Raw genomic sequence first — 115,343 nt, 5'->3', positions numbered from 1 at the left:
GCGCATCGCGGCGTCGTAAATCGCCAACTGCTCATTGCTGGGAATATGGCGCGTGATGCCCCCTTCCACGCCCGGCACCATTTCATTGCGAATGCGGATGTTGGCGAAGGTCCCGCGCATCATGACTTCGTGATTGCCGCGTCGCGAACCGTAGGAGTTGAAGTCGGTACGCTCAACGCCGCGATCCAGCAGATAACGCCCGGCCGGGCTGTCCGCCTTAATGCTGCCCGCCGGGGAGATGTGGTCGGTGGTCACCGAGTCACCGAGCATCGCCAGGATCCGAGCGCCTTTGATATCCTCCACTGCCTCCGGTTCTTTTTCCATGGTGTCGAAGAACGGCGACAGGCGAATGTAGGTGGAATCACTGTCCCAGGAATAGGTTGCCGCCTCGCTGACCTCAATCTGCTGCCACTCGGGCGTGCCGGCAAAGACTTCAGCGTACTCTTTGTGGAACATCTGGGTCGACACCATTTGCACCGCTTCCGCAATCTCTTCCGGCGAAGGCCAGATATCTTTCAGATAGATCGGACTGCCGCTGGCATCTTCGCCAAGCGGATCGGATTGCAGGTTCAGCGTCATATTCCCCGACAGCGCATAGGCCACCACCAGCGGCGGCGAGGCCAGCCAGTTGGTCTTCACATAGGGATGGATGCGGCCTTCAAAGTTACGGTTACCCGAGAGCACGGCCCCCACAGTCAAATCGCCCTGACGAATGGCATTTTCAATCTCTTCCGGCAGCGGCCCCGAGTTACCGATGCAGGTGGTACAGCCGTAACCGACCAGATTGAACCCCAGTTGGTCGAGGTGAGGCGTCAGTCCTGCAGCGGCAAGGTAGTCAGAAACCACTTTCGATCCCGGTGCCAGCGAGGCTTTAACCCACGGTTTGCGCTGCAGTCCGAGGGCGACGGCTTTTTTCGCCAGCAGCCCGGCGGCCATCAGCACGCTGGGGTTAGAGGTATTGGTACAGGAGGTGATGGCAGCAATGACCACCGCGCCGTCCTTCAGCTGATACTGCTGACCGCTGCGGGCGTCACGATAGCTGACCGCCTGATGATCTTTCTGCGCGTGGTTCACCTCCAGTTCGTTGCTGGCGCGGAAGGCGGCGGGCACATCGCCGAGCGCCACACGATCCTGCGGGCGTTTCGGTCCTGCCAGGCTTGATTCCACCGTGTCCATATCCAGCGACAGGCTGCTGGTAAAGACCGGTTCGTCGCCGCTATGGCGCCACATTCCCTGACGGCGGGCATAGGCTTCCACCAGCGCCACCTGCTGCTCGCTGCGCCCGGTAAGCCGCATGTATTCCAGTGTCACGGCATCTACCGGGAAGAAGCCGCAGGTGGCACCGTATTCCGGCGCCATATTGGCAATGGTCGCGCGATCCGCCAGCGGCAGATCCTTAAGCCCGTCGCCGTAAAATTCCACAAATTTCCCGACCACCCCGTGCTTACGCAGCATCTGGGTGACGGTCAGCACGAGGTCGGTGGCCGTAATGCCGGGTTTCAGCTTGCCGTTCAGCTTGAAGCCGACGACGTCCGGGATCAACATGGAAACGGGCTGGCCCAGCATCGCGGCTTCGGCTTCAATGCCGCCGACGCCCCAGCCCAGCACGCCAAGGGCATTGATCATTGTGGTGTGGGAATCGGTACCGACCAGCGTGTCGGGATACGCCACCTCTCTGCCGTCCAGCTGTTCATGCCACACCGACTGGCCGAGATACTCCAGATTGACCTGGTGACATATCCCCGTTCCCGGCGGCACCACGCTGAAGCGGTTAAACGCTTTCTGCCCCCAGCGCAGGAAAACGTAGCGCTCATGATTGCGCTCCATTTCCAGATGCACGTTCTCTTCAAATGCCCCGTTATCACCGAAGCGATCGACGGTAACCGAGTGGTCAATGACCAGGTCAACGGGTGAAAGTGGGTTAACCTTCGCCACGTCGCCCCCTAATCGCTTCACCGCTTCACGCATGGCGGCAAGATCCACCACCGCCGGAACGCCGGTAAAGTCCTGCATCAACACTCGCGCCGGGCGATAGGCGATCTCACGATCGGCATGGGCATTTTCCAGCCAGCCTGCGATCGCCCGGATATCCTGCTCAGTAACGGAATCCCCATCCTCCCAGCGCAGCAGATTTTCCAGCAGCACTTTCATGGATTTAGGCAGGCGATCGATATCGCCCAGTTCCCTGGCGGCGTTGACCAGGCTGTAAATTTGATACGGCTGGCCGTTAACGCTCAGCGTATCCTGGCTGAGTTCACGTAGGGTCGTCGACATTGCTCCTCCTTTTATTGTTCTGATTGCTCTCACCTGCCGCATAACCGGACTAAATGCAGGGTTTGCTTTAAAGATAGTACAAAAAGGAGGTAACGTTTTGATAACAACACAAAATGCCAAGCACTTAAACGCAAAATGCCACGCCGGCATTGCCGGCGTGGCAGTCAATTAATCACCCAGGTTATTTATATTCATGCGATTAATCTGCATCAGCATGCTATTAACGACCGTATTATGATGAAAATTCATAATTAGTATTAAAAGCCAATACTGCATAATCCCACTGAAATTATTGAACCCAATTCATCTTTATTGATAACTGTATCTGTCGTTATCATTCACGGCTGATACTAAATATTCACCATGAATAAAAGTATTTTCCATAGTAATTACATTTCGCGTGATTTGTTTACGAAGAGTTACTATTGATAATCAGACAGCGTCAGAAAGGCTAAAGCCGGACAGGATTTTTCCATTACCCGGCTTGATTTAAACACCTTTTCCATCTTCAATTAAAGATTGGATGAATTTCAGCTGCATGTCATTCAGACACCATGCTGCAGGGATATTAACCTGGGAAAGATGTTCCTCATTGCCAAAATCGTCAGGGATTTCAGCAATGATTTCAGCATGTAACCTGCCAGTCAGCAGTTGCATGGTTAGTTCCACAGGTTCCAGACCATTGTAACGACCAGTACCCAAAACAGGAAGGAGCCCGCGAAGAGCGCCAGCCAGGCGTTACGCTTCAGGTTTTCGCTGCCGCTATGCTCAGCATCCTGGGACTCATGACCGAAGTTGGACTGTACAGATAATCTAGTAGCCATAATTGATACTCACTCTCATTAACTCAATATTTCAACCAGTAACAGGCTCGCAGCCTAATCAGCGGTTGTCCAAGATCCAGTCATTTTCATGAAACTAAACGCTTAAAAACATTAGTAATGTCACGTACGGACGTAATTAAAATGTTTTAAGTGATTCATTCAGCATAAAAATTTTACCACTCAGACAGGCACCTGGCGTTCAGCGCGGCAGTGTCAACTATCTAAGTCCCCTTTACCTGGCTACCAACGCAATCCACTGCTCGTTGGCGTTGGGTATATTATGGGAATAGTCTTAATTTTTCGCAAAGATTCCCGACGAAAAATGTGTACTATTTCTCACTTCATCCATAACAATGGATAAACATGTGATAGAGATTTCATTTATTGCAGAGAATAGAAAGGAATTAGCGATGGCAGTGAAAGGTGGGAGCTTTCATTAAGTTCAGATCCGTTACAATCTGAACTTAAGATAATTAGAAACAAATGTAATTATTTAGCCGGTAATTTAATATCTTTAAACATCGCTTCAATATCTTCATTGGAGCGTAGCCCCACGGCCGTATCGACCACGTCACGCGTCAGATGTGGGGCAAAACGTTGTATAAAGTCATACATATAGCTACGCAGGAAGGTACTGCGGCGGAAACCGATTTTGGTGGTGCTGTAGGTGAACACGTCCGTCGCCTCAATGCGCACCAGGTCAGGATCGGAGACCGGATCCACCGCCATGCTGGCGATAACCCCGACGCCCAGTCCCAGACGCACGTAAGTTTTGATCACGTCGGCATCGGTGGCGGTGAACACGATACGCGGCGTCAGCCCGGCACGGTTAAACGCCGTATCCAGCTCGGAACGCCCGGTGAAGCCAAAGGTGTAGGTCACCAGCGGATACTCGGCCAGCTCCTCAATCGACACTTTCGCTTTCCCGGCCAGCGGATGATCCGGCGTCACCACAATGGCGCGATTCCAGTGATAGCACGGCAGCATAATCAGGTCGTCGTAAAGATGCAGTGCCTCAGTGGCAATGGCGAAATCCGCATTGCCCTTGGAGACCGCTTCCGCGATCTGAGTCGGCGATCCCTGGTGCATATGCAGCGAGACGCGCGGGTAACGTTCAATAAAGCCTTTGATCACGTTCGGCAGCGCATAGCGTGCCTGGGTGTGGGTGGTGGCCACGTACAGTGAGCCCTTATCCGGCCAGGTGTGCTCCCCGGCAACGGATTTAATCGCATCAACTTTTGACAAAACTTCGCGGGCAATACGAATAATTTCCTGCCCGGCGGGCGTCACCTGGGTCAGATGTTTACCGCTACGGGCAAAGATCTGGATCCCCAGTTCATCTTCCAGCATGCGCACCTGCTTGCTGATGCCGGGTTGAGAGGTGTACAGCCCTTCGGCCGTTGAAGAGACGTTGAGATTGTGGTTAACCACCTCAACGATGTACCGCAGCTGCTGCAATTTCATTTTTCATTCCGTCCAGGGTCTGAAGCAACGTGCCGAAAACCCTACAGAAGAAGACACCAGAAATCTGGTCAGCGTCAGGTTAGCGGTCTAATGCGATTTAATAATAAGAAGAGGGATATCTATAACAACTATATCAAAAATGTGGGATATGTATAGCGTCGGCAGGGAAACATTCACTAACAATCGCTTAGATTATCAGCAAAGTCACGATTCAAGGGCAGACCAGAACGGCCTGCCCCTGCGGAGAGAGAAATCAGCGCGGATTACTTCTTGCTGACTTCCCATTTGCCATCAACGTAAAAGGCGGACCAGCCGGTAGCTTTGCCGTCTTTTTCGGTGCTGACGTACTGCTGTTTAGTCTTACGGCTGAAGCGAACGACCGCCTTGTTACCATCGTCATCCGTCGCCGGCGCATCGGCCAGATAAGCTAGCTTTTCAGGCAGACGATCGCGGAAGCGCTGCAGCTCTTCTACCTGAGGCGCGCGGGTTTCGCGCGATTTAGGGAAGGTGTTGGCCGCCAGGAAAACGCCCGCCGCACCGTCACGCAGTACGAAGTACGCATCTGACTTTTCACACGGCAGCTCCGGCAGCGGCACCGGATCTTCCTTCGGCGGTGCCACTTCACCGTTACGCAGGATTTTACGCGTGTTCTTACAGTCGTCGTTGGTACAGGCCATGTACTTGCCGAAACGCCCCATTTTCAGGTGCATTTCAGAACCACACTTCTCGCACTCCACAATCGGGCCATCGTAGCCTTTGATGCGGAATTCACCCTGCTCGATCTCGTAGCCGTCGCACTCCGGGTTGCTACCGCAGACGTGCAGCTTGCGCTGATTATCAATCAGGTAGCTGTCCATCGCCGTGCCGCATTTCTCGCAGCGGCGACGCGCACGCAGCGCGTTGGTTTCCGCATCATCACCCTCGAGAATGTTCAGGACTTCATTCTCAGGGATCAGGTTAATGGTCTGCTTGCAGCGCTCTTTCGGCGGCAGGGCATAGCCGGAACAGCCGAGGAACACCCCGGTACTGGCGGTACGAATACCCATATGACGCGAACAGGTCGGGCATTCGATCGAAGTCAGCACCATCTGGTTAGGCTGCATGCCGCCCTCTTCCGGATCTTTCGCGGCCTGTTCGAGCTGCTGGCTGAACTCGCCGAAGAATTTATCCAGTACGGCCTTCCACTGCGCTTCGTTGTTGGCAACCTTGTCGAGGTTGTCTTCCATGTTGGCGGTGAAATCGTAGTTCATCAGATCGCGGAAGTTCTCTTCCAGACGATCGGTGACGATTTCGCCCATTTTCTCGGCGTAGAAGCGGCGGCTTTCCACTTTCACGTAGCCGCGATCCTGAATCGTCGAGATGATCGAGGCATAGGTGGAAGGACGACCGATGCCGCGCTTTTCCAACTCGCGCACCAGCGAGGCTTCACTGAAGCGTGCCGGTGGCTTGGTGAAGTGCTGGCTTGGCGTCAGCTGCTGCAGGGTCAGTTCGCTACCCACGTCAACCGGCGGCAGAGTGCGATCTTCATCGCCCTTACGCAGCGCAGGCATCACGCGCGTCCAGCCGTCGAAGCGCAGGGTACGGCCCTTCGCCTTCAGTTTGAAATCACCGGCAGCCACGGTCAGCGTGGTGGAATCATACTGTGCAGGCATCATCTGACAGGCAACGAACTGGCGCCAGATCAGCTGGTACAGCTTCTGCGCGTCCGCCTCCATATCCTTCAACTGCTCGGACTGGATGTTGACGTCGGAAGGACGAATCGCTTCGTGCGCCTCCTGTGAATTTTCCTTGCTGCTATACACGAGCGGGGCCTTCGGCAGATACTTCGCGCCGAATTCCTTCTCGATATAGCCACAAACCATGCTTACCGCGTCCTGGCTCAGGTTAGTCGAGTCGGTACGCATATAGGTGATATGGCCCGCTTCATACAGGCGCTGCGCCATCATCATGGTTTTTTTCACGCCAAAACCAAGACGGGTGCTTGCCGCCTGCTGCAGCGTAGAAGTGATAAACGGCGCGCCGGGCTTGCTGCTGGTCGGTTTATCTTCACGATCCGCAACCACATAGCGCGCTTTTTCCAGCAAGCTGACAGCGGCATGGGTTTGCTCGCCGTTGACCGGACGGAAGGGCTTGTCGCCCTGATGGGTCACCTGCATCGGCAGATCGGTGCCCTTCGGCGTGGTCAGACTGGCATTCAGTTCCCAGTACTCTTCCGGCACGAACGCTTTAATCTCGCGTTCGCGCTCCACCACCAGGCGCACGGCGACGGACTGAACGCGACCGGCGGACAGGCCGCGAGCCACCTTTTTCCACAGCAGCGGCGAGACCATGTAGCCAACCACGCGGTCCATAAAGCGCCGCGCCTGCTGGGCATTTACCCGGTCGATATTCAGTTCACCAGGCTTTTCAAACGCCTGACGAATCGCATTCTTGGTAATTTCGTTAAACACCACGCGGCTGTAGCGTGATTCATCGCCACCGATCACTTCCCGCAGGTGCCAGGCAATGGCTTCCCCTTCGCGGTCAAGGTCCGTTGCGAGATAGATATGGTCAGCGTTTTGTGCCAGTGATTTCAGTTCAGCAACCACCTTTTCCTTGCCCGGCAGGATTTGATAATTCGCTTCCCAGCCGTGGTAAGGATCGACGCCCATGCGGTTAACCAACGCCGCCTTTTCGTCTTTTTTGACCTTCTTCGTTGTTTTACTGGTTGTAGAGTCAGCGCTCTTTTTAACCGTTGATCCACTCGTCGGCAAATCGCGGATATGACCAACGCTGGATTTAACCACGTAGTCATTGCCGAGATATTTATTGATAGTTTTGGCTTTTGCCGGGGACTCAACTATTACGAGAGCTTTTCCCATAGTTACCTTTACCTGATTAAAACATCCGAGAGTAAGTAGTGCCGTCCAGGCCGTAGCCGCACACTGACGATCAAGCTATCGCGAGAATGATACCGAACGCGGATAACTTTTTATCATTTTTCGTGCCATTACAGACCTTTTAACATCTTGATAAACGGTACTATTTACTACCTGTTAAGCGAATCTCTAACAAAGCGTAAACTCACTTTTACGCCCGGAACCCGAAACGCCCACACTGTACCTGATAAAATCTGTTACGCAACTTAATTAGCATCAAGCACAGATTTCCGCCAGAAAAGGCTGTAAAAAGAGGCAGTTTTCTAAACCAACACCAAGATTGCGGATTTATCAGCCGCGCGTACAATACCGTTCAGCGCAATCACTATAAAGGAGGGAATATGACACTGACCCAGGAAACCATCGATCGCAGCAGCCTGCTGGCTATGGCCAATGAGATGATTGCCGGACACGCTGACTTTTTTGCCGGGCTGGCCGCCACGGGCGTTGAGCAAAAAGGTGAGCTGCTGATTTTTAGCGGTGACTACTTTCTGGATGAGCAGGGATTACCCGGCCCGCGCAGCACCATTGTGTTTAACGTGTTCAAATATCTGACGGTCGAGCTTTCGCCGAAATATCGGCTGGCGGCATAGCGCCCGCCTGAACGGGCGCTATCGCTGAGTTACAGCAGAGGCTTTTCACTGCGCTGCCAGATGCGCAGCAGCAGGCGTTCGGCGCTGGCCGCCGCGCTCTGGGTAAACCGATCCATCATGCGCTTACGCTGGGCAAAGCGCACGCCAATAGCCTGACGCGATTCGATGTGTTCCAGTAGCAGATCGTCACTGGTACCAATCGCATCGATCAGCCCTCTCTCCAGCGCCTGGCTGCCGTACCAGTGTTCGCCGGTGGCCACGCTGTCAATATCCAGCGACGGGCGCATCTGATGGACAAACTCCTTGAACAGCTGGTGGGTTTCGTTGAGATCCTGACGGAATTTCTCACGCCCGGCATCGGTGTTTTCCCCCAGCATGGTCAGCGTGCGTTTATATTCCCCGGCGGTATGCAGCTCCAGGTCAATATCGTTGCGTTTCAGTAGTCGGTTGAAGTTAGGGATCTGCGCCACCACGCCAATCGACCCGATGATTGAGAACGGTGCGGCGACGATGCGATCCGCGACACAGGCCATCATATAGCCGCCGCTGGCCGCCACTTTATCGACGGCAACGGTGAGCGGGATGCCCTTATCGCGCAGGCGCTGCAGCTGTGATGCCGCCAGGCCATAGCCGTGCACCACGCCGCCGGGGCTTTCCAGACGCAACAGCACTTCATCACCACTGCGGGCGACCGCGACCACCGCGGAGATCTCTTCACGCAGCGAGGTCACCTCACCGGCATCCATACTGCCTTTGAAGTCGAGCACGAACAGCGTCGGCTTGCTTTCCACCTTCAGGCCGCCATTTTTCATCTGCTGCTTAGCCAGCTTGTGCTTCTGCTTTTCGGCCTTTTTATGTTCTTTAACCCACTGTTTCTGCTGCTCGGGTTCTGTCTTCGCCAGCTGTAAATCATCGCGCATTTCGCGGTAGCGTTCGCTCAGGTTCGTCAGCCTCAGCTGACCGCTCTGGCCTCGCTTGCGGGCGGCAAGATTGGCAATCACCAATGCAATGGCGGCAATAGCCACCACCACGGTGACAGTTTTCGCTAAAAAGAGTCCATAATAAGAGAGTAGTTCCACTCAATCCGCCTTAATTAACATTGTATTAGAGTTGATCCAGTGTAACCGACTCTCGGCGATTGGTCGCCTGTAACCCGGTAACACGGCATTAACGGAAAAGCCGCAGGATTGCACTCGCCTCATTTTTCAGGCATAAAGCAGTTAATTCTATGTCCTGCAAGAACTTACGCCAGCCTTACCCGCCGGCGACGCTGCGGACCGTTCATCGCCAGAGGATTTCACCGTGCATTATCAACCGAAAAGCGATCTGCTCAACAACCGAATTATTCTGGTTACCGGTGCCAATACCGGCATCGGTCGTGAAGCCGCCCAGACCTACGCTCGCTACGGCGCGCAGGTCCTTCTGCTGGGCCGCAATAAGGAACAGCTCCAGCAGGTTTGCGATGAGATCAATCATCACGCCCGTCAACCTGCTTACTGGTTCCCGCTAGATCTGGAAGCGGCCACGCCGGAAAGCTGCCAGCAGCTGGCTGATGATATTGCGCGCGTGGTACCGCGGCTGGACGGCGTGCTGCATAACGCCGGGCTGCTCGGCGAAGTGGTGCCGATGACCGAACAAAGCCCGGCCGTCTGGCAGCAGGTGATGCGCGTGAATATTGACGGCACCTTTTTCCTGACCCAGGCGCTGATCCCGCTGCTGCTGAAATCCGCGTCGGCATCACTGGTGTTCACCTCCTCCAGCGTTGGTCGCCAGGGGCGCGCCGGATGGGGAGCCTATTCCGTGTCTAAATTTGCCACCGAAGGCATGATGCAGGTTCTGGCGGAAGAGTACGACAGCCGCCAGCTGCGGGTGAACTGCATTAACCCGGGCGGAACCCGCACCCGCATGCGCGCCAGTGCCTTCCCGCAGGAGGACGCGATGAAGCTGAAAACCCCCGCCGATATTATGCCGCTGTATCTGTGGCTGATGGGCGACGACAGCCGACGTAAAACCGGCATCAGCTATGATGCTCAGCCGGGGCGTAAACCGGGAGCGGCAGAATAATGTCTGACGATCGCCACCAGCAGCGCCAGCAGCGACTGAAAGAACAGGTGGATGCGCGCATTGCAGCCGCCACGGAAACCCGTGGCATCCTGATGGTTTTCACCGGAAACGGCAAAGGGAAAACCACCGCCGCCTTCGGCACCGCCACTCGTGCGGTCGGCCACCGGAAGCGCGTCGGTGTGATCCAGTTTATTAAAGGCGAATGGCCGAACGGCGAACGCAATCTCCTTGAGCCGCACGGCGTGGAGTTTCAGGTTATGGCCACCGGTTTTACCTGGGATACGCAGAACCGCGCCACCGATACGGAGGCCTGCCTGAAGGTCTGGCAGCACGGAAAGAGGATGTTGCAGGATGTCACGCTGGATCTGGTGGTGTTGGATGAGTTGACCTATATGGTCAGCTTTGATTACCTGCCGCTGCAGGAAGTGATCGATGCGCTGCGGCAGCGCCCCGCTCACCAGAGCGTGATTATTACCGGGCGTGGCTGCCACCGCGAACTGCTGGATCTGGCGGATACGGTCAGCGAAATGCGCCCGGTTAAGCACGCGTTTGACGCCGGGATCCAGGCCCAGCAGGGCATTGACTGGTAAACGGAACGGATAAAAAAAGGGGCCAGCGAGTGAATGCTGGCCCCTTTTTACTGGCATGGCAACTTACGGCTTGCCCTGCTGGCGTTTCGAACCCTGACGGCGGCTGCCCCCGGGTTTTGCTGCTTTCGTGGTGGTGGTGTGGCGCTTCACCGCACGACGGATTTGATTCGCCTTGGTACGACGACGATCTTTTTCAACCGGCACTTTGCTGACGGTTTCCGCTTGCAGCCCGACCAGCTCACGCAGATAGTTGGTTGGCTGCAGATCCAGCTCGGTATAGCCCCCGCGCGGCAGGCCTTTCGGCAGATCGATATCGCCGTAGCGAACGCGGATCAGACGGCTCACCTGCACGCCAACCGCTTCCCACAGACGACGAACCTCGCGGTTACGCCCTTCCGTCAGGGTGACGTTGTACCACTGGTTAATGCCTTCACCGCCGGTGAATTTCAGGGTCTTGAATGCGGCAGGGCCATCTTCCAGCTGCACGCCACGGCTCAGCTGTTTAATTTTCTCATCATCCACCTGACCGAATACGCGCACGGCATATTCACGTTCCACTTCGCGGCTTGGGTGCATCAAACGGTTCGCCAGTTCACCGTCGGTGGTGAACAGCAGCAGTCCGCAGGTATTCACATCCAGACGGCCAACGGCAATCCAGCGCGCACCGCGCAGCTTAGGCAGACGATCGAACACCGTTGGGCGGCCTTCCGGATCGCTGCGCGTACACAGCTCGCCTTCCGGCTTGTAGTAGGCCAGAACGCGGCAAACTTCGGTAATGGATTCACTGACCGGCACAACATGCCCGTCAATACGAATTTTCAGGGAACTGCTTGGCTCAACGCGGTCGCCCAGCGTGGCCAGCTTGCCATCAACGCTGACGCGCCCGGCGGAGATCATGGTTTCGATTTCACGACGGGAACCGTGCCCGGCGCGTGCTAAAACTTTCTGTAACTTTTCGCTCATGGAGCTGCCTCTGTGTCGCCTTCCCAGGCGTCATGGTGAAAATAAAATTTTCTTTTATTTTCAATAACTTATATTTAAATTCGGGGGATATTATACAGACTTTTACCCCCGCTGTAACCTGTTTGTTAGCAGGATAATAACCTAATTTTAGCCTGGCCACGCGGATATTGCCGAAACGCGTGCTTGCGACATCATAAAAATTGAAACGGCTGAGTAAAGGAAAATAAATTTCATTCCATCGCGATAAACAGACAGCCTGTTTCAGGCAGTGAGATCTCTTCAGAACCTTATTTTAATTTCGCTGATTACTTAAATTAAGACTTCTTTACCCGCCATATGGAAAAAATTTACCAGATATGCACTCAAAAATATTTATTGATTTAAAATCAACAAGATAACCATATCACAATTTATAACGAGCGACTCAAACATATAATTAAATTGATGTTTATTATTATCAATCATTACTTTAAGTTTGAATAATTACCCAACACGCTGCTTAAGCGCATAAGATTTTTCCAGGCAAACGGCAGGAAGACACGCTGTTTTCGTTTATCTCCCCGATGTTTCCCACTATTCCAAAATAACAACGCGCTGGCGTCGTTATTTTTTGTGTTACTTATCCGCCGGGGTTTCAACCGGCACGAGCCCAGCCACGTCTTAACCGCGGAACGGCGAGTAAGCGGCGTGTCTGACAGGTGAAAAAATGGCGATTAAAAAATGTCTGCTGGCGCTATCGCTGCTGGCGTTAACCGGCTGTTCCGTGGGTAGCTATAGCTACAGTCGTGAAGCGATGAAGCGGGTTGATATGAATTTCGTGGGGATCCCCACCATCCTGGGTGTCGGTGCGCTCGGCACCAGCATTCCGATTACCTCGGAGTACAGTCTGACGGCGGGCCACGTTGCGCGCTGGACAATGCACCGGGTGAAGGCCTATCACCCTTACTGCGATCTGGCGATCATCCATCACAAAAATAACCTGAACACCCGCCCCGTGTTTCGCACCACCAAAGTGGGTGAGCCGGTTCGCATGTACGGCTACAGCTTCTTCTCGGCTATGCCGGTTGAATCCTCCGGCAGCAATCTGGCGATGACCGGCATTCGTAACGGCTGGAATAAAAAACCCTGCGTGGCCATGGCGTCAAACGCCGGTGCCGTACAGGGCATGTCGGGCGGTGCGGTGTACCACAGTGATGACAGTATCGGCGGCGTGCTAGTCGGTTACAGCGGTGAGGTCAAAAAAACCGCAACGCGGGAAACGGAATTAAAGGACGTTTCTCTCTACATTCCGTATCAGGTGTTCCAGAAGTGGCTGGAGGAATCAACGTCGTAAACGCGCTGGGAGCGAGGCAGGACATCGTGACTATCCTGCCTTTTATGCAGTTAAAGGAACGGCTGAATATCCCCTACGCCTTCACGCACCACCACCGGCGAATCATCCGTCAGGTCAATCACCGTTGTCGGCTGCTGCCCCAGGTAGCCGCCGTGAATAATCAAATCGACCAGTTTGCCGATTTCATCCTGGATGGCTTCCGGATCCGACTCGGTAAAATCATTGCCCGGCAGCATCAGCGAGGTCGACATCATCGGCTCGTTCAGCGCTTCCAGCAGCGCCAGCGCAATGGGATTCGACGGCACGCGCAGGCCGATGGTTTTACGCTTTTCGCTCATCAGGCGGCGCGGGACTTCTTTCGTCGCCTTGAGGATAAAGGTGTAGTTGCCCGGCGTGTTGTTTTTGATCAAGCGAAATGCGGTGTTGTCGACGTGCGCATAGGTCGACAGTTCGGACAAATCGCGGCACATCAGCGTAAAGTTGTGATTGCCATCGAGCTGGCGAATGCGGCAGATACGCTCCATGGCGTTTTTGTCTTCCAGCTTACAGCCCAGCGCATAGCCGGAGTCCGTCGGATAGACGATCACGCTGCCTTTGTTTAACATCTCCACCGCCTGCTTGACCAGTCGCGGCTGCGGGTTGTCCGGGTGAATATAGAAAAACTGACTCATATAAACCTCTTATCCGTTCATCAGCAATGCTATTGACGTTGCCTGTTTCGGCTATTGCTTAACGATTTCTGGAAAACGCTGCCACACGGCGTCAACGCCGCCGGGTAGCCATAACTTTTTACCCAACTCAATCCACGGACAGGGCTGATGAAAATCAGAACCCTGCGATCCTGCCAGCTGATACTCCTGCGCGTACCGCGCCAGCTGGGTGCGTTCCTGAGGAGCCTGCTGACACTGCGCAACTTCCATCGCATCACCGCCCTGCTCGCTGAAGTGAGCAATCAGGCGCTTCAGCCACTTGGCAGACAGCCCGTAGCGGCCCGGGTGCGCCAGCACCGCCCGACCACCAGAATCATGAATCGCATCAACGGCTTGTTTAATTGTACACCACTGTGGCGGAACGTAGCCGGTTTTACCGCGAGCCAGGTAGTTTTTGAATACCTTCTGCATCGTGTCGGCTTTCCCGGCGGCGATCAGAAAACGGGCAAAGTGCCCGCGCGTCACCGCCCCGCCCTGGGCCAGCTCAAGGGCGGCATCCAGCGCACCGGGGATCCCGGCTTTATCCAGTCTTTCGGCAATCATCTGCGCGCGTGCCATCCGGCGCTCGCCCTGCTGCGCCAGAAACGCCACCAGCCCGGGGCTAGTGATATCCACGCCCAGCCCGACAATATGGATTTCATGATTTTCCCACAGCGACGAGACTTCAACCCCGGCAATGAGCTGCAGCGGCAGCTGATGGCGCTCAATCGCCTCGCGCGCGGGCTGAACGCCGTCGGTGGTGTCGTGATCGGTAACGGCCAGTACACCTACGCGATGTTCAATCGCGCGCAGCACCAGTTGCTCCGGGGTAAGTAACCCGTCGGATGCGGTAGTGTGACTGTGAAGATCGAAGATAGGATAAGAACTGATTGATGTGGCTGCTACTGTCAAAACGGCTCCGGCATTGGCGGGAATGTCGCAGCATGATAACGTCAATCTCGGCTAAGGGAAAAAGACTATTGACTTTTTTTCCGCGTTCCAGTTAACTAGTACGCAAGTTCACGAGCATAAGGTATCTGTATCATGTCATATTCACTCTCTCTGATGACTGGTTGGTGGCGCACCTCTCCCTGAACGGGCGATGTCGTCGTGCACGGTTAATACGTTGTGCAGATACTCAGGCCCGCTAAAAGCGGGCTTTTTTTTGAGCAAAAAACAGAGATCAAACCATGTCGAATGCCAAACCTACAGTGAAGTTGATTACCGGCAATGCACCCTACCGCGAAGATCCGGCAGCGGTTTTCCACCAGATCTGCGGCGCACGTTCCGAAACGCTGCTGCTGGAGTCGGCGGATGTTGACAGCAAGCGCAACCTGAAAAGCCTGCTGATTGTCGACAGCGCCCTGCGCATCAGCGCGCTGGATAAAACCGTGCAGATTCAGGCGCTGTCTGAAAACGGCCGCGCACTGCTGACGCTGCTGGACGCCGCGCTGCCTTCATCGGTACAGAATCACGTGCGCCCCGATGGTCGTGAACTGGTGTTCCCGCTTAACACGGAGATTCAGGATGAAGACTCCAACCTGCGCGCGCTGTCGGTGTTCGATGCGCTGCGTCTGATCCCGCAGCTGATCAATGTCCCGACAGATAACCGTGAAGCCATGCTGCTCGGCGGACTGTTCGCCTACGACCTGGTGGCCGGATTCGAATCACTGCCGACACTGAAGAACGAGCAGCGCTGCCCGGACTACTGCTTCTACCTGGCGGAAACGCTGCTGGTGATCGACCATCAGCAGCAAACCGCTCGCCTGCAGGCCAGCCTGTTTACCTCTTCCCCGGCGGAATTTATTCGCCTGCAGAGCCGCATCGAACAGCTACACAGCCAGATGCTGCAGCCAGCGCCTGCGCTGCCGGTGCAGACCGTTGAGGGCATGGCGCTCAGCGTCAGCCAGAGCGACGAGGACTACTGCCAGGTGGTACGCGAGATGCAGGAAGCCATTCGCATTGGTGAAATTTTCCAGGTGGTGCCGTCTCGCCGCTTCTCGCTGCCGTGTCCTTCACCGCTGGCCGCCTACGAAACGCTGAAGAACAGCAACCCCAGCCCGTATATGTTCTTTATGCAGGACCGCGATTTCAGCCTGTTCGGCGCCTCGCCGGAAAGCTCGCTGAAGTACGACGCCGAAAGCCGCCAGATCGAAATCTATCCGATCGCCGGTACCCGCCCGCGCGGCCGCCATGCGGACGGTTCTCTGGATCGCGATCTCGACAGCCGCATTGAGCTGGAAATGCGCACCGACCATAAAGAGCTGGCAGAGCACCTGATGCTGGTTGACCTGGCGCGTAACGATCTGGCACGCATCTGCGAACCCGGTAGCCGCTACGTGGCGGATTTGACTAAAGTGGACCGTTACACCTTCGTGATGCACCTGGTTTCTCGCGTCGTCGGCAAACTGCGCGGCGATATTGATGTGCTGCATGCCTACCGCGCCTGCATGAATATGGGCACCCTGAGTGGCGCGCCGAAAGTCCGCGCCATGCAGCTGATTGCCAAAGCCGAAGGCACCCGACGCGGCAGCTACGGCGGCGCGGTCGGCTACTTTACCGCCAGCGGCGATCTGGATACCTGCATCGTTATCCGCTCCGCGTGGGTGGAAGACGGCGTTGCCACGGTGCAGGCCGGTGCCGGTGTGGTTCTGGACTCGAACCCTCAGGCCGAAGCCGACGAAAGCCGTAATAAAGCCCGTGCCGTACTGCGTGCCATTGCCACCGCTCATCACAGCCAGGAGATTTTCTGATGGCCGATATTCTGCTGCTCGATAACTTCGACTCCTTTACCTATAACCTCGTCGATCAGTTACGCACCTTTGGCCATCACGTGGTGGTTTATCGTAACAACGTGCCTGCCGCCACGCTGATTGCGCGCCTGCAGAAGATGGAAAATCCGGTGCTGATGCTGTCACCCGGCCCGGGTGCGCCTTCAGAGGCAGGCTGCATGCCAGAAATGCTGCAGCAGCTGCGCGGACGCCTGCCAATTATCGGCATCTGCCTGGGGCATCAGGCGATTGTGGAAGCTTACGGCGGCCACGTGGGCCAGGCCGGTGAGATCCTGCACGGCAAAGCCTCTGCGATTACTCATGATAATGAAGGCATGTTCGCCGGTTTAAGCAATCCGCTGCCGGTCGCCCGCTACCACTCGCTGGTGGGCAGCAATATTCCCGACGGACTGACGGTTAACGCCACTTTTAATGGCATGGTGATGGCGGTTCGCGACGACGCACGGCGCGTCTGCGGCTTCCAGTTCCACCCTGAATCCATTCTCACCACCCAGGGGGCTCGCCTGCTGGAACAAACCCTGGCATGGGCGCTGGCGTAACCGAGGAGAAGTTTGATGAACACTATTCTGGAAAAATTATTTCAGGCAGAGATCCTGACGCAGGCCGAGAGCCACCAGCTGTTTTCGGCAATTATCACCGGACAGCTGGAACCGACTCAGCTGGCAGGCGCGCTGATTGCGATGAAGGTTCGCGGCGAGCATCCACAGGAAATTGCCGGGGCGGCGACCGCCCTGCTGGAAGATGCCAAACCGTTCCCGCGCCCGGACTATGATTTTGCCGATATCGTTGGTACCGGCGGCGACGGCAGCAACAGCATTAATATTTCTACTGCCAGCGCCTTCGTGGCCGCGGCCTGCGGCTTGAAGGTGGCCAAACACGGTAACCGCAGCGTCTCCAGTAAATCGGGTTCCTCCGACCTGCTGGCGGCGTTCGGCATCAGCCTGGATTTACCCGCAGAGCAGGCCCGGCAGGCGCTGGATGAACTGAATGTCTGCTTCCTGTTTGCCCCGCAGTATCACAGTGGATTCCGTCACGCGATGCCGGTGCGCCAGCAGCTGAAAACCCGCACCATCTTCAACGTGCTGGGCCCGCTGATTAACCCGGCCCGGCCTCCGCTGGCGGTGATTGGCGTTTACAGCCCGGAGCTGGTGCTGCCGATTGCTCAGGCGCTGAAGGTATTAGGCTATCGCCGTGCGGCGGTGGTTCACGGCGGCGGCATGGACGAAGTGGCGCTGCACAGCGTGACCCACGTGGCCGAGTTGCGCGAAGGCGAGATCACCAGCTACCAGCTGACCCCGGATGATTTCGGCCTGAATTCTCACCCGCAGGAGGCGCTGGCCGGGGGTTCACCGGAAGAAAACCGTGACATTCTGGCGCGTTTACTCCAGGGTAAAGGCGAGCTGGCTCATGAAGAAGCCGTGGCGGCCAACGTCGCCCTGTTACTGAAGATTTTTGGCCATGAAGATTTGCGACAGAACGCGCAGCAGGCGCTGGAAACCATTCGCAGCGGCCGGGCTTATCAACATGTGGTCGCACTGGCAGCAAGAGGATAACCATGCAGCAGGAAACCGTACTGAATAAGATCGTCGCGGACAAAGCCATCTGGCTGGCCGCCCGTCAGCAGCAGCAGCCGCTGGCCTCGTTCCAGAATGATATCGTTCCGTCCACCCGCAGCTTTTATGATGCGCTGAGCGGCACACGCACGGTGTTTATTCTCGAATGTAAGAAGGCTTCCCCGTCGAAAGGGCTGATCCGCAACGATTTCGACCCGGCTACTATCGCTGGGGTTTATAAGGATTATGCCTCCGCGATTTCGGTGCTGACCGACGAGAAGTATTTCCAGGGCAGCTTTGATTTTCTGCCGATCGTCAGCGCGGTCGTCAGCCAGCCGGTGCTGTGCAAAGATTTTATCATCGACCCTTATCAAATTTACCTCGCCCGCTTCCATCAGGCGGACGCGATTTTACTGATGCTTTCCGTGGTCAGCGATGAGCAGTACCGACAGCTCTCCGCCGTCGCGCACAGCCTGAATATGGGCGTGCTGACCGAAGTGATCAGCGATGAAGAGCTGGAGCGCGCCACCGCCCTGGGGGCAAAAGTCGTGGGCATTAATAACCGCGACCTGCGCGATCTGTCCATTGACCTCGATCGTACCCGCCGTCTGGCGCCAAAAGTGGCGCACGGCGTGACGGTGATCAGCGAATCCGGCATCAACAGCTACGCCCAGGTGCGCGAGCTAAGCCATTTCGCCAACGGCTTCCTGATTGGTTCTGCGCTGATGGAAGAGGACGATCTGGCCGCGGCGGTTCGCCGGGTGATTATCGGTGACAATAAAGTGTGCGGTCTGACCCGCCCGCAGGATGCGCAAAGCGCACAGGCGGCGGGGGCAATTTATGGCGGACTGATTTTTGCCGAAGGCTCACCGCGCAACGTAGACCTCGCCACTGCACGGTCGGTGATTGCCGCCGCCGCGCTGAAGTTCGTTGGCGTATTCCGCAACCAGCCCCTGAGTGACGTTGTCACTATTGCAGCTGAACTTGGGCTGTCGGCGGTACAGCTGCACGGTGACGAAGATCGCCAGTACGTCTGCCAGCTTCATGACGCGCTGCCCGCCGGCGTGCAGATTTGGAAGGCCTTCAGCATTCGTGACAGCCTGCCGCCGCGCGACTGGGAGCACGTCGACCGCTACGTGTTTGACCACGGCAACGGCGGCAGCGGTCAGTCATTTGACTGGTCATTGCTTCAGGGCCAGGCGTTGAAGAATGTGTTGCTGGCCGGTGGGCTGAGTGCCGATAACTGCGTGGAGGCTTCCCGCCTTGGCTGCGCCGGGCTGGACTTCAACTCCGGGGTGGAAAGTGCCCCCGGCATAAAAGATGCCGATAAAATCGCCTCGGTATTTCAGACGCTGAAAGCCTACTGAATCGGCCCAACGCTGAAGCCGACCGGCTGAATAATTTTTCGTCGGGCGTGATCCACGCCCGCGCTGAGAGAACATAAAGAGACGCGATATGACCAGATTAAACCCCTATTTTGGCGAGTTTGGCGGTATGTATGTGCCGCAGATCCTGATGCCCGCGCTGCGCCAGCTGGAAGACGCTTTTATCAGCGCCCAGAGCGACCCGGAGTTCCAGGCTGAATTTACCGGCCTGCTGAAAAACTATGCCGGTCGCCCTACCGCGCTGACGCTGTGCAGCAACCTGACCAAAGGCACGAAAACGCGCCTGTACCTTAAGCGCGAAGACCTGCTGCACGGCGGTGCGCATAAAACCAACCAGGTGCTTGGCCAGGCGCTGTTAGCCAAGCGCATGGGAAAAAAAGAAATTATCGCTGAAACCGGTGCCGGTCAGCACGGCGTGGCTTCGGCGCTGGCCAGCGCCCTGCTGGGCCTCAAGTGCCGCATTTATATGGGCGCGAAGGATATTGAACGCCAGTCGCCGAACGTTTTCCGTATGCGTCTGATGGGTGCGGAAGTGATCCCGGTGCACAGCGGCTCCTCCACGCTGAAAGATGCCTGTAACGAGGCGCTGCGCGACTGGTCCGGCAGCTATGAAACCGCGCACTATATGCTGGGTACAGCGGCCGGTCCGCACCCGTTCCCGACGATTGTTCGCGAATTCCAGCGCATGATCGGTGAAGAAACCAAAGCGCAGATCCTTGAGCAGGAAGGTCGCCTGCCGGACGCGGTGATTGCCTGCGTCGGCGGCGGTTCTAATGCCATTGGCATGTTTGCCGACTTTATTGATGAAACCAGCGTCGGTCTGATCGGCGTTGAACCGGCCGGGCACGGCATTGAATCCGGCGAACACGGCGCGCCGCTGAAGCACGGCCGCGTGGGCATCTATTTCGGCATGAAAGCGCCAATGATGCAGACCGAAGACGGACAGATTGAGGAGTCCTACTCCATTTCCGCCGGTCTGGATTTCCCGTCCGTCGGACCTCAGCACGCCTATTTAAACAGCATTGGTCGCGCGGACTACGTTTCGATTACCGATGACGAAGCGCTGGATGCCTTTAAAGCCCTGTGCCGCAACGAAGGGATCATCCCGGCTCTGGAATCGTCACACGCCCTCGCCCATGCGCTCAAAATGATCCGGGAGAATCCGGAGAAAGAACAGCTGCTGGTGGTCAACCTTTCAGGCCGTGGCGATAAAGACATATTCACCGTACATGACATTTTCAGTGCCAGGGGAGAAATCTGATGGAACGTTACGATCGTTGTTTTAAGCGCCTGGCAGAGCGCAAAGAAGGCGCGTTTGTTCCCTTCGTCACGCTGGGCGATCCGACCCCGGAGCTGTCGCTGCAAATCATCGATGCGCTGGTAGCCGGTGGTGCGGATGCACTGGAGTTAGGTATCCCTTTCTCCGACCCGCTGGCCGATGGCCCGACAATTCAGAACGCCACCCTGCGCGCGTTTGCCGCAGGCGTCACGCCAGCGCAGTGTTTTGAAATGCTGGCGGCAATCCGCCAGAAATACCCGGAACTGCCGATCGGCCTGCTGATGTACGCCAACCTGGTGTTTTCCAACGGCATCGATAATTTCTACGCCCGCTGCCAGGAAGTGGGCGTGGATTCGGTGCTGGTTGCGGATGTGCCGATTGAAGAGTCCGCGCCGTTCCGCCAGTCGGCGATGCGCCACAACGTGGCACCGATCTTTATCTGCCCGCCGAACGCGGAAGACGATCTGCTGCGTGAAATCGCCTCTCACGGCCGCGGCTATACCTACCTGCTGTCCCGTGCGGGCGTGACCGGGTCTGAGACCCGCGCGAATCTGCCGCTGAAGCATCTGATCGACAAGCTGAAAGAGTACCATGCTGCCCCGCCGCTGCAGGGATTTGGTATTTCTGAAGCGTCGCAGGTTGAAGAAGCCATCAGCGCGGGGGCCGCCGGGGCCATTTCCGGTTCGGCTATCGTTAAAATCATCGAACAGCACCACAAGAATCCGTCGGTCATGCTGACGGAACTGACCGCCTTTGTCAGTAAACTGAAAGCCGGAACACGCTAATCACTCTGCCCCAAAACGGTGCCTTATCGCTCAGATAAGGCATTATTTTCTTTCTATTTTTAACAATCTGAACTTGCAGAAAGGTTATCCGTAGCCAAGAATTAGGTATCGCCGCCATTTTAGCGGTTTAAACCTGGACAGGGAGAAATGCAATGAAGCTGTTGAAAACACTATCAGGAATGATTGCCGCTGCCGTGGTTGCACTGAGCGTCAGCGCCTGTGCTCCTACCGCAACGCAGGAAGGAACCGGTGGCTATATTGATGATACGGTGATCACCACCAAGGTGAAGGGCGAACTGCTGCACGATCAGTCGCTGAAATCAACCGCTATCAGCGTGGAAACCTTCAAGGGACGCGTACAGCTGAGCGGCTTTATCAGCTCGCCGCAGATGGCAAACCGGGCGGTTGAGATAACGCGTGGCGTAGCCGGGGTGAAGTCGGTAGTAAATAACCTGCAGATTAAGTAACGGTTCTGAAAGCAAAAAAGGCGCGAATTTCGCGCCTTTTCTCGTTTAGCGGGCTTAGAAACGATAGCCTGCGCCAAAGAAGAAGACAAACGGGTTAACGTGCGTGTCGATGCTCTGACGCGCATCACCGGCACTGAAGCGGACTTTGGTATTGATATCCATGTACCACAGCGAGGCGTTCAGCATCCAGTCCGGGGTTAGCTGATAATCCAGGCCAACCTGGCCGGCAACACCCCAGGTATTTTTCACGCTAAGGTTGCTCAAGCCCGCATCACGACCGGTCTGGTTAAAATCGCTGTTGTAAAACATGGTGTAGTTCACACCGACACCGGCATAAGGCTGCCACGGGCTGGTGTTACCCATAAAGTACCACTGGGCCATTAGCGTTGGCGGCAGCTGATGCACGGTCGCCAGCGTACCGGTTGCCCGCAGTCCAACTTTGTGGCGGAACGGCGTCGCACCGAGCAGCTCAATACCAATATGGTCCGTGGCCATGTAGGTAAAGGTCAGTCCCATCTGCGTATTGTTGCTGACGTTGAATTCGCCCAGGCCAAGGACGTCATCAGAGCCCCCTGTCGGGCGCACGGTGGCGGAACCCACGCGCATAAAGAAATCGCCGGCTTCGTGTGCCGATGCGGCGACCGGTAACAGGGTGACGACAGCCAGTGCTAATGCTCTCAGTTTCATGACCACTCCTTTTTAAATTTAAAAAACGTATGTAAGCATCTGTGTCCTACTGCGAGGACTTAGGCGATAGCAGGACACATATTTACGCTGATTTACTGGAAAGGTCATGCGAATCATTTTTTTCATTCTTCATATAAAACAATGACTTGATTTAGATCAATTTCCGGCCCTTCCGGCATTAGAAAAATCCGATTGACCATTGATTTTGGAAGGCTTAGTTTTTCATTCTCCTTCCATGTGATTTTGGTTCGAAGCCTCAGGAGGGGCGGGCAATCAGATGAGCGATACTCTTAATCCGTGCGTGAGTTGCGGTGCGTGCTGCGGCACGTTTCGCGTGTCTTTTTACTGGTCAGAAGCGGAAGATGGCGGCGGCGTCGTGCCGGTTGAACTGACTGAACCCCTAAACCTTTTTATGCGCAATATGCGTGGCACCAACGATCGTGCTCCACGCTGTGTGGCGTTACAGGGTGAGATTGGCGACTGTGTCTCCTGCGGCATTTATGAACAGCGCCCAACGCCCTGCCGTGAGTTCGATATGTCGGGGGAAAACGGACTTCTTAACGAAGGCTGTGACCGCGCGCGGGCAAAATATGGCCTTCCCCCGCTGTTTGACCCGGTAAAACCTTCTTTAATCGAAAGTTATGTCAATCTGAGTGCCAGCACCCTGCAGGAACATGTACAATCTCCCGGTCTATAAAATCGGTTTTTCAAGGAGTTTACATGTCTATCACGGCGGCTTCGCTATACCGTGACACGGGGAATTTTTTCCGCCATCAGATCCTGACGATTGTACTGATGGCACTGCTGACCTCGTTTATTTCCGTGCTGATCGGTCACGGGCTGACGCCGGGTGCCGATCAGATGTCGATCCTGAATGACGGGGCGGCCGGGTCGGCCTCCAGTCTGATGGAGATGGTGCAGAATATGTCGCCGGACCAGCAGCAGGTTCTGCTGCGTGCTTCTGCGGCGGGAACGTTTGCGGCACTGGTGGGCAACACGCTGTTACTGGGCGGGATGCTCAGTCTGATCCCGATGGCCTCTTCCGGACAGCACGTCAGCGCCCTGCGCGCTATCGGTGCCTCTGCGCCGAAGCTGCTTTCGCTGCTGCTGCTGACGTTCTTAATGACGTTGGTTATCCAGCTGGGCTTTATGTTTCTGGTGGTGCCGGGTGTGCTGCTGGCCATTACCCTTTCGCTGTCTCCAATGCTGCTGGTGAATGAGAAGGTTGGCGTGTTTGGCGCGATGCGCGGCAGCATGCGTCTGGCATGGGGACATATGAAGCTGGTCGCTCCGGCGGTGCTGTTGTGGATTATCGCCAAGCTGATCGTGCTGCTGATGGCATCCTCAATGACCGTGCTGCCTGCTAACGTCGCCTCGGTGCTGCTGAACGGCCTGAGCAACCTGGTATCGGCCCTGCTGATTATTTACCTGTCACGCTTATATATGTTGTTACGCTAATTAGCCATGAATGCCTCGACAGAGGCATTCAATGGATGATTTCATTAGATACTGGTCTGATATCTGGAAGCCGCTATGAAGCAGTTACTCGACTTTCTTCCCCTCGTGGTCTTTTTCGTTTTTTATAAACTGTACGATATTTTTGTCGCCTCCGGCGCGCTGATCGTCGCGTCCGCCGTCGCTCTGGCCGCTGGCTGGTTTATCTACCGCAAAGTAGAAAAAATGAGTCTGGTGACCTTTGCGCTGGTCGCGGTGTTCGGCACCTTAACCATCGCCCTGCATAATCCTGACTTCATCAAGTGGAAAGTGACGATAATCTACGGCCTGTTTACCCTCGCCCTGCTGTTCAGCCAGTGGTTTATGGAAAAACCGTTAATCCAGAGAATGCTCGGTAAAGAAATCCAGCTGCCTGAGTTCGCATGGCGCCGCCTGAATATCGCCTGGGCGCTGTTCTTCTTTATCTGCGGTCTGGCGAATATCTACGTTGCATTCTGGCTGTCTCAGGATACCTGGATGAACTTCAAAGTGTTTGGCCTGAGTGCGCTGACCCTGCTGTTTACCCTGCTGAGCGGCATCTATATCTACCGTCTGATGCCGCAGCAGGAAGAAAAATAACGGAAGCCAAACCATGAGCGAACAACAACGCGTACCGCAGGGCGAGATGGTGCTGCGCACCCTGGCGATGCCTGCGGATACCAACGCCAACGGCGACATTTTCGGCGGATGGCTGATGTCTCAGATGGATATGGGCGGGGCTATTCTGGCGAAGGAGATCGCCGAAGGGCGCGTGGTCACGGTCCGCGCGGACGGTATGACCTTTCTGAAACCGGTTGCCGTGGGCGACGTGGTGAGCTGCCACGCCCGCTGCATCCGCACCGGTACCAGCTCCATCACCATCAACATCGAGGTGTGGATTAAAAAGGTCTCTTCCGAGCCGATTGGCCAGCGCTACTGCACCACCGAAGCGGTATTTATTTACGTTGCGGTGGATCCGGACGGCAAACCGCGCCCGCTTCCTGCGGATAAAATCAATTTCACCGCACAAGACTGACCCCTGTTTCTGCCTTCCGACTGCGTGATGGCGTTCAGATAACCCCCAACTCCTCGCGGGCGGGGTTTCAGGTGGACAACAATCACCACCTCCCGAGGAGGTGGTTTAAAGCTGGCAACAAAAAAGGGCTTTCGCCCTTTTTTTATTCGATGCTGCTGCCACCGTCAATTTTGAACACGATGTTCATCGTGACATCTTTGCCCGGCTTGTTCGGCTCATAGCGCCATCTGCGCATCGCCTGTTTCACTTCACGCTCAAACATATTGCGCGGCTCGGCGGAAAGGATGCGCACGTTGTCGACCTGCCCGGAGCTGTCAACGTCAAACTGGACGCGAACCCGCCCCTCTACGCGCAGGGCAAAGGCACGCTGAGGATAGGCCGGTTTGCTCTGGTTAAGCGCGCGTGGACCGCTGGAAACGGCGGTAGACGGTGCCTGAGACAGCTTCGGCGCGGTGGACGGCTTCGGCGGCTGCGGATTGGTCACCGGCTGAGCCGGGCGCGTCTCCTGCGGCTTCACCTCTTTCTTCGGCTTCACCACCTCTTTCTTCACCGGTTTCGGTTTAGGTTTCGGCTTTGGCTCCGGTTTAGGGATTGGCACCGGCTCCGGGATCGGAGGTTCCGGCACGGGTTCAGGCTCCGGTTCCGGTTCGGGTTCCGGCTCAACCTGCGGCGGTACCGGTTCAGGTTCGGGTTGCACCTCAGGGGCGACCAGCGAGACGCTGATAGGCTGAGACGCTTTTGGCATATCAACCACCTGGTGAAATGAGGCGTAAAGCAAAGCAGCGATAACCGAGCCGTGCAGTACAACTGAAATCAGCAGAGGCAAAGGAGCGCGGCGTGGTAATGATGTTGTCAGCGTCGTCATAATCTTTCTGGTCAAAATGTGAAGCACCGAGTTTAAATGCAAATAGCAATCAGTTTCAACAACCTCTCACGGCTTATCCGCGATTTCCCGCTTAAAGTTTAACAAACTGACCTTTATCAAGGGCGAATTATCTTTTAATTGCACAAAAGTTAACGATCACTTAACGTGATGCCCGAATCTTAATCCCCGACAGGAGTGCTTAAAGGTGCTTTATGTAATTTACGCTGAAGATCACGCGGATTCTCTGGAAAAACGCACGGCGGTTCGCCCTGCCCACCTTGCTCGTTTACAGCTTTTACGTGACGAAGGGCGCCTGATTATTGCCGGCCCGATGCCGGCAGTAGACAGTAATGAACCCGGCGTGGCGGGCTTTACCGGCTCAACGGTCATTGCCGAGTTTTCCTCGCTGGAAGCGGCGCAGTCCTGGGCTCAGGACGATCCTTACATTGCCGCTGGCGTGTACAAACAGGTCGCCGTTAAGCCGTTCAAGAAAGTTTTCTAAAACAAAAATAATCACTTAAATCAATTTTTTATAATCACACCAGTGGGCAGAGCATCTTAAACGGTACGAATGAAGTACGTAAAATGTTCTGCTCATTCTTCTCCCACTCTGTCCGCCATTCTCCCCCAGTAAAACTCCCTACGACGAGGCGATCGATGAAATCTACTTTGCTACTTGCCGCCTGCCTGTTTCCCGGTCTGGCTTACTCAACTGAAGTACTGCCGCCGGTGGTGAAAACCTTTAGCGAACAGCAGGGCATCAAAATCGTTAAAAAGATCGATGCGCCGGGCGGCTTACAGGGCTGGGTTGGCCAGTATCAGGATATGGGCGTTTCGCTGTTTCTGACGCCGGACGGTAAACATGTTATTTCCGGTTATCTGTATGACGAAAAGGGTAAAAATCTTAGTGAAGGGTATTTCCAGCAGGCGATCTACGTTCCCCTCGGGCGCGAGATGTGGAAAACGCTGAACGCGGCGCACCCGATCAAAGAAGGGCCGGATTCCGCCGCCAGAAAGGTGATTGTTTTCGCCGATCCGTTCTGCCCGTACTGCAAGCAGTTCTGGTCTGCGGCCCAGCCGTGGGTAGAGGCCGGTAGGGTACAGCTGAACACGCTGCTGGTCGCGTTCCTCAATCCGCAGAGCGGCAGATATGCTACGGCGATACTGAACGCGGCGGATCCGGTGCAGGCGTGGAAGGAATACGAGCTGTCAGGCGGGAAAACGCTGCCGAAGTTTGAGGGGGCGACACCGCGTGAGACGTTTAACCTGCTCCAGCGGCATCAGAAGCTGATGGACGATCTCGGCGCCAGCGCCACGCCGGCCATTTATTATATGAACGATAAAAATGAGCTGCAGCAGGTAGTGGGCATGCCGGACGAAAAGCAGATGGCGGAGATGTTGGGGCCGAAGCCCTGAGCGTATTTTAACGAACCAGATACGCCTTTTGCCGGATTCAGCGCTCCGGCAAAAGGCACGACGTTCAGGGGATCTGAGTAAGAAACAAAATTGAACGGCGCTGTTGCTGACTGACCATATGACGGAAGGAGTGCATTCGCCCGTAGCGACGCGACTGCCCTTCTAACCAACGTGACCTGCGACGCTGTACCTGTCGCATCATGCGCCAGCGCGCAACTTCATTTCTGCTCCGTTTCATTACACCCTCGGTCTGCTATCTGTTGCATCAAATGTAGCCAAAAATCTCGCGCAGCAGTATAGACCTTTCTGCGCCGCAACCAGGTCCGATGTCTTTGCCGCTGAAAATTTCCTTAAAGGTTTCCACAGCTGCCATCAACACGTAAACTTCTTCTTAACTCGAGCGTGAACAGGATTTCCACTTAATGACCACTTTTTACACCGTGATGAGCTGGCTGCTGGTTTTTGGATACTGGTTACTGATTGCCAGCGTGACGCTGCGCATCCTGATGAAACGTCGCGCGGTGCCGTCGGCGATGGCCTGGCTGTTGATTATCTATATCCTGCCGCTGGTCGGGATTATTGCCTACCTCTCATTTGGTGAACTGCATCTTGGCAAGCGCCGCGCCGAGCGTGCGCGAACCATGTGGCCCTCTACCGCGCGCTGGCTGAAGGATTTGAAGGCCAGTCAGCATATCTTCGCCGACGTTAATAGCGACGTGGCGCGTTCGCTGTTTCAGCTGTGTGAGAACCGCCAGGGCATTGCCGGGGTTAAGGGAAATCAGCTGCAGCTGCTGACCAGCAGCGACGACACCATGAAGGCGTTGATCCGCGATATTCAGCTGGCCCGCCACAATATCGAGATGGTGTTTTACATCTGGCAGCCCGGCGGCCTGGCGGATGAGGTAGCGGAATCACTGATGGCCGCCGCCCGCCGTGGCGTTCACTGCCGACTGATGTTGGATTCTGCCGGCAGCGTGGCCTTTTTCCGCAGCCCGTGGGTGGCGATGATGCGCAACGCCGGCATCGACGTGGTCGAAGCGCTGAAGGTCAGCCTGCTGCGCGTGTTCCTGCGCCGCATGGATCTGCGTCAGCATCGTAAAGTGGTGCTGATTGATAACTATATTGCCTATACCGGCAGCATGAACCTCGTCGATCCGCGCTTCTTCAAGCAGGATGCCGGCGTCGGACAGTGGGTGGACCTGATGGCGCGCATGGAGGGCCCGGTGGCAACTACCATGGGCATCGTCTACTCCTGCGACTGGGAAATCGAAACCGGGAAGCGCATTCTGCCGCCGCCGCCGGACGGCAATATCATGCCCTTTGAGCAGGAGAGCGGCCACACCATACAGGTGATCGCTTCCGGCCCCGGATTCCCGGAGGATATGATCCATCAGGCGCTGCTGACCGCTGTATATTCCGCGCGGGAGCAGTTGGTGATGACCACGCCCTATCTGGTGCCGAGCGATGATTTACTGCATGCCATCTGCACCGCCGCGTTCCGCGGGGTCGACGTCAGCATTATTGTTCCGCGCCACAACGATTCGATGCTGGTTGGCTGGGCCAGCCGTTCCTTCTTTAGCGAACTGCTGGAAGCGGGCGTGAAGATTTACCAGTTTGAAGGCGGACTGCTGCATACCAAAAGCGTGCTGGTTGACGGCCAGCTAAGCCTGGTCGGCACGGTTAACCTGGATATGCGCAGCCTGTGGCTGAATTTTGAAATCACGCTGGTGATTGACGATGACGGGTTCGGCGGCGATCTGGCTCGCGTTCAGGATGATTATATCGCCCGTTCCCGCCTGGTTGATGCACAGCGCTGGTCGCGCCGGGCTTACTGGAAGCGCATCGTTGAACGACTGTTTTACTTCTTCAGCCCATTGCTGTAAAACGAGCGGAATTGAAAAGCTGACATCGCCCCAACGGCGGAACAGGAATGATTATGGATTTGAATAACCGTCTTACCGAAGATGAAACGCTGGAACAGGCTTACGATATTTTTCTTGAGCTGGCCGTAGCTAATCTCGACCCGGCCGATGTGATTCTGTTTAACCTGCAGTTTGAAGAGCGCGGCGGTGCCGAACTGTACGATCCTGCCGAAGACTGGGCCGAGCACGTAGATTTCGATCTTAATCCCGACTTCTTCTCGGAAGTGGTGATCGGGCTGGGCGACGCTGACGGAGAGCCGATTACCGACGTTTTCGCCCGCGTCCTGCTCTGCCGTGAAAAAGACCACAAGCTCTGCCACATTCTGTGGAAAGAGTAAGACTTCGAGTTGCCGTAAAAAAAACCCGCATTGAATGTTCAAAGCGGGTTTTGGCTTTTTATGGCGGTCGGTCGCTTACATCGGATCGACCTTCAGACAGGATACCGCATGGCGGAAACTGCCCTCCAGTAGCGGTCGGGTTTTCGCGCATTCCGGCCCGGCAATCGGGCAGCGGGTGCGGAACACGCAGCCTGAAGGCGGATTAATCGGCGACGGCAGTTCACCGTCCAGTAGCTGAATCACCTTATTCTTTTCCAGATCGGGATCCGGGATCGGCACCGCAGACATTAATGCGCGGGTGTAGGGATGCTGCGGATTCTGGTAAACCTGATCGTAGGTGCCCAGCTCCACCGCGTGTCCCAGATACATCACCAGCACGCGGTCGGAAATGTGTTTTACCACCGCCAGATCGTGGGCAATGAAGATCAGCGACAGGCCCATCTCACGCTGCAGTTTCTGCAGCAGATTGACGACCTGCGCCTGAATCGACACGTCCAGCGCGGACACCGGCTCATCGCAGATAATCAGTTTCGGTTCCAGGATCAGCGCGCGGGCAATTCCGATACGCTGGCACTGGCCGCCGGAAAACTCATGCGGGTAGCGGTTAATCAGATTGGGCAACAGCCCGACCTTCAGCATCATCGCCTTGACGCGCTCTTTCACTTCCTGACGTGCCATTTTCGGGTGGTAGGTGCGCAGCGGCTCGGCGATAATTTCGCCGATGGTCATGCGCGGATTCAGCGAAGCCAGCGGATCCTGGAATATCATCTGAATATCGCTGCGCGCGGCGCGCCATTCATCCGCCGTCTGCCCCAGAAGGTCACGCCCCAGCCAGGCAACGCGTCCCTCGGTGGCTTTCACCAGCCCGATAATCGCCCGCGCAAGCGTCGACTTGCCGCAGCCGGACTCACCGACCACGCCGAGGGTTTCCCCCTCATAAAGACGCAGGCTGACGCCATCCACCGCCTTCAGCGTTTTTGGCGGCTGCCAGAACCACTGACGGCCGTCTTTAATGTCGAAGTGGACTTTCAGGTCAGCGATTTCCAGCAGGACTTTCTTTTCAGCAACCGTTGTCATACCAGTTCCTCCACCGGTTTGAAGCAGGCGCGCAGTCGCCCTTCACCAAATCCGGCCAGCGGCGGCGCCGTGCTGCAGATTTCCATCGCATGCGGACAGCGAGGCTGAAAAGGACAGCCCTTCGGCAGGCGCAGCAGATTGGGCGGATTGCCCGGAATGGTCGTTAAGGTATCGCCCTCTTCGCCGTCAAGACGCGGCACCGCGTTCAGCAGCCCAATCGAGTACGGATGAGAAGGATGGTAGAAGACATCGCGCGCGTTGCCGTATTCCATGGTGCGCCCGGCGTACATCACCAGCACCCGATCGCAGATCCCGGCCACCACGCCGAGATCGTGGGTGATCATAATAATGGCGGTGTTAAACTCCCGCTTCAGCTCGTTCAGCAAGGTCATGATCTGCGCCTGAACGGTCACGTCCAGCGCCGTGGTCGGTTCGTCGGCGATCAGCAGCTTAGGCCGGCACAGCAGCGCCATGGCGATCATCACGCGCTGACGCATCCCGCCGGAAAATTCGTGCGGAAACATCTTCATGCGCTTGCGCGCCTCCGGCATTTTCACCGCATCCAGCATGCGCACGGATTCTTCGAACGCCTGGGCGCTGTTCATACCTTTATGCAGCTGCAGCACTTCCATCAGCTGTTCCCCCACGCGCATATAGGGGTTCAGCGAGGTCATAGGGTCCTGAAATATCATCGCAATCTGTTCGGCGCGCAGCCGGTTCAGCTTTTTCTCCGGCAGATTGAGGATTTCGTTGCCGTTGAAGCGCGCCGAGCCGCCAATCCGGCCATTGCTGGCCAGCAGCCCCATCAGGGCGAAGGCGGTTTGTGACTTGCCGGAGCCGGATTCACCGACGATCCCCAGCGTTTCTCCCGCCCGCAGCGAGAAGTTAAGGTCGTTGACCGCCGTGACGTCACCGTCCGGCGTGTTGAAAGTCACCCGCAGATCCTTCACGTCCAGCAGTGCACCGGTCTGTTTACTCTGTGTTCTGACCGTTTCCAGTTCAATTACGCTCATCGGTATCTCCTTAGCGGTCTTTCGGATCGAGGGCGTCACGCAGACCATCGCCGATAAAGTTAAAACAGAACAGGGTGATCACCAGGAATCCTGCCGGATACATCAGCAGCCACGGAGAAACTTCCATCGAGTTAGCGCCGTCGCTGAGCAACGCGCCCCAGCTGCTCAGCGGCTCCTGGGTACCGAGGCCGAGGAAGCTGAGGAACGATTCGAACAGGATCATGCTCGGCACCAGCAGCGAGGCATACACCACCACCACGCCCAGTACGTTCGGCACGATATGGCGCAGCACGATGTTCATAGTGGAGACGCCGCCAACCTGGGCCGCTTCAATAAACTCTTTGCGCTTCAGGCTGAGCGTCTGGCCGCGAACGATACGCGCCATGTCCAGCCAGGAAACCATGCCGATAGCGACGAAGATCAGCAAAATATTCTGGCCGAACAGCGTCACCAGCAGGATCACGAAGAACATAAACGGGAAGGAGTTAAGGATTTCCAGCAGGCGCATCATCACCGAGTCGGTTTTACCGCCGAGATACCCCGCCAGGGTGCCGTACAGCGTGCCGACCACTACCGCCACCAGCGCGGCGGCGATACCGACCATCAGGGAGATACGTCCGCCGATGGCCACGCGCACCAGCAGATCGCGCCCCGACGAGTCGGTGCCGAAATAGTGGCCGCTGCTGAACTCCGGCGCGGCGGACATCATCGCCCAGTCGGTATCGTCGTAGGTAAACTGCGACAGCATCGGCGCGAAGGTGACGAACAGGGCGATCAGCACCAGCACAAACAGGCTGGCTACCGCAGCGCGGTTGTGAATAAAGCGGCGACGGGCATCCTGCCACAGGCTGCGCCCTTCTATTTCCAGCTTTTCAGTGAAATTATCCAGAGCTTCGCTGTTTTTCTTACTTAAAATCATGTTCAGCTCCTGCTCAGTAACGAATTTTCGGATCGATAACGGCATACAGCACGTCAACAATCGCGTTAAACAGAATCGTCAGTGCCCCAACCAGGATGGTCAGACTCAGCACCAGCGAGTAGTCACGGTTCAGCGCCCCGTTAACGAACAGTTGGCCAATGCCCGGCAGACCGTAAATGGTTTCGATCACCATCGAACCGGTAATAATGCCGACAAAGGCAGGACCGAGGTAGGAAAGCACCGGCAGCAGCGCGGGCTTCAGCGCGTGGCGCAGAATAATGCGGCGCATCGGCAGACCTTTGGCGCGGGCCGTGCGGATGAAGTTGGAGTGAAGGACTTCGATCATCGAACCGCGGGTAATACGGGCGATGCTGGCGATATAAGCCAGCGACAGTGCGACCATCGGCAGGATCATATATTGCAGCGCCCCGCCGTTCCAGCCGCCGCCCGGCAACCACTTGAGGGTAATGGAGAACAGTAGCACCAGCAGCGGTGCCACCACGAAACTGGGGATCACGATACCGGTCATTGCCACCCCCATTACCGCATAATCCCATTTACTGTTCTGTTTCAGTGCCGCAATCACCCCGGCGGTGACGCCAAAGACCAGCGCCAGCAGGAACGCCGCCGCGCCCAGCTTGGCCGAAACCGGGAATGAAGAGGCAACCAGATCGTTAACGGTGTAGTCCTTGTATTTAAAAGAAGGACCGAAATCGCCGTGCGCCAGCTGCTGGAGGTAGTTGAGATACTGCTTCCACATCGGATCATTGAGGTGATATTTGGCTTCGATATTCGCCATGACTTCCGGTGTTAATGCGCGCTCGCCGGTAAACGGACTGCCGGGGGCCAGGCGCATCATAAAGAATGAGATGGTGATCAAAATAAACAGCGTTGGTATCGCCTCAAGGAAGCGACGGAAGATAAATTTTAACATTGCCCGTACCTGCTGGCTTTAAGCCGCAGAGGCGAACCTCTGCGGTGACATTGCTTTAAATGGGCAGCAAAGCTGCCCGTCGTACTTAGTGTTTAATAATGTAGAGATCTTTATCGTGGCTGTTATCCAGCGGGTCTTTACCGGTATAGCCGCCGACATACGGCTTCACTAACCGCAGATTTTTATAATAATAGACCGGCACAATCGCGGAGTCGGCGTCGAGGATTTTTTCCGCCTGGGCGTAAACTTCAGCACGCTTGCCTTCGTCTCCGGCAGCCAGCGCCTGCGCCATCGCCTTATCAAATTCCGGATTTTTATAATGTGAGGTGTTGTTACTGCTGTCAGACAGCATGGTATTCAGGAAGCTGGTTGGTTCATTATAGTCCGCGCACCAGGCCGCGCGCGCCACGTCGAAGGTGCCCTGATGGCGGGTATCCAGGAAGGTTTTCCACTCCTGGTTTTGCAGCTTCACGTTAACGCCCAGATTCTTCTTCCAGATAGACGCGGCGGCAATCGCCAGCTTCTTATGCAGATCGGAGGTGTTGTACAGCAGATCGAAGGTCAGCGGTTTGTCCGCGGTGTAGCCCGCTTCGGCCAGCAGTTTTTTCGCTTCTTCGTTACGTTTTTCCTGCGACCAGCCGAACCACTCCGGTGGCGTCAGCTTGATGCCATCGGTAAACGGCGGGGTATAGCTGTAGGCCGGATCTTCATCCTGCGCCTTCACTTTATTTACCATGATGTCGCGATCCAGGCCGAGTTTCAGCGCGGCACGCACGCGAGGATCGTTAAACGGCGGCTTCTGGTTGTTGATTTCGTAGTAGTAGGTGCAGAGATACGGGTCGGCGTGAATTTCGCCCGGGATCTCTTTTTTCAGCTTCTGATAAAGCTCAATCGGCAGATAGTTATAGGTCATATCGCTGCCGCCGCTGCGGTAGCGGTTGGTGTCGGTCACTTCTGAAGAGATTGGCAGGAAGGTAACCTGATTTAGTACGGTGTGGGCGTTATCCCAGTACTGTGGGTTACGCTCAACCACAATACGCTCGTTAACCACCCACTCTTTCAGCTTAAACGCGCCGTTGCCCACGAAGTTGGCGGGCTGGGTCCACTTTTCACCAAATTTTTCCACCACCGGTTTATACACCGGGGACATGGACGGGTGGATCAGCAGCTTGTAGAAATACGGAACGGCGTCGCTGAGGGTGACTTCCAGCGTATGGTCGTCGATGGCTTTCACGCCCAGGGTGTCGGCAGGTTTTTTGCCGTCAATGATGTCATCCACGTTGAGCAGGTGACCGTACTGCAGGTAACTGGCATAGGGGGATGCGGTTTTCGGATCGGCCAGGCGCTGCCAGCTGTAAACGAAGTCCTGCGCGGTAACCGGCTCGCCGTTTGACCATTTGGCGTTATTGCGCAGGTGGAAGACCCACACTTTACCGCCCTCTTTGCTTTCCCATTTTTCCGCTACGCCGGGAATAATTTTGCCATCGGCGTCGTTAATCACCAGGCCTTCCAGCACGTCGCGGTTAACGTTGGATTCCGGCACGCCTTCAATTTTATGCGGGTCGAGAGACTGCAGTTCAGCGCCGTTACCTCTGACCAGCTCCTGTTTCTCCGCCAGCTGCACGCCGGCAGGCACATTTGCCGCGAAGGCAGCATTGATTGTTAGCGATCCCATAGCCGCCATGACGCCAAGGGCAATCAGACTTCTCTTCGTGATGTTGGTCATTATTTACCTACTCCAGTTTTTAATATTACCTGCGGATCTTCGGCCCGCGGCGATAGCCCTGTTTACAGGAAACCTTGCCAAATGGCGGAACGACGCCTTTGGTTTGTTGATAAATCGGTACTGCTTTCTGCTACCGCTTTGCAGAATCCCCCCTGCGTTACCGTTCGGCCCATTGGCCGGATGCTCAGAACATCACATTGGCAATCTACTCTGTTCAGTTAAACCCTGCTGTTATGTCGCAAAGTTGCGGCGTAATACACTGCACATCCGGTGCCAGTTTTGCCGGTCACCTGAAAAATTATCAGAAGGGGTAGGATTGCGCTAAAGCTAAATAGCAAAAATGTTAACCATTTCTACTTTATCATGATAAATCGCAGGGGTAATGAGTTATTACACATCGATAAATAACGTGCAATTTGTTGATTTAAATGAATATACAGACACAATCTGCAAGATCGGGTGATAAAACAAACAGCGACAGGAAAAATCCATTTTATGTCGCCAATAAACGCCATAAAGACAACAAATACTGCTACAGATTTTTTATACAGTAGTTGATGAAACTACTTTTTAATGAGAAATCGGTTATATGCCGATGTAAAAAAAATCACATTTACACCGCCATCAAAGCGTTGCAAATCCGTTTGCAGTAGTTACATTAATAATTCGAATGGCAAAGTAAGATATGTGAATACATGCTGCAAAATGAGGCATTAAAAAGTGTAAATGCACCAATAAAGTGCACCACCCCTGTCGCATACGAAAAAAAAGCGCACAATGTGCGCCTTTCAGTGTTTATTGCAGGATGAAATTACCACCAACGATTCAGCCGGTTAATCCCGGGAACAGTGACCGAATGCCGGTGACCACAAATTCAATGCCCAGCGCCATCAGCAGCAGTCCCATGATACGGGTGACCACGTTAATGCCCGTCTGGCCCAGCACCCGAACCATAATCGGTGCCGCGCGGAATAACAGCCAGCAGCAGAAGGCGAACAGCGCAATCGCCAGCGAAAAGCCGAGCAGGTTTTGCCAGCTGTGATAGCGGGTGCTCCAGACAATGGTGGAGCTGATGGCACCCGGCCCCGCCATCAACGGCAGCGCCAGCGGCACCACGCCGATGCTTTCGCGGTTGGCCGTCTCTGATTTTTCCTGCTTGTTCTGCTTATCTTCCCCCAGTTTTCCGCTGATCATCGACATGGCGATGGTCACGACCAGGATGCCGCCCGCGATACGGAATGAATCAATGGAAATGCCGAAAATATGCAGAATACCGTCGCCCAAAAACAGGGCGGTCCACAGGATGATCGCCACGGAGACGTTGGCGGTGAGGTTGGTTTTATTCCTGGCGGCGGCCACCTGGTAGCTGGTCATGCTGATAAAGACCGGGATGATGCCGATGGGATTGACCAGGGCAAACAGGCCGACAAAGAATTTAATGTAACCTGAAAGATCTAATAGTGCTGAATTCACCCTGCTCTCCTGTGGGCTTCATGGTGGCGCTAATGTAATAGAATTCATCATCACTGACCATCCTGCCTGTCACGATAATCATCCGGTGTTCTTACTCAAAACAAATCAACAGGCAGGTTGTTATTGGAATGTGTAGCGCATCGTCTTGTTGTTAAATCTTTTGACGGCTTAATGCGAAGTTGTTGATCAAAAGCCGAATTCCACACAAGCTGAAAGGTGTCAGCTTGCAGAAAAGATGATCTAAATCATCATTTCACTTATCGACTCCCGCTATGCTCAATGTCATCAGAAGGAGCTGATAACGCACCGAAAGTGACAATCTGTTTCAGGATGCATTGAGACTCTGTCAGTAAACCATTAGAACGTTTTTCGCATTATCGCAAGCCCGCGTCCGGCAGTCGCAGCGTCGATGACTATACTTGCAAGTTCTGACTTGTTTACTAATAGAGTTTAACTTCCTCAGGAGAGCATTTATGGCCGTTACTAATGTTGCTGAACTTAACGCACTGGTTGAACGTGTTAAACAAGCACAGCGTGAATACGCCAATTTCACTCAAGAACAAGTAGACAAAATCTTCCGCGCGGCCGCTCTGGCCGCCGCTGATGCCCGAATTCCGCTGGCTAAAATGGCCGTTGCCGAATCCGGTATGGGTATCGTCGAAGATAAAGTGATTAAAAACCACTTCGCTTCCGAATATATCTATAACGCCTACAAAGATGAAAAAACCTGCGGCGTTCTGGCTACCGACGATACCTTCGGCACCATCACCATCGCCGAACCTATCGGTATTATCTGCGGCATCGTGCCAACCACCAACCCAACGTCCACCGCGATTTTCAAAGCGCTGATTAGCCTGAAAACCCGCAACGGTATTATCTTCTCCCCGCATCCGCGTGCCAAAGACGCCACCAATAAAGCCGCAGACATCGTGCTGCAGGCCGCGATTGCCGCCGGTGCACCAAAAGACATTATCGGCTGGATCGACGCCCCTTCCGTCGACCTGTCAAATCAGCTGATGCATCACCCGGATATCAACCTGATCCTCGCTACCGGCGGTCCGGGCATGGTGAAAGCCGCCTACAGCTCCGGTAAACCCGCTATCGGCGTAGGTGCCGGTAACACCCCGGTCGTGGTCGATGAAACCGCCGACATCAAACGCGCCGTGGCGTCGATTCTGATGTCAAAAACCTTCGATAACGGTGTGATCTGCGCCTCCGAACAGTCGGTGATTGTTGTTGACAGCGTGTACGATGCGGTGCGCGAGCGCTTCGCCAGCCATGGCGGCTACCTGCTGCAGGGTAAAGAGCTGAAGGCCGTGCAGGAGATGATCCTGAAAAACGGCGCGCTTAACGCCGCCATCGTCGGTCAGCCCGCAGTGAAGATCGCCGAGATGGCCGGATTAACCGTCCCGGCCAGCACCAAAATTCTAATCGGTGAAGTAAAACTGGTTGATGAGTCCGAGCCGTTTGCCCACGAAAAACTGTCACCTACGCTCGCCATGTACCGGGCTAAAGACTTTGCCGACGCGGTCGATAAAGCCGAGAAACTGGTCGCCATGGGCGGGATTGGCCACACCTCCTGTCTGTACACCGACCAGGACAATCAGACTGAACGCGTCAATTACTTTGGCGACAAAATGAAAACCGCGCGTATTCTGATTAACACGCCGGCTTCTCAGGGCGGTATCGGTGACCTGTATAACTTCAAACTGGCACCGTCACTTACGCTGGGCTGTGGTTCATGGGGTGGCAACTCCATTTCTGAAAACGTCGGACCTAAACATCTGATTAACAAGAAAACCGTGGCCAAGCGAGCTGAAAATATGTTGTGGCATAAACTTCCTAAGTCTATCTACTTCCGTCGCGGCTCACTGCCTATCGCACTTGAAGAAGTGGCCACCGATGGTTACAAACGTGCGTTTATCGTCACCGACCGTTTCCTGTTCAACAACGGCTATGCCGACCAGATTATCCGCGTGCTGAAGTCACACGGCGTGGAAACCGACGTGTTCTTCGAAGTCGAAGCGGACCCAACGCTGAGCATCGTGCGTAAAGGCGCAGAGAAAATGAACTCCTTCAAACCGGACGTGATTATTGCGCTCGGCGGCGGTTCACCGATGGATGCGGCGAAAATTATGTGGGTGATGTACGAGCATCCGGAAACCCACTTTGAAGAACTGGCTCTGCGCTTTATGGATATCCGTAAACGCATCTATAAGTTCCCGAAAATGGGCGTGAAGGCCAAAATGGTGGCGATCACCACCACCTCCGGTACCGGTTCAGAAGTCACACCGTTCGCCGTGGTGACCGACGATGCTACCGGCCAGAAATATCCGCTGGCGGACTACGCCCTCACCCCGGATATAGCGATTGTGGATGCCAACCTGGTGATGGATATGCCGAAATCACTCTGTGCCTTCGGCGGACTGGATGCCGTTACCCACTCACTGGAAGCCTATGTGTCGGTGATGGCGAACGAATTCTCCGACGGCCAGGCGCTGCAGGCGCTGAAACTACTGCAGGAAAACCTGCCGGCCAGCTATCGTGACGGTGCCAAAAACCCGGTAGCGCGTGAACGTGTGCACAACGCAGCGACTATCGCCGGCATCGCCTTCGCCAACGCCTTCCTCGGGGTCTGTCACTCCATGGCGCACAAGCTGGGCTCTGAGTTCCACATTCCACACGGTCTGGCCAATGCGCTGCTGATTTGTAACGTGATTCGCTATAATGCCAACGACAACCCAACCAAGCAGACGGCCTTTAGCCAGTACGACCGTCCGCAGGCGCGCCGCCGCTACGCTGAGATTGCCGACCATCTGGGCCTCAGCGCACCGGGCGACCGCACCGCACAGAAAATTGAGAAACTGCTCGCCTGGCTGGAAGAGATGAAAGCCGCACTGGGCATTCCGAAGTCCATTCGTGAAGCCGGGGTTCAGGAAGCCGATTTCCTGGCGAAGGTGGATAAACTGGCGGAAGATGCCTTCGATGACCAGTGTACCGGTGCCAACCCGCGCTATCCGCTGATTGCCGAACTGAAAAGCATCATGATGGATACCTTCTACGGTCGCGAATTCAGCGAGTCTGATAGTACTGACGCTGTGGAAGTGACTCAGGAAGCTGAAATCAAGAAGTTTGAGAAACGCGCAAAGAAGTCATCGTAACTCAGTAGCGATAGCTTGGCGGTAAGAGACAATGCCGGTTACTTAACGTGACCGGCATTATTTTTTAGCGGGACTACCTGTTTTTTATACAGATCGGTTAGTCTGCCTTAACATCCTCCGGCAACCTTCCTGAGCCGCTATGTTAAGCAATATTACCCTTCCAGGCTGGACTGATTGCCAAAAATAGCACGCGACGAACCGCTCTCCAGCGCTTCGTAGTAGTGTTTGCGACAGACGGAAACATAGCTTTCATTTCCCCCCACCTGCACCTGTGCGCCCTCTTTAAACGGCTTGCCCTGCTCATTCAGGCGCAGCACCATTCCGGCTTTCCTGCCGCAGTGGCAGACCGTTTTTAACTCCACCAGCTTGTCCGCCCAGGCCAGCAGATACTGACTGCCGCTGAACAATTCACCGCGGAAATCAGTCCGTAATCCGTAGCACAGCACCGGTATATCTAGCTGGTCGACAACCTCCGCCAGTTCTTTCACCTGAGCGCGAGTCAGAAACTGACTTTCGTCCAGCAGCACGCAGTGTATCGGCTCGATCAGGTTCTCAGCCTTAATTTCGTTAAACAGTGAAGTCTCGTGACTATACAGCTGTGCAGGCGAAGACAGACCGATTCTTGAGCCAATACGCCCTGCCCCAAAACGATTATCAAATTCAGCGGTATACACCATCGTGCGCATGCCGCGCTCACGGTAATTATAAGAAGACTGCAACAACGCCGTGGATTTTCCGGCGTTCATCGCCGAATAATAGAAATAAAGTTGAGCCATTGGCCCTTACTCCGCAGGTCATAAATGATGCGCGCAGTGTAGCATAAACGGCACGTTTGGAGGGTGATAAGCTAATTATAATGAGTGAGTTAAAGGCCGCACGTGCCTTTTGAATTGATCGTTCATATCGATTCTATTTCTACTACAACCGTTAATCGACTGGATTTAAACGAGGGGTAACTGTTTATTAGTTGTTTTTTATTCCTCATAAAATTAGCTATTGCAGTTCGGAAAGGTCACCACTATTATTATCGGGCAAGAAGTATTCCCATCAATATAAATTAGAGAATTGGACAATGAGCGAAGCACTCAAAATTTTGAACAATATTCGTACGCTGCGTGCGCAGGCAAGAGAATGCAGCCTGGAAACGCTGGAAGAAATGCTGGAGAAACTGGAAGTTGTCGTCAATGAACGCCGCGACGAAGAAAACCAGGCGCAGGCTGAAGTAGAAGAGCGTACGCGTAAACTGCAGCAGTATCGCGATATGCTGATTGCGGACGGTATCGATCCTAACGAATTACTTTCCAGCCTTGCAGCGGCAAAAGCACCGGGTAAATCCAAGCGTGCAACGCGTCCTGCTAAATATCAGTATGTTGAAGAGAACGGCGAAACCAAAACCTGGACCGGCCAGGGCCGCACCCCGGCAGTCATCAAAAAAGCTATCGAAGAACAAGGTAAGCAGCTGGACGATTTCCTGCTGTAATTGCCCATAAGAGTCCCTCTCTAATACCACACCAATGGTGTGTTTATTTAGCTTTATTTTTATATCACCAGGCATCAGTAAAAAAGGAAGCTTTCGCTTCCTTTTTTTATTTCGTCATCACACCTGATAGAAGTCCCTGTACCACGCTACAAAGCGTGCCACACCGTCCGCGACTAAAGTCTGAGGCTTATAGCCTATTGCCTCGTACAGCGCGCGGGTGTCGGCGCTGGTATCCAGTACGTCACCGGGCTGCATCGGCAGCATATTTTTGCTGGCGGTTTGCCCCAGCGCATTCTCCAGCGCTTTGATGTAGTCCATTAACATCACCGGCTGGCTGTTACCGATATTGTAGACCCGATAAGGCGCTGAGCTGTTGGCCGGGCTGCCGGTTTCCACCGTCCAGCTATCATCACGCTGGGGAATAATATCCTGCAGGCGCAGGATAGATTCGGCAATATCGTCAATGTAGGTAAAGTCCCGACGCATTTCACCATTATTATAAACATCAATACTTTCGCCCGCGAGAATAGCGCGGGTGAATTTGAACAGTGCCATATCCGGCCGGCCCCAGGGGCCATAGACCGTAAAGAAGCGCAGCCCGGTAGTCGGAATGCCGTACAGATGAGAATAAGTATGGGACATCAGCTCATTGGCCTTTTTCGTTGCCGCATACAATGAGACCGGATGGTCAACGGAATCATCCGTCGAGAACGGTAATTTACGATTCAGGCCATATACCGAGCTGGAAGAGGCATACAGCAAATGTTCCACCTGATTATGGCGGCAGCCCTCAAGAATATTTAAATGGCCGATAAGATTTGCGTCCGCGTACGCCAGGGGATTTTCCAGTGAATAACGCACACCGGCCTGAGCGGCAAGGTGAATTACGCGCTGGAAACGCTGCTCACGAAACAGACTGGCCATGCCTTCACGGTCGGCAAGGTCAATTTTGATAAAGGTGAATTCGGGATGGGTGGTAACCAAATCGAGGCGGGCAGTTTTCAGATTAACGTCGTAATAATCATTCAGGTTATCGATACCGATAACCTGGTGACCGGCATCCAGCAGGCGTTGAGTGACGTGAAAGCCAATAAATCCTGCTGCGCCGGTAACCAGATATTTCATACTTGCCTCTTCAATTATGCAATGTTTAGAGATGCTCCGCGGCCAATTGCATAATAGACAAAACCGCGTTTGCTGATTCTTTCCGGATCATACAGGTTACGACCATCAAAAATCACGGCTTCTTTCAGGGCATCTTTAATCACGTCAAAATCCGGCGCGCGGAAGTTCTGCCACTCGGTGCAGATCACCAGGCCATCAGCACCCTGCAGTGCAGCTTCTTTGGTTCCCATCAGCTTGAGATCGCTGCGGTGGCCGTAGATGCGCTGCGCTTCATCCATCGCTTCCGGGTCGAAGGCCTGTACGGTCGCCCCGGCCTGCCACAGTGCTTCCATCAGCACGCGGCTTGACGCTTCACGCATATCATCGGTGTTAGGCTTAAATGACAGGCCCCACAGAGCAAACGTTTTGCCCTCAAGATTTTCACCGAAGTGATGCTTGATAAAGGTCGGCAGCTTGTTCTTCTGCGAATCGTTGACGTCTTCCACCGCCTGCAACAGACGCGGCGTGTAGCCAATCTGCTCTGCGGTACGGATCAGCGCCTGCACATCTTTCGGGAAGCAGGAACCGCCGTAGCCGCAGCCAGGGTAGATAAAGGAGTAACCGATACGCGAATCTGAACCAATCCCCTGACGCACTTTCTCAACGTCAGCGCCCAGGCGCTCGGCCAGGTTGGAGATTTCATTCATAAAGCTGATTTTAGTGGCCAGCATGCAGTTTGCCGCATACTTGGTCAGCTCCGCACTGCGGATATCCATCAGGATCATACGGTCATGGTTGCGGTTGAATGGCTCATAGAGCTCACGCAGCAGCTCGACAACTTCGTCGTTGTCGGTACCAATCACAATACGCTCAGGGCGCATACAGTCGTTGACCGCCGCGCCCTCTTTCAGGAATTCCGGGTTAGACACGACATCAAAGGTCAGTTCAACACCGCGTCCTTTCAGCGTCTCTTCCATCACCTGACGCACGCGATCGGCTGTGCCTACCGGTACGGTAGATTTATCCAGCACCACTTTGTGCGAGGTCATATGCTGGGCGATCGTGCGCGCCACGGCAGTGACATACTTCAGGTCGGCAGAACCGTCTTCATCCGGCGGCGTTCCCACGGCGATAAACTGCATCACACCGTGATTCACCCCTTCCTCGGCGTTCGTGGAGAACTTCAGGCGACCGGCCTCATAGTTCTGCATGACCAGCGGAGTCAGTCCTGGCTCAAAAATTGGAATATGGCCTTTTTTAAGGTTTTCGACCTTGCTTGCGTCAACATCGATGCAGAGAACGTCATGTCCAACTTCTGCCAGAACAGCAGCCTGCACCAGTCCGACGTAACCGATACCAAATACGGTGACTTTCATTGTGTTGTCCCGGTTAAAATGAAATTATTTTTTATTGCCTACGGTGCTTTCCAGCCACGCTTTGAAATCACTGCCGAGCGTGTTGTGGCGAACGCCGTACTCTACGAAGGCCTGCATGTAACCCAGTTTGTTACCGCAGTCATGGCTGACGCCTTTCAGGTGATAGGCTTCAACGGTTTCTTTTTCCATCAGCATCGCGATGGAGTCGGTCAGCTGGATTTCATCACCGGCACCCGGAGGGGTTTTCGCCAGCAGTGGCCAGATGTCCGCAGACAGCACGTAACGACCCACGACCGCCAGGTTAGACGGCGCCTTATCGGCTTTAGGCTTCTCAACCACACCCACCATCGGAGCGCTTTCACCGGCTTTCAGCTCGGCGCCTTTGCAGTCAACCACACCGTAGGCGGTCACATCGGCTACCGGCTCAACCATGATCTGGCTGTGGCCCGTTTCGTCGAAGCGGCGGATCATATCGGCCAGGTTCTCTTTCGACAGGTCTGACTCATACTCATCCAGGATCACGTCCGGCAGGATCACTGCGACAGGCTCGTTGCCCACCACCGGCCATGCGCACATCACCGCGTGGCCCAGACCTTTCGCCAGGCCCTGACGGACCTGCATGATGGTCACGTGCGGCGGGCAGATTGACTGGATTTCTTCCAGCAGCTGGCGCTTAACGCGTTTTTCCAGCATCGCTTCCAGTTCAAAACTGGTGTCAAAGTGGTTTTCGATGGAATTTTTAGACGAGTGCGTAACCAGCACAATTTCGGTAATTCCAGCCGCGATACACTCGTTAACGACATACTGAATTAACGGCTTATCAACCAGCGGCAGCATCTCTTTAGGAATCGCTTTAGTTGCTGGCAACATACGTGTTCCCAAACCTGCAACCGGGATTACCGCTTTTTTGACTTTAGAATTATGGGCAGACATCAAAGTACCTCTCATTAGGCCGTTCAAGTTATTACTTGATATGTCGAGTTTAAAAACAGAGTGAGTATACCAGTTAGTCCCACACGGATTTATCCTGGTGAATTCATTTCAGCAAAAATTAAGATAATTACCCAAGTGTAAAGCTTATCGATGCCTCTGTCTTGCCGGGCAGAGAGAAAGGAGCGCGACCGGTTAATCCGTACTCAGCATTAACCGCAGCCTGCCGCCAGCGCCCCAAACCTGGCACTGCCAGGCATCACAACGCTGGCTGATTTGATTAAGATGCGTACTGCCCAGCGTGCCGAGCGGTACGCCATTGCTCAACTGAATTTGCTGGCTGTGAATACTGAGCGAGGCATTAAGACCTGCGGAGACCAGAATCAAATTTTTCAGGTCGCGGTTATAATAACCAACCAGCAAAGGAAATTGCCCGTCGAGATTAACCTGGCGTAATAATTGATTAACCTGAGTCAGCAATCCACTTAACTCGGGCAGCCGCTGAGACTGCCCGGACAATTGTTCCTGAAGCAGGCCGTTAAATAATGCTCGCAATAACAGCGCGGCCAGCACGCCATTATCCCCGGCGCGGGTGACATCAAGACAGTAAAAGGCCAGATCTTTCTCTGATAATGCCGCCACATCCAGAACCAGGCCCGGCTGTTCGGCCATGGTAAGCTGGCGATAGTTTATCCGGCAACGGGCGATGGTCTGCTGAACCGGCGGCTGTAGCTGCTGCAGGAGCTTGGCAGCGGCGGCGGGATCGCGTACCAGCGCATCCCAGTCCTGGAACAGCTGTTCATCCTCGTCAACTTTAGAGGTAAACATTGAGGGGTAGAGGCACTCGAAGACCACTTCCCGCAGGCGAGCCAAATCTTTCACCGGCTTTAGCAGCACGTCCTGCACGCCCAGGCGCAGCACTTTGGCAATGTCAGACATGTTTTCCGTGGCGGAGATCACCAGAATAGGCAGCGTCTGCCCCGTGCTGCGCAGGTGGCTGACCAGCGTCAGGCCGTCCATGTTCGGCATGGCCAGATCGCAAATCATCATATCCGGCTGGCTCACGGCCAGCAGTTCCAGAGCCTTAACGCCGTCATCCGCCAGGCTTATCTGCGCGCCGAGTGAAGTGAGGAAGTTCTCAAGCAGGGAGCGGAAAACGACTTCGTCCTCAACGATGAGAATGCGTTTTCCACTTAACGGTTTTTCCATTGTTCTCCCCTGCAAAACAGATACCTCAATAGTGGTCTATAAATCGCAGATGTGCCTCTCTGAATTGGCGCTATCCGCATGATAAATTGATTACGCTATTGTCTGTCGCGGACAAGTGGCAGTAATTCATCCATTTTCTTTTCAACTGACAGTTTTCCCGCTTCGATCGCTTCCTCAGCGCGATGAAAATCCAGCGTGGAGATTTGCGGGCAGAACGGCTGCAGCAGAACGTCCGGCGGATCGCCCGCCATACGGTTGCGCTTCAGACGATTTTCCAGCACCTGTATCGAGGTGGACATGATTTCCATCGCGCTCGGCGAGTGGTTCACTTTGCGCTGCACCATCCGACCCAGCCGCTGCCGCAGTCTTCCGCCCCAGCTGTGCGGTTCAACAATCTCTTCCCCTTCGGGATGCGGCGTTACGGAAAACAGATCCTGCTGCATCAGATGCGCGTCATGTTGCAGATCAACGGCAATCACAATATCGGCTCCCAGCGCGCGGGTTAAGGAAATCGGCACCGGATTAACCACCGCCCCGTCAACCAGCCAGTAACCGTTCCAGCCCACCGGTGACAGCAGGCCGGGCATACTGCATGACGCTCTGACCGCCTGATGCAGATCCCCTTCCGTCAGCCAGAGTTCTCGGCCTGTGCTCAGGTTAGTGGCTACCGCGCCAAAAGGCAGGCTGCACTGTTCAATGTTTTCGTTGGCAATCAGACGCCGCACGTGGCTGAACACCCGTTCGCCGCGCAGCAGGCCACCGCGCTGCCAGGAGAGATCCATCAGGCGGATCACCTGCCAGTAGCTGAACGACCGCACCCAGGACTCCATCAGCGGCAGCCGCCGACTGGCATACGCCGCACCGACCAGCGCGCCAACGGAACAGCCTGCGACGACATCAATACGGATACCGGCACGTTCGAGGGCGTTAATCACCCCGATATGCGACCAGCCCTTCGCCGCACCCGATCCCAACGCCAGTCCGATTTTAATCTGTCTCATTCCACCTCTGGCTTTGATACCTGCATCCTTTTTCTGCCACATACCTGCGGCAAAGGTCCCAAACGGGCATTCATAACGATCAAAATGGCATCACTGCCGCGGGTCGGTTACCATCAGCCCACAAATCCTGAATAACCCGTATATCAGAGAGCTGGAGTCAACGTGTCTGAACCTTGTCCGTGCGGTAGCGGAATGCAGTATAGCTTATGTTGTGAATCGTATCTAAAAGGTGCATCACTCCCTGCAACGCCGGAAGTATTAATGCGCTCTCGCTACTGCGCCTACGTAAAGCGTAACACCCGCTATTTGATCGAGAGCTGGCACCCTTCCTGCCACGCGGAGCGTTTCACTGACAGCATTGAAGAGAGCTACGCCGCCACGGAATGGCAGGGACTGAACGTCATCAGCAGCGAAATCATGGCCGATTCTGCTCAGGGATACGTGACATTTTTTGCGCGTTTCACGGAAAATCAGCGTGAAAGCTTTATTCATGAACGTTCGCGCTTTCTTCGTGAGGAGCAACGCTGGTACTATATTGACGGAACCTTCCCGCCAATCGGGCGCAATGATCAGTGCCCCTGTGGCTCTGGCAAAAAATACAAGAAATGCTGCGGTCAGAACTGACCCTGATTTCCCTTTTGTATCGACAGGATTACCATCGTAATGCAAGCGCAAACACTGCAACGCAAAGTTTTACGCACCATCTGCCCGGATGCTAAAGGGCTGATCGCGAAAATTACCAACATCTGTTACAAGCACGAACTGAACATCGTTCAGAACAACGAGTTCGTGGATCACCGTACCGGGCGCTTCTTTATGCGTACCGAACTGGAAGGCATCTTCAACGATACCACCCTGTTGGCCGATCTTGATAGTGCGCTGCCGACCGGTTCGGTGCGCGAGCTGCAGCCCGCCGGCCGCCGCCGTATTGTCATCCTGGTGACGAAAGAGGCGCACTGCCTGGGCGATCTGCTGATGAAAAGCGCCTACGGCGGGCTGGATGTTGAGATTGCCGCCGTTATCGGCAACCACGAGACACTGCGTACGCTGGTTGAACGTTTTGACATCCCGTTCGTGCTGGTCAGCCATGAAGGCCTGACGCGCGAGGATCACGACAACAATATGGCGGCGGAAATCGATCGCTACCAGCCGGACTATGTGGTGCTGGCGAAATATATGCGCGTGCTGACCCCGGCGTTCGTTCAGCGCTACCCGAACCAGATTATCAATATTCACCACTCGTTCCTGCCGGCCTTTATCGGTGCTCGTCCTTATCACCAGGCCTATGAGCGCGGCGTGAAAATCATCGGCGCGACCGCGCACTACGTGAACGATAACCTCGACGAAGGCCCGATCATTATGCAGGACGTAATCCACGTGGATCATACCTACACCGCAGAAGATATGATGCGCGCGGGCCGAGACGTAGAGAAAAATGCCCTGAGCCGTGCCCTGTATCAGGTACTGGCGCAGCGCGTGTTTGTTTACGGCAACCGCACGATTATTCTGTGATGCCGATACTGCTGTTTTGCCTTACAAAACAGCAGTTCGGGCAAAAAATCAGCGAACGCGCTATTTTCTGGAATCCGGGGCTTTACAGCGTCAGTTCATTTGATATGATGCGCCCCGCTTAACAAGCACAGTAGTCAGGCCAGTGGTGGGGTTCCCGAGCGGCCAAAGGGAGCAGACTGTAAATCTGCCGTCATCGACTTCGAAGGTTCGAATCCTTCCCCCACCACCATTTCAACCTGCTCTTTCGGGTGAAATGAAGATGAAAAATGAACGCCATGTCATTTTTCAGTGTTGTGAATTGTTAATGCGCTTCCCCTGGTGGGGTTCCCGAGCGGCCAAAGGGAGCAGACTGTAAATCTGCCGTCATCGACTTCGAAGGTTCGAATCCTTCCCCCACCACCATTTCAGATATCACTCCCGTTTCTTGCGTTTTAAAATCCCTCACCTTAACGTCCGATTTTGCCTTTCATTACCTTTGACTGCGTTTTCATCCCGGCAACAGATGACATTTTTGCCCGGTTTCTGCTACCATTCCGCCATCTTTTCGCCACGAAATGGCCTACGCTATGAAATTTGTCTCCTTTAATATCAACGGGCTACGCGCTCGCCCGCACCAGCTTGCCGCCATCGTTGAACAGCATCAGCCGGACGTTATCGGCCTGCAGGAAACCAAGGTTCACGACGATATGTTCCCGCTGGAAGAGGTCGCGAAGCTCGGCTATAACGTGTTCTATCACGGCCAGAAGGGCCACTACGGCGTTGCCCTGCTCTGCAAAGCGCCACCGGTCGCCGTCCGCCGCGGTTTCCCCGGAGATGATGAGTACGCTCAGCGCCGTATTATTATGGCCGACATTGAAACCCCAGCGGGCCTGCTGACGGTCATTAACGGCTACTTCCCGCAGGGGGAAAGCCGCGACCACCCGATCAAGTTCCCGGCGAAAGAGAAGTTTTATCGCGATCTGCAAAGTTACCTGGAGCAGGAACAGAGCCCGGCCAATCCGGTGCTGATTATGGGTGATATGAACATCAGCAGCAGCGATCTGGATATCGGCATTGGCGAAGACAGCCGCAAGCGCTGGCTGCGCACCGGAAAGTGCTCGTTCCTGCCGGAAGAGCGCGAATGGATGGAGCGACTGATGAACTGGGGTCTGGTGGACACCTGGCGCGCGCAGAATAACGCGGTTAACGACCGTTTCTCCTGGTTCGACTACCGCTCCAAAGGCTTCGATGACAATCGCGGACTGCGCATTGATTTGCTGCTGGCCAGCCAGCCGCTGGCGGATCGCTGCACGGCGACCGGCATTGATTACGATATTCGCGGCATGGAAAAACCGTCAGACCATGCACCGATTTGGGCACAGTTCGAATTCTGATGGCGAACGTAATCGCGCTGGAAGTCGTCGCCGCGATGATCCTGCGCGACGGCAGGCTCCTGCTGGCCCAGCGCGGGCCGCAGGGCGATCAGCCCGGTCTGTGGGAGTTTCCCGGGGGTAAGGTAGACGCCGGGGAAAGCCAGCAGCAGGCGCTGGCCCGCGAGCTTAAGGAAGAGCTGGCGATCGATGCCGTTATCGGCTGCTACATCGCCAGCGAAATCCGGATTGTTGGGGCGCGGAAAATCAATCTGCACGCCTGGCTGGTCACCGAGTTCAGTGGAGAAGTGACGGCAAGCTGCCATCAGGCGCTGGCGTGGGTGGAGCCGGCAGAGGCGTTCAGCTTCGCGCTGGCCCCTGCCGATATTCCGCTGCTTCAGGCTTATTTGGATCGCTAAGCTTTACCGCTTAATTCTGCAGATTTAGCCGATTGCCCGATTGCCCGATTGCCCGATTGCGGGAGTTTCTCGCACACATCCCGCGGCCAAAAAAGCTCTCAGGTCAGACCTAGTCGCTGCCGGAATCCCTCTCCCCCGACGGTCTGGACTTACCCGTACCCGCCTTCGAAGAAGCCGTTTTACGATGCGGCTTCTTCGCCTGGCCCGACGACGGCGCGGGCAGCCCGCGAAAAGCGTGGGCCGCAGGCTGCTGGCGAGCCTGATGGATCAGCGAGTACAGCGTCTCCACCAGCGGCTGCATAAAGTCCTGATAGCGGCACTGCTTTTCACTGATTTTGGTCAGCGTCGATTCCCAGTGCGCGGTCATATCCGGCCGCGCGGCCATTTCCGGTAAAGAGTGGATCAGCGCCCTTCCCGCCGGGCTGGAGTGAATATAGCGCCCCTTTTTAAACAGGAAAGTGCGCTTAAACAGCAGTTCGATAATACCCGCCCGCGTCGCTTCGGTCCCCAGACCGTCGGTAGCGCGCAGCACCTTCTTCAGATCTTTATCCTGCACAAAACGCGCGATCCCGGTCATCGCCGACAGCAGCGTGGCGTCGGTAAAGGGGCGCGGCGGCTGGGTCTGCTTCTCCACCACTTCGCCGCGCTCACACAGTAACTCATCGCCCTTTGCCACCACCGGCAGCGGCGTGCCGTCATTTTCCTCGTCGCGTTCTTTACTGCCCAACAGCGCCCGCCAGCCCGCTTCCGCCAGGAACCGCGCCTTGGCGATAAACTTCCCGCCGGCGATATCCAGCTCAATCACACACTTGCGGTAAACCGCATCGGGGCAAAACTGCATCAGATACTGGGTGGCGATCAGCCGGTAAATGCGCTGCTCGTTTTCATTCAGCGAAACCCGGCTGCTGCGCGCCGTCGGCACAATGGCGTGGTGGGCATCGACTTTTTTATCATCCCAGCAGCGGTTACGAATATCGGTATTAAAATCGGCGGGCGGCGTCAGGTCCGGCTGATGGCTGTTTATCGCATTCAGCACCGAATGACGGGCGGCAAAATGCTCGTCCGGCAGATAGCGGCTGTCCGAACGCGGATAGGTGATCAGCTTGTGGGTTTCGTACAGACGCTGGCAGGTATCCAGCACGATTTGCGCGCTCAGGCCAAACCGCTTACCGGCTTCGATTTGCAGGCTGGAAAGCGAAAACGGCAGCGGCGCGGTATCATTCTCACGCTTATCGTTATAACTGGTGACCAGTGCGGGCTGGCCGCCGATGCGCGCGACCACGTGATCGGCCAGCGGGCGATGCAGCAGTCGCCCCTCTTCGTCCTGATAGGGTTCGCAGGATTCACTGGGTTGCCACAGGGCAACGAAGCGTTCATCCTGCGGGGTGACGATATGTGCCCTCACCTCGAAGAAATCTTTCGCCACGAAGTTTTCAATCTCTTCATCGCGCCGCACCACCAGGCCCAACACCGGGGTCTGCACCCGACCGACCGACAGCACGCCGTCATAACCGGCGTTGCGCCCCAGCAGCGTGTAGGCGCGGGTCATATTGATGCCGTACAGCCAGTCGGCGCGCGAACGCGCCAGCGCCGAGACGCACAGTGGAATAAATTCGCGATTCTGCCGCAGTCGGCCAATCGAGCGCTCCACCGCCTGCGGGTTGAGATCGTTTATCAGGCAGCGCTGTACGGCGGCACGTTTTTCCGCCGGTAAGGTCAGATAATCCAGCACTTCGTCCACCAGCAGTTGCCCTTCACGATCCGGGTCTCCTGCGTGAACCACTTCGCTGGCTTCCCCCAGCAGCTTTTTAATCACGTTAAGCTGTTTTGCCACCGACGGGCGCGGCTGCAGCTGCCACTTTTCCGGCACGATCGGCAAATCGGCCAGCGACCAGCGGGCAAAACGGCTGTTATAGCTGTCCGGCTGCGCCTGCTCCAACAGGTGCCCAACGCACCAGGTGACGACCTGATTGTCACCGCAGGCGATAAAACCGTCGCCGCGACGGTGGGGTTTCGGCAGGACATCCGCAATCGCGCGGGCAAGGCTGGGTTTTTCGGCAATAAACAAACGCATCCGGACTCAATTCCTGCTCAGGGGTTAATTTCAATCATGGCTCGTCCGGGTTGAGCCTCTGTCAGTTCGCCAATCATGGTCAGGGAAACTGCATGTTTTTCTGCGGCAGCATGCAGTGCCGCTTCCGCTTCGGGTAATACCGCCATCAGCAGACCACCGGAGGTTTGCGGGTCGCAAAGCAGGCTGCGCTGCGCCGGGGTCATTTCACCGATCAGCTGGCCATAGCTGGCAAAATTACGTTCCGTCCCCCCCGGCACGCAGCCCTGAGCGATGTAGTCATCGACGCCGGGCAGTCGCGGTATCGCGCTGAAGCGCACGTCGGCCTGGAGACCCGCGCCCTGGCACATCTCACTGAGGTGGCCGAGCAGGCCAAAGCCGGTGACGTCGGTCATCGCACAAACGCCGGGGATCCCCGCGGCATCCGCGCCCAGCAGGTTAAGCCGACACATCACTTCCGTCGCCAGCCCCTGATGTTCAGGCCGCAGCAGCACTTTCTTTTCCGCCGTGGTCAATACGCCAATACCCAGCGGCTTACTGAGCCACAGCCGGCAGCCCGCCTGTGCTTCGCTGTTCTTTTTCACCTGGTGCGTGTCGACTACCCCGGTCACCGCAAGACCGAAGATCGGCTCCGGCGCGTCAATCGAGTGCCCACCTGCCAGGCTAATCCCAGCCTGTTCACAAACGCTGCGTCCGCCTTCGATCACCCGCCGGGCAATCTCCGGCGACAGCACGTTGACCGGCCAGCCCAGAACGGCTATCGCCATAATCGGCCGCCCGCCCATTGCCCAGATATCACTGATGGCGTTGGTAGCGGCAATCCGGCCGAAATCATACGGATCGTCCACGATCGGCATAAAGAAATCGGTGGTACTGACGACCGCCGTGCCGTTACCGAGATCGTACACGGCCGCATCATCGCGAGTTTCATTGCCGACCAGCAGATTAGGATCGCGTCTGAGCGGATGATCGCTATGCAGGATGGTCTCTAAAACCTGGGGGGAGATTTTGCAGCCGCAGCCTGCACCATGGCTGTACTGCGTCAGGCGGATAGTATTCTGATTCATGAAGTAGGTCCCTTTTAGCTTCACCAGACATTATGGTAGCGGATCGGGCAGACGGGTGTAAGTCTGCCGACCTTAATCGCGGACCATTCGCTTATTATCCCGGCGAATTGCAGGGCCGCTCACAACCCTGACGATAAAAAGGACCTGATTCAATCAGAAATAACTGACAAACGGCGCGCTGTCGACCGGCAGCACGGTGGTCGCCGCTTTCAGCTGCGGGGTGCCCAGATAAAGGAAGCCGACGATGGCATCCTGCGGGCGGCAGCCGAAGGCCTGACGTACGGATTCGTCTTCGGTCCAGGCACCGCTGCGCCAGATACCGTTAAAGCCCTGTGCGGCAGCGCTCATCTGCATTGCCATCACCGCACAGCCAGCTGACACGACCTGCTCCCAGCGCGGCACCTTGGGATGGTCCTCGCAGCGGGCCACAACGGTGATAATCATCGGAGCGCGATACGGCGCCTGTTTCGCTTTATCAATCGCTTTATCATCCAGGCTGGCTTCGCGTGACAGGTTTTCCAGCAGCGCACTGAGGCGATCGCGCCCTTCATTTTCAACGATGATAAAGCGCCACGGCTGCAGCGTGCCGTGGTCGGGGGCGCGCATACCGGCGCGCAGAATGTTGTCCAGTGCTTCGCCCGCCGGGGCGGGATCGGCCAGGCGTGAGGCCGAACGTCGATTAACCAGTAATTCCAGAGCGTCCATAATTTCCTCCTGATGGGGGCGTAAAGTGGACTGAAACTAGCACAGGATGATGTTTTGTTACAGCATTGTCCTTTTTCCTGCTGACAATTCAGCCCCTGCTATTTAGGATGTTGAACATTACTGTCCGTTAAGGGGCACGTTACGTTTAACCCTGTACCCTTACGGGCATTTGTTGCGATTACGGAGAGTCTATGCGCATGTTGTGGCGAGCTATCGCTGGTATTTTTAAGTGGACGTGGCGGGGACTGAATTTTGTCCGCGAATTTATCCTCAATCTGTTTTTGATCCTGCTTATCCTGGTCGGTGCCGGGATATGGTTCCAGATGAGCAGCAGCTCGGCCCCGGCGGACGTGAAGAAAGGCGCGCTGATTGTCGACCTCAGCGGCGTGGTGGTGGATAAACCGTCCGTCAGCAACAAATTCAGTAAACTGGGCCGCCAGCTTATCGGGGCCAGCAGCGATCGCCTGAAAGAGAATTCACTGTTTGATATCGTGGATGCCATCCGTCAGGCGAAAGATGATAGCCGTATTACCGGAATTGTGCTGGATTTGCGCAGTTTTGCCGGTGGCGATCAGCCTTCGCTGCAGTACATTGGTAAAGCCCTGCGCGAATTCCGCGACAGCGGCAAGCCGGTGTTTGCGACCGGAGACAGCTACAGCCAGTCGCAGTATTACCTCGCCAGCTTTGCCAATAAGATCTATCTCTCCCCGCAGGGAACAGTCGATCTGCACGGCTTCGCTACCAACAGCCTGTACTATAAAACCCTGCTGGATAAGCTGAAGGTGAATTCTCACGTCTTCCGCGTTGGCACCTATAAATCGGCGGTCGAGCCTTTCCTGCGTGATGATATGTCACCGGCCGCGCGCGACGCCGACAGCCGCTGGGTGGGTGAGCTGTGGCAAAACTACCTCAACACCCTGGCCGCGAATCGCCAGATTACCGCCGAACAGGTCTTCCCCGGTGCGCGTGGCGTGCTGGACGCCCTGCAAAAAGTCGGCGGCGATACCGCGCAGTACGCTAAAGAGAGCAAGCTGGTCGATGAGCTGGCGTCACCGTCGGTGGTGGATCAGCAGCTGGTGAAAACCTTCGGCTGGGATAAAGAGGCGAAGGATTACACCGGCATCAGCATTTATGACTACCCGCTGAACAATACCGAAACCACCGAAAGCAACAGCAAAGGCAACATTGCGGTTATCGTCGCTAACGGCGCGATCATGGACGGTGAAGAAACGCCGGGCAGCGTCGGCGGCGACACCACCGCCGACGAAATCCGCCAGGCGCGCCTGGATGACAACATCAAAGCCATCGTGTTCCGCGTGAACAGCCCCGGCGGCAGCGTCACCGCGTCTGAAACCATCCGTGAAGAGCTGGCTGCGGCAAAAGCCGCCGGTAAACCGGTGGTGGTTTCAATGGGCGGTATGGCTGCATCCGGCGGCTACTGGGTATCCACGCCGGCCAACTACATTATCGCCAGCCCGAACACGCTGACCGGTTCTATCGGTATCTTCGGCGTGATCAATACGGTGGAAAACTCGCTGGATAGCATTGGCGTGCACACGGACGGGGTGGCCACCTCGCCGCTGGCCGACGTGACGCTGACCAAAGCGCTGCCGCCGGAAGTGCAGGAAATGATGCAGTTGAGCATCGAGTACGGCTATAAAAACTTCCTCGGTCTGGTGGCGAAATCACGTAACAAAACGCCTGAGCAGGTCGATCAAATCGCCCAGGGCCACGTCTGGACCGGCAGCGATGCTAAGGCCAATGGCCTGGTCGATGCCCTGGGTGACTTTGACGATGCCGTGGCGAAAGCCGCCGAGCTGGCAAAAGTGAAGCAGCCTCAACTGGACTGGTATCAGGAAGAGCCGGGACTGCTGAACACGCTGTTCAGCCAGATGGACGTGCGTGCCTCGTTGCCGGCATCGGTGAAAGCGCTGCTGCCGGCACCGTTGCTTGACGTGGTCTCAGCCATGAAAAAACAGCCGGGCCTGATGGGCGATCTCAACGATCCGCAAAACCGCTACGCGTTCTGCCTGAACTGTGGTGATGTGAAGTAGTTCACTAATCAGCCCGACCGACTCCGGTCGGGCTGCATTTCCCTCGCTTTCCCCTTATACTGCGCGTTTTCGGCAAGTCTGAGTTTACCCATGCAAAAAAAATCGATTTATGTCGCCTATACCGGCGGAACCATAGGCATGCAGCGTTCCGAGCACGGCTACATTCCCGTTTCCGGCCATCTGCAAACCCAACTGGCGAACATGCCCGAGTTCCATCGCGCAGAGATGCCCGACTTCACCATCCACGAGTACCAGCCACTGATGGATTCGTCGGACATGACGCCGGAAGACTGGCAATCGATTGCTGACGATATCCAGAAGAACTACGATCGCTACGACGGTTTCGTCATCCTTCACGGCACCGACACTATGGCGTTCACCGCATCGGCGCTGTCGTTTATGCTGGAAAATCTGGCCAAGCCGGTGATTGTGACCGGGTCACAGATCCCACTGGCAGAACTGCGCTCGGACGGCCAGCAGAACCTGCTGAACTCGCTGTTCGTCGCTGCAAACTATCCGATTAACGAAGTGGCGCTGTTCTTCAACAACACGCTGTATCGCGGCAACCGCACCACCAAAGCCCACGCCGATGGTTTCAGCGCCTTTGCTTCGCCTAACCTCGCGCCGCTGCTGGAAGCCGGTATTCACATCCGCCGCCTGAATACGCCTCCCGCTCCGGCCGGTAAAGGTGAACTAATCGTTCACCCGATTACGCCGCAGCCGATCGGCGTGGTAACGATTTATCCCGGCATTTCCGCTGAAGTGGTGCGCAACTTCCTGCGTCAGCCGGTAAAAGCGCTGATCCTACGCTCTTACGGCGTGGGTAACGCACCGCAGAATAAAGAGTTCCTGGAAGAGCTGAAAGCCGCATCCGATCGCGGTATTGTGGTGGTCAACCTTACGCAGTGCATGTCCGGTAAAGTGAATATGGGCGGCTACGCCACCGGCAACGCGCTGGCCCACGCCGGAGTGATTAGCGGTGCCGATCTGACCGTTGAAGCCACGCTGACCAAGCTGCACTATCTACTCAGTCAGGATTTAACCAGCGATGAGATGCGCCAGCTGATGCAGCAGAACCTGCGCGGCGAGTTGACCGTAGATTAACCGGAGTAAAAGCATGAGCGCACGTCAGGCACTGGTATTAATCGATTTACAGAATGATTTTTGCCCCGGCGGCGCGCTGGCCGTGGCCGGGGGTGATGAGACGATTGCTGTTGCTAACCGTTTGGCGGAGGAGTTTCGGCAGCGGGGTGAACCGGTTATCGCCACCTTCGACTGGCACCCTGCCGCTCACGGCAGCTTCGCGTCTACCTGCGGCAACGCACCCGGCGCCTGCGGGGAGTTGGACGGCCTGCCGCAGGTCTGGTGGCCGGATCACTGTATTCAGCACAGTACGGGGGCGGAACTGCACCCGGCACTGGAGCAGTCCGCTATCACGCTGCGCGTCTACAAGGGTGAAAACCCCCTGGTGGACAGCTACAGCGCGTTTTTCGACAACGGCAGACGCCAGGCTACCACGCTGGATAGCTGGTTGAAACATGCAGGTATTACCTCACTGACGATAATGGGCCTGGCAACCGACTACTGCGTCAAATACAGCGTGCTGGATGCACTCTCGCTGGGCTTTAAGGTTACGGTGGTCGCAGAGGGGTGTCGTGGCGTAAATTTGCAGCCTGAGGACAGCGAAAAAGCGCTAAAAGCGATGCAAAATGCCGGGGCGGTGATTCAGTAAGTGAGTTGATAAAGGCAGATGTGCTGAACGCACACCTGCCTATTCTTTGTACGAATTATTCCTACAGGAATAATTATTGTAATTGGATCCGCGTGACGTCCTCATCGCTGATACCGAACTCTTCTTTCAGCTGTTTTTTACTCTTCATCACGATTTCCCCGCCCTTCGCCACGCTCATGTGTTGGGGATCGTCGTTATGCTTAGCCTGCCACAGCAGCACCAGCTGCAGGCTGTTTTCCTTCTGCTCCGGCGTCAGGGCCACACCGTCTGCCCATTTGCCGGTTTCAACCGCAGTCGCCAGGCGCTGATAAATTTCCGGAGTCATACCGGCAATGATTTCATCCAGTTCCATTACAGTTCCGTTAACCTTTGGTGATATTACCGTCATCGTCGCTAAAGCTCAGCGATGCGGAATTAACGCAGTAACGTTCGCCGGTTGGCTGCGGGCCATCCGGGAACACATGGCCCAGGTGCGCATCACAGCTGCCGCAGCGAATCTCAATGCGCTGCATTCCGTGAGTATTATCATCAAGATAGCGAATGGCCTCGTCGCTGTAAGGCTCGTAAAAACTCGGCCAGCCGCAGCCTGAATCATATTTTGACGCAGACAGAAACAGGGGCGCCTGACACACCAGGCAGTGATACAGACCTTGCTCTTTGTTATGCAACAGTTTACCCGAATAAGGTGGCTCTGTACCACGCTGCTGGGTCACGTAATGCTGCATTTCATTCAGTTCATTTTCGGGTGAAATAGGGGATTTCTCATTAGCCATGGTAGACTCTCTGGCAGTGTTATTATGAAGACTTCGCTTAGCATTCTAACAAATACTTAACAAGATCAGGTGAATTTTTCTCTCAAGGTGCGAGAGGAGAATCGTTCAGAGACATAATTGTGACTCAGATCACCTTTTACAATATACCCCCCTTTCTATTCGGGTTAAGTGCCTTAAGATCACGACAGGGTTGGCGTCAAGAAGTGGCTTTTTTTTTGAATAATTCCTCGTCATGAGTTTGACCTGTAGCAATAATTGACACGATTCCGCTTGACGCCTGGAGCGCTTTTTGTAATTTTACTGCCAACCTTTTATTCACTATCAACTAGCTGGTGGAATATATGACTATCAAAGTAGGTATCAACGGTTTTGGCCGTATCGGTCGCATCGTTTTCCGTGCTGCTCAGGAACGTTCTGATGTAGAAATCGTTGCGATCAACGATCTGCTGGACGCAGAGTACATGGCTTACATGCTGAAGTATGACTCAACTCACGGTCGCTTCGACGGCACTGTAGAAGTCAAAGACGGTCAACTGGTTGTTAACGGTAAAACCATCCGTGTTACCGCTGAGCGTGACCCTGCTAACCTGAAATGGGACGAAGTGGGCGTTGACGTTGTTGCAGAAGCAACCGGTCTGTTCCTGACCGACGAAACTGCACGTAAACACATCCAGGCTGGCGCCAAGAAAGTTGTTCTGACTGGCCCATCTAAAGATGACACCCCAATGTTCGTTATGGGCGTGAACCACAAGTCTTACGCTGGCCAGGACATCGTTTCTAACGCTTCCTGTACCACAAACTGCCTGGCACCGCTGGCTAAAGTAATCAACGACAAGTTCGGCATCGTTGAAGCACTGATGACCACCGTGCACGCGACTACCGCAACTCAGAAAACCGTTGATGGCCCGTCTCACAAAGACTGGCGCGGCGGCCGCGGCGCATCCCAGAACATCATCCCTTCATCTACCGGTGCTGCTAAGGCCGTAGGTAAAGTGATCCCTGAACTGAACGGCAAACTGACCGGTATGGCGTTCCGCGTTCCTACCCCTAACGTTTCCGTTGTTGACCTGACTGCACGTCTGGCTAAGCCTGCTTCTTACAAAGAAATTTGTGAAGCAATTAAAGCCGCGTCTGAAGGCGAGCTGAAAGGCGTTCTGGGCTACACCGAAGACGAAGTGGTTTCTACCGATTTCAACGGTGAAAAACTGACTTCCGTATTCGATGCGAAAGCCGGTATCGCGCTGAGCGACACCTTTGTTAAACTGGTTTCCTGGTACGACAACGAAACTGGTTACTCTAACAAGGTACTGGATCTGGTTGCTCACATCGCCAAATAAGGCCTGTTGAACAGAATCAGAAAAGTAAGGGCGACTCAGGTCGCCCTTTTTTTATCTCTCCATTTCAGAAGGACCGCTCATGAACGAAAAACTCTTCTCGCTGCCGGTGCTTAACCAGATCTCGCCGTATATCACCCAGCGCCAGATTGGCGACCTGCCGGTGGTGGTGATTACTCATCCTAAGGTCCGCGCGGCCGTCACGCTGCAGGGCGCGCATCTGGTCGCCTGGCAGCCCGCGGGTGAAAAGCCGGTTGTCTGGCTGAGTGAGAAAACGGCCTGGACGCCGGGTAAGGCGATCCGCGGCGGCGTGCCGATCTGCTGGCCGTGGTTTGGTCCTGCAGGTGAGCCGGCCCACGGCTTCGCACGTAATCTGCCGTGGAAGCTCTCCGCGCATGATGAAAACGAGCAGAGCGTGATGCTGACTTTCGTTCTGGAAAGCAATGAACAGACCAAAAAGCTGTGGCCGCACGACTTTACCCTGTTCGCTCGCTTCCGCTTCAGCGATACCTGCGAGATTGAACTGGAAGCCCACGGTGATTTTGAAGCCACCGCCGCCCTGCACAGCTACTTTAACGTTGCCGATAATGCTTCAGTGACGGTCAGCGGCCTGGGGCCGGACTATATCGATCAGGTGCTGAAAGGCGCTACCGGGCAGTCGCCGGACGGTAAGCAAACTTACGAACAGCGCGTCGACCGCATTCATACCCAGCCAGCAGACTGCAGCGTGGTGGAAGACCGCGCCGGTCAGCGGGTGATCGAAGTGCATCATCACTATCAAAGTGACGTTGTCACATGGAATCCGGGTGCGGAGCTGTCGTGCAGCATGGGGGATATGGCGAATGAAGGCTATAAAACCATGGTCTGTGTAGAAACGGCGCGTATTTCCCGCCCGCTAATCAGCGCCGGGGAGCAGCCAGCCCGACTGGCGGTAACCTTCCGTATTCAGAAGTAATGATTTAACCCTGCAAACGCGACCGGCCAGACCGGTCGCTACGTGCGTCACGCCGTTCTCCCGCATGGCTGGCTAAACTACATCTAGCGGAAGTTTTGCCGATGGCGGTGGGAAGGCCTGATTAATCAGCATCAAATCTTCGCTGCTTAACGTCACCGTGAGCGCCGCCGCGTTTTCCTGGACGTGAGCCATCGAGCTGGCTTTCGGAATCGCGATCGCCCCTTCCTTGCGGATCACCCAGGCCAGCAGCAGCTGAGCGACGCTGATGCGCTTGCGTTGTGCAATCTCAACGAGTACGGGATGCGCCATCAGTTCACGGCGCAGCCGACCCGCCTGAGCTAACGGACAGTAGGCCATTACCGGCATCGCCAGCTGCTGACACTGCGGCAGCAGATCGTACTCAATACCACGCGAAGCGAGATGATAGAGCACCTGGTTGGTGGCGCAGCGTTCACCGCCCTCTTCCAGCAGTAATTCGCTGAGATCGTCAGCATCAAAATTAGAGACGCCCCAGCGGCGAATTTTCCCCTGCTGCTGCAAATTTTCCATCGCCCGCAGCGTCTCTTCCAGCGGAATATTGCCCCGCCAGTGAAGCAGGTAGAGATCGAGATAATCGGTTTTCAGACGGCGAAGGCTGCGTTCACAGGCTTCCACCGCATCCACCTCGCTGGCATTCCAGGGATAGACCTTCGACACCAGCCAGGCACGATCCCGCCGCCCGGCCAGGGCTTCGCCCACAATCCGCTCCGCGCCGCCGTCGGCGTACATTTCGGCGGTATCGATAAGCGTCAGGCCCGCATCAATGCCGCACTGCAATGCGGCGATCTCCTGCTGGCGTAAAGCAGGGTCTTCCCCCATATACCAGGTGCCCTGTCCGATAGCCGGCAGGCGGGTTCCATCAGCAAACGTTACGGTCTGACTCATCACTCACTCCCTGCATCATTATCGCGCCCCAAAATAGAACAAAAGGGCGCATTGCGCCCTTTTGTGGTGCAGGTCGCGACACTCAGAAGGTGTAGCTGACCCCACTCCAGAGTAGAACCTGAGAACTTTTATCGACCATCGGGCTGTTTTTAATTTCATCACCCAGACGAACATAACGTCCTGACACGGTCGCATTCCAGCTGTCACTGATTTTCCAGCCGCCGGTCAGTTCCAGATACGGGCTCCAGCTGTCATCCGCGTCATAGCGGTTGAGGCCACTGCGGTCGGACTCGGCGGATGAGATCCCGTAGTAATACTGGTTCTGGTTAGAACTGTTCCACAGCGCACCGATCCCCGGCGTCAAGCTGAACTGGCCGAACTCGAAGCGGTAAAGGTAGGTCAGATCCCAGATAATACCGTTGCTGTTGTCCAGCACGTCGCCCGCCAGAGTGGTACGAACAATCCCCCAGTTGGCCGTGTGGCGATAGGATACACCGGCCATCATGGTCATATGGCGCTTGTTCAGCGACTTCATATCACCGTCATCGGCATCGTCCGGATCGTAGTTCTGCGGCGAGCCAAGCACCGTCAGCGACAGCTGATCCTGGGTGTCCTTCCACAGGTAGTAACCTGCCTGCAGGGTATTCAGATAGAAACTGTCGCCGTCATAGTTAACGATCGGCACCGGATAGTAACGGTCCTGACCACTTTTATACGGGCTCTGGCTGTAGATAACGGAAGCACCCAGCGTCAGCGGGTTGGCCTGTGCGATCGGGGCCGCAAAATACAGAGGCAGAAATGCGGCAAGCGCGGTAAGTTTGAAATGGTTCACAAATTAATCGTTCCGTAAATATAACAATCAGATTGGTTAGTTTAACCATGATATCCACAGGCGATCATAAATTTACATAACTTGTAGCACTCATAATCAATTTTTAAGCACGAAATATCCGCTTCTTTGGCATTGGTTTATTTTTTGCCCGCGGCACCCGACAGGGCGGAAAAGTGTGCTGCTTAGCGCTTTTCTGACTTTGTTATTGAAATTTCATCGAAAATGCTCGCTGCTTCAGGAAATTTTTTAATATGCGATCTACGCTTAATCGTAAGACCTAAAATTTAACGAGCAGAGTAACCAAAGATGTGTGTTTCCCGATAAAAAAAAGTCAGGTTGGCATAAGGGTTGCTGTACTCATTAATAAGTTCCTTCAGGAGCTATCGCGTTAGGCTCCTGGTACCTGTGCTAAAAACGAAAGGACGGGCATCGCTATGAATATATTCGATCACTATCGTCAGCGTTATGAAGCTGCCAAGGACGAAGAGTTCACACTGCAGGAATTTCTTACCATCTGTCGGCAGGATCGCAGTGCATACGCTAATGCGGCGGAACGACTGCTTATGGCCATCGGTGAACCCGTCATGGTCGACACCGCGCTTGAGCCTCGCCTTTCCCGGCTGTTCTCTAACCGCGTGGTTGCACGCTACCCGGCGTTTGAAGAGTTTTACGGCATGGAGGAAGCGATTGAGCAAATCGTCTCCTACCTGAAACACGCAGCCCAGGGCCTGGAAGAGAAAAAACAGATCCTGTATCTGCTGGGCCCGGTCGGCGGTGGTAAATCCTCTCTTGCAGAACGCCTGAAATCGCTGATGCAGCGCGTACCTGTCTACGTGCTCAGCGCCGACGGTGAACGCAGCCCGGTTAACGATCATCCACTGTGCCTGTTTAATCCGCAGGAAGATGCCAATATTCTGGATAAAGAGTATGGCGTACCACGTCGCTACCTCGGCACGATCATGTCGCCGTGGGCCGCGAAGCGCCTGCACGATTTCGGTGGGGATATCACCCGCTTTAAGGTCGTCAAGGTATGGCCGTCTATTCTGGAACAGATTGCGATCGCCAAAACCGAACCAGGTGATGAAAACAACCAGGATATCTCCGCGCTGGTGGGTAAAGTGGATATCCGCAAGCTGGAGAATCACGCCCAGAACGATCCTGATGCCTACGGCTATTCCGGCGCGCTGTGCCGGGCAAACCAGGGGATCATGGAATTCGTTGAGATGTTCAAAGCGCCGATTAAAGTGCTGCACCCGCTGCTGACCGCCACGCAGGAGGGCAACTACAACGGCACCGAAGGCATCTCAGCCCTGCCGTTTAACGGCATTATCCTGGCGCACTCGAACGAATCGGAGTGGGTCACCTTCCGTAACAACAAAAACAACGAAGCGTTCCTCGACCGCGTGTATATCGTTAAGGTTCCTTACTGCCTGCGGGTTTCCGAAGAGATTAAAATCTACGAGAAATTGCTGGTTAACAGTGAACTCACACATGCACCGTGCGCCCCGGGAACCCTGGAAACGCTGGCCCGCTTCTCGATTCTTTCGCGTCTGAAAGAGCCGGAAAACTCCAGCAGCTATTCGAAAATGCGCGTTTACGACGGGGAAAGCCTCAAGGATACCGATCCGAAAGCGAAGTCCTATCAGGAGTATCGTGACTACGCCGGTGTGGATGAGGGGATGAACGGCCTGTCCACCCGCTTTGCCTTTAAAATCCTCTCCCGCGTGTTTAACTTCGACCACGTGGAAGTGGCGGCCAACCCGGTTCACCTGTTCTACGTGCTGGAGCAGCAGATCGATCGCGAACAGTTCCCGCAGGAGCAGGCTGAGAAATACCTTGAGCATCTGAAAGGCTATCTGATCCCGAAATACGCCGAGTTTATCGGTAAAGAGATCCAGACCGCCTACCTGGAATCTTACTCCGAGTACGGCCAGAACATTTTTGACCGCTACGTCACCTATGCCGATTTCTGGATCCAGGATCAGGAATACCGTGACCCCGATACCGGACAGCTGTTCGACCGGGAAGCACTGAACGCCGAACTGGAAAAGATCGAGAAGCCTGCCGGGATCAGCAACCCGAAAGACTTCCGTAACGAAATCGTCAACTTCGTGCTGCGCGCACGGGCACATAATAATGGCCGTAATCCGAACTGGACCAGCTACGAGAAGCTGCGTACCGTGATCGAGAAGAAAATGTTCTCCAACACGGAAGAGCTGCTGCCGGTCATTTCGTTTAATGCCAAAACATCCACCGATGAGCAGAAAAAACACGACGACTTCGTCGATCGCATGATGGAGAAAGGCTATACCCGTAAACAGGTTCGCCTGCTGTGCGAATGGTATCTGCGCGTAAGGAAGTCATCCTGACGTTTGCGTAAGTGCTAAGAAGGTCGCCTGGCAGCAACTGGCCTTGCGACCTCGGTAGTACATTCGCGAGGAGTGCATCAGCGCGGGTCCGGGAGATCCCAGACCCGTCTGCAACGTAGTATGGGGGAGCTATGGCCTATTTTATCGATCGGCGTCTTAACGGCAAAAACAAGAGCGCGGTCAACCGCCAGCGCTTTTTGCGCCGCTATAAGTCGCAAATCAAACAGTCGATCTCCGAGGCCATCAACAAGCGTTCGGTTACCGACGTAGAAAGCGGCGAATCCGTCTCAATCCCGATTGAGGATATTAACGAGCCGTCTTTCCATCAGGGACGCGGCGGCCAGCGTCACCGCGTACATCCCGGCAACGATCACTTCGTGCAGAACGACCGCGTTGAGCGCCCGCAGGGCGGCGGCGGTGGCAGCGGAAGTGGCCAGGGCAACGCCAGCCAGGACGGTGAAGGCCAGGATGAGTTCGTCTTTAATATTTCGAAAGATGAGTACCTCGACCTGCTGTTTGAAGATCTGGCCCTGCCGAATCTCAAGAAAAACCAGCATCGTCAGCTTAACGAGTACAAAACCCACCGCGCGGGCTATACCGCCAACGGCGTTCCGGCCAATATCAGCGTGGTCCGCTCGCTGCAAAACTCGCTGGCGCGCCGCACGGCGATGACCGCCAGTAAACGCCGCACGCTGGCCGAACTGGAAGAAACGCTGAAAACCGTGGAGAACAGCGAACCGGCTCAGCTGCTGGAAGAGGAGCAACTGCGTAAGGAAATCGCCGAACTGCGTGCCCGCATTAAGCGCGTGCCGTTTATCGATACCTTTGATTTACGCTACAAGAATTTTGAAAAGCGCCCGGAGCCTTCCAGCCAGGCGGTGATGTTCTGCCTGATGGACGTTTCCGGTTCGATGGACCAGGCCACCAAGGATATGGCGAAACGCTTCTATATCCTGCTGTATCTGTTCCTCAGCCGCACCTACAAAAACGTCGATGTGGTGTATATCCGCCACCATACGCAGGCGAAAGAGGTGGATGAGCAGGAGTTCTTCTACTCGCAGGAAACCGGCGGCACTATCGTATCCAGTGCGTTAAAACTGATGGATGAGGTGGTGAAGGAGCGTTACGACCCGGCGCAGTGGAATATCTATGCCGCGCAGGCGTCCGATGGCGACAACTGGGCCGATGACTCGCCGCTTTGTCACGAGCTGCTGGCGAAAAATATTTTGCCGATGGTGCGGTACTATAGTTACATCGAAATCACCCGCCGTGCCCACCAGACGCTGTGGCGTGAATACGAGAATTTGCAGACCCGTTTCGATAATTTCGCTATTCAGCATATTCGTGAGCCGGAAGATATCTATCCGGTATTCCGTGCCCTGTTCCAGAAGCAGGTTGAGGAAAACTACTAAGCTTTACTGCGCCGGTAGCGCCCTGCTATCGGCGTAGCACTGCGGATATGACTGTCATTTATGCCCTATTTCGGTCTCTAAACGTACCAGTTGGCAGAAAAATTCCCTTTTGCGCACTCAGCGGTATTCACCGCACTGTTTTTTACGCTATTTTATCCCCTGAATTCAACTGAGTGAGCTCAGCCTGTGATTTTTTGTTCTGCCATGCAGACTCTGTAAAAAAGTAATTTAACCCGTCGGGAGAAACGTCTTTTGGAAGCCAGCGCGATTTACAGTCTATTTATTATTGGTTCAGTGCTGGTTGCCGCAAGCATACTGCTGAGTTCGTTTTCCTCCCGCCTGGGTATCCCGATTCTGGTTATCTTCCTTGCGCTCGGCATGCTGGCCGGCGTTGACGGCATCGGCGGCATTGCCTTTAACAACTATCCTGCAGCCTATCTGATCAGTAACCTCGCGCTGGCTGTGATCCTGCTGGATGGCGGCATGCGCACTCAGGCCAGTTCCTTTAAGGTCGCCCTCGGCCCGGCGCTGTCACTGGCAACCGTGGGAGTACTGATTACCGCCGGTCTGACCGGGATGGCCGCAGCTTGGCTGTTCGATCTGAATATGATGAACGGCTTCCTGATTGGCGCGATTATCGGTTCAACCGACGCGGCGGCGGTCTTCTCGCTGCTGGGCGGGAAAGGGCTTAACGAGCGCGTCAGCTCCACGCTGGAGATTGAATCAGGCAGCAACGATCCGATGGCGGTATTTCTGACCATTACGCTGATCGACATGATTCAGAAGGGCCAGTCCGGGCTGGATATGATGTTCTTCGTGCATCTGATCCAGGAGTTCGGCCTCGGCATCGCGCTGGGGATTGGCGGGGGCTGGGGGCTGCTGCAGCTAATTAACCGTATTTCGCTTCCCGGCGGGCTTTATCCATTGCTGGCGCTGAGCGGCGGTATTCTGGTGTTTTCCCTGACTACCGCGCTGGAAGGCAGCGGTATTCTGGCGGTGTATCTCTGCGGCTTTGTACTCGGCAACCGCCCGATCCGCAGTCGCCACGGCATTCTGCAAACCTTCGACGGCATGGCCTGGCTCAGCCAGATCGGCATGTTTCTGGTGCTGGGGCTGCTGGTCAATCCGCTCGACCTGTGGCATATCGCCGTTCCGGCGATGCTGCTATCGCTGTGGCTGATCCTGCTGGCACGTCCGCTGTCGGTGATGGTCGGGCTGCTGCCGTTTCGCGGCTTCAACATCCGCGAACGCTTCTTTATCAGCTGGGTTGGGCTACGCGGGGCGGTGCCGATCATCCTCGCCGTGTTCCCGATGATGGCGGGTCTGCCCCATGCCTCGCTGTTCTTCAACATTGCCTTCTTCGTGGTGCTGGTTTCGCTGATTGTTCAGGGCACCTCGCTGGGCTTTGCCGCGCGTAAAGCCCGGGTGATCGTCCCGCCTACGGCCTCACCGATTTCGCGCATCGGTCTTGATATTCATCCTGAAAATCCGTGGGAGAATTTTGTTTACCAGCTTAGCGCGGATAAATGGTGCGTCGGCGCGGCCCTGCGCGATCTGCACATGCCGAGAGAAACGCGCATCGCCGCCCTGTTCCGCGATAACCAGCTGCTGCATCCCACGGGCAATACACGGCTGCGGGAAGGCGATATTCTCTGCGTGATTGGCCGTGAGCGGGATCTGGCCGCGCTGGGCAAGCTGTTCAGCCAGTCGCCGCCGGTAGAACTGGACCAGCGATTCTTCGGTGACTTTATCCTGCAGGCCGACGCGCGACTGCAGGATGTCTCTGAGATATATGGTATCGATCTTGATGAAGAAAACGATCGTCAGCAAACCCTCGGACAGCTGGTTGCCGAAATCATCGGCGGTGCGCCGGTGGTCGGCGATCAGGTTGAGTGGAAAAATCTGATCTGGACGGTGGCAGAAAAAGAAGACAATGAAATCATTAAAGTTGGGGTCCGTGTGCAGCAGGATAAAGAATAACTTCCCGACGTCAGGAGATAATTCTGCTGTCTCCTGACACTTTATGCTTTTCTTTTACCTGGGGAATCTCTACCCTGTACGGCTTGCTTTAATTTTGGATCTTACTTCTGTCATGCAAAAATTCACCCTGCTGCTGCTCAGCCTGGTTCTGCTTGCCCCGCTGGGCATCGATCTGTATCTGCCCACTCTGCCGGACATCGCCGTCGGATTAAACACCCCGGTGGCCAACATTCAGACCACCATTCCCCTGTTCCTGCTGGTGATGGGCCTGGGACAAATTGTCGCCGGTCCACTGGTGGATAACCTGGGGCGTAAACCCATCGCCATCGTTGGCCTGCTGCTTTACGTTATCGGTAGCGTGATGGCGGCCACTGCAGACGTCTGGCTGCAGTTCCTGGTGGCGCGCATTATTCAGGGCTGTGCGGTCTGCTGTACGGCGGTTGTGGCCTTTAGCGGCGTTCGCGATCGCCTGAACGGTGATGATGCCGCCCGCGCCTACGGCTTCCTTAACGGCGCGCTGAATATCGTTCCTGCGCTCGCCCCGCTGCTCGGCGGGCTGCTGGCGGAAGCCTTCAACTGGCGCGCGCCGTTCTGGTTCCTCACTCTCTACGCCGTGTTTATCGGTCTGCTGGTAGTGTTCTTCCTGCCGGAGACGCGCCCGGCGGATACGCAAAAAGTCAAAGGCCTGCCGCTGCGCCAGTACTGGCAGATCCTCCGCCAGCCGCGATTCCTTGCGTTCGCTTTCGCTAACGCCGGAGCGCTGGGCATGGTACTGACCTATGTTTCACTGGCACCTAACGTGCTGATGACCGAAGGCCGCCTGTCAGCCCTGCAGTTCTCGGTTGCGTTCGGTGCCAACGGCTTCTGGATTATGCTGGTCAGCGTGCTGGTCAATAAGGTTATTCGCAAGCTCGGCCGTCCTGTCTGCCTGGCAATTGGCGCGCTGGCGATGACCGCCGGGGCGGTAATGCTGACGGCGGGCGTCTGGCTGCTTCCCGACGCGTGGCAGACGCACTGGGCACTGTATATGCTGCCGGTGGCGGTGTCCGTTGCCGGTCTGGCCTTTACCGTCGGACCGGCCACCAGCTACGCGCTGGAACCCTATCAGCAGCAGGCCGGTGTGGCCTCGGCGCTGGCGGGCTTTATTCAGATGGCTGGCGGTTCGTCGGCCGGGCTGTTAATGATGGCCCTGCCGCTGACGGAAAAGTCGGCGCTGGCGCTGATGATGGTGGCGGGTGCGCTGCTGGCGTTTATCGCCTGGCGCTTCAGTAAGAAAGTGCGCGGCACGCTGACCGCGCTCTGATTTTAGCGATTACACGATAACAACCGGTACCCGAGGCGCGAGCGCACACATCAGCTCATAACCCACGGTGCCGGATGCCGCCGCAACATCATCGATCTTGACGTGATTCCCCCACAGCTCAACCGCACTGCCGATACCGGCCTGCGGGCAGGGGGTTAAATCCACGGTGATCATATCCATGGAAACGCGGCCAACGATACGGGTCATGACGCCATCGACCATTACCGGCGTACCGGTTGGCGAAATACGCGGATAGCCGTCGGCATAGCCGCAGGCCACCACGCCAATACGCTGCTCTTCACTCGCACGATACAACCCGCCGTACCCCACCCGGGCTCCGACGCCCAGCTGCTGCACACCGATAATTTCACTGGTTAAAGTCATCACCGGCTTCAGCCCGTTCCCGGCGATATCCTGCCAACGGCCGCTGGGTGAAGCACCGTAGAGAATAATACCGGGGCGCACCCAGTCGTGGTGGGTTTGCGGATGCCACAGCGTGGCGGCAGAGTTGGCGAGGCTGCGCGGGCAGTCAAGCCCTTCCGCCGCCTGCTCTATACGTCTCAGCGGTTCGGCAATGCCTTCCGCCGTTTCCCCTTCGGCAAAGTGCGCCATCAGGGTAATGTCACCCACGTTCGGCAGCGAACGCAGTTTTTGCCAGGCGTTATGTACCTGCTCAGGCTGGAAGCCCAGTCTGTTCATGCCGCTGTTCATTTTGAGGTAAATATCCAGCGGCGCGGAGAGCTTCGCCTTTGCCAGCGCCTGGATCTGCCAGTTGCTGTGTACGCTGGTGGTCAGGCGGTAGCGGTCGAGAATGTCCAGGTCTTCCGGATGGAAAAAACCTTCCAGCAGCAGGATAGGCTTCTTCCAGCCGCGTTCGCGCAGCAGGATCGCCTCTTCCAGATCCAGCAACCCGAAGCCGTCGGTTTCCTGCAGGCTCTGCCAGACGCGCTCAATACCGTGCCCATAGGCGTTAGCTTTAACCACTGACCACAGGCGCGAACCGCCTGCTGCCTGGCGGGCGACGGCCAGGTTTTGCCGCAACGCGGCGGTATCGATCGTTGCGACAATCGGACGCGACATACTCTCTCCTTGAACATTCAATACGGTAAGTTAACGGATACTGGCCCCGTGCAGCGAACGGGCCGGCGCAGGCGTATAGCCCGGCAGATAGCGCATGACCGACAGATCTTCCGCCATAATCGCCGGCGTTTTACCCGTAATAATATCCGCCAGAAGCTGACCGGATCCGCAGGCCATCGTCCAGCCCAGAGTACCATGGCCGGTATTAAGATACAGGTTTTTCAATGGGGTACGGCCCACGATCGGCGTACCGTCCGGGGTCATCGGGCGCAGCCCGCTCCAGAAAGTCGCCTCGGCAACATTGCCGCCGTGCGGGAAGAGATCGCGCACCACCATTTCCAGCGTACCCCGGCGCGCCGGTAATAATTTTGTATTATAGCCAACAATTTCCGCCATTCCGCCGACGCGAATGCGATTATCAAAGCGCGTGATCGCAACTTTGTAAGTTTCATCCAGCACGGTGGATACGGGCGCGGCGGTCTCGTCGGTAATCGGCACGGTCAGCGAGTAGCCTTTTAGCGGGTAGACCGGGATTTTGACGATATCGTGCAGCAGTGCGGTGGAGAACGAACCGAATGCCACCACGTAGGCATCGGCAGTAATCACTTCTTCTCCACACTTCACGCCGCGGATCTGGTTCCCCTCCTGCAGCAGCGCATCCACCTGCATATTGAAGCGGAAGTTAACGCCCGCTTCGGCCGCCATTCTGGCCAGTCGCTGAGTGAACAGCTGGCAGTCACCGGTTTCATCATTCGGCAGGCGCAGGCCGCCGGTCAGTTTGTGCTGCGTGGTGGCCAGGGCAGGCTCGACGCGCGCCAGATCGGCGGCTTCCAGCAGCTCATAGGGCACGCCCGCCTCTTTCAGTACGGCAATATCTTTCGCCGCGCTTTCATACTGCTGCGCGGTACGGAACAGCTGTAGCGTGCCGCCCTGGCGCCCTTCATAGGCAATGCCGGTTTCCAGGCGCAGCGCCTTCAGGCAGTCGCGGCTGTATTCGGAGATGCGCACCATACGGCTTTTATTCTGCTGGTAGTGACTCATGTCGCAGTTGCGCAGCATCTGCCACATCCACTCCAGCTGGAAGCGACTGCCGTCAAGACGGATCGCCAGCGGCGCATGTCGCTGGAACATCCATTTAACCGCTTTCAGCGGGACGCCCGGTGCCGCCCACGGTGCCGCATACCCCGGAGATATTTGTCCGGCGTTGCCGGCACTGGTTTCCAGCGCCGCATCCGGCTGGCGATCGATGACAGTCACTTCGTGCCCCGCCTGCGCCAGATACCACGCACTGGCCACGCCGACCACCCCACTACCGAGAATGACAACACGCATACCGAACCCCACCTGGTCTCTAAAGAACATTACACTATGTGATAGCTTTTATTACCGAGCAAATCACCAGTAAAAGCACACACCGCTCGCTGACAAATTTCACATATTTTTCACCCAGCCAGCGAATAAAAACAAGATATCACTACGAATACAGTCAAAAATTCTTCTTTTGTCACATACCCAGCATCTTAAATACCTTTTTTGGCATAAAAAGCCAGTTAACAGCACAAACCGTTCACATCATATCTTTTGGTTATAAACAGGATTTAATTCTAAAAAACATTCAATTATGGGCATTTCCCATCACGGAAATATCTTTTTTTAAATCAGGCTCTATTTTCTGTCGAAGATTTCGTTTGTTTTCACGAGAGGGATAAGAGACAGTGAACTATCATTGAGATATTGGCTTTTATTCCAGGCTTATCAACGCGGCACAAATGCGGGGATAGGTTGACGTGAAAACGGACATTTTGTCGCTACGTGCTGTATCGCCAGAAACCGGTTTTATAAAAAGGGGTGCGCTATGACAACGATCTTTGACGTTCCAATTACGGACAGCAAACGACTCAATGATGGACCAGACTGGACGTTCGACCTGCTTGATGTGTATCTGAAAGAGATCGATCGCGTTGCCAAATCCTACCGACTGGATACCTACCCTCATCAAATTGAGGTCATCACCTCAGAACAGATGATGGATGCCTACTCCAGCGTGGGAATGCCAATCAATTATGCGCACTGGTCGTTCGGCAAAAAATTTATCGAAACCGAACAGCGCTACAAGCACGGCCAGCAAGGGCTGGCCTATGAAATCGTCATCAACTCCAACCCCTGTATCGCCTACCTGATGGAAGAGAACACCATGACCATGCAGGCGCTGGTGATGGCGCATGCCTGCTACGGGCACAACTCTTTCTTCAAAAACAACTACCTGTTCCGCAGCTGGACCGATGCCAGCTCCATCGTTGACTACCTGATTTTTGCCCGCAACTACATCCGCGAATGTGAAGAACGCTACGGGCTTGAGCAGGTGGAACGGCTGCTGGATTCCTGCCATGCGCTGATGAACTACGGCGTAGATCGCTACAAGCGGCCGCAAAAGATTTCGCTACAGGAAGAGAAAGCGCGACAGAAGAGCCGCGAAGAGTATCTGCAAAGCCAGGTTAATATGCTGTGGCGCACCCTGCCGCGTCGTGAGCGCGAGGAAACGCAGCATTCAGCCGCCCGCTATCCGTCGGAGCCGCAGGAAAACCTGCTGTACTTTATGGAGAAAAACGCGCCACTGCTGGAGCCGTGGCAGCGAGAGTGTCTGCGCATCGTCAGAAAAGTCAGCCAGTATTTCTATCCGCAAAAGCAGACGCAGGTCATGAATGAAGGCTGGGCAACGTTCTGGCACTACACCATTCTGAATCATCTTTATGACGAAGGAAAAGTCTCCGAGCGCTTTATGCTGGAGTTTCTTCACAGCCACACGAACGTGGTCTATCAACCGCCGTATAATAGCCAGTGGTACAACGGCATTAACCCCTACGCGCTCGGTTTTGCCATGTTCCAGGATATCCAGCGCATCTGCCAGCATCCCACCGAAGAGGATCGCTACTGGTTCCCGGATATTGCCGGGAAAGACTGGCTGGAGACGATGCACTTCGCCATGCGCGAGTTCAAAGACGAAAGCTTTATCAGCCAGTTCCTGTCGCCGAAGGTGATGCGTGATTTCCGCCTGTTTACCGTGCTGGATGACGATCGCAACAACTATCTGGAAATCGCGGCGATCCATGATGAAACGGGCTACCGGGCAATCCGTCAGCAGCTTTCCGCGCAGTATAATCTCAGCAACCTGGAGCCGAACATTCAGGTTTATGATGTCGACTTACGCGGCGACCGTTCACTGACGCTGCGCTACGTGCCGCACAATCGCGCGCCGCTGGATAAAAGCCGTCGTGAGGTGCTTAAGCATGTTCATCGTCTGTGGGGCTTTGACGTCACGCTCGAGCAGCAAAACGAAGACGGCACGTCAGAGATCCTCGATCGCTGCCCGCCGCGGCCGAGTAGCCCGCTCTGACGGATCGTTACCTTCACGTATGCTGAAATAAAAACGCCCCCGGAGGCAGACTCATCCGGGGGCGTTTCACATTGTGCTGTCCGTCAGCGGCGAGGCGGCGGCAGATCCGTCGGCATACTGATCTGCATCGCATGCCAGATCTCTCCGCTACGGCGGCCATAATCCCGCACGGTGTCGGCAATCTGTTCATACTCTTTCGAGTGACAGATATGCAGCAGGTGCTGATAGAAATCCTGCGCCAGGCGGCGCGCTTCAGGATTCGAAAAGTAGTGGCGGCCAACCCGGGTGTACAACCCTCTCAGGCCGTTGAGGATCAGCCCATAAATCGGATTGCCGGAGGCAAACGCCAGCCCGCGGAAAATGCTGTAGTCCAGCTCGGTGTATGCCTCAGCGTGATCGTCAATGTGGTTAGCCGTTTCCAACACTTCTCGCGCTTTATCCGGGTAGGTACGAATGGCACGGCGGATAAAGATGGAAGAAATATCGGTACGCACGGAAAGCAGGTTATCAATCAGCTGCGGCACGCTGTCGTGGTCAAGACGCGCCAGAGTCTCAAGAATGCTCAGTCCCGAGGTTTCCCAGAAGTTGTTTACCCGAGTGGGTTTACCATGCTGAATGGTCAGCCAGCCGTCACGAGCCAGACGCTGCAGCACTTCACGAAGCGTAGTGCGTGTGACGCCGATCAGCTCTGAGAGTTCACGTTCAGCAGGCAGTATCGAGCCAGGGGGAAAACGGTTATTCCAGATACTTTCTATTATATATTCTTCTGCAAAACCGGCAGGGCTCTGTGCCTTGATGACCATAAGCTTTTTGTTTCCATTGCGTTCATGACTGCAAAAATTCGTCTCATCATACCAGAGGCCCCAGGCTTCACCTAGCTCGTGGCAGGAGGAAAATGTCGATCGCCAGCAAAAAAATCAGCTTTATCCTGGTCTTTATCCGGCGTTTTTGCCTTTTTGCCGCTCGAACCGGATTCGGGCCTTCATCGACGCCTTTTTTCGTACCAGGTTTAATTTAAGTCATTTCACTGCCTAAATATTTCTTCTCCCGAGGCTGGAATACGGCGGCTTTTGGTTTACACTGCCGAATCAACGCTTACTACACGGATAGACTTATGTTGAGATACCTGAATCGCTGTTCTTATGGCCGGGGTGCCTGGCTGTTAATGGCGTTTACTGCTTTTGCCCTCGAATTGACGGCGCTCTATTTTCAGCATGTGATGTTGCTTAAACCCTGCGTAATGTGCATTTACGAACGTTGCGCGCTGTTCGGCATTATGGGCGCCGGGATCGTTGGCGCTATCGCACCCAAAACGCCGCTGCGCTGGGTGGCTATTCTGATCTGGCTGTACAGTGCGTGGGAAGGTGTGCGTCTGGCATGGGAACACACCATGATACAGCTGCATCCGTCACCGTTCGTGACCTGCGACTTTGCGGCGCGTTTCCCGTCCTGGCTGCCGCTGGATAAATGGCTGCCTTCGGTCTTCGTCGCCAGCGGCGACTGCGCTGAGCGCTCATGGATGCTGCTGAATATGAGTATGCCGCAGTGGCTGGTGGGGATTTTTGCCGCCTATCTGCTGGTGGCCGTGCTGGTGCTGATTGCCCAGGCGTTTAAACCGAAAAGACGCGATTTGTTCTCGCGCTAAATGAATAAGGCCAGCAACGTTGCTGGCCTTATTGTTTTCCTGGACTGACCGACGGTTAATTACCGTAACCGCGTGGGCGATTAATGATGTGCTCTTCCCAGTCCACCACTTCGCTTTCATGCACGGCAATATGACGTACTGAGATTCTGGCTGCATGCATGGCCGCACGCGAACCGTTGCGTAGCGGATGCCAGACCGGCAGCGTTTTGCCTTCGGCCAGCACACGATAGGCGCAGCTGGGCGGCAGCCATTCGAAAGTTGGCAGATTTTCGCGCGTCAGCTTGATGCAGTCCTCTTCCAGCTCAAAACGGTGCTCGTAGTTGCGGCACTGGCAGGTTTTGATATTCAGCTGGTTACAGGCGACGTTGGTAAAGTAAATCTCATCCGTGTCGGCATCCTGCAGCTTGTTCAGGCAGCACTGACCACAGCCATCGCACAGGGATTCCCATTCCTCATCGCTCATCTGTTCCAGCGTTTTTTGCTGCCAGAAAGGGTTCTCAGTCATGTCGGTGTCCGGTAAAAGTAAAAACCCGCACCTTATAAAGGGTTTGGGCTGAGGATGCAAGTATTACAGCACCCGGGTCGCGATACCGTGACCGCCGAGCGACACTTCCAGCTTATCGCCGGAGGCCATTGGGCCAACGCCTTCCGGCGTACCGGTCAGGATCACATCGCCCGCGCGCAGGGTGAAGAACTTGCTCATATAGGCTATCAGCGGCAGGATTTGGTGGATCATATCAGCGGTACTGCCGTGCTGGCGAACTTCACCGTTGACGATCAGCTTCAGTTCAACGTTCTGCGGGTCGGCGGTAAATTCACTGCGCGGGATAAAACCCGAAATCGGGCAGGAGTTATCAAACCCTTTTGCTTTTTCCCACGGCTGTCCGGCCTTCTTGCAGCCCGCCTGCACGTCGCGCAGGGTTAAATCCAGCGCCACGCCATAGCCTGCAATCGCCTGAGCGACGTGCTCTTCGCTGGCATGTTTGAGCGTGGCACCAATCAGCACCGCCAGCTCGACTTCATGATGCACGGCACCGAGCCCCTGTGGAATGGACAGCGGCTGACGGATATCGCACAGCGCGGTTTCCGGTTTGATAAACAGCACAGGTTCGGTCGGGGTCGCGCTGCCCATCTCTTTAATATGTTTGGCGTAGTTACTGCCCACGCAAACCACCTTATTGACCGGAAAATCCAACAATGCGCTCTGCCAGTTGTGATGCTGATACATGTTTTTCCCCTGCTTGGTTAAACGGCGGCCCCGGCATCATGCCGCAGCCACCCCGTGTTACTGTGCGATAGCATCCGCCATCATGCCGATACTAATGGCAAAATAATAAGATCGATTCCAGTGCATTAGCGTACGGAAATTGTCATAAACCATGAATGAACGGCCGTCACCATCTTCAGGCGTGACGATCCACGCCCGGCCGGGTGCATCTCCCTGCGGGGTCGTCTTAAGGACCACGCCAAGCTGCTGCCACTGTGCGGGTGTTTTCGCCTGAGCGGTTTTCAGACCGCTAAGCCCGCTATCAAATCCTGACGGCAGCGTGACCTCGCTTCCCCATCCCTGCCCGGCTTTCCAGCCTTCTTTCTGCAGATAGTTAGCGATAGATGCAAAAACGTCATCAACGTTGTTCCAGATATCAATTTTGCCGTCGCCGTCGCCGTCCCTGCCGTAGTTCAGAAACGAGCTGGGCATGAACTGGCTCTGCCCCATGGCTCCCGCCCAGGATCCCTTCAGCGCGTCCGCCGCCATGCCCTGCTGCTGAATAATACTCAGCGCGGCCATCAGTTCTTTGGTGAAGAACGCTTCGCGACGCCCTTCAAAGGCCAGCGTGGCCAGCGCGGAAATCACGTCTTCTTTACCCTGAATGGTGCCAAACTGGCTTTCCATCGCCCATAGCGCAACGATGAATGCAGGAGAAACGCCCGATCCCGCCGCAACGCTCTCGAGCTGCGTGCGGTACTCGGTGAGCTTGTCACGTCCCTTCTCGATTTTGCCCACGGTCAGTACGCGGCTGAGGTAATCGTTAAGCGTCACTTTATGTTCGAGCTGGCTGCGATCGGAGGTGATGGCCCGGTCAACAAAATGAATGCCGGTAAAGGCCGCGTCGATAGTCGCCTGATTAAAACCCTGCTGGCGTGCGGTGGCTTTCAGCTGTTCCACGTAGCCAGGGAACTGTGCGGGGTCACGACCCTGCTGTGAAAGTGTGGTAGCGGGCGGAGAGGATAATGCTGCGGGGGGAATGGCAGCATGAGTTAAACCGGGACTGCCTGAAATCGACAGCAATGATAACAGCGTGGTAAGGAGTGGCAATTTCATGCAGGCATCCTTCAATCACTTCTCCGGCATCGGATTTAAATGCGTCAGCCGAGGCCGGAGATATATTTACAGACGATTCCTGGTTAAACTTTTTTATGGTTTTCCAAATGCATCTTTAGCAAACTTTCCGGCGGTGGTGGCATTTGTAAATAAAAGCCTTCATCGCGTAATGCCGCCCTGACTTTTTCTATATCCGCGCCCACCAGCTTCTTACTGCCATCCAGCGGCAGCAGCATCGCCAGCTGCGGTTTGCCAAAGCCACTCATCAGCGCCTCAGGTACCCGTGAGAAATCGTCTTTTTTTTCGACATAAAGATAAGTCTGGTCGCGTTTAGTACTTCGATAGATCACACAAAACATATTTTTTACTCGAATTAACCTGGAAGGTAGCTTGCCTGAATATTACAGTAACTATAACATGCTTACAGAACTTCGGAATATTGTCCTGCATTGATTAACCAGCACAAGGTGCGGCTATTTTAGACGGGATGATAAATAACAGGACTGAGCGGGACAGATGCCACAATCGCCAATTGAGTTAAAGGGCAGCAGTTTTACACTTTCTGTCCTACATTTGCACCATACCGATCCCGCCATTGTCCGCAAGGCCCTGGCGGAAAAGGTCAGCCAGGCTCCGGCCTTTCTGAGAAATGCGCCAGTCGTTGTGAATGTTTCAGCCTTAACCCGCGATGTTAACTGGCGGCAGATGCAGCAGGCTATAGTCGGTTCAGGCCTGCACATTGTCGGCGTCAGCGGCTGCAAAGACGAACAGCTAAAGCGCACAATTTCACGGTCCGGGCTGCCACTTTTAACCGAAGGGAAAGAGAAAAAACCCGCAGGCGATGCACAACCTGAAACGCCGGTGGTGATACCCGCCCCCGCTGCGGCGGAGCCCTCGGTAGACAGAACCCGGGTGATTTCTACCCCCGTGCGATCCGGGCAGCAAATCTATGCCAAAAACTGCGATCTCATCGTCACGAACAGTGTCAGTGCGGGTGCCGAACTGATTGCGGATGGCAATATTCATATTTATGGCATGATGCGCGGCCGCGCCCTCGCCGGTGCGGGAGGCGACAAAGGCAGCCAGATTTTTTGCACGAATTTATCAGCGGAGCTGGTGTCCATAGGCGGTGTGTACTGGATTATGGACCAGATACCGAACGAATTTTTCGGAAAAGCATCACGTCTTTGCCTCAAAGACGGTGAGCTGACCATCCAGACATTGAACTGAGCCATGCTCGCAAGCCCTTTCTTTTCTAAGGAAATTACTATATGGCACGCATAATTGTTGTTACATCGGGTAAAGGAGGCGTGGGTAAAACTACGTCCAGCGCGGCCATCGCTACCGGTTTAGCGCAAAAAGGAAAAAAGACGGTCGTCATCGATTTTGATATCGGCCTGCGTAACCTCGATTTGATAATGGGCTGTGAGCGCCGCGTTGTTTATGATTTCGTCAACGTGATCCAGGGTGATGCCACGCTGAATCAGGCGTTAATCAAAGATAAGCGCACTGAGAATTTGTTTATTCTGCCCGCGTCACAAACCCGTGACAAAGATGCACTGACTCGCGAAGGCGTGGAAAAAGTGCTGAACGATCTGGCCGCCATGGAGTTCGACTTTGTTATCTGTGATTCACCGGCAGGTATCGAAACCGGTGCGCTGATGGCACTCTATTTCGCCGATGAAGCGGTGATCACCACTAACCCGGAAGTCTCTTCCGTACGTGACTCCGACCGTATCCTTGGCATTCTGTCGTCGAAATCTCGCCGTGCTGAAAATTCACAGGATGCGATTAAAGAGCATTTGCTGCTGACCCGCTACAACCCGGGCCGCGTCAGCCGTGGCGATATGCTGAGCATGGAAGACGTGCTGGAAATTCTGCGTATTCCGCTGGTCGGTGTGATCCCTGAGGATCAGTCCGTACTGCGCGCCTCAAACCAGGGCGAACCTGTCATCCTGGATATCGAATCCGATGCAGGCAAAGCCTATGCTGATACCGTTGACCGACTTCTTGGAGAAGAACGCCCCTTCCGCTTCATCGAAGAAGAGAAGAAGGGATTCCTGAAACGCCTGTTTGGGGGATAAACCATGGCCTTACTCGACTTCTTTTTATCCCGAAAAAAGAGCACTGCTAACATAGCCAAGGAACGGCTGCAGATTATCGTGGCAGAACGCAGGAGGGGGGATGTTGAACCCCAGTATCTGCCTCAGTTAAAGAAGGATCTTCTGGAAGTCATTTGCAGATACGTAAAAATCGATCCGGAGATGCTCAGCGTCAAGCTGGATCAAAAAGAGGGTGATATTTCAATTCTTGAACTGAACGTCACCCTGCCTGAGTCGGAAGAACCCGATAAATGATCCTGAGCTGCTCATAATCTTCCCCTGCGCACATGCAGGGGAAAATTGTCAGAGATTAATCCTCGCTGAGGATCTCGTTAATCCCCGCCTCCAGCAGCGCTCCCCGCCAGCCATCAATCAGTTCCGGTTTACGATCCCGCGGTTTTAGTTGCCAGTACCAGCTGAGCAGCTGGTTAATCTGACGCCGTGAAGCCAGCAGCTCCTGACTCACGCCATGCTGTTCCGCCGCGCTGGCCACCCGTTCTTTAATCGCCTTGAACACCGATTTGTAGCGCGGATGATCTATCAGATTCGCCACCGGCTCCGGCAGTTCACTCTCGTCCATCGCTTCGGCTTTCGCCACCATCGCCAGCAGCGCACGCCCGTGGAAGCGGATCTCCTGCCCCGGTACGCCAAGGTGCTCCAGCTCGCCCAGCGAACCCGGCAGGTAACGAGCCACCTTCCACAGGTTTTCTTCACGCACCACGAAGTTGACCGCCATATCCTTTTCACGCGCCGTCTCAAGGCGCCAGGCGGCCATCAGGCGCAGCGCGGCAAGCTGGCGCGGACGTAGCTGCCAGGCGTTGGTGATTTCACGGAAGGCTTCCTGCGGGTCAAGCTGCGCGGTGCGTCGCTGGCACAGCAGTCGGCATTCATCCAGCGCGGCGGCCATCTGTCCGGCGGTTTCCGTTTCCGCCATCAGTTTCTGCGCGATGGGCAGCAGATAGAACACGTCCGCAGCCGCGTACTGGCACTGTTTTTCCGTCAGCGGACGCGCCATCCAGTCGGTGCGGGACTCACTTTTATCCAGTGCGATACCGGTAAAGGATTCCACAATGGTGGCAAAGCCGCAGGACAGAGGACGACCGGAAAACGCGGCCAGGATTTGAGTATCGATCATCGGGTCAGGCAGCACGCCAAACTCATGCAGGAACACTTCCAAATCTTCGCTTCCGGCGTGCAGGAATTTGACGATGTCGCGATCCTGCAGCAGCTCGCGGAACGGTTGCCAGTCACCGATGGTCAGCGGGTCGATCAACGAAATCGTCTCACCGTCGAAAAGCTGGATCAGGCCCAGACGAGGATAATAGGTACGCGTACGGACAAATTCGGTATCCAGCGCCAGGGCAGAAACCTGACGGGCCCGCTGGCAAATCTCGGCCAGCGCTTCATTGCTGGTGATCATGGTGTAATTCAAAATAACAGTCTCTTGTCGCAGGCAGCATCGCGGCCTGCCTCTGCAGGTGTTAGAAATAATAATGCCGGGCGCATCCCGGCATTTTGTTCCGTGCGGCCCCGGCGACAACGTTTGTGCCGCCGGATAGCCGCGCGGCTATCGATACATCAGGGCAAAACCCTCAGGCTGCCGGTTTCTGCGCCGCCTTGATCGCTTCATCACGCAGTTCACGGCGCAGGATTTTCCCGACGTTAGTCTTCGGCAGCTCTTCGCGGAACTCCACAATTTTCGGAATTTTGTATCCCGTCAGATACTTTTTGCAGTGCGCAATCAGCTCTTCTTTAGTGAGGGAAGGATCCTTCTTCACCACGCATATTTTCACCGACTCACCTGCCACATCATTTGGGACACCGATCGCGGCGGCTTCCCGGACTTTCGGATGCAGCATCAGCACATCTTCGATTTCATTCGGATAAACATTAAAACCGGAAACCAGAATCATGTCTTTTTTGCGGTCAACGATGCGAAGAAAGCCTTCATGATCAACGGTAACAATATCGCCGCTGCGAAGCCATCCATTTTTTAAAACTTCATCCGTGGCGTCAGGACGCTGCCAGTAACCCAGCATCACCTGCGGGCCTTTAATGCACAGCTCGCCGGGTTCGCCGGGCGCCACTTCGTTACCCTCGTCATCAACCAGCTTCACGTCGGTCGACGGCACCGGCAGACCGATGCTGCCGTTGTGGCACTGGATGTCATACGGATTGACCGAAACCAGCGGGGAACATTCAGTCAGGCCGTAGCCTTCCAGCAGATAGTGGCCGGTCAGCTTTTCCCAGCGCTCGGCGACGGACTTCTGCACCGCCATGCCGCCCCCGGCGGAAAGGCTGAGGCTGGAAAAGTCCAGCTTGTTGAAGCCGTCATCGTTAAGCAGCGCGTTAAACAGCGTATTGACGCCGGTAATGGCAGTAAACGGGTATTTTGCCAGCTCTTTCACCAGCCCCGGGATATCGCGCGGGTTGGTGATCAGCAGGTTGGCACCTCCGAGATCGATAAACAGCAGGCAGTTCACGGTCAGGGCAAAGATATGGTACAGCGGCAGCGCGGTGACCACCGTCTCCTGTCCTTCTTTCAGCAGCGAGCCGTAGGTGGCGCGGGTCTGTTCGAGGTTAGCCTGCATATTACGGTGGGTGAGCATCGCCCCCTTCGCTACGCCGGTGGTGCCCCCGGTATACTGCAGAAACGCCAGGTCATCGTTGATGATATCCGGCTTGGTGTAATCCAGACTCGCCCCACGCTGCAACGCCTGCCGGAAGGAAATCGCCCCCGGCAGATGATATTTGGGCACCATCTTTTTAATGTACTTCACGACAAAATTAACCAGCGTTCCCTTCGCCGGGGACAGCTGGTCGCCCAGACGGGTGAGGATCACGTGCTTAACCTGAGTTTTCGCCACCACCTTTTCCAGCGTGTGGGCAAAGTTGGAGACGATAACAATGGCGCTGGCACCGCTGTCGTTCAACTGGTGCTCTAGTTCACGCGGGGTATAAAGCGGGTTAACGTTGACCACCGTCATACCAGCGCGCAGCACGCCAAACAGGGCGATGGGATACTGCAGCAGGTTGGGCATCATCAGCGCCACGCGGTCGCCTTTTTTCAGCCCCAGTTCCTGTTGCAGATAGGCGGCAAACGCCCGGCTGCGGATGTCGAGCTGCCGGTATGACAGGCTCTGACCCATATTGATAAACGCCGTCTGTTCTGCATAACGCAGTGCCGCATGTTCAAACAGATCGATGAGGGAGCGGTAACGGTCCGCGTTAATTTCAGCCGGAACATCGGCCGGATAGCGGTTAAGCCAGACCTTTTGCAAGGAGTCACCTCGAAAATGAGTATTTGTAGTCATCGCAGCTCAGCCTCTGGTTTCTGTTAACATTATTTTAACTCAGCGTACCAGTTTGCTCAGCTCTCCGTTTTGAGGTTGCGAAGCCCATCACTAAAAATTTCTCACCGGGAGAAAAGTAACCAAAAAAAAGGCATACCCGCTGAAACACAGCGGATATGCCGTGAAAATTCGCTACAGCGCCACTATTCAGTCAGGATGGTCTGAACCTGCGACGGAGCCGGGGCATAGTACCCCCACGGAGGTGGACCCCAGTAACCGCCGTGACGACGACCATAACCGGGACCATACCAGATCCACGGGTCGATTGGCTGTGGCGCCGCAACCACCTGCTGGACCTTATGCCAGCGCTGATAGCCGGTGACTCTCACCACCACATAGTTGTAGTTCGCATCGCCGATCTTGCCCTTTTCAACTCCGGCGATCGGGCCAACCACGGTCACCATCTGATCGTTGAAGTTAATCGGATCGACAAAGCCGTTGATATCCGCATAGACGCGGCCAATCGTTGCCGATCCGAGGATCGGTCGGGCCGTATCATCAAGGCGCATGGCGGCGATCTCAAGACGGGTCATGCCGTTCTTGTTACTGACGCTCACCACTTTACCGCCGAAGCGTGACTCCTGCCCGACGTAAAGCTGTGGCGCATTCAGCACGCGCACCAGATCCTGCTGCGGCATAGCCGACGTGCCCTTCACCGAATCAGGTACGGTCACGCAGCCTGAAAGCAGCAAGGACGTTAATAACAAACCACTCAACTGCCAAAAACGAGATTTACGCATAAGATTCTCCCAGGTACTGTTGCTATGACTGCACCGTGGTGAAATAGTTGCTGCGACTCACTCGCGGCCCGGTAATTTTTTCCATGTCACTTCATTACGTAAATAGGTCGGTTCTGCATGCTCCGGTGCGACGGTTTCCCCCGCGGCCAGCGCCTGCGCAGCAAGAATCAACATGTCCTCTGCGGCAGGCAACTCCACCTCACTTGTAGTTAACACCAGATGGCTGTTTTCGGCCAGCTCAGGCCAGGCCTTCCAGCCGGTGCCCACGCAGGACCATTCCCCGCTCAGGGCTGCCATACGCTCACCCGCTGCCTGCGGAGTGAGCACGGCTTCGCTCTCTTCACCGTGCCAGATCCCCTGCTCATCGCGCTGATACTCGGCCCAGTAGACTTCACCCATGCGGGCATCAATCGCCGCCAGTACCCGTGTTGCGCCGCTTACGCGGAAAGCGCCCTGCGCCATGGTTTTCAGCGTGGAAACGCCAATTAGCGGCAGCTCCGCTCCGAGCGCCAGCCCCTGCGCAATGCCAATCCCGATACGAACGCCGGTAAAACTGCCGGGACCGCGACCGAACGCCAAGGCATCGAGATCCTTCAGCGCCACGCCGCCCTGCTGTAGAATGTCCTGCACCATCGGGAGGATACGCTGGGTATGTTCCCGCGGGCAGAGTTCAAAATGAGCCAGTCGCTGCTGGTTATTCAGCAGGGCAACCGAACAGGCTTCCGTGGCCGTATCAATGGCTAAAATTCGCGTGGACATTGCAACCTCAGGGAGAAAAATTTCGGCGCGAATGATATCACAAAGCGCGCCGTTTTGATGACTGCTGCGTTATGGCGTGAGAAACGCTGCCGCCCGGGCGATATCTCGCGTACGCGGCGTGGGCGGTAAACTGTTCAGAAACACCGCGCCGTAAGGCCGCATCACCAGACGGTTATCGCAAATCACCAGCACGCCGCGATCGTCAACGTCGCGGATCAGGCGGCCAACTCCCTGCTTGAGGGTGATCACCGCATCCGGAAGCTGTACCTGATCGAACGGATCGCCGCCGCGCAGCTTGCAGTCTTCCATCCTGGCTTTCAGCAGGGGATCGTCGGGCGAGGTAAACGGCAGCTTATCGATGATCACCAGCGACAGCGCATCACCCCGCACGTCCACCCCTTCCCAGAAGCTACTGGTGGCGACCAGCAACGCATTACCGGCGGCAATAAACTGCTTCAGCAGCTGGCCCTTGCTGGTTTCCCCCTGCAGCAGCACCGGCAGAGTGAGCGTGGCGCGAAATTCAGCGGCCAGATCGCGCATCACCTGGTGGGAGGTGCAGAGGAAGAAGCAGCGCCCGTTATTGGCTTCGATCAGCGGCCGCAGCATACGCGCCAGCTGTCGCGCGCCACCGGGCTGATTGGGCGAAGGCAGGTTGCGCGGAACGCACAGCAGCGCCTGGCGAGAATAGTCAAACGGACTGTCGAGGATCAGCGTTTCTGCCTTTTCAACCCCCAGGCGCTCAACGAAGTGGGTGACCTGCTCGTTAACGGCCAGCGTTGCTGAAGTGAAGATCCAGCTGGCCGGGCGCTCTTCCATCACTTCGCGGAAGCGATCGGAGACGGAAAGCGGCGTCAGTGCAAGAATAAAGTGCCGTGAGTTGCATTCGTACCAGTAGCTGAAGCCCGGCTGCGAAACATCCTTCAGCCGCTTCAGTCTGCCACGATAGAGCGCCGCGCGCTCGAAAGCCGCATCCAGCAGCGCCGAGCGGCCCAGCGACAGTTTGGCAACGTCGTAGCACAGCTCCAGCGCATCATCCAGCAGCAGCAGCGCCCGCTGCACATGGGGATCGCCTAGCAGCTCGCGCAGGTTGCCGCGAAAACCCGGATCGCCCAGCGCCAGGCGAAAATCCTGCGCACTTTGCGCCAGCCTGTCGGCCGATTTTTGCAGCTGCTGCACATCGCGGATTTCTGTGCGGTAGGCGATGGTAATGTCTTTGGCCAGATCGAGGAGCTGGCGGCTGGAAAGCTGCTGACCAAAATACTGGCTGGCAATATCCGGCACCTGATGCGCTTCATCAAAGATCATCACGTCGGCTTCCGGGATCAGCTCGGCGAAACCGCTCTCTTTCACCACCATATCGGCCAGGAAGAGATGATGATTGACCACCACCACGTCGGCATCCATCGCCTTACGTCGCGCTTTGACCACGAAGCAGTCTTTATACTGTGGGCAGTCGCTGCCCAGGCAGTTGTCGTTGGTGCTGGTGACCAGCGGCCAGATGGTGCTGTCTTCCGCCACGCCGCCGCAGGTACTGATGTCCCCGTCGATGGTTTCACTGGACCAGCCGCGCAGATGCACCAGGTCGCTCATCGCCTGCACGGCGAGTTCGCCCCCGGCCATCGACTGCTGCTCAAGGCGTTCAAGACACAGATAGTTGGAGCGGCCTTTAAGCAGTGCCAGCGTGCCTTTGAATTTGAGGGCTTTAGCGACCGTGGGCAGATCGCGGCTGTAGAGCTGATCCTGCAGGGCTTTCGACCCGGTGGAGACAATGACTTTTTTCCCGGATCGCAGCGCGGGTGCCAGGTAGGCGTAGGTTTTCCCGGTGCCGGTACCGGCTTCCACGACCAGTTCGCCGCGCATGTCGATAGCTTTCGCCACCGCCGCAGCCATAACCCGCTGGGGTTCACGCGGTTTAAAACCGGGGATCGCCTGCGCCAGAGCGCCGTCGATTGCAAAATCGTCTACCACATATTCCTCACTGCCGGAAAGAAACTACTGTAATTATGTCAGTATTACCCGCAGGATGCAAAATTACAGGAATCAATAAGTTAGAATGAATTAATGACGGGATGACTTCAGCAGGTGGCGTGAATAGTGGCATAACATGTCAGTTTAGTTTGCCTTAATGGCTGTCCAGACAGCAAAGCAGAACGATCCGCTGGCTGTCAAAACAACCCGTTGAGCCACCTGAATGCCTTCGATTATCAAGCACATCAGGCGCTATCACGGGCGCACATGACCAACAGCGATCTTTAACAACTAGCAGTTTGAATGGTCGGGTAGTAAGGCTGGACGGTACGGATTAATGAAATAAAACCGTAATATTTACAGACTGGCCGTCATAATTGATTTACAAAATATGCACTTAGCACCATAAGGATTCAACTTGGTGATATCAAGATGAGAAAAGCGGTACTGGATGCTGAAGCACGATGGGCAGATAAGTTTGAAATTGTAGATAATAACCTTCATTTTTTTATTTAAGAGAAACAACCTTAACACTAATATTCCAGTAAATATCTTTTATTTCTGTTTTTTTATTCACGATGGTTTTCAATATTAACGGCCTGCCGAGCATCAGACTGCGCAACGCCCCGCCGCAGGTGACTCACACCGCGGTTTATGCCAGGCTAGCGCCGGTGATTACAGTGTAAAAAGGAAAACGCATGACCATTGAACGTATCGATCCGGAACACCGGATGTCTGAAGCCGTCATTCATAATGACGTGGTGTATTACACCAGCGTGCCGGAAAATCTGGATGAGGATGCTGAGGCGCAAACGGCAAATGCGCTGGCGGTGATCGACCGCATCCTGACGCGCGTGGGTTCGGACAAGAGCCGCATTCTGGATGCCACAATTTTTCTGGTAAACAAGGAAGATTTTGCCGCGATGAACCGCGCCTGGGATGCCTGGGTGTCGCCGGGTAACGCGCCGGTACGCTGTACCGTTCACGCCGGGCTAATGAACCCTAAGTATCTGGTTGAAATCAAAGTGGTGGCAGCTAAGTAATCCGTGCCCCTGTCCCGGTGACAGGGGCTTCACATCAGTAGTCTTCTTCGTCGTCTTCATCATCCTGACTATCGGCATGATGCTCGTCGTCTTCATCGTCAAACATCACTGCAATGTGGCCGCCGGTGTGCGTACTGCGGATCTCTTCCGCCACCATGGCAATGGCCTGGCCGCTGGTCAAACCTTCGGACATCAGCTGGTGAATGCGGTCGACAGCCTGCTGCTGCTGTTCATGTGAAAGCGCGGGTAATCCTGTAAACATAGTGACTCCTGAGGGCTGATGCGGCGCGGATTATTTCACGAGTGACAAAGAGATGCCAGCGGCAGAAAAATATGCCAGGCTTGCACCCCTGTAACGAATCACCCTGCTGAAGAATTATGCTGCCTGTTCTACATTCACTGAAGTATACGCCGGATGCCGTCGAGCATCAGTTTGCCGCGCTGGCGCATTTGCCGTGGGCAATGCTGCTGCACTCCGGCTTTGCCGAGCACAGCGATAACCGCTTTGATATTCTGGTGGCGGACCCGCGCTGTACCCTGACAACGCGCGGCGAGCAGACCGAAATCGACGAAAGCGGCACGGTGAGACGTTCCACCGACGACCCGCTCAGCCTGCTGGCAGCAGAGCTGGACCGCGCCGCAATGCGGGCCACACCGCAAGACGATTTGCCGTTTCAGGGCGGTGCGCTCGGGCTTTTTGGCTACGATCTTGGCCGCCGGTTCGAAACGCTTCCCGTCCTCGCCGAAAAACAGTTAACTACCGCCGATATGGCCGTCGGGATTTATGATTGGGCGCTGATCGCCGATCATCACCTGCAAAAGCTGACGCTGGTCGCTTACGGTAATATCGCGCAGCGCCTCCGCTGGCTTGAGGCTCAGCGCCCCGCCGCAACAGAGCCGTTCCAGCTGACCGGCGGCTGGCAGGCGAACATGTCGCGCGAAGAGTACGGTGAGAAATTCCGCCGGGTGCAGCAGTGGCTGCTTTCCGGGGACTGCTATCAGGTGAATCTGGCCCAGCGCTTCCAGGCCCCTTATCAGGGCAGTGAATGGCAGGCATTTACCCGCCTTTGCCGCGCCAACCGCGCGCCGTTCAGCGCTTTTATTCGCCTGCCCGACAGCGCAATCCTGAGCCTGTCGCCGGAGCGTTTTATCCGCCTGCAGGACGGTGATATCCAGACCCGTCCGATAAAAGGTACGCTGCCGCGCCTTGCCGATCCACAGGCCGATCGGGATCAGGCCGTCAGGCTGGCCAATTCGCCGAAGGATCGCAGTGAAAATCTGATGATCGTCGATTTACTTCGCAACGATATTGGCCGGGTCGCGGTGCCGGGCAGCGTCAACGTGCCGGAACTGTTTGTGGTGGAACCATTCCCGGCGGTACACCACCTCGTCAGCACCATTACCGCGCGACTGAAGGCAGGACTGTCGGCGTGCGATCTGCTGCGCGCCAGCTTCCCCGGCGGTTCAATAACCGGCGCACCGAAAGTTCGTGCGATGGAAATTATTGAAGAACTGGAGCCGCAGCGTCGCAACGCCTGGTGCGGCAGCATTGGCTATCTCAGCGCCTGTGGGAATATGGATACCAGCATCACCATCCGCACGCTGATCGCGGAACGAGGAAATCTCTACTGTGCAGCAGGCGGCGGCGTTGTGGCCGACAGCGATGAGGCCGCGGAATATCAGGAAACCTTCGATAAGGTGAACCGCATTTTGCCCTGCCTGGAGGCGCCGTTCGATGAGCAGCCGTAACCCCCCTCTACAACGCTTTTTGTCGCGTTTTATTCTGCAGCCGCCACCGGTGGAGAACGTGACGCTGCCGCGCCGCCAGGCGGCGGTGCTGGTGCCAATCGTGGCTCATCCCTGCCCGACGCTGCTGCTGACGCGGCGGTCGGCCAGCCTGCGTAAGCACGCCGGTCAGGTTGCCTTTCCCGGCGGCATGCGCGACGCCGAGGATGAATCACTGGTGATCACCGCGCTGCGCGAAGCTCAGGAAGAAGTGGCGATCCCGCCGGAGGCCGTTAAGGTGATCGGTGTGCTGCCGCCGGTCACCAGCAGCACCGGATTTCAGGTCACGCCAGTTATCGGCATTATCCCCCCGGGGCTGCGCTTTTACCCTAATGAGGGCGAGGTTGAGTCGGTGTTCGAAATGCCGCTGGAAGAAGCGCTGCGCCTGGGCCGCTACCAGCCGCTGGACGTGCATCGCGGCGGGCTTCACCACCGCGTCTGGCTCTCCTGGTACGATGACTATTTTATCTGGGGAATGACGGCCGGTATTATTCGCCGCCTGAGCCTTCAGGTGGAAAAATCCGCGCAAAACGGCTAAAATACAGCCTCATATCGGTCTGAACTTCATCTTTGCCTTATTTTTAACTGCTTTTTTGCAGGATGACGATCCAAATCACTGCAAGGCGGCGGCTTTTCATTTATATTTCACCCAATTCATCTTTTTTGTGAGCATCGTCCAGTGCGTAATATTGTTAAGGAGCGTATCGCGTGATTAGCGTTTTCGACATGTTTAAGATCGGCATCGGCCCGTCGAGTTCCCATACGGTTGGTCCAATGAAAGCCGGCAAACAGTTTGTCGACGATCTGGTGGCCAGCCGCCAGCTCTCCTCCGTCACGCGTATTGCGGTGGACGTTTACGGCTCGCTGTCGCTGACCGGTAAAGGCCACCATACCGACATCGCCATTATCATGGGCCTGTCGGGTGCCTCGCCGGAAAGCGTCGATATCGACAGTATCCCGGCGTTCATCCGTGACGTGGAAGATCGCCAGCGTCTGCTGCTGGCGAACGGTGCTCACGAAGTGGACTTCCCGCGTGAGGGCGGCATGGTGTTCCGCAGCGACAACCTGTCACTGCACGAAAACGGCATGAGCATTCATGCTTATGCCGGCGATCTGAAAATCTACAGCAAAACCTACTATTCAGTCGGCGGCGGCTTCATCGTTGATGAAGAGAACTTCGGCCAAACCGCGCTGAATGAAATTTCGGTACCCTACCCGTTTAATTCAGCGAAAGAGATGCTGGACCACTGCCAGCATACCGGCCTTTCCCTGTCGGGAATGGTGATGAAAAACGAGCTGGCGGTGCACAGTCGCGCGGACATCGAGCGCTATTTTTCCGATGTCTGGCAAACCATGCGCGACTGTATCGATCGTGGCCTGAATACCGAAGGCGTGCTGCCGGGTCCGCTACGCGTGCCGCGCCGCGCTTCCGCGCTGCGTCGCCTGCTAGTGTCTTCCGACAAGCTTTCCAGCGATCCGATGATCGTGATCGACTGGGTGAATATGTTTGCGCTTGCGGTTAACGAAGAAAACGCAGCCGGTGGACGCGTCGTCACTGCGCCCACCAACGGCGCCTGCGGCATCGTGCCTGCGGTGCTGGCCTACTATGACCACTTTATTGAATCGGTCAGCCCGGATATTTTTATCCGCTACTTCATGGCCGCCGGGGCGATCGGCATCCTGTATAAAATGAACGCCTCGATTTCCGGTGCGGAAGTCGGCTGTCAGGGCGAGGTCGGTGTAGCCTGCTCGATGGCGGCGGCCGGTCTGGCCGAACTGCTGGGCGCCAGCCCGGAACAGGTGTGCGTGGCGGCGGAAATTGGCATGGAGCACAATCTGGGCCTGACCTGCGACCCGGTTGCCGGGCAGGTACAGGTGCCGTGCATCGAGCGCAACGCCATCGCTTCGGTTAAAGCGATCAACTCAGCGCGTATGGCAATGCGCCGTACCAGCGAAGCGCGCGTCTCGCTGGATAAGGTGATCGAAACCATGTACGAAACCGGCAAAGATATGAACGCCAAGTATCGTGAGACATCTCGCGGCGGCCTGGCGATCAAAGTTCAGTGTGACTAATGAGATCTGCCGCAAGTTATTGACACCCTGTCCTGATTCGCATTTTCGTCAAGTGCCAAAATTAGTACCATAAATAACTAAGCGCCATCTAACTGATGGCGCTTATACTTTCCTATACTTCAAAATAGTTTAGCTGGCGGCTATCCCCTGATTCAGGAAACGGCTAGAGTGTTTCAGCGCGTTCTGTGAGAGTAAGTTCCTGTTTTTGAGACATTCCGCTTTTCTCTTCAGTACTACTAAACTAAATGTCTGTTTTGCCGATTAACGGTATTCAATCTCTGTATACGCGACTGGCTTATAGGATGGTTACTAATGCAAATGTCCCAGGAAGTCTTAGGACAGTTCCGCCGCAAGCGATTGCTGATCGCGGCGGTTGTTGCAGCAGTGGTGCTCATTCTGACCTTAACCTTCAGGTTTGTGGAAGAAAAGAACCGCATAGAGCAGCAATCTCACAGCTTTGCTAATAACGCCATTCAGCGCTTTGACCGCATGTTTTCCCCCCTTGATGTTGCCGCCGATAATGCCCTTGGCTGGGTCGGTACCGACTGCGGACTGATCCGCTTTAAGCTGATTGAGAAGCTGGCCGTCCTGCAGACCGTCAGATCGATTCTGCTGGTCGATAACGACCGCATCTACTGCTCAAGTATCTTCGGACCGTCCGATATCGCGTTCAGCAGCAACTATCCCGAACTGCTGATGAAAAATCAGCGCATGCAGCTGGCGGTAGATGAACATTTACTTAAGGGTTCGCCGATTCTGCTGCTGTGGACACCGCGCGATCAAGACAATCGCGCGGGCGTTTTACAGGTCATCAACATCGAACTGATGACCAGCTATCTGCTGGAACCCACGTTGCCCTGGGTGGAACGGGCGATCCTCAACGTGGGCAGTCAAAGTCTGGAGTACGGCAATCCGCTGATTGAACCGGCCACTCCGGCCGAAGACCAGGTGACCATCGTCGAGTCCTCCCTGCGCTATCCGTTCTCTATCACCCTGTTCGGCCCCTCGCCTTCGCGTCTGGCGCTGATGACCGTTCCCTCACAGCTGCCGCTGGCCCTGCTGCTCAGCCTGCTGATGGGCTATATTGTCTGGCTGGCTACGGCCAACCGCATGAGCCTGTCCTGGCAGATTAGCTACGGCATTACCGCGCGGGAATTTATGGTCTACTGTCAGCCGCTTATTAATGCCCACAACGGCCAGTGCGACGGTATTGAGATGCTGCTGCGCTGGCACAATCCGCGCCAGGGCTGGATCCCACCGGACGTCTTTATTCCGCTGGCCGAACGCCAGAACCTGATCGCCCCGCTGACGCGTTTTGTCATCAGTGAAACGGTGCGGCATCTGCCTGACCTGCCGATGCGATCGTCATTCCACATCGCCATCAACGTTGCCGCCAGCCACTTCCGCGAGCGGGCCATTATTGACGATCTGCAACGCCTGTGGTGGCCGGCTAACCCACAGCCGCAGCTGGTGGTGGAGCTGACCGAGCGGGATTCGCTGCCGGTCGTCGATCAGCGGGTGGTTTCTCATCTGCATAAGGTCGGTGTTAAGCTGGCGATTGATGATTTCGGCACCGGGCACAGCTCCCTGTCCTATCTGAAAACGCTCAGCCCCGACGTGCTGAAAATCGATAAAGTCTTTACTGCGGCAATAGGCACCGATGCGATTAACGCCACGGTCACCGATATGGTGATCTCACTGGCGCAGCAGTTGAATATCGGGCTGGTTGCGGAAGGCGTTGAGACGGCGGAACAGGCGGAATATCTGCGCGAGCGCGGGGTCGATGTGCTGCAGGGGTATTACTATGCTCGTCCAATGCCGCTGGGGGATTTCCCGGCCTGGCTGGCCAATCATAAAGCCTTCTGTCCGGCATAAAAAAGGCCGGGTTTCCCCGGCCTGATAGTCATTAACCTTCTTCTTCGTCGTGCTCGTTGCGTTGACGCGTGACACGCACCAGATCAATGCGGTAGTCCGTGGCTTCAATAATCTGGAAACTCAGCGGCGGCATGTCGAATATCTCGCCCGCTTTTGGTAATTGGCCCTTCTGAGCAATCAGCAGGCCCGCCAGCGAGGCGTGGTCATCTTCCGGACGGACCAGCTCCTGAGTGTCGAACAGCTGCTGCAGCGAGTGCAGGTCGGTACCGCCCTTCACCAGCCAGCCGTCACCGTCGGCAATAATATCCGGGGTTTCATCCTCATCCGGGAATTCACCGGCAATCGCTTCCAGCACGTCGAGCGGCGTCACCAGACCCTGAACCACACCAAACTCGCTGGTGACCACCACAAAGCTGCCTTTGGCGCGGCGCAGCACGCTCAGCAGATTGATCGGATCCAGCGTTTCCGGAATGATAATCGGCGGGGTTGCGGCAGCGAAGGCGGCAACATCAACACCGTGATCCAGCGCCACCAGCAGCTCTTTGGCCCTGACAACACCGACGATCTCATCCAGCTCGCCACGGCACACCGGGAACAGGCTGTGCGGCGTATCGAGCAGCTGCATGCGGATTTCATCCAGCGGGCGCTCAATATCCACCCACGAAATATCACCGCGCGGCGTCATGATGCTGCGAATGGAACGCGAGGCCAGGGTCAGTACGCCGTTAATCATGTAGCGCTCTTCGTCCTTAAAGGCTTCCTGCGGCATAATCGCGGCAACTTCACTACTTTCGCTGCTGCTGTTCTCGCTGCGACGACGGCCCCCCATCAGACGCTGGATCGCTTCGGCGGTACGCTCGCGCATCGGCCTTCTGGCCTGATGACGCATAAAGTTATGTCGCGCAATCTGGTTAAACAGCTCAATCAGAATCGAGAAGCCAATCGCCGCGTACAGGTAGCCTTTCGGAATATGGAAACCGAAGCCTTCCGCCACCAGGCTGAGACCAATCATCAGCAGGAAGCTCAGGCACAGCACCACCACCGTGGGGTGCGCGTTGACGAAGTTGGTCAACGGCTTGGAGGCCAGCAGCATCACGCCCATAGCGATAATTACCGCCGTCATCATCACCGCCAGGTTATTCACCATCCCCACGGCGGTGATCACCGCATCGAGGGAGAAGACGGCATCAAGAATAACGATCTGCACCACAACCGCCCAGAAACTGGCGTATCCCCGGTTTGCCCCGTCGTTATGCTCGCGGTTTTCCAGCCGTTCATGAAGCTCCATCGTTGCCTTGAACAACAGGAACAGTCCACCAAACAGCAGGATCAAATCCCGTCCGGAGAAACTAAACTCGCCGATGCTGAACAGCGGACGCGTCAGCGTGACTATCCACGAGATAAGCGACAGCAGGCCCAGGCGCATAACCAGTGCCAGCGAAAGCCCGATCAAGCGCGCTTTATCACGCTGTTTCGGGGGCAGTTTGTCGGCCAGAATCGCGATAAAGACCAGGTTATCGATGCCCAGTACGATTTCAAGAACAACCAGCGTGAGCAGACCCGCCCAGATCGAGGGGTCTAAAAGAAATTCCATGACAGACTCCGGAAAAAGGTACGGGAAAACGCAGCAGACGTTCGGCTGAGCGTGCGGCAAGGATAACGACGAGTGGAAGCAGAGATGACGTCAGGAGACGTTGAAAGCGATACCGGAAAGCCCGGCGGCATAATTAAGCGACTTCGGTGACAGTCCATAGGGAGGGCTGAGGCCCGTTACTCCTGTATTAGAAAAGGATCCCTACTCTAGCAGCACAGGCATCGCTGTCAAAATGGTTTCTTACACTTGGCTGGCATCCTTGCAGAACTTTACGCTGGGCTGACGGGGTGTATTTCTCGATTAGGGTCTAAATTACTGAGCAAGGTCACATAATTTATTTTTTCACGTACTAAAATAAATCGCGACAAACGGTGTGTTAAGCGTGCCCCTGTAGGTTAACGGGCACGATGTAGAAAAATAAGTGTGACCTCTTTCATGCTGAATCACGCGAATACCTAATGTGTTCGGAATCGGCGAAGCGTCAATTTCGGATAGTCTGGGTAGCGATCGGCTGAACCTCGCGCGGCTTGAACTCCAGAGAGCCGTCGTCAACTGGATAAGGAGTAGCAAGTGACTATTGCTATCATCATCGGCACACACGGCTGGGCAGCGGAACAGCTGCTGAAAACGGCCGAAATGCTCCTGGGTGAGCAGGATAACGTCGGCTGGATCGACTTTGTCCCGGGGGAAAATGCAGAAACGTTAATCGAAAAGTATCAGGCCCGATTACACGACCTCGACGTCAGTCAGGGCGTGCTGTTCCTGGTGGATACCTGGGGCGGCAGCCCGTTTAACGCCGCCAGCCGTCTGGTGGTGGATAAAGAACATCACGAAGTGGTAGCCGGGGTGAATATCCCGATGCTGGTCGAAGTTCTGATGGCCCGCGATGACAACCCCTCCTTCGATGAACTGGTGGCACTGGCGGTTGAAACCGGCCGCGAAGGCGTTAAGGCCCTCAAAGCCAAAGCGCCTGAGGCCGCACCCGCCGCCCCCGTGAAGAAAGCCCCCGCCGCACCGCAAACGCCACTGAAACCCGGCGAGCACATGGTGATTGGCCTCGCGCGTATTGATGACCGCCTGATCCACGGCCAGGTCGCCACGCGCTGGACCAAGGAAACCAACGTCACGCGCATCATTGTGGTCAGTGATGAAGTGGCTGCCGACCACGTACGTAAAACGCTGTTGACCCAGGTTGCGCCTCCGGGTGTGACTGCGCACGTGGTGGACGTCGCCAAGATGGTCCGCGTGTGGAATAACCCGAAATACGCCGGTGAGAAAGTGATGCTGCTGTTTACCAATCCGACCGATGTCGAAAGGCTGGTGGAAGACGGCGTTGGCATCACCAGCGTGAATATCGGCGGTATGGCGTTCCGCCAGGGGAAAACCCAGGTCAACAATGCCGTATCGGTTGATGAAAAAGATATCGAGGCGTTTAAAAAACTCAACGCGCGCGGGATTGAACTGGAAGTGCGTAAGGTTTCCAGCGATCAGAAACTGAAAATGATGGACCTGATCGCCCGTCTTAATCAGTAGCCCGTGGCCTGAGAGATCGGGTTGAACTCCGTTCCGTATCAAAGAGGAGAAGTGTAATGGAGATTACCACGCTGCAAATTGTTCTGATATTTATCGTCGCCTGTATAGCGGGCATGGGCTCGATCCTTGATGAATTTCAGTTTCACCGGCCCCTGGTGGCCTGTACGTTAATCGGTGCGGTTTTGGGTGACATCAAAACCGGGATCATCATCGGCGGTACGCTGGAGATGATCGCGCTGGGCTGGATGAACATCGGTGCTGCGGTTGCGCCCGATGCCGCACTGGCTTCCATCATCTCAACTATCCTGGTTATTGCCGGTGGGCAAAGCGTCGGGGCCGGTATTGCGCTGGCGATCCCGCTGGCGGCCGCAGGCCAGGTGCTGACCATCATCGTTCGTACCATTACCGTCGCCTTCCAGCACGCAGCGGATAAAGCCGCGGAGAAAGGCAATCTGAGCGCCATCTCCTGGATCCACGTTTCGGCGCTGGTTCTGCAGGCCATGCGTATCGCCATCCCGGCACTGATTGTGGCAATTTCGGTCGGCACCAGCGTGGTTCACGACCTGCTGAACTCGATTCCTGAGGTGGTCACCAACGGCCTGAACATCGCCGGTGGCATGATCGTCGTTGTGGGTTACGCGATGGTGATCAACATGATGCGCGCGGGTTACCTGATGCCGTTCTTCTACCTCGGCTTCGTGACCGCCGCCTTCACCAACTTCAACCTGGTGGCGCTGGGCGTTATCGGCGTGGTGATGGCCATCCTGTATATCCAGCTGGCACCAAAATATAACCGCGTTGCCGGTGCGCAGGCTGCGGGTCCGGTAAATAACGACCTTGATAACGAACTCGATTAAGGAAAGGTGAGAAAAATGGTTGAGACAACAACGCAAAAGAAACTGACTCCCGGCGATGTTCGCGGAGTGTTCTTACGCTCAAACCTGTTCCAGGGTTCGTGGAACTTCGAACGTATGCAGGCGCTGGGCTTCTGCTTCTCAATGGTGCCGGTGATCCGTCGTCTGTATCCCGAGAATAACGACGATCGTAAACAGGCGATTAAACGCCATCTGGAGTTCTTTAACACCCATCCTTACGTTGCAGCTCCGGTACTGGGTGTAACCATGGCGATGGAAGAGCAGCGCGCCAACGGCGCACCGATTGACGATGCGGCGATCAACGGCATCAAAGTCGGCCTGATGGGGCCGCTGGCCGGCGTGGGCGACCCAATCTTCTGGGGTACGGTTCGCCCGGTGTTTGCCGCGCTGGGTGCCGGGATCGCCATGAGCGGCAGCCTGCTCGGCCCTGTGCTGTTCTTCGTGCTGTTTAACCTGGTGCGCCTGCTGGTTCGCTACTACGGCGTGGCCTACGGCTATCGTAAAGGCGTGGATATCGTCAGCGATATGGGCGGTGGCTTCCTGCAGAAACTCACGGAGGGGGCGTCGATACTCGGCCTGTTTGTCATGGGGGCGCTGGTTAATAAGTGGACCCATGTTAACGTGCCGCTGGTGGTCTCTCGCATTACCGATCAGACAGGGAAAACCACGGTCACCACGGTGCAGTCGATCCTCGATCAGCTGATGCCGGGGCTGATCCCACTGCTGCTGACCTTTGCCTGTATGTGGCTGCTCCGCCGCAAGGTGAATGCGCTGTGGATTATTATGGGCTTCTTTGTTATTGGTATCTTTGGCTACTGGGTGGGCCTGCTCGGCGTCTGAGCCTGACCTGCAACAACATTGACTCTCGGGGGCCAGCACAGTCTGGCCCTTTTTTTCGGACGGGATTATGCAACTGACTGATTACCTGATTTTGCTGTTTATTGTTCTGATTCTGCTCTATGCCATTTACGACGAGCTGATCATGCCACGCCTGAATGGGCCAACGCGGCTGAAAATCCTGCTGCAGCGGCGCACCAAACTCGACAGCATGATATTTATCGGCCTGCTGGCTATCCTGCTTTATCAAAATTTACGCGTGCAGGGCCCACAGGTGACCACGCTGCTGCTGCTGGCGCTGGGTGCGATGGCGGTGTGGCTGTTCTGGATCCGTGCGCCGAAGCTGCTGCTCAAGGAGCACGGATTCTTTTTTGCTAACGTCTTTATCACCTGGGACCGCATAAGCGCGATAAATTTATCGGAGGATGGCGTGCTGGTGATTACGCTGGAGAATCGCCGCCTGCTGATTTACGTGCGCAGGCTGGACGATCTGGAGACTATCTACAAATTTATGCTGGAGAGTCGCTGACGGCGGCTTCCCCTTCACTCTGCCGCTGCCACAGCCGCAGGGTGAAGTCCGTTTCGCAGGCAAAATCGGTGGTGGTGGCAAGGATCCCCCACACTTCCGGCCGGGCACGCCAGGCAAACGGGGTCATCTGTAAGAGTGCTGCCGACTCTTCGCTGTTCAGCGTCATCGGGTATCCCAGCGACTGCTCTTCAATTAACGTGAATCCGGGCATCTCCTCCACCGCATTGTCGTGCAGTTTCGCATCCTGGTAGATCAGCGCCTTAAACTGCAGCAGATGGCGAGGACCGGGTGTCACGGTCAGCACCAGGCCCTGCGGCTTCACCACCCTGGCCAGTTCGGCGGCCTTACAGGGCGCGTAGATACGCAGCACCGCATCAAACTGATTATCACTGAACGGCAGACGATGGCTGGATGCCACGCAAAACTCCACGTTACGGTAGCGCTTCGCGCCGTAGCGGACGGCAATCTTCGCCACGTCCAGCCCGTAAATCTGCGAGCCTTCGCGCCCTGCCTGCAAACGGCTGGCCACGGCCTGAGTGTAGTAGCCTTCGCCACAGCCAATATCCAGCACGTTCACCGCATCGTGCGGCAGCGCCGAGTCGAGCATATCTGACACCCGCTGCTGCAGCGGCTGATAGTGGCCTGCATCCAGGAAATTGCGCCGCGCCTGCATCATCTCTGCGCTGTCACCGGGCTGTTTAGAACGTTTGTGCTGCACCGGCATCAGGTTGATATACCCTTCTTTCGCCAGATCGAACTGATGTTGATTCTCGCAGCGCAGAACGCGATCGTGAGCCATTAAAGGCTGCTGGCAAAGGGGACACAGGTAGGACATAACAACTCTCCGCAATCAAGGACGGCGGCAGTGTACTTGAAAGTGCGCCGTAGCGGCAGTACTTCTTGCCGCAAACAAAAAAGCTCTGCCATTGCTGGCAGAGCTTTAGTATTCAGATTTCAGGCTGCACTACGCAAGGCGTGAGTGACAGTCTCAAATCGAAATCAGATTGCGGTGACGTTCACAGCAGCAGGGCCTTTCTGGCCGTCCTGAATTTCGAACTCAACGTTCTGGCCTTCAGCCAGAGTTTTGAAGCCGTTACCCTGGATTGCAGAGAAGTGTACGAACACATCTTTGCTGCCGTCAGCAGGAGTAATGAAACCAAAACCTTTAGACTCGTTGAACCACTTAACCTGACCTTTAATCTTTGCCATTTTGCAAATTCCTTAGAGTGTTTATTAGCCCGTAGGCCTGACGTACAGAAAAACCAGAGACATTACTGCATGAGGCATTAATTAAGGCTCGGCAAGGAAGCGGTATTCAACGTCAACGTCTTTACTCAGAACTTCTTTACTGAAGATGCCACACATAAACAGAACTGTACCTCGTTTAACTCAAATGCGTTTATCACATATTCGCTTATTAATGGCAAGTTATTTTTAGGCAAGTATTGAGATGTCGCACACAATTGAAACAGCAAACGATGTAAATGTCACTTTTATGCCGATGCAGACGTAACGGCTGCACATATTTTCATCCCCGGCAAACCCAGAGGCGACATGGGTTTCAGTGGCATAAAACGCTGCCAAACAGCGGGCATAATACGATAATAAACTACAAGTATGACGTTATTATGGCAAAGCATTGTCAAATAAATTCTATCGCGGCCCTAGCTTTCTTCGCGCTGACAGCCACTTACGGCGCGGGCCAGTCTCGCCTTCTGTTCCCGCGCATAATAAGGCTGCACCAAAAACAGGAGAGTGCCGGTTACCCTGCCCCATTTAAAGGCATTTCACTGCGTTTTTAAATTAACCTTATTTTTTCAGTTTAATTACGCTATTAGATGCGGCTCTCATTATTAGCTATTACATATAGGAAAATACATTAGGATTAATCTTGACATATATAGTTGAGCAATACTCTGGCTCCTATTCGCCAGGCCTGAAAGCGTTCAGCTTCCAGCCCCGCCCGTGCTATTGCCTGCTGTAAAACCTGCGGCGGTTCATCCAGCGATTCATCAGCCAGTTCAAATACGCCCCAGTGGATCGCCACCGTGTGCGGCTGCCCCATCGCCTGATGCAGGGAGACGGCCTGATCGGGGTCCATGTGCTGTCCGCGCATGAACCATTTTGGTGCGTAGGCGCCGATGGGCAGCGCCGCCAGGTTAAACGGCCCGAGACGACGAGGGATTTCCAGCAGATTATCCGAATAGCCGCTGTCACCGCTGAACCAGAAGCTCAGCCGTGGATGCTTCACCACCCAACCGCACCACAAAGAGCGGTTGCGGTCGCGCAGCGTGCGCATGCTCCAGTGTCGGGCGGGGACGGCATGAACGGTGAGTGCGCCCACGCTGGCACTCTGCCACCAGTCAAGCTCCTCAACGTGAGCTGCACCGAGCCGATAAAACCACGTTGCCAGCCCCAGCGGCACCACAAAGCGAACCTGCGGGAAACGGCGAAGGATTTTTTTGATGGTCGGCCTGTCAAGATGATCGTAATGGTTATGCGAAATCAGCACGCTATCCAGCGTCGGTAAATCCTCAATAGCCAGCGCGGGCGGCGTTTTACGCTGCGGCCCGGCAAACCAAAGCGGTGAAGCACGCGGCGACAGCGCCGGATCGATCAGCGTGTAACGATCGTCAAGCCGCAGCAGCAGACAGGCATGCCCCAGCCACCATACGGCATCGTCATGACCGCTAAGGTCGGCGGACTGCCACCACTGACGGATAAACTGGTCGTATCCCTGAGCTGGTGGCTTCGGCAGCCCCTGCTCCCTGCGTTCGCGACGCCAGCGTTGCAAATCCCCCTGCTGCCGCAGTTCGGGCTCCGGGTTACAAAATCCGTCAGGGGTATGATGAGAGAGAGCAGGATCGTACCAGGGATTTTTCCAGGCCATTGCGATTACCTTATTGCGAAATCAGCGCTCCGGGATCATGCGGATAAAGTTTTTCTCGGCATCGTCTTCGGGGACCGGCTCCGGCTCCACTTTATCTGAGGCATTATCGGTGAGCTTACGCAGCAGTACGTTCTGGCGTTTTTGCTCTTCAAGCAGCGCTTCCAGCAGTTGGATCTGCTGATTGGCCCGCACGCTGGCGCGATTGACAAAAAACCACACCACCAGTCCGATGATCACCAGAGCCATGATCAGAGCCGTTGAGGTCATCCCCTGCATGTCATTTACCATTTCGTTCATACCAACCTCAAAACTGAATTTACGTCGCCGATTCACCCGGCAACACTGCGGCTGTAGATTCTACCCGCTGGCGCGCCAATTGATAGCCACATCACAAAATTTACGCAGCCGCTGCGCAGAATAAGACCGGATGTTTCAGTATCCTCTTATCGCTTTGTGAGGCATGACGCGGCATGCTGATTCGGCAGCGTCCCTGACAGGCGGGTCAGGCTGCGGATAAACAACAATAAAGGGGATAGCATGAAAGTATTGACGCGACTGGTCGCTCTGCTGGTGATTATCTGGCTGGCTATGCTGGTCACCGGCTACGGGGTGCTGACCGGCAGCAATAAGAACGTGGCGGGAATGGGCCTGCAGTGCCAGTACCTGACGGCGCGCGGCGTGGTGATTGCGCAGTATCTGCATACCGACAGCGGCATTATCGGCGTGACCGATTGCCCTCTGCTGAGGAAAAGCGTGGAAGTCGTCGACAACTAGAATCGTACGGGCCGACACGCCGTCGGCCCGCGACTAAAAGGGATAGTCGTGATAGCCCAGCTGGGCGGAAATTGTTTTAGCCGCACGATGCAGCATGCTGACGTACTGTTGCTTATTCTCTTCGGCAAAACGAATCGTCGGGAAGGAGATGCTCAGCCCGGCGATCACCACGCCAAAGCGGTCGAAGACCGGCACGGCAATACAGCGGATCCCCTCTTCCTGCTCTTCATTATCTTCACCAAATCCCTGCGACCTGACGCTATCGAGCGCGCACAGCAGTTCATCAACGCCGTTGAGCGTTTTCGTCGTGCTGAGAACGAATTCCACCTCGGCGAGGATTTCGCGCACCTCATCATAATTTCGCCACGCCAGCAGCACTTTGCCAATTGCCGTACTGTAGAGCGGATTACGCCGCCCGATGCGGGAATACATCCGCAGGTTATAGAGCGAGTCAATTTTATGGATATAAACAATGCTGTCTTCTTCCAGCGCGCCCAGATGAATGGTTTCCCGGGTCAGGCGGGAAAGTTCGCGCATCTGGATGTCGGCGCTGCGGATCAAATCGACGTTTTGCAGCGCTTTCGCCCCCAGCTCAAACAGCTTCAGCGTGAGGGCATATTTTTCCGACTCGCCTTCCTGCGATACGTAGCCCAGCGTTTTCATGGTCTGCAAAAAACGGTAAACGGTGCTTTTGGACATCATCACCCGCTGGGACAGCTCGGTGATGCCGTTTTCCCGCTCTTCCCCGAGCGCCTGCAAAATACCAAACACTTTCATCACCGAAGAGACGGCATCCGGTTGCTTATCTGAATCGGTACTGGCCATTGCACTTTACCTGTGTGTTTTATAAAAAATGGAACGCTATTTCCAGTATACGTACCGCCCTGGAGTGCTGCAACGGCAGTCGCCGATATGCCGACACATCCGGTGATAGTTTTCAGTCGCTTAACTCTGGCAAAAATCGTAAAAAGCATTAGCATGGTAATATTCACCTCTTACATTACTCCCTCTTTATGTCTGCAATTTCTGTTAACGACGGGCTACCCGTCCCGCAGCGTTACGGCGCAATTCTGGCTATCGCACTGGGCATCACCGTCGCCGTACTGGATGGTGCGATTGCCAACGTTGCCCTGCCGACCATCGCGCGCGAGCTTAACGCCAGCCCGGCAGAATCAATCTGGATAGTGAACGCCTATCAGCTGGCGATTATTATCTCGCTGCTTTCTCTGGCGTTTATCGGCGATATGATCGGCTATCGTCGGGTGTATCAATGTGGCCTGGTGCTGTTTACCTGCACGTCGCTGTTCTGCGCGCTGTCCGACTCGCTGACCATGCTGACCCTTGCCCGCGTATTACAGGGTTTCGGCGGCGCGGCGCTGATGAGCGTCAATACCGCGCTGATCCGCATAATTTATCCGCAGCGGCATCTGGGCCGTGGTATGGGCATCAACTCGCTGATTGTGGCGGTTTCCAGCGCCGCGGGCCCCACGGTGGCTGCCGCCATTCTTTCCGTCGCTTCGTGGAAGTGGCTGTTTCTGATTAACGTGCCGGTGGGCATCGCCGCACTGTGTCTCGCCCTGCGCTTCCTGCCCGACAATCCACAAAAATCCCAGGGCCAGCGCTTTGATGTGCCCAGTGCCATCATGAACGCCCTGACCTTCGGCCTGCTGATCTCGCTGCTGAGCGGCTTTGCTCAGGGGCAAAACGGCACGCTGCTGCTGGTTGAACTGGTGCTGCTGCTGATCGTCGGCACGCTGTTTATTCGCCGCCAGCTGCGCCTGCCGTTCCCGCTGCTGCCGGTCGATCTGCTGCGTATCCCGATTTTTGCCCTGTCGCTCGGGACCTCAATCTGTTCATTCTGCGCGCAGATGCTGGCGATGGTATCGGTGCCGTTTTATCTGCAAGGCGTGCTGGGCCGCAGTGAGGTGTCAACCGGCCTGCTGCTGACGCCCTGGCCGCTGGCAACCATGGTGATGGCGCCGATTGCCGGAAGGCTGATTGAGCGGGTTCATGCCGGTCTGCTCGGCGCGATTGGCCTCGCGATGTTCGCCAGCGGGCTATTTGCGCTGGCGCTGTTGCCTGGCGCGCCAACGGATGCCGATGTGGTGTGGCGCATGATGCTGTGCGGTGCGGGCTTTGGGCTGTTCCAGTCACCGAACAACCATACGATTATCTCTTCCGCACCGCGTAACCGCAGCGGCGGAGCCAGTGGGATGCTCGGTACCGCTCGCCTGCTCGGACAGACCACCGGCGCCGCGCTGGTGGCGCTGATGTTCAATCTGTTCGCCAATCAGGGGACGCATTTTTCTCTGCTGCTGGCGGGCAGCTTTGCCACCGTCGCCACGGTGGTCAGCGCACTGCGTATTCGTCAGCCGCGAAGCGTTCATGAATAAAACCGCGCGGACACACTTACGTACCGTACTGTGCTTTATGCCAAAGCGCTATGCCGTCGCTCTTAGCCCTTCCGGCCCGGAAAACCAGAGCTTCGCAGCCTGAAACTTGAAACTTGAAACTTGAAACTTGAAACTTGAAACTGAGAGAATATTGACTCATAAAAAAACTGCACCCCTACTCGTTGGGTATCCAACTTTTAGGATGCAGTTTAGTGCCAGTGGCTGTTTAACTTTTTGCTCAGCAACATCCGGCGATGGCCAATGCTGCCGCGGAATTACTTCAGGTATTCGCCGGTACGCAGCGCTTCAATACGCTTATCCAGCGGCGGATGCGACATAAACAGCTCGCTCAGCGACTTGGATTTCCCGTTGATGCAGAAGGCCATCATGCTGCTGGCTTCCTGCGGCTCATAGCTGGTTTTCAGACGCTGTAGCGCAGCGATCATTTTCTCACGGCCGGCCAGGCGCGCCGCACCGGCATCCGCATGGAACTCGCGATGACGGGAGAACCACATGGTGATAATGCTGGCCGCAATACCGAAGACCAGCTCCAGCACCATCGACACCGCAAAATAGACCAGCGGGTTACCATTGCTGCTTTCCTCATTGTCGCGGTTCCCGGAAAGGAATCCGGCAGCAAGCTGAGCCAGAATGCGCGAAATAAAGATCACAAAGGTATTCACGATGCCCTGAATCAGGGTCATGGTTACCATGTCACCGTTGGCAATATGGCTCACTTCATGGGCCAGAACGGCTTCAGCCTCATCGCGGCTCATGTTCTGCAACAGCCCGGTAGAAACCGCCACCAGCGAGGCATCGCGACGCGCGCCCGTGGCAAACGCGTTGATGTCCGGCGCGTGGTAAACGGCCACCTGCGGCATGGCAATACCGACCTGCTGCGCCTGACGGGCAATAGTGTCGACCAGCCAGCGCTCGGTCTCGTTACGCGGCTGCTCAATCACTTCACCGCCGACGGAACGCAGCGCAATCCATTTCGACATCAGCAATGAAACGAACGCACCGCCGAAGCCAAACAGACCCGCCATAATCATCAGGCCCATAACACTGCTTGACTGGATCCCTGTCAGGCTGAGGATCAGCCCGAAAACCAACATTACGCCCAGGTTGGTTAACAGGAAAAGAGCAATACGCATCATATGATTTAATCTTCCTCGGTTATTTACTCACTGTACGCAGGGGTACAAAGGTGTATCGATATCGTAAGGTCAACACAGCACAATTCAAGCCCTGTGCCGGGTTAAGTGTTTAAAAAAACATAACTTTACATTATTAGCGGGTTTTAAATGCAGTTACTGACGCAGCGCATACACGGATAAAAAAAGGCACAGCGTTTGCTGTGCCTGTGGGTCTTAGTTGACCGCTGCCGGTGTGACCGGTGGCTGCTGTTTTTCCAGCTGGGCCAGGTCATTGGCAATTTTGACCGTTTCATCAAGATACGGATCGGGTTCCTTGTAGTCCTTCGGCAGATCGTCCAGTTTGGCCAGCGGCTTCTTGCCTTCCGCTTTCAGTCGGGCGTTGATCCGCTCCAGGCGCAGCGCATCATCTTCACGGTTCTCTTTTTCACGCTCGATTAGGTTCAGCGAAATAATATTACGCTTGTCCTTGTTGGCGTTGAAGCGCGCGATATCCTTGATGATGTACTGGAACTCAGCATCTTTCGCGATGCGATCCTGGTGATCTTTCAGCAGCTGTGGCTCCAGCGGTTTCAGATCGGCAATCCTGGTATAGGTTGCGGCGTTCACGCTATCCCACGGCAGCGCGTTGTCCTCGAACTTCTCACCGGTTTCAATCGCTTCCACGCCGGTTGGCATCAGCAGATCCGGCGTAACGCCTTTACGCTGCGTGCTGCCGCCGTTAATGCGGTAGAACTTCTGAATGGTGTACTGAACGGAACCCAGCGCAGGCCATTCCGGGCGCAGCATCTGATCGTAGATGCGATTCAGCGAGCGGTACTGCTGTACGGTGCCTTTACCGAAGGTCGGCTCACCGACAATCAGCGCACGACCATAGTCCTGCATCGCCGCGGCAAAGATTTCCGACGCAGAAGCACTGAAACGGTCAACCAGCACCACCAGCGGTCCTTTGTAGTACGTAATTCCGTCGTTGTCGCTGTCTTCACGAACTTTGCCGATGTTGTCACGCACCTGAACGACCGGGCCACCCGGAATAAACAGACCGGAGAGGGACACCGCTTCGGTCAGCGCGCCGCCACCGTTGGTCCGCAGGTCAATCACGATGCTGTCGACGTTCTGCTTCTGCAGTTTTTGCAGCTGCACTTTCACATCGTCGGTCAGGCCCACGTAGAAACCAGGAATATCCAGCACGCCGACTTTCTCTTTGCCGACGTTCTGCACGGTCATTTTCACCGCGCGGTCTTCCAGGCGGATTTTCTCACGCGTCAGGGTAATAATGCGGGTTTTGGTTCCCTTACCTGCCGGCAGCACTTCCAGGCGAACTTTACTGCCCTTCGGCCCTTTTATCTGCGCAACAACATCATCCAGACGCCAGCCGATCACATCGACGATCGGTTTACCCGGCTGGCCGACGCCAACAATGCGATCGCCAACGGTGATAGCTTTGCTCTTCGCCGCCGGACCACCGGCTACCATGGAGTTGATGACCGTGTAATCTTCATCCATCTGCAGTACCGCACCGATGCCTTCCAGAGAGAGGCTCATTTCAGTGTTGAACTGTTCGGTATTGCGCGGGGAGAGATAGTTAGTGTGCGGATCGATTTCGTGAGCAAAGGCGGTCATCGCCAGCTGGAAGACATCTTCGCTGTTGCTCTGCGCCAGACGACGCTCGGCAAACTGATAGCGCTTGGTGAGAACTTCACGGATCTCTTTCTCATCTTTGCCGGTCAGCTTGAGACTCAGCTCATCGTATTTGACCTTGGCATCCCACAACGCGTTAAGTTCGTCGGTGGTTTTCGGCCAGGCGGCCTTGCTACGGTCGATATCGATAGTGTCGTTACCGGTAAAGCTCATCGGCTTGTTAAGCACCGACAGCGCATACTGATAACGTTCAAAGCGGCGCTTCTGGGTCAGATTATACAAATCGTAGAACACAGACAGCTGGCCGGTTTTTAATTCTTCGCCCACGGTTGTTTTTTTATCTGCGTACTGCGCAATGTCAGACGCTAACAACACGTTATGGCTGTAGTCGAGCAGGTTCAGATAGCGATCGAAGATTTTTGCTGAGAAATCTTTGTCGAGATCGAACTGGCGATAATGGGAACGGGTAAAGCGGGAAGTCACACGTTCGCTAACGGTCGCGTGTTGCGCTTCCTGATGCAGCTGCGGGATCTGATCGGCGCGGGTAATGTTATCCGCGGCATAGAGGTTGCCTGCAAACAGCAGGCCCGCAATGATGGTGCTTTTAAAAAGAGTGTTCATGCCCTGATTAGCCTCCGTATTCAGAACTGCAAGTGTTCTGCGCGTACTATCATTGCCAGGCCGGAAGCCAGCTGTACCCGAACGCCATCTTTAGAGATTTCAAGAATGGTGGCATCCATGGCATTTTTGCCCGCGGTAACTTTGATGCTCTGGCCAACTTGCAATGCTGAGGTGTCGGTAACGGGTTTGCTACGCGACGGCTGAGGCTCTTCACGTGCAGCTGCGGCTGCAGGTGCGCGCTCGGTCTGCGGGCGGGCAGGCTTGCTGCGCGGTTTGCGTGGCTGCTCACCTTCGGCTGCAGGCTTGCGGGCAGGCTTGCGAGGACGACGCGGTGCGGTTTCTTCACCGGCTTCACGCTTTTTCGCCTGCTGCTGCTCACGCTGAGCCTGAACGCGCGCTTTCGCTTCTTCAAGCTGTTTGCGGGCATGTTCAACATGCTGCTCATCGAGCTGTCCACAGGCGTTGCCGTCCAGATCCACACGGTCGGCACCGGCTTTAATGCCGTAAAGGTAACGCCAACTGGAGGTATAAAGGCGCAGTGCAGAACGAAGCTGAGTTTTGCTCAGACCCATTTCGCCCTGCACGCGGTCAACTAAATCCTGAAAGATTCCGATCTTTAGAGGTCGCGCTTCGCCTTCAGCGCTGAAGCACTGAGGGAAACGCTCTGCCAGAAAGGCAATTACTTCTTTAGTACTGTTCAACTTAGGTTGATTTTCCATGAAATTTCCTGATTACAACGGGTTTGCCAATCAGCGCAGGCATGAACAGGCGTCATTATAATGACCCCATCAACAATTGCTACGTGATCCAGCGCTTTAGGTGCGTTTCATGTGAATAAATTTTTCCACATCGGTGCCGGCCAGCACCTCGCATAGCCCGTCAGTTAAGGCTTTCAGCCCAATTTCATCCTCAATATCGAAACGGTTATACTCCACGCTATCGATATCTAACACGCCGATAACGCTACCGTTAACCACCAGAGGCAGCACGATTTCGGCATTGCTGGCGGCGTCACAGGCGATATGACCGGGGAACAGATGCACATCATCAACGCGCTGCACGGCATTTTCCTCTACCGCCGTTCCGCACACGCCGCGCCCGACAGGAATACGCACGCAGGCAATTTTTCCCTGGAAGGGACCCAGCACCAGGGTCTTTTCTTCCGTTAACAGATAGAACCCGGCCCAGTTAACCCCATCAAGACGTTCATACAGGAGTGCGCTACAGTTACCCATGGCGGCCAGGAAGCTGGTTTCACCCGTCAGTAAGGCGCACATATCCCGATTAAGGTCGGTATAGAATTCTGTTTTTGTCATTGTTTAACCATTATTAAATCTGTCGCGAAGCCCACAGACGCTTCGTTGAGTAAAATTGTGATAAATGCCAGCGAGACAGGATGATTCATGTCGTTAGTTAATATAACCTTAGAGTTGTATGAAGCGATCTGCACGATTCAAACGAGTCACGTGACTTGCCTAAATCTGCCCTGCACCTGCGCTGTTTGGGCCTAAGCACGACCAGGAATATGAAAATACACGCCATCAGTCATGCTCTGCCACAGGCACGTTATCAGCGATGTCCGCAATGCGATACCCTTTTTTCCTTACCAGATGTGAAATCCAGACAGTCCGCGCACTGCCCGTGCTGTAACGCACGCGTTCTCAACGGACGCGACTGGTCGATGACCCGTCTGACGGCGATGGCGGTGACGATGCTGCTGCTGATGCCTTTCGCCTTCAGCGTGCCGCTGATGACCGTCCACCTGCTCGGCACCAACATCCGCGCCAGCCTGCTGGGCGGCATTATGCAGATGGCGCAGCAGGGCGATGTGATTGCCGCTTCGATGGTGGCCTTCTGCACGATTGGCGCGCCCGTCACGCTGGTGGCCTCGATCGGCTATCTCTACTTTGGCGAGAAGCTGGGGATGAACCTGCGCCCGGTGCTGCTGATGCTCGACCGGCTGAAAGAGTGGGTGATGCTGGATATTTATCTGGTTGGCGTCGCCGTTGCCTCCATTAAGGTGCAGGATTATGCCTCTATCGATCCCGGTTCCGGGCTGGTGGCGTTTATCTCACTGACCCTGCTCAGCCTGCTGACGCTGATCCACCTTAATGTGGAACAGCTGTGGCACCGCTTCTATCCGCAGCCGGTGCAGCATGCACCTTCAGATTCGCTGCGCGTGTGCCTGAGCTGCCATCATACTGCCGTGGCCGATGAACGTGGCCGCTGCCCGCGCTGCCATACGCCGCTACCCTTTCGCCGCCACTTCAGCCTGCAAAAATCCTGGTCAGCGCTGATTGCGTCGATTGTTTTGCTCATACCGGCAAACCTGCTGCCAATTTCGATTATCTATCTCAACGGCGCGCGTCAGGAGGACACCATCCTCTCCGGCATTATGTCCCTCGCGTCGGGCAATATTCCGGTGGCGGCGGTGGTGTTTATTGCCAGTATTCTCGTGCCGTTCACCAAGGTTATCGTCTTGTTCAGCCTGCTGCTCAGCATCCACTTCAACTGCGAGCAGGGGCTGAAGACCCGCATCCGCCTGCTGCGCGTGGTGAAATGGGTTGGCCGCTGGTCGATGCTGGATTTATTCGTTATTTCACTGACCATGTCGCTGGTAAATCGTGACCAGCTTCTGGCTTTTACTATGGGACCGGCGGCCTTCTACTTTGGCTCGGCGGTTATACTGACTATTCTTGCCGTTGAATGGCTCGATAGCCGTTTACTTTGGGATGCTCATGCAACAGGAAACGCCGACTACACCGACTAGCGCACGCGTCGTCAACCGGCGAAAAATTTCGCCGTTCTGGCTACTGCCGTTTATTGCTCTGCTGATTGCGGGCTGGCTGATCTGGACCAACTACCAGGAACGTGGCACGACGGTGACTATCGATTTTGCCACCGCTGACGGTATTGTCCCCGGCCGCACGCCGGTTCGCTACCAGGGCGTTGAGGTGGGTCTGGTGCAGGGGATCAGCATGACTGACGATCTGCGCACCATCAAAATCAAGGCCAGCATCAAAAGCGATATGCGGGATGCACTGCGTGAAGACACCCAGTTCTGGCTGGTAACGCCCAAAGCTTCACTGGCGGGCGTCTCCGGTCTGGATGCGCTGGTGGGCGGTAACTACATCGGCATGATGCCGGGCAAAGGCGAACCGCGAGAAAATTTCGTGGCACTGGATACCCAGCCGAAATATCGCGTCAATACCGGTGAGATGATGATCCACCTGCACGCGCCGGATCTCGGCTCGCTGAACAGCGGATCGCTGGTCTATTTCCGTAAAATCCCGGTAGGACGCGTCTACGACTACAGCATTAATCCCGGCAATCATAACGTGACGATTGATGTGCTGATTGAGCGCCGCTTTACCAACCTGGTGAAGAAAGACAGCCGCTTCTGGAATGTTTCGGGCGTGAAGGCCGATGTGGGGCTGAGTGGTGCCAAAGTCGAGCTGGAAAGCGTCGCGGCACTGGTTAACGGCGCGGTATCCTTCGATTCGCCGGAATCCTCAGAGAATGCCAAAAGCGACGACAACTATACCCTCTACCCCGACCTGGCGCACAGCCAGCGCGGCGTGGCAATTACCCTCGATCTGCCGGATGGTAAAAATCTGAAGGCAGGCAGCACGCCGCTGATCTATCAGGGGCTGGAAGTCGGCACGCTAACCAAACTCACCCTGCTGGACGGCGGCAAGGTGTCCGGCGAACTGACGCTGGACCCGTCGGTCACCGGACTGATGCGCAGCGGTACCCGCATTGAAATGCGCAGCCCGAAAATCAGCCTGAGCGACAGTTCGTTAAGCAGCCTGCTGACCGGAAACACGCTGGAACTGTTTCCCGGCGAAGGCGAGCCGCAAACGCACTTCGTGGTGCTGCCTGACAATGAATCGCTACTGCAGCAGGCCAATACGCTGGTGCTGAAACTCAGCGCACCGGAAAGCTACGGTATTGATGCCGGGCAGCCGCTGATCCTGCACGGGATGCGCATCGGCCAGGTACTGAGCCGTACCCTGACGGAAAAAGGCGTTAATTTCAGTCTCGCAGTGATGCCGGAATATCGGGACCTGGTGCACGGCGACAGCAAATTTATTATCAACAGCCGCCTGGACGTCAAGCTGGGCATTGACGGCATGGAAGTGCTGGGTGCCAGCGCGCGCGAATGGGTCGACGGCGGTATTCGGCTCGATCCCGGCAGTAAAGGCGAGCTGAAAGCGGTCTATCCGCTCTACGCTAACAGTGAAAAAGCGGAGGAAGGCGTCACCGGCGATCAATTACCGACCACGCTGACGCTGGTGGCCAACAGCCTGCCGGATATTCAGGCCGGTTCCGTGGTGCTGTACCGTAAATTCCAGGTCGGTGAAATTATCAACGTCACCCCGCGTGCCGATGCGTTTGACGTCAGCGTTCACATCAAGCCGGAATACCGCCGCCTGCTGACGCAGAACAGCGTGTTCTGGGCCGAAGGTGGCGCCAGGGTGCAGCTGAACGGCAGCGGCCTGACCGTTCAGGCCTCGCCGCTGAACCGCGCGCTGAAAGGCGCCATCAGCTTCGATAACCTCAGCGGGGCCGGTGCGGGCCTGACGCGCGGCGACAAACGTATTCTCTACAATTCAGAAACCGCCGCGCGCGCGGTGGGCAGCCAGATCACCCTGCGTACCTACGACGCCAGCAAGCTGGCGGCCGGTATGCCGATCCGCTATCTCGGCATCACCATCGGCCAGATGGAGTCCCTGGCGCTGGGTGCGGATAACAACCAGGTTATCGCCAAGGCCGTGCTGTATCCGGAGTATGTGGAAAACTTCGCCCGCCTCGGCAGCCGCTTCTCAGTGGTCTCTCCACAGATTTCTGCGGCCGGGGTCAACCATCTGGAAACGCTACTGCAGCCTTATATCAACGTCGATCCGGGCAAAGGCCGGGCGCAGCGCACCTTCGAACTGCAGGAGTCAACTATCACCGATGCGCGCTATCTCGATGGTCTGAACGTGGTCGTGGATGCGCCGGAAGGCGGTTCCCTGTCGGTGGGCACGCCGGTCCTGTTCCGCGGCATTGAAGTGGGGACCGTTACCGGCACGGCGCTGGGCAGCATGGCCGATCGCGTGCAGATCACCCTGCGCATCAGCAAAAAATATCAGCATCTGGTGCGCAATAACTCGGTGTTCTGGCTGGCCTCCGGCTATAACCTGAAGTTCGGGCTGATTGGTGGCGTGGTGAAAACCGGCACCTTCCAGCAGTTTATTCAGGGCGGCATTGCCTTTGCCACACCGCCAACGGTGCCACTCGCACCACAGGCGACCTCCGGCAAGCACTTCCTGCTGGAAGAGGAAGAGCCAAAAGACTGGCGGAAATGGGGCACCGCCCTGCCGCAGTAATCACCCACTCGGGCAGCTCAGGCTGCCCGTTTTTTTGCCACGCTGCCGCCGGGTTTCTGGCATTCCCCGTAACAGTCTGTGTTAAACTGCGGCCACGTTTATTTAGTGGATCCCGCCCGTGCCTGACTCTTCCCGCGTCTATTTTCCGCCCGCGTTTCTCAGCCTGATGCAGCAACTTCTGCCTGTTACGACAGAATTCGATCGGTTTATCGCCATCAGCCAGCAGCCACTGCGCCGCAGCCTGCGCGTTAACACCTTAAAAATCAGCGTTGAGGATTTCCTCAAACTGGTCGCGCCGATGGCGTGGTCGCTGACGCCGATCCCCTGGTGCCCCGAAGGCTTCTGGATCAGCCGCGACGATGGCGACACGCTGCCGCTGGGCAGCACGGCGGAGCACCTGGCCGGGCTGTTCTATATTCAGGAAGCCAGCTCGATGCTGCCGGTAACCGCGCTGTTCGAAGGGTGCCCGGCACCTGAGAGGGTCATGGACGTGGCCGCCGCACCGGGTTCCAAAACCACGCAGATTGCCGCCCGCATGCATAACGGCGGCGCGATTCTGGCAAATGAGTACTCGGCCAGCCGGGTGAAAGTACTGCATGCCAACCTCAGCCGCTGCGGCGTGAGCAACACGGCGATGACCCACTTTGATGGCCGTGTCTTTGGCGCGGCCCTGCCGGAATCATTCGATGCCATCCTGCTGGATGCCCCGTGCTCGGGCGAAGGCGTGATCCGCAAAGATGCCGATGCGCTGCGCAACTGGTCGGAAGCCAGCAACGCGGAGATCGCCGCCACTCAGCGCGAGCTGATTGACAGCGCCTTCCACGCGCTGCGCCCCGGCGGTACGCTGGTCTACTCCACCTGTACGCTGAATCAGGATGAAAATCAGCAGGTTGTTGCCTGGCTGCTGGGGCGCTATCCGGACGCGGTGGAAGTTGAGCCGCTCAACCAGCTGTTTGCCGGGGCGGAGAAAGCCGCCACTGCAGAAGGCTACCTGCACGTTTTCCCACAGCTGTTTGACAGTGAGGGGTTCTTTGTTGCCCGGCTGCGGAAGACGGCCAGCATTCCCGCCCTGCCGCAGCCGGGCTA

The 115,343-nt window shown here is 55.6% G+C and carries 105 protein-coding genes, 2 tRNA genes, 2 pseudogenes and 1 other annotated feature (2 of these 110 only partly in view); of the genes and pseudogenes, 54 read left to right on the top strand and 55 right to left on the bottom strand.

From position 1 onward, the window contains the following. The 5 genes from acnA to topA form a co-directional block, all read right to left on the bottom strand. On the bottom strand, positions 1–2,274 hold the 5' portion of the coding sequence (acnA, locus tag EC836_RS01875) for an aconitate hydratase AcnA (protein ID WP_123329585.1). 411 nt of this gene lie to the left of the window's left edge; the window shows 2,274 of its 2,685 coding nt (coding positions 1–2,274); its start codon is at positions 2,272–2,274; its stop codon lies beyond the left edge, outside the window. Positions 2,275–2,763: 489 nt separating this feature from the next. Beyond that, positions 2,764–2,931, bottom strand: coding sequence for a hypothetical protein (locus tag EC836_RS24695; RefSeq protein WP_158612763.1), 168 nt, complete (start codon positions 2,929–2,931; stop codon positions 2,764–2,766). Positions 2,932–2,933: 2 nt separating this feature from the next. Next, positions 2,934–3,098 (bottom strand): YmiA family putative membrane protein, encoded by a 165-nt coding sequence (locus tag EC836_RS01870; protein WP_123329583.1) that lies wholly within the window; start codon positions 3,096–3,098, stop codon positions 2,934–2,936. A 489-nt stretch (positions 3,099–3,587) separates the two neighbouring features. Continuing rightward, positions 3,588–4,562 (bottom strand): HTH-type transcriptional regulator CysB, encoded by a 975-nt coding sequence (cysB, locus tag EC836_RS01865; protein ID WP_123329581.1) that lies wholly within the window; start codon positions 4,560–4,562, stop codon positions 3,588–3,590. Between the two features lie 263 nt (positions 4,563–4,825). Beyond that, positions 4,826–7,423, bottom strand: coding sequence for a type I DNA topoisomerase (gene topA / locus EC836_RS01855; protein ID WP_123329580.1), 2,598 nt, complete (start codon positions 7,421–7,423; stop codon positions 4,826–4,828). A 398-nt stretch (positions 7,424–7,821) separates the two neighbouring features. On the opposite strand from topA, the gene EC836_RS01850 reads away from it, so the two are divergent. Continuing rightward, positions 7,822–8,073 carry a DUF2498 family protein gene (locus EC836_RS01850; RefSeq protein ID WP_123329578.1) on the top strand — a complete coding sequence of 84 codons (252 nt, stop codon included), beginning with the start codon at positions 7,822–7,824 and terminating at the stop codon, positions 8,071–8,073. A gap of 29 nt (positions 8,074–8,102) precedes the next feature. Here EC836_RS01850 and sohB read toward each other — a convergent pair whose 3' ends face one another. Then, a complete protein-coding gene (gene sohB / locus EC836_RS01845; RefSeq protein WP_123329576.1) occupies positions 8,103–9,152 on the bottom strand; it encodes a protease SohB in 1,050 nt (349 codons plus the stop codon). 223 nt (positions 9,153–9,375) lie between these two features. Here sohB and EC836_RS01840 point away from each other — a divergent pair, with 223 nt between their 5' ends. Both EC836_RS01840 and cobO read left to right on the top strand, forming a co-directional pair. Further along, on the top strand, positions 9,376–10,137 hold the full coding sequence (locus tag EC836_RS01840; protein WP_123329574.1) for a YciK family oxidoreductase: 762 nt from the start codon (positions 9,376–9,378) through the stop codon (positions 10,135–10,137). Next, positions 10,137–10,727, top strand: a complete 591-nt coding sequence (cobO, locus tag EC836_RS01835; RefSeq protein ID WP_123329572.1) for a cob(I)yrinic acid a,c-diamide adenosyltransferase — start codon at positions 10,137–10,139, stop codon at positions 10,725–10,727. The genes EC836_RS01840 and cobO overlap by 1 nt, the downstream gene beginning before the upstream one ends. 63 nt (positions 10,728–10,790) lie before the next feature. On the opposite strand, the gene rluB is transcribed toward cobO, so the two are convergent. After that, entirely contained in the window at positions 10,791–11,690 is a 900-nt protein-coding gene (gene rluB, locus EC836_RS01830) for a 23S rRNA pseudouridine(2605) synthase RluB (RefSeq protein WP_123329570.1), read from the bottom strand. 706 nt (positions 11,691–12,396) lie between these two features. On the opposite strand from rluB, the gene EC836_RS01825 reads away from it, so the two are divergent. Then, a complete protein-coding gene (locus EC836_RS01825) occupies positions 12,397–13,023 on the top strand; it encodes a serine protease (RefSeq protein WP_123329568.1) in 627 nt (208 codons plus the stop codon). Between the two features lie 50 nt (positions 13,024–13,073). Here the strand turns inward: EC836_RS01825 and EC836_RS01820 are convergent, their stop codons facing one another. Together EC836_RS01820 and EC836_RS01815 are read right to left on the bottom strand one after the other, a co-directional pair. Further along, positions 13,074–13,694 (bottom strand): L-threonylcarbamoyladenylate synthase, encoded by a 621-nt coding sequence (locus EC836_RS01820; protein ID WP_123329566.1) that lies wholly within the window; start codon positions 13,692–13,694, stop codon positions 13,074–13,076. Between the two features lie 51 nt (positions 13,695–13,745). Beyond that, a complete protein-coding gene (locus EC836_RS01815) occupies positions 13,746–14,603 on the bottom strand; it encodes a PHP domain-containing protein (protein ID WP_370346705.1) in 858 nt (285 codons plus the stop codon). A 177-nt stretch (positions 14,604–14,780) separates the two neighbouring features. Continuing rightward, positions 14,781–14,879: a sequence feature (Trp leader region), on the top strand. A 23-nt stretch (positions 14,880–14,902) separates the two neighbouring features. Between EC836_RS01815 and EC836_RS01810 the strand changes: the two genes are divergently transcribed. The 6 genes and pseudogenes from EC836_RS01810 (at position 14,903) to EC836_RS01785 (ending at position 21,973) form a co-directional block, all read left to right on the top strand. Further along, positions 14,903–16,465, top strand: coding sequence for an anthranilate synthase component 1 (locus EC836_RS01810; RefSeq protein WP_123329563.1), 1,563 nt, complete (start codon positions 14,903–14,905; stop codon positions 16,463–16,465). Continuing rightward, a pseudogene (trpD, locus tag EC836_RS24895) lies at positions 16,465–18,057 on the top strand (bifunctional anthranilate synthase glutamate amidotransferase component TrpG/anthranilate phosphoribosyltransferase TrpD). Before EC836_RS01810 ends, trpD begins: the two are co-directional and overlap by 1 nt. A 2-nt stretch (positions 18,058–18,059) precedes the next feature. Then, positions 18,060–19,424, top strand: coding sequence for a bifunctional indole-3-glycerol-phosphate synthase TrpC/phosphoribosylanthranilate isomerase TrpF (trpCF, locus tag EC836_RS01800; RefSeq protein WP_123329561.1), 1,365 nt, complete (start codon positions 18,060–18,062; stop codon positions 19,422–19,424). 88 nt (positions 19,425–19,512) lie between these two features. Then, positions 19,513–20,703, top strand: coding sequence for a tryptophan synthase subunit beta (gene trpB / locus EC836_RS01795; RefSeq protein WP_123329559.1), 1,191 nt, complete (start codon positions 19,513–19,515; stop codon positions 20,701–20,703). Continuing rightward, a complete protein-coding gene (gene trpA, locus EC836_RS01790) occupies positions 20,703–21,506 on the top strand; it encodes a tryptophan synthase subunit alpha (RefSeq protein WP_123329557.1) in 804 nt (267 codons plus the stop codon). Before trpB ends, trpA begins: the two co-directional genes overlap by 1 nt. 152 nt (positions 21,507–21,658) lie before the next feature. Continuing rightward, positions 21,659–21,973: a BON domain-containing protein gene (locus tag EC836_RS01785; protein ID WP_123329555.1), complete on the top strand. Its 315-nt coding sequence runs from the start codon at positions 21,659–21,661 to the stop codon at positions 21,971–21,973. A gap of 54 nt (positions 21,974–22,027) precedes the next feature. On the opposite strand, the gene ompW is transcribed toward EC836_RS01785, so the two are convergent. Next, a complete protein-coding gene (gene ompW / locus EC836_RS01780) occupies positions 22,028–22,660 on the bottom strand; it encodes an outer membrane protein OmpW (RefSeq protein WP_123329553.1) in 633 nt (210 codons plus the stop codon). A gap of 277 nt (positions 22,661–22,937) precedes the next feature. Between ompW and EC836_RS01775 the strand changes: the two genes are divergently transcribed. The 4 genes from EC836_RS01775 (at position 22,938) to yciA (ending at position 25,169) form a co-directional block, all read left to right on the top strand. Then, the gene (locus EC836_RS01775) at positions 22,938–23,357 is read left to right on the top strand and encodes a YkgJ family cysteine cluster protein (RefSeq protein WP_123329551.1); all 420 of its coding nucleotides are present in this window, start codon (positions 22,938–22,940) and stop codon (positions 23,355–23,357) included. Between the two features lie 23 nt (positions 23,358–23,380). Continuing rightward, a complete protein-coding gene (locus EC836_RS01770; RefSeq protein ID WP_123329548.1) occupies positions 23,381–24,118 on the top strand; it encodes a YciC family protein in 738 nt (245 codons plus the stop codon). Positions 24,119–24,193: 75 nt separating this feature from the next. Beyond that, positions 24,194–24,733, top strand: coding sequence for a septation protein A (locus EC836_RS01765; protein ID WP_123329546.1), 540 nt, complete (start codon positions 24,194–24,196; stop codon positions 24,731–24,733). 13 nt (positions 24,734–24,746) lie between these two features. Next, complete coding sequence (gene yciA / locus EC836_RS01760; protein WP_123329544.1) at positions 24,747–25,169, top strand: acyl-CoA thioester hydrolase YciA; 423 nt, start codon at positions 24,747–24,749, stop codon at positions 25,167–25,169. Positions 25,170–25,311: 142 nt separating this feature from the next. On the opposite strand, the gene tonB is transcribed toward yciA, so the two are convergent. Continuing rightward, positions 25,312–26,034 carry a TonB system transport protein TonB gene (gene tonB / locus EC836_RS01755; RefSeq protein ID WP_199734987.1) on the bottom strand — a complete coding sequence of 241 codons (723 nt, stop codon included), beginning with the start codon at positions 26,032–26,034 and terminating at the stop codon, positions 25,312–25,314. A gap of 205 nt (positions 26,035–26,239) precedes the next feature. On the opposite strand from tonB, the gene EC836_RS01750 reads away from it, so the two are divergent. Continuing rightward, the gene (locus EC836_RS01750) at positions 26,240–26,536 is read left to right on the top strand and encodes a YciI family protein (RefSeq protein WP_123329542.1); all 297 of its coding nucleotides are present in this window, start codon (positions 26,240–26,242) and stop codon (positions 26,534–26,536) included. A 155-nt stretch (positions 26,537–26,691) separates the two neighbouring features. Continuing rightward, positions 26,692–27,450 carry a thiol:disulfide interchange protein DsbG gene (gene dsbG, locus EC836_RS01745; protein ID WP_123329541.1) on the top strand — a complete coding sequence of 253 codons (759 nt, stop codon included), beginning with the start codon at positions 26,692–26,694 and terminating at the stop codon, positions 27,448–27,450. A gap of 64 nt (positions 27,451–27,514) precedes the next feature. On the opposite strand, the gene EC836_RS01740 is transcribed toward dsbG, so the two are convergent. Then, the gene (locus tag EC836_RS01740) at positions 27,515–27,688 is read right to left on the bottom strand and encodes a YciY family protein (protein ID WP_123329539.1); all 174 of its coding nucleotides are present in this window, start codon (positions 27,686–27,688) and stop codon (positions 27,515–27,517) included. A 184-nt stretch (positions 27,689–27,872) separates the two neighbouring features. Between EC836_RS01740 and cls the strand changes: the two genes are divergently transcribed. Both cls and EC836_RS01730 read left to right on the top strand, forming a co-directional pair. Further along, positions 27,873–29,333, top strand: a complete 1,461-nt coding sequence (gene cls, locus EC836_RS01735) for a cardiolipin synthase (protein ID WP_123329537.1) — start codon at positions 27,873–27,875, stop codon at positions 29,331–29,333. A 47-nt stretch (positions 29,334–29,380) separates the two neighbouring features. Beyond that, positions 29,381–29,710, top strand: a complete 330-nt coding sequence (locus tag EC836_RS01730) for an HI1450 family dsDNA-mimic protein (protein ID WP_199734986.1) — start codon at positions 29,381–29,383, stop codon at positions 29,708–29,710. A gap of 75 nt (positions 29,711–29,785) precedes the next feature. Here EC836_RS01730 and oppF read toward each other — a convergent pair whose 3' ends face one another. The 6 genes from oppF to EC836_RS01700 all read right to left on the bottom strand — a co-directional run bounded on the left by oppF (position 29,786) and on the right by EC836_RS01700 (position 36,852). Further along, on the bottom strand, positions 29,786–30,787 hold the full coding sequence (gene oppF, locus EC836_RS01725) for a murein tripeptide/oligopeptide ABC transporter ATP binding protein OppF (RefSeq protein WP_123329532.1): 1,002 nt from the start codon (positions 30,785–30,787) through the stop codon (positions 29,786–29,788). Continuing rightward, positions 30,784–31,800, bottom strand: coding sequence for an ABC transporter ATP-binding protein (locus tag EC836_RS01720; RefSeq protein ID WP_123329531.1), 1,017 nt, complete (start codon positions 31,798–31,800; stop codon positions 30,784–30,786). The genes oppF and EC836_RS01720 overlap by 4 nt, the downstream gene beginning before the upstream one ends. A gap of 10 nt (positions 31,801–31,810) precedes the next feature. Continuing rightward, positions 31,811–32,719: an oligopeptide ABC transporter permease OppC gene (gene oppC / locus EC836_RS01715; RefSeq protein WP_123329529.1), complete on the bottom strand. Its 909-nt coding sequence runs from the start codon at positions 32,717–32,719 to the stop codon at positions 31,811–31,813. Between the two features lie 13 nt (positions 32,720–32,732). Continuing rightward, on the bottom strand, positions 32,733–33,653 hold the full coding sequence (oppB, locus tag EC836_RS01710; protein ID WP_105595222.1) for an oligopeptide ABC transporter permease OppB: 921 nt from the start codon (positions 33,651–33,653) through the stop codon (positions 32,733–32,735). An 85-nt stretch (positions 33,654–33,738) separates the two neighbouring features. Further along, positions 33,739–35,379, bottom strand: coding sequence for an oligopeptide ABC transporter substrate-binding protein OppA (gene oppA / locus EC836_RS01705; protein ID WP_123329527.1), 1,641 nt, complete (start codon positions 35,377–35,379; stop codon positions 33,739–33,741). An 825-nt stretch (positions 35,380–36,204) separates the two neighbouring features. After that, positions 36,205–36,852 carry a YchE family NAAT transporter gene (locus tag EC836_RS01700; RefSeq protein WP_123329525.1) on the bottom strand — a complete coding sequence of 216 codons (648 nt, stop codon included), beginning with the start codon at positions 36,850–36,852 and terminating at the stop codon, positions 36,205–36,207. A gap of 473 nt (positions 36,853–37,325) precedes the next feature. On the opposite strand from EC836_RS01700, the gene adhE reads away from it, so the two are divergent. Continuing rightward, a complete protein-coding gene (adhE, locus tag EC836_RS01695; RefSeq protein WP_123329523.1) occupies positions 37,326–40,013 on the top strand; it encodes a bifunctional acetaldehyde-CoA/alcohol dehydrogenase in 2,688 nt (895 codons plus the stop codon). A 152-nt stretch (positions 40,014–40,165) separates the two neighbouring features. Here the strand turns inward: adhE and tdk are convergent, their stop codons facing one another. Beyond that, positions 40,166–40,789 carry a thymidine kinase gene (tdk, locus tag EC836_RS01690; protein ID WP_123329521.1) on the bottom strand — a complete coding sequence of 208 codons (624 nt, stop codon included), beginning with the start codon at positions 40,787–40,789 and terminating at the stop codon, positions 40,166–40,168. 296 nt (positions 40,790–41,085) lie between these two features. On the opposite strand from tdk, the gene hns reads away from it, so the two are divergent. Beyond that, on the top strand, positions 41,086–41,493 hold the full coding sequence (gene hns / locus EC836_RS01685) for a histone-like nucleoid-structuring protein H-NS (RefSeq protein ID WP_123329519.1): 408 nt from the start codon (positions 41,086–41,088) through the stop codon (positions 41,491–41,493). 117 nt (positions 41,494–41,610) lie between these two features. Here the strand turns inward: hns and EC836_RS01680 are convergent, their stop codons facing one another. The 5 genes from EC836_RS01680 to rssA all read right to left on the bottom strand — a co-directional run bounded on the left by EC836_RS01680 (position 41,611) and on the right by rssA (position 47,113). Next, entirely contained in the window at positions 41,611–42,618 is a 1,008-nt protein-coding gene (locus EC836_RS01680; RefSeq protein ID WP_123329517.1) for an NAD-dependent epimerase, read from the bottom strand. A gap of 14 nt (positions 42,619–42,632) precedes the next feature. Further along, a complete protein-coding gene (locus EC836_RS01675) occupies positions 42,633–43,973 on the bottom strand; it encodes a UDP-glucose/GDP-mannose dehydrogenase family protein (RefSeq protein WP_123329515.1) in 1,341 nt (446 codons plus the stop codon). 24 nt (positions 43,974–43,997) lie between these two features. Further along, positions 43,998–44,906 carry a UTP--glucose-1-phosphate uridylyltransferase GalU gene (galU, locus tag EC836_RS01670; RefSeq protein WP_123329513.1) on the bottom strand — a complete coding sequence of 303 codons (909 nt, stop codon included), beginning with the start codon at positions 44,904–44,906 and terminating at the stop codon, positions 43,998–44,000. Between the two features lie 192 nt (positions 44,907–45,098). Then, complete coding sequence (gene rssB / locus EC836_RS01665) at positions 45,099–46,112, bottom strand: two-component system response regulator RssB (RefSeq protein ID WP_123329511.1); 1,014 nt, start codon at positions 46,110–46,112, stop codon at positions 45,099–45,101. Positions 46,113–46,207: 95 nt separating this feature from the next. Continuing rightward, the gene (gene rssA, locus EC836_RS01660; protein ID WP_123329509.1) at positions 46,208–47,113 is read right to left on the bottom strand and encodes a patatin-like phospholipase RssA; all 906 of its coding nucleotides are present in this window, start codon (positions 47,111–47,113) and stop codon (positions 46,208–46,210) included. A gap of 162 nt (positions 47,114–47,275) precedes the next feature. Here rssA and EC836_RS01655 point away from each other — a divergent pair, with 162 nt between their 5' ends. The 6 genes from EC836_RS01655 to EC836_RS01630 all read left to right on the top strand — a co-directional run bounded on the left by EC836_RS01655 (position 47,276) and on the right by EC836_RS01630 (position 50,393). Continuing rightward, positions 47,276–47,737, top strand: coding sequence for a YchJ family protein (locus EC836_RS01655; RefSeq protein ID WP_123329507.1), 462 nt, complete (start codon positions 47,276–47,278; stop codon positions 47,735–47,737). Positions 47,738–47,776: 39 nt separating this feature from the next. Next, positions 47,777–48,625, top strand: coding sequence for a formyltetrahydrofolate deformylase (gene purU, locus EC836_RS01650; RefSeq protein WP_123329505.1), 849 nt, complete (start codon positions 47,777–47,779; stop codon positions 48,623–48,625). A gap of 144 nt (positions 48,626–48,769) precedes the next feature. After that, a tRNA-Tyr gene (locus EC836_RS01645) sits at positions 48,770–48,854 on the top strand. Positions 48,855–48,942: 88 nt separating this feature from the next. Then, positions 48,943–49,027: transfer RNA gene (locus EC836_RS01640), tRNA-Tyr, on the top strand. 164 nt (positions 49,028–49,191) lie between these two features. Next, positions 49,192–49,998, top strand: coding sequence for an exodeoxyribonuclease III (gene xthA / locus EC836_RS01635; protein ID WP_123329503.1), 807 nt, complete (start codon positions 49,192–49,194; stop codon positions 49,996–49,998). Beyond that, entirely contained in the window at positions 49,998–50,393 is a 396-nt protein-coding gene (locus EC836_RS01630) for a pyrimidine (deoxy)nucleoside triphosphate diphosphatase (RefSeq protein WP_123329501.1), read from the top strand. The genes xthA and EC836_RS01630 overlap by 1 nt, the downstream gene beginning before the upstream one ends. A gap of 109 nt (positions 50,394–50,502) precedes the next feature. Here EC836_RS01630 and EC836_RS01625 read toward each other — a convergent pair whose 3' ends face one another. From EC836_RS01625 to EC836_RS01615, 3 genes are all read right to left on the bottom strand, one after another. Continuing rightward, a complete protein-coding gene (locus EC836_RS01625) occupies positions 50,503–52,467 on the bottom strand; it encodes a DNA topoisomerase III (protein WP_123329500.1) in 1,965 nt (654 codons plus the stop codon). 17 nt (positions 52,468–52,484) lie between these two features. Further along, positions 52,485–53,531 (bottom strand): selenide, water dikinase SelD, encoded by a 1,047-nt coding sequence (gene selD / locus EC836_RS01620; RefSeq protein ID WP_123329499.1) that lies wholly within the window; start codon positions 53,529–53,531, stop codon positions 52,485–52,487. 153 nt (positions 53,532–53,684) lie between these two features. Next, positions 53,685–54,236: an NAD(P)H nitroreductase gene (locus EC836_RS01615; RefSeq protein ID WP_123329498.1), complete on the bottom strand. Its 552-nt coding sequence runs from the start codon at positions 54,234–54,236 to the stop codon at positions 53,685–53,687. A gap of 191 nt (positions 54,237–54,427) precedes the next feature. Here EC836_RS01615 and sppA point away from each other — a divergent pair, with 191 nt between their 5' ends. The 3 genes from sppA to pncA all read left to right on the top strand — a co-directional run bounded on the left by sppA (position 54,428) and on the right by pncA (position 58,022). Then, positions 54,428–56,290, top strand: coding sequence for a signal peptide peptidase SppA (gene sppA, locus EC836_RS01610; protein WP_123329497.1), 1,863 nt, complete (start codon positions 54,428–54,430; stop codon positions 56,288–56,290). A 90-nt stretch (positions 56,291–56,380) separates the two neighbouring features. Then, the gene (ansA, locus tag EC836_RS01605; RefSeq protein ID WP_123329496.1) at positions 56,381–57,394 is read left to right on the top strand and encodes an asparaginase; all 1,014 of its coding nucleotides are present in this window, start codon (positions 56,381–56,383) and stop codon (positions 57,392–57,394) included. A 13-nt stretch (positions 57,395–57,407) separates the two neighbouring features. After that, the gene (pncA, locus tag EC836_RS01600) at positions 57,408–58,022 is read left to right on the top strand and encodes a bifunctional nicotinamidase/pyrazinamidase (RefSeq protein WP_123329495.1); all 615 of its coding nucleotides are present in this window, start codon (positions 57,408–57,410) and stop codon (positions 58,020–58,022) included. A gap of 73 nt (positions 58,023–58,095) precedes the next feature. Here pncA and EC836_RS01595 read toward each other — a convergent pair whose 3' ends face one another. Both EC836_RS01595 and msrB read right to left on the bottom strand, forming a co-directional pair. Continuing rightward, positions 58,096–58,374, bottom strand: coding sequence for a YeaC family protein (locus tag EC836_RS01595; protein ID WP_123329494.1), 279 nt, complete (start codon positions 58,372–58,374; stop codon positions 58,096–58,098). Between the two features lie 10 nt (positions 58,375–58,384). Beyond that, positions 58,385–58,795: a peptide-methionine (R)-S-oxide reductase MsrB gene (gene msrB, locus EC836_RS01590; protein ID WP_123329492.1), complete on the bottom strand. Its 411-nt coding sequence runs from the start codon at positions 58,793–58,795 to the stop codon at positions 58,385–58,387. 341 nt (positions 58,796–59,136) lie between these two features. Here msrB and gapA point away from each other — a divergent pair, with 341 nt between their 5' ends. Then, positions 59,137–60,132, top strand: a complete 996-nt coding sequence (gapA, locus tag EC836_RS01585; RefSeq protein ID WP_199734985.1) for a glyceraldehyde-3-phosphate dehydrogenase — start codon at positions 59,137–59,139, stop codon at positions 60,130–60,132. A gap of 79 nt (positions 60,133–60,211) precedes the next feature. Then, positions 60,212–61,084, top strand: a complete 873-nt coding sequence (locus EC836_RS01580) for a D-hexose-6-phosphate mutarotase (protein WP_123329487.1) — start codon at positions 60,212–60,214, stop codon at positions 61,082–61,084. Between the two features lie 72 nt (positions 61,085–61,156). On the opposite strand, the gene EC836_RS01575 is transcribed toward EC836_RS01580, so the two are convergent. Both EC836_RS01575 and EC836_RS01570 read right to left on the bottom strand, forming a co-directional pair. Then, positions 61,157–62,008 carry an aldo/keto reductase gene (locus EC836_RS01575; RefSeq protein ID WP_123329485.1) on the bottom strand — a complete coding sequence of 284 codons (852 nt, stop codon included), beginning with the start codon at positions 62,006–62,008 and terminating at the stop codon, positions 61,157–61,159. Positions 62,009–62,090: 82 nt separating this feature from the next. Then, positions 62,091–62,840 (bottom strand): MipA/OmpV family protein, encoded by a 750-nt coding sequence (locus EC836_RS01570; RefSeq protein WP_123329483.1) that lies wholly within the window; start codon positions 62,838–62,840, stop codon positions 62,091–62,093. 434 nt (positions 62,841–63,274) lie between these two features. Between EC836_RS01570 and yeaG the strand changes: the two genes are divergently transcribed. The 4 genes from yeaG (at position 63,275) to EC836_RS01550 (ending at position 69,904) form a co-directional block, all read left to right on the top strand. After that, positions 63,275–65,209, top strand: a complete 1,935-nt coding sequence (gene yeaG, locus EC836_RS01565; RefSeq protein WP_123329481.1) for a protein kinase YeaG — start codon at positions 63,275–63,277, stop codon at positions 65,207–65,209. A 131-nt stretch (positions 65,210–65,340) separates the two neighbouring features. Next, entirely contained in the window at positions 65,341–66,621 is a 1,281-nt protein-coding gene (locus EC836_RS01560) for a YeaH/YhbH family protein (protein WP_123329479.1), read from the top strand. A gap of 252 nt (positions 66,622–66,873) precedes the next feature. After that, positions 66,874–68,601, top strand: a complete 1,728-nt coding sequence (locus EC836_RS01555) for a potassium/proton antiporter (RefSeq protein ID WP_123329477.1) — start codon at positions 66,874–66,876, stop codon at positions 68,599–68,601. Between the two features lie 112 nt (positions 68,602–68,713). After that, entirely contained in the window at positions 68,714–69,904 is a 1,191-nt protein-coding gene (locus tag EC836_RS01550) for a multidrug effflux MFS transporter (RefSeq protein WP_123329475.1), read from the top strand. A gap of 9 nt (positions 69,905–69,913) precedes the next feature. On the opposite strand, the gene dadX is transcribed toward EC836_RS01550, so the two are convergent. Next, the gene (gene dadX / locus EC836_RS01545; RefSeq protein WP_123329473.1) at positions 69,914–70,984 is read right to left on the bottom strand and encodes a catabolic alanine racemase DadX; all 1,071 of its coding nucleotides are present in this window, start codon (positions 70,982–70,984) and stop codon (positions 69,914–69,916) included. A 30-nt stretch (positions 70,985–71,014) separates the two neighbouring features. Beyond that, positions 71,015–72,316 carry a D-amino acid dehydrogenase gene (locus EC836_RS01540; protein WP_123329467.1) on the bottom strand — a complete coding sequence of 434 codons (1,302 nt, stop codon included), beginning with the start codon at positions 72,314–72,316 and terminating at the stop codon, positions 71,015–71,017. 523 nt (positions 72,317–72,839) lie between these two features. Between EC836_RS01540 and EC836_RS01535 the strand changes: the two genes are divergently transcribed. Beyond that, on the top strand, positions 72,840–74,378 hold the full coding sequence (locus EC836_RS01535) for a SpoVR family protein (protein ID WP_123329465.1): 1,539 nt from the start codon (positions 72,840–72,842) through the stop codon (positions 74,376–74,378). An 83-nt stretch (positions 74,379–74,461) separates the two neighbouring features. On the opposite strand, the gene fadR is transcribed toward EC836_RS01535, so the two are convergent. Beyond that, positions 74,462–75,181, bottom strand: coding sequence for a fatty acid metabolism transcriptional regulator FadR (gene fadR / locus EC836_RS01530; RefSeq protein ID WP_123329463.1), 720 nt, complete (start codon positions 75,179–75,181; stop codon positions 74,462–74,464). Positions 75,182–75,492: 311 nt separating this feature from the next. On the opposite strand from fadR, the gene dsbB reads away from it, so the two are divergent. Then, on the top strand, positions 75,493–76,023 hold the full coding sequence (gene dsbB / locus EC836_RS01525; protein ID WP_123329461.1) for a disulfide bond formation protein DsbB: 531 nt from the start codon (positions 75,493–75,495) through the stop codon (positions 76,021–76,023). 55 nt (positions 76,024–76,078) lie between these two features. On the opposite strand, the gene EC836_RS01520 is transcribed toward dsbB, so the two are convergent. The 4 genes from EC836_RS01520 to EC836_RS01505 all read right to left on the bottom strand — a co-directional run bounded on the left by EC836_RS01520 (position 76,079) and on the right by EC836_RS01505 (position 78,705). Next, positions 76,079–76,528: a YcgN family cysteine cluster protein gene (locus EC836_RS01520; RefSeq protein ID WP_123329459.1), complete on the bottom strand. Its 450-nt coding sequence runs from the start codon at positions 76,526–76,528 to the stop codon at positions 76,079–76,081. A gap of 63 nt (positions 76,529–76,591) precedes the next feature. Further along, positions 76,592–77,251: a fumarylacetoacetate hydrolase family protein gene (locus EC836_RS01515; protein ID WP_123329456.1), complete on the bottom strand. Its 660-nt coding sequence runs from the start codon at positions 77,249–77,251 to the stop codon at positions 76,592–76,594. Positions 77,252–77,308: 57 nt separating this feature from the next. Beyond that, the gene (locus tag EC836_RS01510) at positions 77,309–78,346 is read right to left on the bottom strand and encodes a lytic transglycosylase domain-containing protein (protein ID WP_123329454.1); all 1,038 of its coding nucleotides are present in this window, start codon (positions 78,344–78,346) and stop codon (positions 77,309–77,311) included. Positions 78,347–78,429: 83 nt separating this feature from the next. After that, the gene (locus tag EC836_RS01505) at positions 78,430–78,705 is read right to left on the bottom strand and encodes a YcgL domain-containing protein (protein ID WP_123329452.1); all 276 of its coding nucleotides are present in this window, start codon (positions 78,703–78,705) and stop codon (positions 78,430–78,432) included. A 157-nt stretch (positions 78,706–78,862) separates the two neighbouring features. Between EC836_RS01505 and minC the strand changes: the two genes are divergently transcribed. From minC to minE, 3 genes are read left to right on the top strand one after another with little or no spacing between them, the layout of a single operon-like run. Next, positions 78,863–79,576: a septum site-determining protein MinC gene (gene minC / locus EC836_RS01500; protein ID WP_123329450.1), complete on the top strand. Its 714-nt coding sequence runs from the start codon at positions 78,863–78,865 to the stop codon at positions 79,574–79,576. Between the two features lie 41 nt (positions 79,577–79,617). Further along, positions 79,618–80,430, top strand: a complete 813-nt coding sequence (gene minD, locus EC836_RS01495; protein ID WP_123329448.1) for a septum site-determining protein MinD — start codon at positions 79,618–79,620, stop codon at positions 80,428–80,430. A gap of 3 nt (positions 80,431–80,433) precedes the next feature. Then, complete coding sequence (gene minE / locus EC836_RS01490; protein WP_123329446.1) at positions 80,434–80,703, top strand: cell division topological specificity factor MinE; 270 nt, start codon at positions 80,434–80,436, stop codon at positions 80,701–80,703. 55 nt (positions 80,704–80,758) lie between these two features. On the opposite strand, the gene rnd is transcribed toward minE, so the two are convergent. The 5 genes from rnd to EC836_RS01465 form a co-directional block, all read right to left on the bottom strand. Continuing rightward, on the bottom strand, positions 80,759–81,868 hold the full coding sequence (gene rnd, locus EC836_RS01485; protein WP_123329444.1) for a ribonuclease D: 1,110 nt from the start codon (positions 81,866–81,868) through the stop codon (positions 80,759–80,761). 172 nt (positions 81,869–82,040) lie between these two features. After that, positions 82,041–83,729 (bottom strand): long-chain-fatty-acid--CoA ligase FadD, encoded by a 1,689-nt coding sequence (fadD, locus tag EC836_RS01480; protein ID WP_123329442.1) that lies wholly within the window; start codon positions 83,727–83,729, stop codon positions 82,041–82,043. A gap of 215 nt (positions 83,730–83,944) precedes the next feature. Then, positions 83,945–84,541 carry a Slp family lipoprotein gene (locus EC836_RS01475; protein WP_123329440.1) on the bottom strand — a complete coding sequence of 199 codons (597 nt, stop codon included), beginning with the start codon at positions 84,539–84,541 and terminating at the stop codon, positions 83,945–83,947. Between the two features lie 57 nt (positions 84,542–84,598). Beyond that, positions 84,599–85,300, bottom strand: a complete 702-nt coding sequence (tsaB, locus tag EC836_RS01470; protein WP_123329437.1) for a tRNA (adenosine(37)-N6)-threonylcarbamoyltransferase complex dimerization subunit type 1 TsaB — start codon at positions 85,298–85,300, stop codon at positions 84,599–84,601. A 69-nt stretch (positions 85,301–85,369) separates the two neighbouring features. Then, entirely contained in the window at positions 85,370–87,268 is a 1,899-nt protein-coding gene (locus tag EC836_RS01465; protein ID WP_123329435.1) for an ATP-dependent DNA helicase, read from the bottom strand. A 698-nt stretch (positions 87,269–87,966) separates the two neighbouring features. Between EC836_RS01465 and EC836_RS01455 the strand changes: the two genes are divergently transcribed. Continuing rightward, positions 87,967–88,311 (top strand): RidA family protein, encoded by a 345-nt coding sequence (locus EC836_RS01455; RefSeq protein WP_123329431.1) that lies wholly within the window; start codon positions 87,967–87,969, stop codon positions 88,309–88,311. A gap of 34 nt (positions 88,312–88,345) precedes the next feature. Here EC836_RS01455 and EC836_RS01450 read toward each other — a convergent pair whose 3' ends face one another. Further along, positions 88,346–88,573 carry a YoaH family protein gene (locus EC836_RS01450; RefSeq protein WP_123329428.1) on the bottom strand — a complete coding sequence of 76 codons (228 nt, stop codon included), beginning with the start codon at positions 88,571–88,573 and terminating at the stop codon, positions 88,346–88,348. 116 nt (positions 88,574–88,689) lie between these two features. Between EC836_RS01450 and pabB the strand changes: the two genes are divergently transcribed. The 4 genes from pabB to EC836_RS01430 all read left to right on the top strand — a co-directional run bounded on the left by pabB (position 88,690) and on the right by EC836_RS01430 (position 94,044). Next, positions 88,690–90,060, top strand: coding sequence for an aminodeoxychorismate synthase component 1 (pabB, locus tag EC836_RS01445; protein ID WP_123329426.1), 1,371 nt, complete (start codon positions 88,690–88,692; stop codon positions 90,058–90,060). Then, complete coding sequence (locus EC836_RS01440; RefSeq protein WP_123329424.1) at positions 90,047–90,634, top strand: CoA pyrophosphatase; 588 nt, start codon at positions 90,047–90,049, stop codon at positions 90,632–90,634. The genes pabB and EC836_RS01440 overlap by 14 nt, the downstream gene beginning before the upstream one ends. A gap of 170 nt (positions 90,635–90,804) precedes the next feature. Further along, a complete protein-coding gene (gene sdaA / locus EC836_RS01435) occupies positions 90,805–92,169 on the top strand; it encodes an L-serine ammonia-lyase (RefSeq protein WP_123329422.1) in 1,365 nt (454 codons plus the stop codon). A gap of 312 nt (positions 92,170–92,481) precedes the next feature. Then, positions 92,482–94,044 carry a cyclic diguanylate phosphodiesterase gene (locus tag EC836_RS01430; RefSeq protein ID WP_123329420.1) on the top strand — a complete coding sequence of 521 codons (1,563 nt, stop codon included), beginning with the start codon at positions 92,482–92,484 and terminating at the stop codon, positions 94,042–94,044. 31 nt (positions 94,045–94,075) lie between these two features. On the opposite strand, the gene EC836_RS01425 is transcribed toward EC836_RS01430, so the two are convergent. Beyond that, entirely contained in the window at positions 94,076–95,638 is a 1,563-nt protein-coding gene (locus EC836_RS01425) for a TerC family protein (protein WP_123329418.1), read from the bottom strand. Positions 95,639–96,208: 570 nt separating this feature from the next. Between EC836_RS01425 and manX the strand changes: the two genes are divergently transcribed. The 4 genes from manX to EC836_RS01405 all read left to right on the top strand — a co-directional run bounded on the left by manX (position 96,209) and on the right by EC836_RS01405 (position 99,412). Further along, positions 96,209–97,171, top strand: a complete 963-nt coding sequence (gene manX / locus EC836_RS01420) for a PTS mannose transporter subunit IIAB (RefSeq protein ID WP_123329416.1) — start codon at positions 96,209–96,211, stop codon at positions 97,169–97,171. A 56-nt stretch (positions 97,172–97,227) separates the two neighbouring features. Further along, entirely contained in the window at positions 97,228–98,028 is an 801-nt protein-coding gene (locus tag EC836_RS01415; protein ID WP_123329414.1) for a PTS mannose/fructose/sorbose transporter subunit IIC, read from the top strand. 15 nt (positions 98,029–98,043) lie between these two features. After that, positions 98,044–98,886, top strand: a complete 843-nt coding sequence (locus EC836_RS01410; protein WP_123329412.1) for a PTS mannose transporter subunit IID — start codon at positions 98,044–98,046, stop codon at positions 98,884–98,886. Positions 98,887–98,953: 67 nt separating this feature from the next. Continuing rightward, the gene (locus tag EC836_RS01405; protein WP_123329410.1) at positions 98,954–99,412 is read left to right on the top strand and encodes a DUF986 family protein; all 459 of its coding nucleotides are present in this window, start codon (positions 98,954–98,956) and stop codon (positions 99,410–99,412) included. Here EC836_RS01405 and rlmA read toward each other — a convergent pair. From rlmA to EC836_RS01380, 5 genes and pseudogenes are all read right to left on the bottom strand, one after another. Next, positions 99,393–100,247 carry a 23S rRNA (guanine(745)-N(1))-methyltransferase gene (gene rlmA / locus EC836_RS01400; protein WP_123329407.1) on the bottom strand — a complete coding sequence of 285 codons (855 nt, stop codon included), beginning with the start codon at positions 100,245–100,247 and terminating at the stop codon, positions 99,393–99,395. The genes EC836_RS01405 and rlmA overlap by 20 nt on opposite strands. A gap of 164 nt (positions 100,248–100,411) precedes the next feature. Next, entirely contained in the window at positions 100,412–100,621 is a 210-nt protein-coding gene (cspE, locus tag EC836_RS01395) for a transcription antiterminator/RNA stability regulator CspE (protein ID WP_001062678.1), read from the bottom strand. Next, a pseudogene (locus EC836_RS01390) lies at positions 100,608–100,777 on the bottom strand (DUF2627 domain-containing protein). The gene cspE and the pseudogene EC836_RS01390 overlap by 14 nt, the downstream one beginning before the upstream one ends. Positions 100,778–101,297: 520 nt before the next feature. Continuing rightward, positions 101,298–102,302 carry an MBL fold metallo-hydrolase gene (locus tag EC836_RS01385; RefSeq protein WP_123329405.1) on the bottom strand — a complete coding sequence of 335 codons (1,005 nt, stop codon included), beginning with the start codon at positions 102,300–102,302 and terminating at the stop codon, positions 101,298–101,300. A 21-nt stretch (positions 102,303–102,323) separates the two neighbouring features. Beyond that, complete coding sequence (locus tag EC836_RS01380; RefSeq protein WP_123330710.1) at positions 102,324–102,599, bottom strand: YebO family protein; 276 nt, start codon at positions 102,597–102,599, stop codon at positions 102,324–102,326. A gap of 240 nt (positions 102,600–102,839) precedes the next feature. On the opposite strand from EC836_RS01380, the gene EC836_RS01375 reads away from it, so the two are divergent. Then, complete coding sequence (locus EC836_RS01375) at positions 102,840–103,076, top strand: YobH family protein (protein WP_123329403.1); 237 nt, start codon at positions 102,840–102,842, stop codon at positions 103,074–103,076. A 33-nt stretch (positions 103,077–103,109) separates the two neighbouring features. Here the strand turns inward: EC836_RS01375 and kdgR are convergent, their stop codons facing one another. Then, on the bottom strand, positions 103,110–103,901 hold the full coding sequence (kdgR, locus tag EC836_RS01370; protein WP_123329401.1) for a DNA-binding transcriptional regulator KdgR: 792 nt from the start codon (positions 103,899–103,901) through the stop codon (positions 103,110–103,112). A 188-nt stretch (positions 103,902–104,089) separates the two neighbouring features. Between kdgR and EC836_RS01365 the strand changes: the two genes are divergently transcribed. Next, positions 104,090–105,469 (top strand): MFS transporter, encoded by a 1,380-nt coding sequence (locus EC836_RS01365; RefSeq protein WP_123329399.1) that lies wholly within the window; start codon positions 104,090–104,092, stop codon positions 105,467–105,469. Between the two features lie 275 nt (positions 105,470–105,744). On the opposite strand, the gene htpX is transcribed toward EC836_RS01365, so the two are convergent. The 4 genes from htpX to EC836_RS01345 all read right to left on the bottom strand — a co-directional run bounded on the left by htpX (position 105,745) and on the right by EC836_RS01345 (position 110,201). After that, complete coding sequence (gene htpX / locus EC836_RS01360) at positions 105,745–106,626, bottom strand: protease HtpX (RefSeq protein ID WP_123329397.1); 882 nt, start codon at positions 106,624–106,626, stop codon at positions 105,745–105,747. A 213-nt stretch (positions 106,627–106,839) separates the two neighbouring features. Further along, positions 106,840–108,885, bottom strand: a complete 2,046-nt coding sequence (gene prc / locus EC836_RS01355; protein ID WP_123329395.1) for a carboxy terminal-processing peptidase — start codon at positions 108,883–108,885, stop codon at positions 106,840–106,842. A gap of 20 nt (positions 108,886–108,905) precedes the next feature. Next, the gene (proQ, locus tag EC836_RS01350) at positions 108,906–109,604 is read right to left on the bottom strand and encodes an RNA chaperone ProQ (RefSeq protein WP_123329393.1); all 699 of its coding nucleotides are present in this window, start codon (positions 109,602–109,604) and stop codon (positions 108,906–108,908) included. Between the two features lie 96 nt (positions 109,605–109,700). Beyond that, positions 109,701–110,201, bottom strand: coding sequence for a GAF domain-containing protein (locus EC836_RS01345; protein WP_123329391.1), 501 nt, complete (start codon positions 110,199–110,201; stop codon positions 109,701–109,703). 209 nt (positions 110,202–110,410) lie between these two features. On the opposite strand from EC836_RS01345, the gene yebS reads away from it, so the two are divergent. The 3 genes from yebS to rsmF form a co-directional block, all read left to right on the top strand. Then, positions 110,411–111,655 carry a membrane integrity lipid transport subunit YebS gene (gene yebS, locus EC836_RS01340; protein WP_123329389.1) on the top strand — a complete coding sequence of 415 codons (1,245 nt, stop codon included), beginning with the start codon at positions 110,411–110,413 and terminating at the stop codon, positions 111,653–111,655. Next, the gene (locus tag EC836_RS01335) at positions 111,624–114,257 is read left to right on the top strand and encodes a PqiB family protein (protein ID WP_123329387.1); all 2,634 of its coding nucleotides are present in this window, start codon (positions 111,624–111,626) and stop codon (positions 114,255–114,257) included. Before yebS ends, EC836_RS01335 begins: the two co-directional genes overlap by 32 nt. 118 nt (positions 114,258–114,375) lie before the next feature. After that, a protein-coding gene (gene rsmF / locus EC836_RS01330) for a 16S rRNA (cytosine(1407)-C(5))-methyltransferase RsmF (RefSeq protein WP_123329385.1) crosses the window boundary here: on the top strand, positions 114,376–115,343 show its 5' portion. The gene runs 469 nt beyond the window's last position; the window shows 968 of its 1,437 coding nt (coding positions 1–968); it begins with the start codon at positions 114,376–114,378; its stop codon lies beyond the right edge, outside the window.

It is taken from the genome of Erwinia sp. JUb26 (assembly GCF_003751505.1).
Classification (GTDB): domain Bacteria; phylum Pseudomonadota; class Gammaproteobacteria; order Enterobacterales; family Enterobacteriaceae; genus Erwinia.
This window is presented reverse-complemented; position numbering and strand designations above follow the sequence as displayed.

What these genes read in the sequence shown, in the direction of transcription:
- tsaB (WP_123329437.1), bottom strand. Translation starts at nt 85,300, where the DNA reads ATGTCCACGCGAATTTTAGCCATTGATACGGCCACGGAAGCCTGTTCG.
- cysB (WP_123329581.1), bottom strand. Translation starts at nt 4,562, where the DNA reads ATGAAATTGCAGCAGCTGCGGTACATCGTTGAGGTGGTTAACCACAAT.
- hns (WP_123329519.1), top strand. Translation starts at nt 41,086, where the DNA reads ATGAGCGAAGCACTCAAAATTTTGAACAATATTCGTACGCTGCGTGCG.
- rssA (WP_123329509.1), bottom strand. Translation starts at nt 47,113, where the DNA reads ATGAGACAGATTAAAATCGGACTGGCGTTGGGATCGGGTGCGGCGAAG.
- EC836_RS01550 (WP_123329475.1), top strand. Translation starts at nt 68,714, where the DNA reads ATGCAAAAATTCACCCTGCTGCTGCTCAGCCTGGTTCTGCTTGCCCCG.
- oppA (WP_123329527.1), bottom strand. Translation starts at nt 35,379, where the DNA reads ATGACCAACATCACGAAGAGAAGTCTGATTGCCCTTGGCGTCATGGCG.
- minC (WP_123329450.1), top strand. Translation starts at nt 78,863, where the DNA reads ATGCCACAATCGCCAATTGAGTTAAAGGGCAGCAGTTTTACACTTTCT.
- EC836_RS01595 (WP_123329494.1), bottom strand. Translation starts at nt 58,374, where the DNA reads ATGGAACTGGATGAAATCATTGCCGGTATGACTCCGGAAATTTATCAG.
- ansA (WP_123329496.1), top strand. Translation starts at nt 56,381, where the DNA reads ATGCAAAAAAAATCGATTTATGTCGCCTATACCGGCGGAACCATAGGC.
- EC836_RS01675 (WP_123329515.1), bottom strand. Translation starts at nt 43,973, where the DNA reads ATGAAAGTCACCGTATTTGGTATCGGTTACGTCGGACTGGTGCAGGCT.
- EC836_RS01415 (WP_123329414.1), top strand. Translation starts at nt 97,228, where the DNA reads ATGGAGATTACCACGCTGCAAATTGTTCTGATATTTATCGTCGCCTGT.
- prc (WP_123329395.1), bottom strand. Translation starts at nt 108,885, where the DNA reads ATGAACACTCTTTTTAAAAGCACCATCATTGCGGGCCTGCTGTTTGCA.
- rluB (WP_123329570.1), bottom strand. Translation starts at nt 11,690, where the DNA reads ATGAGCGAAAAGTTACAGAAAGTTTTAGCACGCGCCGGGCACGGTTCC.
- EC836_RS01540 (WP_123329467.1), bottom strand. Translation starts at nt 72,316, where the DNA reads ATGCGTGTTGTCATTCTCGGTAGTGGGGTGGTCGGCGTGGCCAGTGCG.
- trpA (WP_123329557.1), top strand. Translation starts at nt 20,703, where the DNA reads ATGGAACGTTACGATCGTTGTTTTAAGCGCCTGGCAGAGCGCAAAGAA.
- proQ (WP_123329393.1), bottom strand. Translation starts at nt 109,604, where the DNA reads ATGGAAAATCAACCTAAGTTGAACAGTACTAAAGAAGTAATTGCCTTT.
- EC836_RS01410 (WP_123329412.1), top strand. Translation starts at nt 98,044, where the DNA reads ATGGTTGAGACAACAACGCAAAAGAAACTGACTCCCGGCGATGTTCGC.
- dsbG (WP_123329541.1), top strand. Translation starts at nt 26,692, where the DNA reads ATGAAATCTACTTTGCTACTTGCCGCCTGCCTGTTTCCCGGTCTGGCT.
- tonB (WP_199734987.1), bottom strand. Translation starts at nt 26,034, where the DNA reads ATGACGACGCTGACAACATCATTACCACGCCGCGCTCCTTTGCCTCTG.
- oppB (WP_105595222.1), bottom strand. Translation starts at nt 33,653, where the DNA reads ATGTTAAAATTTATCTTCCGTCGCTTCCTTGAGGCGATACCAACGCTG.
- rssB (WP_123329511.1), bottom strand. Translation starts at nt 46,112, where the DNA reads ATGGAAAAACCGTTAAGTGGAAAACGCATTCTCATCGTTGAGGACGAA.
- EC836_RS01575 (WP_123329485.1), bottom strand. Translation starts at nt 62,008, where the DNA reads ATGAGTCAGACCGTAACGTTTGCTGATGGAACCCGCCTGCCGGCTATC.
- yebS (WP_123329389.1), top strand. Translation starts at nt 110,411, where the DNA reads ATGAAAATACACGCCATCAGTCATGCTCTGCCACAGGCACGTTATCAG.
- EC836_RS01740 (WP_123329539.1), bottom strand. Translation starts at nt 27,688, where the DNA reads ATGAAACGGAGCAGAAATGAAGTTGCGCGCTGGCGCATGATGCGACAG.
- oppF (WP_123329532.1), bottom strand. Translation starts at nt 30,787, where the DNA reads ATGACAACGGTTGCTGAAAAGAAAGTCCTGCTGGAAATCGCTGACCTG.
- htpX (WP_123329397.1), bottom strand. Translation starts at nt 106,626, where the DNA reads ATGATGCGTATTGCTCTTTTCCTGTTAACCAACCTGGGCGTAATGTTG.
- EC836_RS01385 (WP_123329405.1), bottom strand. Translation starts at nt 102,302, where the DNA reads ATGGCCTGGAAAAATCCCTGGTACGATCCTGCTCTCTCTCATCATACC.
- EC836_RS01810 (WP_123329563.1), top strand. Translation starts at nt 14,903, where the DNA reads ATGTCGAATGCCAAACCTACAGTGAAGTTGATTACCGGCAATGCACCC.
- selD (WP_123329499.1), bottom strand. Translation starts at nt 53,531, where the DNA reads ATGAATCAGAATACTATCCGCCTGACGCAGTACAGCCATGGTGCAGGC.
- pabB (WP_123329426.1), top strand. Translation starts at nt 88,690, where the DNA reads ATGCTGCCTGTTCTACATTCACTGAAGTATACGCCGGATGCCGTCGAG.
- EC836_RS01785 (WP_123329555.1), top strand. Translation starts at nt 21,659, where the DNA reads ATGAAGCTGTTGAAAACACTATCAGGAATGATTGCCGCTGCCGTGGTT.
- ompW (WP_123329553.1), bottom strand. Translation starts at nt 22,660, where the DNA reads ATGAAACTGAGAGCATTAGCACTGGCTGTCGTCACCCTGTTACCGGTC.
- yciA (WP_123329544.1), top strand. Translation starts at nt 24,747, where the DNA reads ATGAGCGAACAACAACGCGTACCGCAGGGCGAGATGGTGCTGCGCACC.
- dadX (WP_123329473.1), bottom strand. Translation starts at nt 70,984, where the DNA reads ATGTCGCGTCCGATTGTCGCAACGATCGATACCGCCGCGTTGCGGCAA.
- EC836_RS01430 (WP_123329420.1), top strand. Translation starts at nt 92,482, where the DNA reads ATGCAAATGTCCCAGGAAGTCTTAGGACAGTTCCGCCGCAAGCGATTG.
- galU (WP_123329513.1), bottom strand. Translation starts at nt 44,906, where the DNA reads ATGTCTGCCCATAATTCTAAAGTCAAAAAAGCGGTAATCCCGGTTGCA.
- EC836_RS01520 (WP_123329459.1), bottom strand. Translation starts at nt 76,528, where the DNA reads ATGACTGAGAACCCTTTCTGGCAGCAAAAAACGCTGGAACAGATGAGC.
- EC836_RS01560 (WP_123329479.1), top strand. Translation starts at nt 65,341, where the DNA reads ATGGCCTATTTTATCGATCGGCGTCTTAACGGCAAAAACAAGAGCGCG.
- EC836_RS01425 (WP_123329418.1), bottom strand. Translation starts at nt 95,638, where the DNA reads ATGGAATTTCTTTTAGACCCCTCGATCTGGGCGGGTCTGCTCACGCTG.
- EC836_RS01770 (WP_123329548.1), top strand. Translation starts at nt 23,381, where the DNA reads ATGTCTATCACGGCGGCTTCGCTATACCGTGACACGGGGAATTTTTTC.
- EC836_RS01630 (WP_123329501.1), top strand. Translation starts at nt 49,998, where the DNA reads ATGGCGAACGTAATCGCGCTGGAAGTCGTCGCCGCGATGATCCTGCGC.
- gapA (WP_199734985.1), top strand. Translation starts at nt 59,137, where the DNA reads ATGACTATCAAAGTAGGTATCAACGGTTTTGGCCGTATCGGTCGCATC.
- EC836_RS01505 (WP_123329452.1), bottom strand. Translation starts at nt 78,705, where the DNA reads ATGTTTTGTGTGATCTATCGAAGTACTAAACGCGACCAGACTTATCTT.
- xthA (WP_123329503.1), top strand. Translation starts at nt 49,192, where the DNA reads ATGAAATTTGTCTCCTTTAATATCAACGGGCTACGCGCTCGCCCGCAC.
- sppA (WP_123329497.1), top strand. Translation starts at nt 54,428, where the DNA reads ATGCGCATGTTGTGGCGAGCTATCGCTGGTATTTTTAAGTGGACGTGG.
- minD (WP_123329448.1), top strand. Translation starts at nt 79,618, where the DNA reads ATGGCACGCATAATTGTTGTTACATCGGGTAAAGGAGGCGTGGGTAAA.
- kdgR (WP_123329401.1), bottom strand. Translation starts at nt 103,901, where the DNA reads ATGGCCAGTACCGATTCAGATAAGCAACCGGATGCCGTCTCTTCGGTG.
- yeaG (WP_123329481.1), top strand. Translation starts at nt 63,275, where the DNA reads ATGAATATATTCGATCACTATCGTCAGCGTTATGAAGCTGCCAAGGAC.
- cobO (WP_123329572.1), top strand. Translation starts at nt 10,137, where the DNA reads ATGTCTGACGATCGCCACCAGCAGCGCCAGCAGCGACTGAAAGAACAG.
- EC836_RS01820 (WP_123329566.1), bottom strand. Translation starts at nt 13,694, where the DNA reads ATGAGTCAGTTTTTCTATATTCACCCGGACAACCCGCAGCCGCGACTG.
- EC836_RS01375 (WP_123329403.1), top strand. Translation starts at nt 102,840, where the DNA reads ATGAAAGTATTGACGCGACTGGTCGCTCTGCTGGTGATTATCTGGCTG.
- EC836_RS24695 (WP_158612763.1), bottom strand. Translation starts at nt 2,931, where the DNA reads ATGCAACTGCTGACTGGCAGGTTACATGCTGAAATCATTGCTGAAATC.
- cls (WP_123329537.1), top strand. Translation starts at nt 27,873, where the DNA reads ATGACCACTTTTTACACCGTGATGAGCTGGCTGCTGGTTTTTGGATAC.
- pncA (WP_123329495.1), top strand. Translation starts at nt 57,408, where the DNA reads ATGAGCGCACGTCAGGCACTGGTATTAATCGATTTACAGAATGATTTT.
- EC836_RS01405 (WP_123329410.1), top strand. Translation starts at nt 98,954, where the DNA reads ATGCAACTGACTGATTACCTGATTTTGCTGTTTATTGTTCTGATTCTG.
- trpB (WP_123329559.1), top strand. Translation starts at nt 19,513, where the DNA reads ATGACCAGATTAAACCCCTATTTTGGCGAGTTTGGCGGTATGTATGTG.
- trpCF (WP_123329561.1), top strand. Translation starts at nt 18,060, where the DNA reads ATGCAGCAGGAAACCGTACTGAATAAGATCGTCGCGGACAAAGCCATC.
- topA (WP_123329580.1), bottom strand. Translation starts at nt 7,423, where the DNA reads ATGGGAAAAGCTCTCGTAATAGTTGAGTCCCCGGCAAAAGCCAAAACT.
- EC836_RS01850 (WP_123329578.1), top strand. Translation starts at nt 7,822, where the DNA reads ATGACACTGACCCAGGAAACCATCGATCGCAGCAGCCTGCTGGCTATG.
- dsbB (WP_123329461.1), top strand. Translation starts at nt 75,493, where the DNA reads ATGTTGAGATACCTGAATCGCTGTTCTTATGGCCGGGGTGCCTGGCTG.
- EC836_RS01775 (WP_123329551.1), top strand. Translation starts at nt 22,938, where the DNA reads ATGAGCGATACTCTTAATCCGTGCGTGAGTTGCGGTGCGTGCTGCGGC.
- EC836_RS01730 (WP_199734986.1), top strand. Translation starts at nt 29,381, where the DNA reads ATGATTATGGATTTGAATAACCGTCTTACCGAAGATGAAACGCTGGAA.
- fadR (WP_123329463.1), bottom strand. Translation starts at nt 75,181, where the DNA reads ATGGTCATCAAGGCACAGAGCCCTGCCGGTTTTGCAGAAGAATATATA.
- EC836_RS01535 (WP_123329465.1), top strand. Translation starts at nt 72,840, where the DNA reads ATGACAACGATCTTTGACGTTCCAATTACGGACAGCAAACGACTCAAT.
- purU (WP_123329505.1), top strand. Translation starts at nt 47,777, where the DNA reads ATGCAAGCGCAAACACTGCAACGCAAAGTTTTACGCACCATCTGCCCG.
- rlmA (WP_123329407.1), bottom strand. Translation starts at nt 100,247, where the DNA reads ATGTCCTACCTGTGTCCCCTTTGCCAGCAGCCTTTAATGGCTCACGAT.
- EC836_RS01825 (WP_123329568.1), top strand. Translation starts at nt 12,397, where the DNA reads ATGGCGATTAAAAAATGTCTGCTGGCGCTATCGCTGCTGGCGTTAACC.
- oppC (WP_123329529.1), bottom strand. Translation starts at nt 32,719, where the DNA reads ATGATTTTAAGTAAGAAAAACAGCGAAGCTCTGGATAATTTCACTGAA.
- EC836_RS01335 (WP_123329387.1), top strand. Translation starts at nt 111,624, where the DNA reads ATGCAACAGGAAACGCCGACTACACCGACTAGCGCACGCGTCGTCAAC.
- EC836_RS01615 (WP_123329498.1), bottom strand. Translation starts at nt 54,236, where the DNA reads ATGGACGCTCTGGAATTACTGGTTAATCGACGTTCGGCCTCACGCCTG.
- EC836_RS01450 (WP_123329428.1), bottom strand. Translation starts at nt 88,573, where the DNA reads ATGTTTACAGGATTACCCGCGCTTTCACATGAACAGCAGCAGCAGGCT.
- rnd (WP_123329444.1), bottom strand. Translation starts at nt 81,868, where the DNA reads ATGATCACCAGCAATGAAGCGCTGGCCGAGATTTGCCAGCGGGCCCGT.
- tdk (WP_123329521.1), bottom strand. Translation starts at nt 40,789, where the DNA reads ATGGCTCAACTTTATTTCTATTATTCGGCGATGAACGCCGGAAAATCC.
- EC836_RS01625 (WP_123329500.1), bottom strand. Translation starts at nt 52,467, where the DNA reads ATGCGTTTGTTTATTGCCGAAAAACCCAGCCTTGCCCGCGCGATTGCG.
- EC836_RS01680 (WP_123329517.1), bottom strand. Translation starts at nt 42,618, where the DNA reads ATGAAATATCTGGTTACCGGCGCAGCAGGATTTATTGGCTTTCACGTC.
- EC836_RS01345 (WP_123329391.1), bottom strand. Translation starts at nt 110,201, where the DNA reads ATGACAAAAACAGAATTCTATACCGACCTTAATCGGGATATGTGCGCC.
- EC836_RS01365 (WP_123329399.1), top strand. Translation starts at nt 104,090, where the DNA reads ATGTCTGCAATTTCTGTTAACGACGGGCTACCCGTCCCGCAGCGTTAC.
- EC836_RS01440 (WP_123329424.1), top strand. Translation starts at nt 90,047, where the DNA reads ATGAGCAGCCGTAACCCCCCTCTACAACGCTTTTTGTCGCGTTTTATT.
- EC836_RS01720 (WP_123329531.1), bottom strand. Translation starts at nt 31,800, where the DNA reads ATGAGCGTAATTGAACTGGAAACGGTCAGAACACAGAGTAAACAGACC.
- EC836_RS01455 (WP_123329431.1), top strand. Translation starts at nt 87,967, where the DNA reads ATGACCATTGAACGTATCGATCCGGAACACCGGATGTCTGAAGCCGTC.
- EC836_RS01870 (WP_123329583.1), bottom strand. Translation starts at nt 3,098, where the DNA reads ATGGCTACTAGATTATCTGTACAGTCCAACTTCGGTCATGAGTCCCAG.
- EC836_RS01380 (WP_123330710.1), bottom strand. Translation starts at nt 102,599, where the DNA reads ATGAACGAAATGGTAAATGACATGCAGGGGATGACCTCAACGGCTCTG.
- cspE (WP_001062678.1), bottom strand. Translation starts at nt 100,621, where the DNA reads ATGGCAAAGATTAAAGGTCAGGTTAAGTGGTTCAACGAGTCTAAAGGT.
- EC836_RS01475 (WP_123329440.1), bottom strand. Translation starts at nt 84,541, where the DNA reads ATGCGTAAATCTCGTTTTTGGCAGTTGAGTGGTTTGTTATTAACGTCC.
- EC836_RS01580 (WP_123329487.1), top strand. Translation starts at nt 60,212, where the DNA reads ATGAACGAAAAACTCTTCTCGCTGCCGGTGCTTAACCAGATCTCGCCG.
- adhE (WP_123329523.1), top strand. Translation starts at nt 37,326, where the DNA reads ATGGCCGTTACTAATGTTGCTGAACTTAACGCACTGGTTGAACGTGTT.
- EC836_RS01510 (WP_123329454.1), bottom strand. Translation starts at nt 78,346, where the DNA reads ATGAAATTGCCACTCCTTACCACGCTGTTATCATTGCTGTCGATTTCA.
- EC836_RS01765 (WP_123329546.1), top strand. Translation starts at nt 24,194, where the DNA reads ATGAAGCAGTTACTCGACTTTCTTCCCCTCGTGGTCTTTTTCGTTTTT.
- EC836_RS01515 (WP_123329456.1), bottom strand. Translation starts at nt 77,251, where the DNA reads ATGTATCAGCATCACAACTGGCAGAGCGCATTGTTGGATTTTCCGGTC.
- minE (WP_123329446.1), top strand. Translation starts at nt 80,434, where the DNA reads ATGGCCTTACTCGACTTCTTTTTATCCCGAAAAAAGAGCACTGCTAAC.
- msrB (WP_123329492.1), bottom strand. Translation starts at nt 58,795, where the DNA reads ATGGCTAATGAGAAATCCCCTATTTCACCCGAAAATGAACTGAATGAA.